The 93,121-nt window shown below is 69.1% G+C and carries 89 protein-coding genes, 1 tRNA gene, 2 rRNA genes and 1 riboswitch (1 of these 93 cut by a window edge); of the genes, 57 read left to right on the top strand and 35 right to left on the bottom strand.

The window, feature by feature from the left end:
- Positions 1-1,679, top strand: a 23S ribosomal RNA gene (locus Q0Z83_RS42880); it begins 1,429 nt to the left of the window's first position.
- Positions 1,680-1,787: 108 nt separating this feature from the next.
- A 5S ribosomal RNA gene (gene rrf, locus Q0Z83_RS42875) occupies positions 1,788-1,904 on the top strand.
- A 222-nt stretch (positions 1,905-2,126) separates the two neighbouring features.
- Here rrf and Q0Z83_RS42870 read toward each other — a convergent pair.
- The 7 genes from Q0Z83_RS42870 to Q0Z83_RS42840 all read right to left on the bottom strand — a co-directional run bounded on the left by Q0Z83_RS42870 (position 2,127) and on the right by Q0Z83_RS42840 (position 8,552).
- On the bottom strand, positions 2,127-3,338 hold the full coding sequence (locus Q0Z83_RS42870; protein WP_317789179.1) for a phytase: 1,212 nt from the start codon (positions 3,336-3,338) through the stop codon (positions 2,127-2,129).
- Between the two features lie 259 nt (positions 3,339-3,597).
- Positions 3,598-4,515: a SpoIID/LytB domain-containing protein gene (locus Q0Z83_RS42865; RefSeq protein ID WP_317789178.1), complete on the bottom strand. Its 918-nt coding sequence runs from the start codon at positions 4,513-4,515 to the stop codon at positions 3,598-3,600.
- Positions 4,512-5,396: a peptidase inhibitor family I36 protein gene (locus Q0Z83_RS42860; protein WP_317789177.1), complete on the bottom strand. Its 885-nt coding sequence runs from the start codon at positions 5,394-5,396 to the stop codon at positions 4,512-4,514. The genes Q0Z83_RS42865 and Q0Z83_RS42860 overlap by 4 nt, the downstream gene beginning before the upstream one ends.
- Positions 5,397-5,436: 40 nt before the next feature.
- Positions 5,437-6,300: a peptidoglycan-binding domain-containing protein gene (locus Q0Z83_RS42855; RefSeq protein WP_317789176.1), complete on the bottom strand. Its 864-nt coding sequence runs from the start codon at positions 6,298-6,300 to the stop codon at positions 5,437-5,439.
- A 133-nt stretch (positions 6,301-6,433) separates the two neighbouring features.
- On the bottom strand, positions 6,434-7,237 hold the full coding sequence (locus tag Q0Z83_RS42850) for an NBR1-Ig-like domain-containing protein (protein ID WP_317789175.1): 804 nt from the start codon (positions 7,235-7,237) through the stop codon (positions 6,434-6,436).
- A gap of 162 nt (positions 7,238-7,399) precedes the next feature.
- The gene (locus Q0Z83_RS42845) at positions 7,400-7,819 is read right to left on the bottom strand and encodes a hypothetical protein (protein WP_317789174.1); all 420 of its coding nucleotides are present in this window, start codon (positions 7,817-7,819) and stop codon (positions 7,400-7,402) included.
- Positions 7,820-8,009: 190 nt separating this feature from the next.
- Entirely contained in the window at positions 8,010-8,552 is a 543-nt protein-coding gene (locus Q0Z83_RS42840; RefSeq protein ID WP_317789173.1) for a DUF4262 domain-containing protein, read from the bottom strand.
- 160 nt (positions 8,553-8,712) lie between these two features.
- Between Q0Z83_RS42840 and Q0Z83_RS42835 the strand changes: the two genes are divergently transcribed.
- Positions 8,713-8,784 (top strand) — tRNA-Lys (locus tag Q0Z83_RS42835).
- A gap of 103 nt (positions 8,785-8,887) precedes the next feature.
- On the opposite strand, the gene Q0Z83_RS42830 is transcribed toward Q0Z83_RS42835, so the two are convergent.
- The gene (locus tag Q0Z83_RS42830; protein ID WP_317789172.1) at positions 8,888-9,142 is read right to left on the bottom strand and encodes a hypothetical protein; all 255 of its coding nucleotides are present in this window, start codon (positions 9,140-9,142) and stop codon (positions 8,888-8,890) included.
- Positions 9,143-9,447: 305 nt separating this feature from the next.
- Between Q0Z83_RS42830 and Q0Z83_RS42825 the strand changes: the two genes are divergently transcribed.
- Together Q0Z83_RS42825 and Q0Z83_RS42820 are read left to right on the top strand one after the other, a co-directional pair.
- Positions 9,448-10,086: a hypothetical protein gene (locus tag Q0Z83_RS42825; protein ID WP_317789171.1), complete on the top strand. Its 639-nt coding sequence runs from the start codon at positions 9,448-9,450 to the stop codon at positions 10,084-10,086.
- A gap of 153 nt (positions 10,087-10,239) precedes the next feature.
- Entirely contained in the window at positions 10,240-10,677 is a 438-nt protein-coding gene (locus Q0Z83_RS42820; RefSeq protein WP_317789169.1) for a hypothetical protein, read from the top strand.
- On the opposite strand, the gene Q0Z83_RS42815 is transcribed toward Q0Z83_RS42820, so the two are convergent.
- Entirely contained in the window at positions 10,671-11,465 is a 795-nt protein-coding gene (locus tag Q0Z83_RS42815; RefSeq protein WP_317789167.1) for a L,D-transpeptidase family protein, read from the bottom strand. The two genes, Q0Z83_RS42820 and Q0Z83_RS42815, sit on opposite strands and share 7 nt — an antisense overlap.
- A 110-nt stretch (positions 11,466-11,575) precedes the next feature.
- Between Q0Z83_RS42815 and Q0Z83_RS42810 the strand changes: the two genes are divergently transcribed.
- Positions 11,576-12,175, top strand: a complete 600-nt coding sequence (locus Q0Z83_RS42810) for a CGNR zinc finger domain-containing protein (protein ID WP_317789166.1) — start codon at positions 11,576-11,578, stop codon at positions 12,173-12,175.
- A 63-nt stretch (positions 12,176-12,238) separates the two neighbouring features.
- Positions 12,239-13,018, top strand: coding sequence for a zf-HC2 domain-containing protein (locus Q0Z83_RS42805; RefSeq protein ID WP_317789165.1), 780 nt, complete (start codon positions 12,239-12,241; stop codon positions 13,016-13,018).
- On the opposite strand, the gene Q0Z83_RS42800 is transcribed toward Q0Z83_RS42805, so the two are convergent.
- The 3 genes from Q0Z83_RS42800 to Q0Z83_RS42790 form a co-directional block, all read right to left on the bottom strand.
- Entirely contained in the window at positions 13,015-13,248 is a 234-nt protein-coding gene (locus Q0Z83_RS42800) for a hypothetical protein (protein ID WP_317789164.1), read from the bottom strand. The two genes, Q0Z83_RS42805 and Q0Z83_RS42800, sit on opposite strands and share 4 nt — an antisense overlap.
- Before the next feature lie 59 nt (positions 13,249-13,307).
- Positions 13,308-13,760: a large conductance mechanosensitive channel protein MscL gene (mscL, locus tag Q0Z83_RS42795; RefSeq protein WP_317797282.1), complete on the bottom strand. Its 453-nt coding sequence runs from the start codon at positions 13,758-13,760 to the stop codon at positions 13,308-13,310.
- Between the two features lie 91 nt (positions 13,761-13,851).
- Positions 13,852-14,205 carry an STAS domain-containing protein gene (locus Q0Z83_RS42790; RefSeq protein ID WP_093620005.1) on the bottom strand — a complete coding sequence of 118 codons (354 nt, stop codon included), beginning with the start codon at positions 14,203-14,205 and terminating at the stop codon, positions 13,852-13,854.
- Positions 14,206-14,372: 167 nt separating this feature from the next.
- Here Q0Z83_RS42790 and Q0Z83_RS42785 point away from each other — a divergent pair, with 167 nt between their 5' ends.
- The 9 genes from Q0Z83_RS42785 (at position 14,373) to Q0Z83_RS42745 (ending at position 22,725) form a co-directional block, all read left to right on the top strand.
- Positions 14,373-15,209 (top strand): STAS domain-containing protein, encoded by an 837-nt coding sequence (locus Q0Z83_RS42785; protein WP_317789162.1) that lies wholly within the window; start codon positions 14,373-14,375, stop codon positions 15,207-15,209.
- Position 15,210: 1 nt separating this feature from the next.
- Entirely contained in the window at positions 15,211-15,624 is a 414-nt protein-coding gene (locus Q0Z83_RS42780; protein ID WP_317789161.1) for an STAS domain-containing protein, read from the top strand.
- Positions 15,621-16,025, top strand: coding sequence for an anti-sigma regulatory factor (locus Q0Z83_RS42775; RefSeq protein ID WP_317789160.1), 405 nt, complete (start codon positions 15,621-15,623; stop codon positions 16,023-16,025). Before Q0Z83_RS42780 ends, Q0Z83_RS42775 begins: the two co-directional genes overlap by 4 nt.
- Positions 16,022-17,053, top strand: coding sequence for an ATP-binding SpoIIE family protein phosphatase (locus Q0Z83_RS42770; protein WP_317797281.1), 1,032 nt, complete (start codon positions 16,022-16,024; stop codon positions 17,051-17,053). Before Q0Z83_RS42775 ends, Q0Z83_RS42770 begins: the two co-directional genes overlap by 4 nt.
- On the top strand, positions 17,050-18,390 hold the full coding sequence (locus Q0Z83_RS42765) for a sensor histidine kinase (RefSeq protein WP_317789159.1): 1,341 nt from the start codon (positions 17,050-17,052) through the stop codon (positions 18,388-18,390). The genes Q0Z83_RS42770 and Q0Z83_RS42765 overlap by 4 nt, the downstream gene beginning before the upstream one ends.
- On the top strand, positions 18,387-19,919 hold the full coding sequence (locus Q0Z83_RS42760; protein ID WP_317789158.1) for a fused response regulator/phosphatase: 1,533 nt from the start codon (positions 18,387-18,389) through the stop codon (positions 19,917-19,919). Before Q0Z83_RS42765 ends, Q0Z83_RS42760 begins: the two co-directional genes overlap by 4 nt.
- A gap of 63 nt (positions 19,920-19,982) precedes the next feature.
- Entirely contained in the window at positions 19,983-20,519 is a 537-nt protein-coding gene (locus Q0Z83_RS42755; protein ID WP_317789156.1) for a PadR family transcriptional regulator, read from the top strand.
- Positions 20,516-21,205, top strand: coding sequence for an ABC transporter ATP-binding protein (locus tag Q0Z83_RS42750; protein ID WP_317789155.1), 690 nt, complete (start codon positions 20,516-20,518; stop codon positions 21,203-21,205). Before Q0Z83_RS42755 ends, Q0Z83_RS42750 begins: the two co-directional genes overlap by 4 nt.
- The gene (locus Q0Z83_RS42745) at positions 21,202-22,725 is read left to right on the top strand and encodes an FtsX-like permease family protein (RefSeq protein ID WP_317789154.1); all 1,524 of its coding nucleotides are present in this window, start codon (positions 21,202-21,204) and stop codon (positions 22,723-22,725) included. The genes Q0Z83_RS42750 and Q0Z83_RS42745 overlap by 4 nt, the downstream gene beginning before the upstream one ends.
- 188 nt (positions 22,726-22,913) lie before the next feature.
- On the opposite strand, the gene Q0Z83_RS42740 is transcribed toward Q0Z83_RS42745, so the two are convergent.
- Positions 22,914-24,977: a S9 family peptidase gene (locus tag Q0Z83_RS42740; protein WP_317789152.1), complete on the bottom strand. Its 2,064-nt coding sequence runs from the start codon at positions 24,975-24,977 to the stop codon at positions 22,914-22,916.
- 106 nt (positions 24,978-25,083) lie between these two features.
- Here Q0Z83_RS42740 and Q0Z83_RS42735 point away from each other — a divergent pair, with 106 nt between their 5' ends.
- Positions 25,084-26,196: an FAD-binding oxidoreductase gene (locus tag Q0Z83_RS42735; protein WP_317789151.1), complete on the top strand. Its 1,113-nt coding sequence runs from the start codon at positions 25,084-25,086 to the stop codon at positions 26,194-26,196.
- Between the two features lie 398 nt (positions 26,197-26,594).
- Here Q0Z83_RS42735 and Q0Z83_RS42730 read toward each other — a convergent pair whose 3' ends face one another.
- The 3 genes from Q0Z83_RS42730 to Q0Z83_RS42720 form a co-directional block, all read right to left on the bottom strand.
- Positions 26,595-27,209, bottom strand: coding sequence for a dihydrofolate reductase family protein (locus Q0Z83_RS42730; protein ID WP_317789150.1), 615 nt, complete (start codon positions 27,207-27,209; stop codon positions 26,595-26,597).
- Positions 27,210-28,394: 1,185 nt separating this feature from the next.
- Positions 28,395-28,955, bottom strand: a complete 561-nt coding sequence (locus tag Q0Z83_RS42725) for a dihydrofolate reductase family protein (protein WP_317789149.1) — start codon at positions 28,953-28,955, stop codon at positions 28,395-28,397.
- A 56-nt stretch (positions 28,956-29,011) separates the two neighbouring features.
- The gene (locus tag Q0Z83_RS42720) at positions 29,012-31,048 is read right to left on the bottom strand and encodes a SpoIIE family protein phosphatase (RefSeq protein WP_317789148.1); all 2,037 of its coding nucleotides are present in this window, start codon (positions 31,046-31,048) and stop codon (positions 29,012-29,014) included.
- A gap of 113 nt (positions 31,049-31,161) precedes the next feature.
- On the opposite strand from Q0Z83_RS42720, the gene Q0Z83_RS42715 reads away from it, so the two are divergent.
- From Q0Z83_RS42715 to Q0Z83_RS42695, 5 genes are all read left to right on the top strand, one after another.
- On the top strand, positions 31,162-35,541 hold the full coding sequence (locus Q0Z83_RS42715; protein ID WP_317789147.1) for a HAMP domain-containing protein: 4,380 nt from the start codon (positions 31,162-31,164) through the stop codon (positions 35,539-35,541).
- Between the two features lie 61 nt (positions 35,542-35,602).
- Positions 35,603-36,151: a response regulator gene (locus Q0Z83_RS42710; RefSeq protein ID WP_317789146.1), complete on the top strand. Its 549-nt coding sequence runs from the start codon at positions 35,603-35,605 to the stop codon at positions 36,149-36,151.
- A gap of 110 nt (positions 36,152-36,261) precedes the next feature.
- Positions 36,262-37,755 carry a pectate lyase gene (locus tag Q0Z83_RS42705; protein ID WP_317789145.1) on the top strand — a complete coding sequence of 498 codons (1,494 nt, stop codon included), beginning with the start codon at positions 36,262-36,264 and terminating at the stop codon, positions 37,753-37,755.
- A 58-nt stretch (positions 37,756-37,813) separates the two neighbouring features.
- Complete coding sequence (locus tag Q0Z83_RS42700; RefSeq protein ID WP_317789144.1) at positions 37,814-38,326, top strand: SigE family RNA polymerase sigma factor; 513 nt, start codon at positions 37,814-37,816, stop codon at positions 38,324-38,326.
- Positions 38,323-39,105, top strand: a complete 783-nt coding sequence (locus Q0Z83_RS42695; protein WP_317789142.1) for a hypothetical protein — start codon at positions 38,323-38,325, stop codon at positions 39,103-39,105. Before Q0Z83_RS42700 ends, Q0Z83_RS42695 begins: the two co-directional genes overlap by 4 nt.
- Before the next feature lie 42 nt (positions 39,106-39,147).
- Here Q0Z83_RS42695 and Q0Z83_RS42690 read toward each other — a convergent pair whose 3' ends face one another.
- On the bottom strand, positions 39,148-39,474 hold the full coding sequence (locus tag Q0Z83_RS42690) for an STAS domain-containing protein (protein ID WP_317789141.1): 327 nt from the start codon (positions 39,472-39,474) through the stop codon (positions 39,148-39,150).
- Positions 39,475-39,598: 124 nt separating this feature from the next.
- Here Q0Z83_RS42690 and hemL point away from each other — a divergent pair, with 124 nt between their 5' ends.
- Genes hemL through ccsB form a run of 6 tightly spaced genes read left to right on the top strand, consistent with a single transcriptional unit; the run spans position 39,599 to position 45,464 of the window.
- The gene (hemL, locus tag Q0Z83_RS42685) at positions 39,599-40,942 is read left to right on the top strand and encodes a glutamate-1-semialdehyde 2,1-aminomutase (RefSeq protein WP_317789139.1); all 1,344 of its coding nucleotides are present in this window, start codon (positions 39,599-39,601) and stop codon (positions 40,940-40,942) included.
- Positions 40,939-41,595: a histidine phosphatase family protein gene (locus Q0Z83_RS42680; RefSeq protein WP_317789138.1), complete on the top strand. Its 657-nt coding sequence runs from the start codon at positions 40,939-40,941 to the stop codon at positions 41,593-41,595. The genes hemL and Q0Z83_RS42680 overlap by 4 nt, the downstream gene beginning before the upstream one ends.
- A complete protein-coding gene (locus Q0Z83_RS42675) occupies positions 41,595-42,155 on the top strand; it encodes a TlpA family protein disulfide reductase (protein WP_317789137.1) in 561 nt (186 codons plus the stop codon). The genes Q0Z83_RS42680 and Q0Z83_RS42675 overlap by 1 nt, the downstream gene beginning before the upstream one ends.
- Positions 42,155-42,937, top strand: a complete 783-nt coding sequence (locus Q0Z83_RS42670; protein WP_317789136.1) for a cytochrome c biogenesis CcdA family protein — start codon at positions 42,155-42,157, stop codon at positions 42,935-42,937. The genes Q0Z83_RS42675 and Q0Z83_RS42670 overlap by 1 nt, the downstream gene beginning before the upstream one ends.
- The gene (gene resB / locus Q0Z83_RS42665; RefSeq protein ID WP_317789134.1) at positions 42,934-44,526 is read left to right on the top strand and encodes a cytochrome c biogenesis protein ResB; all 1,593 of its coding nucleotides are present in this window, start codon (positions 42,934-42,936) and stop codon (positions 44,524-44,526) included. The genes Q0Z83_RS42670 and resB overlap by 4 nt, the downstream gene beginning before the upstream one ends.
- Positions 44,526-45,464 (top strand): c-type cytochrome biogenesis protein CcsB, encoded by a 939-nt coding sequence (gene ccsB, locus Q0Z83_RS42660; RefSeq protein WP_317789132.1) that lies wholly within the window; start codon positions 44,526-44,528, stop codon positions 45,462-45,464. Before resB ends, ccsB begins: the two co-directional genes overlap by 1 nt.
- On the opposite strand, the gene Q0Z83_RS42655 is transcribed toward ccsB, so the two are convergent.
- Positions 45,461-46,300 carry a hypothetical protein gene (locus tag Q0Z83_RS42655; RefSeq protein WP_317789130.1) on the bottom strand — a complete coding sequence of 280 codons (840 nt, stop codon included), beginning with the start codon at positions 46,298-46,300 and terminating at the stop codon, positions 45,461-45,463. The genes ccsB and Q0Z83_RS42655 overlap by 4 nt on opposite strands.
- A gap of 74 nt (positions 46,301-46,374) precedes the next feature.
- Between Q0Z83_RS42655 and Q0Z83_RS42650 the strand changes: the two genes are divergently transcribed.
- From Q0Z83_RS42650 to Q0Z83_RS42620, 7 genes are read left to right on the top strand one after another with little or no spacing between them, the layout of a single operon-like run.
- Positions 46,375-47,835 carry a menaquinone biosynthesis decarboxylase gene (locus Q0Z83_RS42650; RefSeq protein ID WP_317789128.1) on the top strand — a complete coding sequence of 487 codons (1,461 nt, stop codon included), beginning with the start codon at positions 46,375-46,377 and terminating at the stop codon, positions 47,833-47,835.
- Entirely contained in the window at positions 47,823-48,728 is a 906-nt protein-coding gene (gene mqnP, locus Q0Z83_RS42645; RefSeq protein ID WP_317797280.1) for a menaquinone biosynthesis prenyltransferase MqnP, read from the top strand. The genes Q0Z83_RS42650 and mqnP overlap by 13 nt, the downstream gene beginning before the upstream one ends.
- 31 nt (positions 48,729-48,759) lie before the next feature.
- On the top strand, positions 48,760-49,272 hold the full coding sequence (locus tag Q0Z83_RS42640; RefSeq protein ID WP_317789127.1) for a SigE family RNA polymerase sigma factor: 513 nt from the start codon (positions 48,760-48,762) through the stop codon (positions 49,270-49,272).
- The gene (locus tag Q0Z83_RS42635) at positions 49,256-50,278 is read left to right on the top strand and encodes a hypothetical protein (RefSeq protein WP_317789126.1); all 1,023 of its coding nucleotides are present in this window, start codon (positions 49,256-49,258) and stop codon (positions 50,276-50,278) included. Before Q0Z83_RS42640 ends, Q0Z83_RS42635 begins: the two co-directional genes overlap by 17 nt.
- A gap of 31 nt (positions 50,279-50,309) precedes the next feature.
- Positions 50,310-50,822, top strand: coding sequence for a SigE family RNA polymerase sigma factor (locus Q0Z83_RS42630; protein WP_317789124.1), 513 nt, complete (start codon positions 50,310-50,312; stop codon positions 50,820-50,822).
- On the top strand, positions 50,806-51,846 hold the full coding sequence (locus Q0Z83_RS42625; RefSeq protein ID WP_317789123.1) for a hypothetical protein: 1,041 nt from the start codon (positions 50,806-50,808) through the stop codon (positions 51,844-51,846). The genes Q0Z83_RS42630 and Q0Z83_RS42625 overlap by 17 nt, the downstream gene beginning before the upstream one ends.
- Positions 51,847-51,861: 15 nt before the next feature.
- Complete coding sequence (locus Q0Z83_RS42620) at positions 51,862-52,485, top strand: UbiX family flavin prenyltransferase (RefSeq protein WP_317789122.1); 624 nt, start codon at positions 51,862-51,864, stop codon at positions 52,483-52,485.
- Here Q0Z83_RS42620 and Q0Z83_RS42615 read toward each other — a convergent pair.
- Positions 52,482-52,757: a BldC family transcriptional regulator gene (locus Q0Z83_RS42615; RefSeq protein WP_317789120.1), complete on the bottom strand. Its 276-nt coding sequence runs from the start codon at positions 52,755-52,757 to the stop codon at positions 52,482-52,484. The two genes, Q0Z83_RS42620 and Q0Z83_RS42615, sit on opposite strands and share 4 nt — an antisense overlap.
- A gap of 212 nt (positions 52,758-52,969) precedes the next feature.
- Between Q0Z83_RS42615 and Q0Z83_RS42610 the strand changes: the two genes are divergently transcribed.
- From Q0Z83_RS42610 to Q0Z83_RS42595, 4 genes are read left to right on the top strand one after another with little or no spacing between them, the layout of a single operon-like run.
- Positions 52,970-53,419 carry an Lrp/AsnC family transcriptional regulator gene (locus tag Q0Z83_RS42610; protein ID WP_106329284.1) on the top strand — a complete coding sequence of 150 codons (450 nt, stop codon included), beginning with the start codon at positions 52,970-52,972 and terminating at the stop codon, positions 53,417-53,419.
- 8 nt (positions 53,420-53,427) lie between these two features.
- Complete coding sequence (locus Q0Z83_RS42605) at positions 53,428-54,525, top strand: L-cysteine desulfhydrase Cds1 (RefSeq protein ID WP_317789118.1); 1,098 nt, start codon at positions 53,428-53,430, stop codon at positions 54,523-54,525.
- Between the two features lie 33 nt (positions 54,526-54,558).
- Positions 54,559-55,845: a hypothetical protein gene (locus tag Q0Z83_RS42600; protein ID WP_317789117.1), complete on the top strand. Its 1,287-nt coding sequence runs from the start codon at positions 54,559-54,561 to the stop codon at positions 55,843-55,845.
- Between the two features lie 56 nt (positions 55,846-55,901).
- A complete protein-coding gene (locus tag Q0Z83_RS42595) occupies positions 55,902-57,365 on the top strand; it encodes a hypothetical protein (RefSeq protein ID WP_317789116.1) in 1,464 nt (487 codons plus the stop codon).
- Here the strand turns inward: Q0Z83_RS42595 and Q0Z83_RS42590 are convergent.
- The 3 genes from Q0Z83_RS42590 to Q0Z83_RS42580 all read right to left on the bottom strand — a co-directional run bounded on the left by Q0Z83_RS42590 (position 57,349) and on the right by Q0Z83_RS42580 (position 61,113).
- Positions 57,349-57,990: a putative glycolipid-binding domain-containing protein gene (locus tag Q0Z83_RS42590; RefSeq protein WP_317789115.1), complete on the bottom strand. Its 642-nt coding sequence runs from the start codon at positions 57,988-57,990 to the stop codon at positions 57,349-57,351. The genes Q0Z83_RS42595 and Q0Z83_RS42590 overlap by 17 nt on opposite strands.
- Positions 57,991-58,345: 355 nt before the next feature.
- Positions 58,346-60,256 carry a DEAD/DEAH box helicase gene (locus Q0Z83_RS42585; protein ID WP_317789114.1) on the bottom strand — a complete coding sequence of 637 codons (1,911 nt, stop codon included), beginning with the start codon at positions 60,254-60,256 and terminating at the stop codon, positions 58,346-58,348.
- A 281-nt stretch (positions 60,257-60,537) separates the two neighbouring features.
- A complete protein-coding gene (locus Q0Z83_RS42580) occupies positions 60,538-61,113 on the bottom strand; it encodes a hypothetical protein (RefSeq protein ID WP_317789113.1) in 576 nt (191 codons plus the stop codon).
- Between the two features lie 1,012 nt (positions 61,114-62,125).
- Between Q0Z83_RS42580 and Q0Z83_RS42575 the strand changes: the two genes are divergently transcribed.
- On the top strand, positions 62,126-63,055 hold the full coding sequence (locus tag Q0Z83_RS42575) for a hypothetical protein (protein ID WP_317789112.1): 930 nt from the start codon (positions 62,126-62,128) through the stop codon (positions 63,053-63,055).
- A 124-nt stretch (positions 63,056-63,179) separates the two neighbouring features.
- Here the strand turns inward: Q0Z83_RS42575 and Q0Z83_RS42570 are convergent, their stop codons facing one another.
- Entirely contained in the window at positions 63,180-64,790 is a 1,611-nt protein-coding gene (locus Q0Z83_RS42570; protein ID WP_317789111.1) for a C40 family peptidase, read from the bottom strand.
- 200 nt (positions 64,791-64,990) lie between these two features.
- Between Q0Z83_RS42570 and mqnE the strand changes: the two genes are divergently transcribed.
- From mqnE to fliQ, 9 genes are all read left to right on the top strand, one after another.
- The gene (gene mqnE / locus Q0Z83_RS42565; RefSeq protein ID WP_317789110.1) at positions 64,991-66,160 is read left to right on the top strand and encodes an aminofutalosine synthase MqnE; all 1,170 of its coding nucleotides are present in this window, start codon (positions 64,991-64,993) and stop codon (positions 66,158-66,160) included.
- A gap of 18 nt (positions 66,161-66,178) precedes the next feature.
- Positions 66,179-66,586, top strand: coding sequence for a hypothetical protein (locus Q0Z83_RS42560; RefSeq protein WP_317789109.1), 408 nt, complete (start codon positions 66,179-66,181; stop codon positions 66,584-66,586).
- Positions 66,587-66,597: 11 nt separating this feature from the next.
- The gene (locus Q0Z83_RS42555; RefSeq protein ID WP_317789107.1) at positions 66,598-66,915 is read left to right on the top strand and encodes a DUF4229 domain-containing protein; all 318 of its coding nucleotides are present in this window, start codon (positions 66,598-66,600) and stop codon (positions 66,913-66,915) included.
- A 65-nt stretch (positions 66,916-66,980) separates the two neighbouring features.
- Positions 66,981-67,307 carry a PadR family transcriptional regulator gene (locus Q0Z83_RS42550; protein WP_317789106.1) on the top strand — a complete coding sequence of 109 codons (327 nt, stop codon included), beginning with the start codon at positions 66,981-66,983 and terminating at the stop codon, positions 67,305-67,307.
- Between the two features lie 221 nt (positions 67,308-67,528).
- Positions 67,529-68,083: a signal peptidase I gene (gene lepB / locus Q0Z83_RS42545; RefSeq protein ID WP_317789105.1), complete on the top strand. Its 555-nt coding sequence runs from the start codon at positions 67,529-67,531 to the stop codon at positions 68,081-68,083.
- A gap of 112 nt (positions 68,084-68,195) precedes the next feature.
- A riboswitch (cobalamin riboswitch) is annotated at positions 68,196-68,254 on the top strand.
- A 111-nt stretch (positions 68,255-68,365) separates the two neighbouring features.
- Positions 68,366-69,292 carry an ABC transporter substrate-binding protein gene (locus Q0Z83_RS42540; RefSeq protein WP_317789104.1) on the top strand — a complete coding sequence of 309 codons (927 nt, stop codon included), beginning with the start codon at positions 68,366-68,368 and terminating at the stop codon, positions 69,290-69,292.
- Positions 69,247-70,350 carry a FecCD family ABC transporter permease gene (locus Q0Z83_RS42535; RefSeq protein ID WP_317797279.1) on the top strand — a complete coding sequence of 368 codons (1,104 nt, stop codon included), beginning with the start codon at positions 69,247-69,249 and terminating at the stop codon, positions 70,348-70,350. The genes Q0Z83_RS42540 and Q0Z83_RS42535 overlap by 46 nt, the downstream gene beginning before the upstream one ends.
- Positions 70,347-71,117 carry an ABC transporter ATP-binding protein gene (locus Q0Z83_RS42530; RefSeq protein WP_317789103.1) on the top strand — a complete coding sequence of 257 codons (771 nt, stop codon included), beginning with the start codon at positions 70,347-70,349 and terminating at the stop codon, positions 71,115-71,117. The genes Q0Z83_RS42535 and Q0Z83_RS42530 overlap by 4 nt, the downstream gene beginning before the upstream one ends.
- A 127-nt stretch (positions 71,118-71,244) precedes the next feature.
- Positions 71,245-71,514, top strand: a complete 270-nt coding sequence (fliQ, locus tag Q0Z83_RS42525; protein WP_317789101.1) for a flagellar biosynthesis protein FliQ — start codon at positions 71,245-71,247, stop codon at positions 71,512-71,514.
- Positions 71,515-71,567: 53 nt separating this feature from the next.
- Here the strand turns inward: fliQ and Q0Z83_RS42520 are convergent, their stop codons facing one another.
- The 7 genes from Q0Z83_RS42520 to Q0Z83_RS42490 all read right to left on the bottom strand — a co-directional run bounded on the left by Q0Z83_RS42520 (position 71,568) and on the right by Q0Z83_RS42490 (position 76,366).
- A complete protein-coding gene (locus Q0Z83_RS42520; RefSeq protein ID WP_317789100.1) occupies positions 71,568-72,743 on the bottom strand; it encodes a S8 family peptidase in 1,176 nt (391 codons plus the stop codon).
- Positions 72,744-72,848: 105 nt separating this feature from the next.
- Positions 72,849-73,610 (bottom strand): VOC family protein, encoded by a 762-nt coding sequence (locus tag Q0Z83_RS42515; protein ID WP_317789099.1) that lies wholly within the window; start codon positions 73,608-73,610, stop codon positions 72,849-72,851.
- Positions 73,611-73,719: 109 nt separating this feature from the next.
- On the bottom strand, positions 73,720-74,460 hold the full coding sequence (locus Q0Z83_RS42510) for an ABC transporter permease (RefSeq protein ID WP_317789097.1): 741 nt from the start codon (positions 74,458-74,460) through the stop codon (positions 73,720-73,722).
- A complete protein-coding gene (locus Q0Z83_RS42505) occupies positions 74,457-74,861 on the bottom strand; it encodes an ATP-binding cassette domain-containing protein (RefSeq protein WP_317789096.1) in 405 nt (134 codons plus the stop codon). The genes Q0Z83_RS42510 and Q0Z83_RS42505 overlap by 4 nt, the downstream gene beginning before the upstream one ends.
- Positions 74,845-75,336 carry an ATP-binding cassette domain-containing protein gene (locus tag Q0Z83_RS42500; protein ID WP_317789095.1) on the bottom strand — a complete coding sequence of 164 codons (492 nt, stop codon included), beginning with the start codon at positions 75,334-75,336 and terminating at the stop codon, positions 74,845-74,847. Before Q0Z83_RS42500 ends, Q0Z83_RS42505 begins: the two co-directional genes overlap by 17 nt.
- A complete protein-coding gene (locus Q0Z83_RS42495) occupies positions 75,333-75,737 on the bottom strand; it encodes a winged helix-turn-helix domain-containing protein (RefSeq protein ID WP_317789094.1) in 405 nt (134 codons plus the stop codon). The genes Q0Z83_RS42500 and Q0Z83_RS42495 overlap by 4 nt, the downstream gene beginning before the upstream one ends.
- The gene (locus Q0Z83_RS42490) at positions 75,734-76,366 is read right to left on the bottom strand and encodes a transporter (RefSeq protein WP_317789092.1); all 633 of its coding nucleotides are present in this window, start codon (positions 76,364-76,366) and stop codon (positions 75,734-75,736) included. Before Q0Z83_RS42490 ends, Q0Z83_RS42495 begins: the two co-directional genes overlap by 4 nt.
- A gap of 62 nt (positions 76,367-76,428) precedes the next feature.
- Here Q0Z83_RS42490 and Q0Z83_RS42485 point away from each other — a divergent pair, with 62 nt between their 5' ends.
- Positions 76,429-76,863, top strand: a complete 435-nt coding sequence (locus Q0Z83_RS42485) for a GNAT family N-acetyltransferase (protein ID WP_317789091.1) — start codon at positions 76,429-76,431, stop codon at positions 76,861-76,863.
- A 42-nt stretch (positions 76,864-76,905) separates the two neighbouring features.
- Positions 76,906-78,471: a hypothetical protein gene (locus Q0Z83_RS42480; protein ID WP_317789090.1), complete on the top strand. Its 1,566-nt coding sequence runs from the start codon at positions 76,906-76,908 to the stop codon at positions 78,469-78,471.
- Here the strand turns inward: Q0Z83_RS42480 and Q0Z83_RS42475 are convergent.
- Entirely contained in the window at positions 78,452-79,318 is an 867-nt protein-coding gene (locus tag Q0Z83_RS42475; protein ID WP_317789089.1) for an LLM class flavin-dependent oxidoreductase, read from the bottom strand. The two genes, Q0Z83_RS42480 and Q0Z83_RS42475, sit on opposite strands and share 20 nt — an antisense overlap.
- Positions 79,318-81,327 (bottom strand): HelD family protein, encoded by a 2,010-nt coding sequence (locus Q0Z83_RS42470; protein ID WP_317789088.1) that lies wholly within the window; start codon positions 81,325-81,327, stop codon positions 79,318-79,320. Before Q0Z83_RS42470 ends, Q0Z83_RS42475 begins: the two co-directional genes overlap by 1 nt.
- A 303-nt stretch (positions 81,328-81,630) precedes the next feature.
- Here Q0Z83_RS42470 and Q0Z83_RS42465 point away from each other — a divergent pair, with 303 nt between their 5' ends.
- Positions 81,631-82,482, top strand: coding sequence for a menaquinone biosynthetic enzyme MqnA/MqnD family protein (locus Q0Z83_RS42465; protein ID WP_317789087.1), 852 nt, complete (start codon positions 81,631-81,633; stop codon positions 82,480-82,482).
- A 77-nt stretch (positions 82,483-82,559) separates the two neighbouring features.
- Positions 82,560-84,086 (top strand): COG1361 family protein, encoded by a 1,527-nt coding sequence (locus Q0Z83_RS42460; protein WP_317789086.1) that lies wholly within the window; start codon positions 82,560-82,562, stop codon positions 84,084-84,086.
- On the opposite strand, the gene Q0Z83_RS42455 is transcribed toward Q0Z83_RS42460, so the two are convergent.
- The 3 genes from Q0Z83_RS42455 to Q0Z83_RS42445 all read right to left on the bottom strand — a co-directional run bounded on the left by Q0Z83_RS42455 (position 84,083) and on the right by Q0Z83_RS42445 (position 88,937).
- Positions 84,083-85,039 carry an aldo/keto reductase gene (locus Q0Z83_RS42455; RefSeq protein WP_317789085.1) on the bottom strand — a complete coding sequence of 319 codons (957 nt, stop codon included), beginning with the start codon at positions 85,037-85,039 and terminating at the stop codon, positions 84,083-84,085. The genes Q0Z83_RS42460 and Q0Z83_RS42455 overlap by 4 nt on opposite strands.
- Positions 85,040-85,164: 125 nt before the next feature.
- On the bottom strand, positions 85,165-85,980 hold the full coding sequence (locus tag Q0Z83_RS42450; RefSeq protein ID WP_317789083.1) for an SWIM zinc finger family protein: 816 nt from the start codon (positions 85,978-85,980) through the stop codon (positions 85,165-85,167).
- The gene (locus Q0Z83_RS42445; protein WP_317797278.1) at positions 85,980-88,937 is read right to left on the bottom strand and encodes a DEAD/DEAH box helicase; all 2,958 of its coding nucleotides are present in this window, start codon (positions 88,935-88,937) and stop codon (positions 85,980-85,982) included. The genes Q0Z83_RS42450 and Q0Z83_RS42445 overlap by 1 nt, the downstream gene beginning before the upstream one ends.
- Before the next feature lie 102 nt (positions 88,938-89,039).
- Here Q0Z83_RS42445 and mqnC point away from each other — a divergent pair, with 102 nt between their 5' ends.
- The 4 genes from mqnC (at position 89,040) to Q0Z83_RS42425 (ending at position 93,048) form a co-directional block, all read left to right on the top strand.
- Positions 89,040-90,278: a cyclic dehypoxanthinyl futalosine synthase gene (mqnC, locus tag Q0Z83_RS42440; protein ID WP_317789082.1), complete on the top strand. Its 1,239-nt coding sequence runs from the start codon at positions 89,040-89,042 to the stop codon at positions 90,276-90,278.
- Positions 90,279-90,626: 348 nt separating this feature from the next.
- Positions 90,627-91,322, top strand: a complete 696-nt coding sequence (locus Q0Z83_RS42435) for a demethylmenaquinone methyltransferase (protein WP_317789081.1) — start codon at positions 90,627-90,629, stop codon at positions 91,320-91,322.
- A gap of 49 nt (positions 91,323-91,371) precedes the next feature.
- A complete protein-coding gene (locus Q0Z83_RS42430) occupies positions 91,372-91,632 on the top strand; it encodes a hypothetical protein (protein ID WP_317789080.1) in 261 nt (86 codons plus the stop codon).
- Between the two features lie 120 nt (positions 91,633-91,752).
- Positions 91,753-93,048 (top strand): geranylgeranyl reductase family protein, encoded by a 1,296-nt coding sequence (locus tag Q0Z83_RS42425; RefSeq protein WP_317789078.1) that lies wholly within the window; start codon positions 91,753-91,755, stop codon positions 93,046-93,048.
- The last annotated feature ends 73 nt before the right edge of the window (positions 93,049-93,121 follow it).

Genomic DNA, 93,121 nt, shown 5'->3' with positions numbered 1-93,121 from the left:
TCCAGGGCCAGGCTAATCCGCCCTGGGTGAGTCGGGGCCTAAGGCGAGGCCGAGAGGCGTAGTCGATGGATAACGGGTTGATATTCCCGTACCCGCAAAGAAGCGCCCAAGACGAACCCATCTGTACTAACTACGCAAAGCCGGCGAGGACTTCGGTCTGAGTCGGTGGAGTCTAGGACCTTGGGTGGTAGTAGTTTAGCGATGGGGTGACGCAGGAAGGTAGATGATCCCGGCCGGTGGTTGTGCCGGGGTAAGCGTGTAGGCCGTACCGTAGGCAAATCCGCGGTGCATGTAGGCTGAGACGTGATGCCGAGCCGTTCTGGTGAAGTCATTGATCCTATGCTGCCGAGAAAAGCCTCTAGCGATGTTTCGAGCGGCCCGTACCCGAAACCGACACAGGTGGTCAGGTAGAGAATACCGAGGCGACGGGTGAACTGTGGTTAAGGAACTCGGCAAATTGCCCCCGTAACTTAGGGAGAAGGGGGGCCGGACGCGTGAAGCCCCTTGCGGGTGGAGCGTGGTATGGCCGCAGAGAGCAGGGGGAAGCGACTGTTTACTAAAAACACAGGTCCATGCCAAGTCGTAAGACGATGTATATGGACTGACGCCTGCCCGGTGCTGGAACGTTAAGGGGACCTGTTAGCTCTTCGGGGCGAAGCGGAGAACTTAAGCGCCAGTAAACGGCGGTGGTAACTATAACCATCCTAAGGTAGCGAAATTCCTTGTCGGGTAAGTTCCGACCTGCACGAATGGCGTAACGACTTCCCCACTGTCTCAACCACAGGCCCGGCGAAATTGCAGTACGAGTAAAGATGCTCGTTACGCGCGGCAGGACGGAAAGACCCCGGGACCTTTACTATAGCTTGACATTGGTATCCGAATTTAATTGTGTAGGATAGGTGGGAGCCGGTGAAGCTCGGACGCCAGTTCGGGTGGAGGCATTGTTGAAATACCACTCTGTTGGGTTTGGGTATCTAACTTGCGGCCCTGATCGGGTCGAGGGACAGTGTCTGGTGGGTAGTTTAACTGGGGCGGTTGCCTCCTAAAGGGTAACGGAGGCGCCCAAAGGTTCCCTCAGCCTGGTTGGCAATCAGGTGTTGAGTGTAAGTGCACAAGGGAGCTTGACTGTGAGACTGACGGGTCGAGCAGGGACGAAAGTCGGGACTAGTGATCCGGCACTTGCGTGTGGAAGCGGTGTCGCTCAACGGATAAAAGGTACCCCGGGGATAACAGGCTGATCTTCCCCAAGAGTCCATATCGACGGGATGGTTTGGCACCTCGATGTCGGCTCGTCGCATCCTGGGGCTGTAGCAGGTCCCAAGGGTTGGGCTGTTCGCCCATTAAAGCGGTACGCGAGCTGGGTTTAGAACGTCGTGAGACAGTTCGGTCCCTATCCGCCGTGCGCGTTGGATACTTGAGAAGGGCTGTCCCTAGTACGAGAGGACCGGGACGGACGAACCTCTGGTGTGCCAGTTGTTCCGCCAGGAGCATGGCTGGTTGGCTACGTTCGGAAGGGATAACCGCTGAAAGCATCTAAGCGGGAAGCTCGCTTCGAGATGAGGTATCCCACCACCTTGAGTGGGTAAGGCTCCCAATAGACTATTGGGTTGATAGGCCGGAGATGTAAGCACGGTAACGTGTTGAGTTGACCGGTACTAATAGGCCGAGGGCTTAACCACCCTATACATTGCGCTTGCGTCCACTGTGTGATTCACAGCAAACGAACGACCACCCTGAGGCTTGAGAGAGTCTGAAGGTTGCTGGTTGTACGTGAAGCTGATGGCTGTTTCGGTGGTCATAGCGGAGGGGAAACGCCCGGTTACATTCCGAACCCGGTAGCTAAGCCCTCCAGCGCCGATGGTACTGCACTCGGGAGGGTGTGGGAGAGTAGGACGCCGCCGGACTCATCGTATGGAAAGGCCCACCCGGAAACGGGTGGGCCTTTCTGTGTTTTCCGGGGTGTTTTCTCGGGCTTGCCGGGGCACGGGACGGGCTGACGGCCGGCGGTCGCGGCGCAGCCGGGGGCTGGGTGGTCTGCGGTTGTGGGAGTCGTGGCACGTATCAAATCCGGGTTTTGAAAAGGCCGGACCCCTCCGAATGGAGAAGCCCGGCCTGGTTTTTCTGCGTCAGGACGGCAGGCCCAGAGAACGCCAGTCGACGAATTTGAAGTTGGTGCTGGTGCGGTCGTCGTTCGGGGTGTTCTCGCCGTCATGGAGGACCAGGAGGCCCTTCGGGTAGCCGGGGAGGGCCACCGCGGTGACGGCGGCGCCGTCGGAGTGCTGGACGCCGTCCGCGTTGCGACCGTCGGTGACCGAGAAGATGGTCAGCGGCTTGTTGGTGCGTCGGTCGTAGACGAAGAAGCGGCTGTCGCCCTGACTGGAAACGATCAGGTAGCCGCTGCGTTTGCCGGTCGGGTAGACGGTGGCGCCCTCGACGTCGGCGGTGATGCGGCCGCCGTAGCCGTTGACGTACTCGACGGTGCATTCCTCCGTCTCCGGGTCGTAGGTGGCGGGCTGGCCGAACTCGCGGACCCGCTCGACCACCCGCGGGATGCTGCTGAACGTGCCGCCGGCCAGGTTGATGCGCCAGAGGGCGACGTCCTCCTGGGCGGCGTAGAGCACGCCCGCCTCGGCGTCCACGACCATGCCCTCGACCTGCGGGTCCTCGCCGGGCTCGAGGCACGGCGTCCAGCGCTCGCCGTTCGGCAGGCGGAACTCGCGGGGCAGATCCAAGGTGTCCGTGGTGCGGTAGGTGACCTTTCCGTTCTTCTCCTCGAGTCGGAAAATACCCAGCCGCGTGCTGTGCCGGCGGCTCACCACCGCGTAGCGGTCGTAGACGGCGATGCCGTAGCCGGTCGCCTGCTCCTCGACCTCGGCCTCGTCCTTCGAGAAGAGCAGCGGGACGTCAGCCGAGGTGATGTCGGTGAGGCCGTTCGCTTCGATCTTGTAAATGCGCAGCTTGTCGAGGCCGCGGTCGGTGACCACGGCGATGTCGACCTTCTTCTTGCCGAGTTTGAAGCCGGAGAGCACGTCGACGTTGTTGAAACGGCCGCCCTCGGGCGTGGCGATCGACTGGACTTCGCGGCCCTTGAGGTCGTAGACGCGCAGACCGCCGTTCTTGGCGGTGCCGATGACCAGGCTGCGGCCCCGATCGGCCGGGTTGATCCAGATGGCGGGGTCGTCGGCGTCAGCGTCACCGCCGGCCTCGTCGTCGAAGAGGCTCGGAGTCTCGATGGTGGCGGTGATCTGCCGCGGTGGACGCTCGGCCGCATACGCCGGGAGACCGGCGGCGAGAGTGGTCAGCGCGACGAGCGCGGCGATGCCGGTGGTTCGTTGCATGACCGGTGACGATTCCCGATCCACCTGACCAGGGGGTGGCTGATTGTTTAACACCGAATCCCCCGTTACCTATCCGTGACCGAGAATCACGACGGAAATCGTCGCTCTTCGCATCGCGCCTGATGACGGATTGAACAGTAGCCGAGGGGTGGTAACAAGAGATCCGCTGGATGAGCCTCCCGATCGTGATCGTTCCGGTTCCGGAATGCCGTGCCGCCCGCCGTGGATGCACGGCGGGCGGCACGGTCGACACGTCACGTCAGGAGAGGACCACGTCGCTGTAGTAGTGGCGCAGAATCGCCTGATGGCTCCGACCCGCGTTGGCCAGGTCACGCGAGCCGTACTGGGACAGCCAATCCCCGTCCACCCAGCCGCCGCACGCCGTGGTGGTCGCGCAATAGTGGGCCCGCAGGATGCTGCCGTTCCGGGTCATCCGGGTCGACCAGGTGCGGTCCACCGCGGCCGACGTCGCGGACTGTGCCGACGACGGCTTGTAGACCTGGTCGTTGGTGTTGTCCGCCACGTCGTAGCACTGTCCGCCGGGGGTCTTCCGGGTCGAGTGCAGAGCCCAGTACCAGGCGTAGCTCTTGACCGCCACGGCGCCGGCCTCCAGCGAGGCGTCCGGCCAGCTCGTCACCCATTCGTTCGGGAGGACGTTCTTGACGTACGTCTTGAAGTCGACCCGGTCGACCCGGCCCAGACCGACCCGGTAGACCAGGATGTCGGTCGGCAGTTTGCTGTTGGTGCCGTCCGTGGTGCAGCTCGTCGAACCGCCCAGGAACTGGTGCGAGGCGTTGTTGTTCTTCAGCGTGGCGTTGAGATTGCCTTTTGCGCCGGCCGCGAAGTCCTGCGCCGTACCGCCGAAATTGCTGTTGAAGTAGACCCGCACGGTCTTGCCGGTGCGGTTCCAGACCGAGGCGGCGTTGTTCTTGACGCAGACGCCCTGGCCGTTGCCCGCGCCCTTGAATTCGTAGCAGGACGGCTGGGTCGCGCCGTAATCCTCGATCGACTCGTCGAAATCCGAGACCGAGCCGGTCTGGCCACTGTTGTAGTAGTAGCAGAATTCGCCGCTGTCGCAATCGCCGTCGCGGTCGGCGGCGTAGGCCGCGCCAGGCACCACCGCGACGCCGGCGACCACTGCCACCAGAACCGCCAGAATGTTCTTCAGGGCTTTCACTTCTCGTTGTATCCCTGCGAGTGCCAGAACGCGGTCGGGTCCGGGTTGTCGAGAACCGGGTCGCCGACGCTGACCGCCGCATGGGTCTGCCGGCCGTTGCGGACCTCGACGTGCGTGTGCGCGGCCGAGCTGGACGACACCCCGCGCCACGACTCGTCAGCGATGAGTTCGCCCTTGCTGATCGCGTCGCCCACGGTCACCGCCGCCTTCGGTGCGGTGTGCAGGTAGATCACCGTCTTGTTCAGCGAGGAGTTGTAGACCGAGATCGTCGACAGCCCGCCACTGCCGGTGGCTCCGCGGGCGACGTAGATGACGGTTCCGGACACCAGGGCGTGCACGTCCGAGCCGATGCTGCGGGCGAAGTCGATTCCCTCGTGCCGTCCCGGAGTGCTCTCGTAACCGTCGAACGCGGCCGTCACCTGGCCGCCGCTCGCCTTGTACAGCGCGTCCGACATGTCCGTGCGGGACGACGGTGCGAACTCGTGCGAGGCGTTGTTGTTCTTCAGCGTGCTGTTGAGGTTGCCCTTCGCCCCGGCCGCGAAGTCCTGGTGGGCTCCGCCGAAGTTGCTGTTGTAGTAGACGCGCACAGTGCTGCCCGTGCGGTTCCAGACCGAGGCGGCGTTGTTCTTGACGCAGACGCCCTGGCCGTTGCCCGCGCCCTTGAACTCGTAGCACTCCGGCTGGGTCGCGCCGTAATCGTTCTCCGAGGCGGCGAAGTCCGAGATGGACCCCGCCTGGTCGCTGTTGTAGTAGTAGCAGAATTCGCCGCTGTCGCAGTCGCCGTCACGGGCCGCCGCCGATGCCGGCGACGAGAAACCCAGGACGGAGGTGGCCACGGCGAGCGCGGCACCGGCGACGGCCAGGCCTTTACGGATGTTCATGGTGTCCTCTCACGGACGTCGAGGGATGGTGGTGGGTCGGTCACCGCGTGCGCTGGTACTGCTCCCAGGTGCGGATGGTGACCTTGGGGCCGTCGTCCGGGCCGCGGTCGGCCAGGCCGTTGAGGCCGAGGTAGTAGTCGCCGACCTGGTGCTGTGCCTGGGTGGACAGGTCGGTGTCGTTGATCGCCGCAGCGTGGATGTGCCATGGCCAGTCGCCCTGGCTCGGGCTGCGGACCCAGGCGGCGAAGCCGACCTGACGCAGAGCCTTCGCGACCGAGGTGCGCTTGGCCGCGGTCATGCCGGTGACCGAGATGTCGACGACACCACCGCCGTCGTGCGTGCCGGCCGAGGTCGGGTCACCGCCGGGGTTGTACGAGCCCTGGTCGAGCACCAGCCTGAAGCCGAGCAGCCGCTCCGCCTCGGTGAGCATCGACTGGGTACGGGCGTTGACGACGTACCCGTCACGGGAGACCTTCGCGCCGGGCCCGATCGTGTTGCCGACCGTGTACCGGTCCTGCCCGAGTCTCGTCAGCGACGTCAGGCCGGGTAGCCCGTTCGCGTCCAGGCCGCTGTAGCCGAGCGAGCGCTGGTAGGCCGCGTACGCGGACACGGTCTGGGTGCCGAAGTAGCCGTCCACCCACTGTGCGGCCAGCAGATTCCTGGCCTGGAGTGCCTGTTCGACGGCGAGGACCGAACTCTTCGCGCCGGGTGTCAGGGTGTCGTCGGCGCGGCGGGGGTCGATCTGGGCGGCCAGGACGGTCGCCTCCATGTCCACGACCGGCCGGGCGGCCGTGGTGAGGGTGTGTTGCGCTGCGCTGTCGGATGTCCCGGCCCACGCTGGGGCCGGGAGGCCGACGGCCATGCAGAGCGTCGCGAGCCCGAGGGCTAACCGCGGACGGCGCATGGTCGAACCTCCTCGAAGGTGATGAGTCGCGTTCGGAACGGACATCACCTTGCGAGAAGGGATCTAGTGTTCGGTACCCGTCTTTCCTGTCAGATCCGGCAGGGTGCCGCTGACCTCGGTGAATGCGGTGTTGTCAGATGACGTTGACCAGGAAATACACGGGCCGGCGGCTGGGGAAGAACGGCTGCCCGTTCTCGTCGACCATCTTCCAGCTCACCATGCACTTTCCGGGGCTGCTCGGCGCGACCACCGGAACGGTGATCATCACCTGGTCGCCGGGCGGTGTGTCACCGATCGGCACCCGGTCCGGGACCTGACAGCCGCCCTCACCGTTGGGGCTCGTCGGTGCCAGGAATCGCTTGTGCCAGGCGACCGTGCCCACGTTCGCCAGCGCCCAGACCTTGTCGAACCGCTGGTTCACCTTCACCTTCGCGCCGTCCGGGAACGTCACGTCGCCGACGAATCGGCTGGAGTCGCCGGGGATCAGCGAATCGGAGAAGCTCGCCGACGGAGACGGGGCCGCCACGGCGCCGTCCGCGCTCGATACCCGGAATCGGACGACGACGCCCACGGCGGCGAGGGCCGTCACCACCGCCGCGGCTCCGGCGGCGATCCAGCGGAAGCGGCGCGGTGTGCGTCGAACCGCCGGCACGGTCGGCACCGCGGCTTCCTGGGGCGCCGGGTCGTCCTCGTTTCGTTGCTGGGCGTCGTCCCAGAGCTGTCGCCACCGGGTCTCGTCGGCCTCGCATGCCCGGACGAACTCCCGTGTGGTCTCCCATGAGGGGAACCTGGTCCCGGCGGCGGCCTCGTGCAGTGTGGTGTGCGAGATCCGGCCCGATCGCCCGGCCATCGTCCGGAACGACGGGTTGCCCACGCCGGCCCGTAACTCCCGCAGCTGTTCGGCGAACTTCGCGGTGGCGGCACGCTGGTCTTCCATCCAACCCCCATGTCCGGACGTCTTCGTCAGGCGCTGTCAGAGCGTGTTAGAGGGTACCGAATACGGTTAGTCGACCATCAATGCGATCAGAGGTGAGCTATACGACAAAGGGTGGCCGCTCCAGCGGAGCGGCCACCCGGTTCAGGTTTGGTCAGTCTGGGATCAATCGCAGTAGCGGAAGGGGCTCTTGTAGACGTTGAGCTGGCCGTTCACCGTGACTTCGCCACCGAACGACACGCATTCGTTCCGGGCCGACAGGTAGATCGGGCCGGCGTAGTACGCGTAGTTGCCGGGGTCGACCTTGACGTCGTCACGGGTCTCGAGGACCGCTGAGACGTGCGTCTTGGTGCCGAGGTTCTTCTGCTTCAGGCTCACCACGCAGTTCTTGCCGTTGCCGCTGTTGTAGAGCAGGTAGATGTACGCCCGACCGTCGTCCTTGAAGTAGTCGACGATGCCGTACCCGGACCCGCAGAGCGCGGATGCCGAGTACGGGTTGACGTCGGCGGCGGATGCCGGGGCGGGGTGGGCGACGATCGCGGTGACGCCGGCGACGAGCGCTGTGGCGAGCCTGGTCTTCAACATTTCTCCTCCGGTGTGAGCGTTACGGGAACGCTCGGCCACTGTGGGAGAACGGACGTGCTGTTCGGTACCCCGTCAACCGTGTCAGATCGGTCTGACAGGCGATGCGCTCGGCAAACTTCGGGTGTAACGAATCCGGGGTGACGAGGTCGCTGACAACATCAGGCCGCTCGGGAACTCTGCAGGGCAGACCCTAGATGTCCTGGGTCCACACGCCTTGGACGTGCTCGGTGGGCGCGAGCCAGAGGTGTGGCTGGGCGAGGCTGCCGGTGTCCCACGGGAGACCGCCGTTCCGGTCCGGCCAGACGACCTCGAGGAACGGGATGGGTGGATGCCGGTAAAACCAGATGGCTTGGCCGAAGAAGGCCCGATACCAGGTCGGCTCGACGGCCCTCAGGTACAACGGGTAGCCGTTGACGACATCATCATGGGACTGACCGTCGGCAAGTCCGTCCCGTTTTGCGAGGATGTTCAGGCAGGACTGCATGACGCGCAGGTCGAGTCCGAACATCGCCAGCTCCGGCCCGCCCCGGCTGTGCCATCGGCCGATCGTGTACGACCAGCCCGGCCCCTGCTCATCGGCAGCGACGCCGGTGACGCTCCACTCGAACTTTTGCACATTGCCGATCACGTCCTGGTCGGTCGCTTCGTAGTCCTGGCGATCGCCGTAGTCGTGACAGATGACGCAGCGGCAGATCCGCGAAGCCTCGAACACCTGCCGAGCGTATTCGATCACGGTCGTACGTCTGTCAGCGACGTGCTTTGCGTAGGGGTGGGTGGCGGGTTCTGCCGGGCCGTTGGTTTTGACCACCGAGATGGGCTTTGGACTGCGGAAACACGTGCTTTGGGGTATCCCGGTGGGCTTCAAGGTCGCACGCCGGTACTCTGTCTGCTGCGGGCTGCTAGCTCAATGGCAGAGCTGTGGACTTTTAATCCATAGGTTCAGGGTTCGAGTCCCTGGCGGCCCACTGTTTTGACTGGTCAGCATCGGGTTTTCGGTGCTGACCAGTTCTGTGTCCGGGGCGGCACGGCAGCTCGCGTTCGGGAGGTGCTGTGCGGGTCGGCTCTGTTTCAGTCCAGGGCCAGCATCCATTCCAGGCCCTGACGGGCGGTGTCGATGCCCGGCTCGCGGGACTGGGCGGTGAAGACGAGCATGCGGCCACCCTGGCGCGGGAGTAGATAGTGACCCTGCCACCACTGTTCGCCCTCGTGCTCGTATGCCAGCTCGATGACCTGCACGTCATTGCGCATCGTGCGGCGCTCGACGACCGTCTGGCCCGCGGCGATCAGTGTCTCCGGGTCGACGGCATGGGCCGAGCCCTGCACGGAGATCGACGCGTCATGCTCGCCGACCAGGCAGTACGGCGTCGGGCGCCGCGTCGGAACGCGCGAACGTGTACGGCCAATACGGCACCAGCACCACGCCGTATCCGGCGAGGCGGGCCATGACGTGTCCCATGCACGCGCACTGTAGTCAGAGCAGCCCAGCGCTGGTGCACGAGCCCTGCGGATCCACGCGAAGCGAGTTCCGGTGGCGGAGATCGCCGGGTTTCGGCACCGGCGAGGAGATCGTGTAGAGGTTTCGTGTACGGCCTTCCGTGGGGCGCGACGGCGAGTGCAAGGTCCTCGCCATGGACTTCCAGTGGGATCCGGTCGATCAACCGACCGAGCCGTCCGCGACGGCGGCGTGGAGCGGGCGCGGCCTGCTGCAGGCCGTCCTGAGTTGTGCCGGTTGGCTGCTGCTCATTCCCGTCTGGTGGCTGGCTGAGACGCCTCTGCTCGTCGGTTCGTTCGTCGGCTGGGGGATCTCGTGGGTGGCTCTGTCGTTCGCCGTACTCGTCTCGATCGCGGCGATCCTGATCGCCTGTGTACGCCGTTCCTTCGGAGTCGCCGTGGTGAGCTTGAGCCTGGCCGTTGCCGCCTTCGTCATCGTCTCGCGGCACGATTCACCGGCCTACTCCGTCGACTATCGGTATCGGCTGCATCGGGCTGCGCTCGCCGAACTGGCCCAGGACTACCGGGCCGGTCGCTTGGACGGCGGGCTGCCGGCCGTGCCGGCCGACCTGCGCTCCCTGTGCCCGTCCGGGTTCGCGTACGCCAGTCCGACCGAATTGTTCGTGCAGCTATGGGAGAACTGGCGACACGAGTCGGGCACGGGTCTCGCGTACTTCGCCGACCCGCCCACCGAAAAGTCGGTCGTCAACACCGCCGATGGCGACCAGGGGTATCCGCGACGAGAGGTGGGCGACGGTTGGTGGTGGGTGGAGTGAAGCCCATGTTGATCTCATCCGGGACGGCGTGAGACGGACAGGTCGGAAATTTCGGGCTCACCTTTGGGGTGTATTCGCTTGGGGTGTCGGCCTGCGCGTGCCAGGGTCGGAGGCGGGCCGCCAACGGGCGGGCCTACAGATCGGAGAAATGTCTTGTCGGTTTACGACCCTGGGCAGCTTCTGGCCGGCTACCGGTCGATGAGCATGCTGGCCGGCCTCGTCGAGCGAGGTGGCCGCCCGGCCGCGGTGAGCCCGACGGTTCCGCTGTGGGCCGGTGAGAAGCAGTACGGCTGGTTCCCGGTCGACGTCGTCGGAGGCGACCGGCGGCTCGCCGTGGTCACCAACCGTCGCCTGCTGCTGGGCGACGAGTCGTTCGCGCTGCGGACGGTGACCGGACTGCGGCCGCGGCCCGACGAGTGGGCGCTCGCGCTCGACGTTCGCGGGCACGGAACGATGGAGGTCATCGGGCCGTGGGTGCCATGGCTCGGTGTGGTGCTCTGTGCCGAGATCTACGGTGCCGCCTGGCCGCCGGGATACGCACGGATGATTCCGGCGCCGCGACGGGCGAAGCGGCTGGTGACGATTCAGTAGACCCAGACCCGCGTTTTCAGGGGAATGGCGTCGTTCTTCCACAACCAGTTCATCGCGGCGACCGAGACCCGGGCACAACCGTGTGACGCCGGGTAGGGCGGAACGCTCGGGGCGCCGTGCACCGCGATGCCGCCGTTGAAGTATTTGGGACGCCACAACAGGCCCAGCGGGGCGTTGCGCCAGCCGTCGATCTGCCGGCCCACCTTGAACCTCCCGCGCGGAGTGTCGGCCCGGTAGGTCTGGCCCTCCTGCTCGTAATACTCGTTCGAGCCGGTCGACGTGTTGAAGGTCTGGGTGACCCGACCGTCGGTGACCAGGAGCAGCAGCTGTCGTTTCAGATCGATCTCAACCAATGTCCCGGTGGTTGAGCGCGCCTCCGGGCGTACCCCCTCGGTCAAGGCTTTCTGGGTTTTGGGTCCGACCGTGCCGTCGCGGTTGATGCCCGCCGCTTTCTGCACCGCGTAGACCGCCTGCTGGGTGGTCGACCCGAATCTGCCGTCCGCCTTGCCGTTCCAATAACCCAGCTCGGTGAGGCGTTGCTGCAGCGCCAGGACGTCAGCCCCCTTGAGGCCGGTCTTCAGTTTCCGTTTCGGCTCCGGCATGGCCGGCACCGAAGAAACGGTGGGCGCGGGAGCCGGCTGCGACGGCGATCCGGTGGCCGCGGCAGGCGACGACGATGACGGTACGGCCGGAGGCGGCCCCTCCGCAGTCGTTGTCTCCGAATCGCAACCCGCGGCGAGGGACAGCGCCGCCGCGGCCGCGATCGTGATCGCCAGAGCTCTTCGCACAGGTGAAGTCTAGAGACTCATTCACAACCGTCCACCGATGAACGGCAATCGTCCACTCGCGCGGGTGGCGTTCCGGGCGCACAGGAAAAAGAGCCGAGTAGGCTTTGTTTATGTCATGGAAGGCCAGCGCGCGGCACGGCGTACGGGAGGCGCCCGGTGGATTCGCGCTCGTGCAGGAGTTGCTGAACACTCGACCGGCGATGTCCTATGCGCCTGACCTGCTGGCCAGCGTCGAGGACGCCCAGTGGTGGGTGACCGATGCGCTGGGCCTGTGGTCGCACGTGTCGGGGCTGCCGGGCCCGACTCTGCTGCTCTCCGTCGCCGATCTGCGGTCGATGCGCCGACTGCGCACCGCTTTCGAGCATGTGGTGACGGCCGGGGCGAGCCCCGAGGTGGATGAGGCTCTGCTGCCACCGGCCGACGTGCAGGTGAGCCTGGTGCCGGACGGGACGGGCTGGGTGCGGGTGGTGCCGACCGGCCGGGGCGTGCGGTGGCTGGCGTCGGCGCTGTGGGCGGAGGCGCTGCTGGCCCAGCAGGCGGGGATGTGGCCGCGGCTGAAACTGTGCAACAACCAGGCGTGCCGGGCCGCCTTCTTCGACACCTCGCGGAACAACAGCGGCGTCTGGCACGACGTCAGCACTTGCGGCAACACGGCCAACCTGCGCGCTTTCCGGGAGCGGCGCCGGATGCTCGGCCACGAACATCAGTGATGCTCCCGGTCTTTCCGGTGACCCGGCGGGAACTCGGGCGGTCTCCTCGGCGACTATCAGGACATGGCATGTGAGCGGTGGCGCGAGATGCTGTCCGCGCAGCTGGACGGCGAGGACGACCCGGCGATGCGCCCGATGGTGGACGAGCACCTGGCCGGGTGCGCGGGCTGCCGGGACTGGCTGGACCGGGCGGCGGTGGTCAACCGGCTGACCCGGACGGCCCCGGTGCCCGAGGTGCCGGACCTGACGGCCGCGATCCTGGCCGCGCTGCCGGAGCAGCCGCCCGCGCGGCGTCGCCGGCTGCCACGAGTGCCGGTGGCGGCCGTGCTCTACGTGGCCCTGGCTCTGGTCGGTGCGGTGCAGCTGATCCTCGGGCTGACCCAGGTCGGCGGCGGGGCGACCGTGGACCACGCGCACAACGGGCTGGGCGCCACACAGGGGCACCTCTGGCACGAGTCGGCGGCGTGGAACGTGGCGGTCGGTGCCGGTTATCTCTTCATCGCGCTGCGGCGGACCCGGCCGACGGGTCTGGTGCCGATGCTCACCGCATTCGTCGGGATGTTGCTGCTGATCTCGGTCACCGACCTGACCGGTGGTCGCGTGGACGTCGGTCGGCTGGTCGGTCACGGGTTTGTGATCGCCGGATATCTGCTGGTGGTGGCGCTCTCTCGCGGGGTCGGCGGCGGAGAGGTGCGGCCGCCCGGCTCCCGGATGGGGATCGGGTGGCGGGCCCGTTTCGACACCGAGACGCGCGAGGATGCCCCGCGGCCGGGGTTGCGGCTGCTGCCACCGCCGCGCGGCCCGCTGACCGCGCAGCACACGGACGATCACCGGGCGGCTTAACGCTCGGCCGGGCGGACGGACAGCTCGCGCCACTCGTCGGGGCCGGAGAGCAGGGCGCGGACCATGTCGAGAGCCGCGTCCTCGCTGTCGTACTCGAAGAAGTGCGAAACCCCGTCCGAGCCGCCGGCGCGCTGCTCGACATACCACTGATCGCCGCTGGTGCGTAAGTAGACGTCCTTGCGGGCCAGCCGCCCCCACTTGCTGTTCCACCAGTGCTTACGCTGCTCCATCCCGGCACTGTATCGAACATTTGTTCGAACAGTGCCGGGAGGGTGGATCTTTTCGATTATCAGCGGGGCTGGTCGGGGTGGGACCGCTTGAGGACCTCGTCGAGGGCGCTGTTGGGGACCTGGTTGCCCTGGCCACGCAGCAGTGCATCGCGGATCTCGGTGAGCAGCTTGACCTCTTCGCTGGGCGCCTTCGGCGGCGGCTCCTCACCACGACGACGACGCTCGGCCAGCTTGTTGAGCGGCATGACGACGAGGAAGTAGAGGACCGCGGCGGTCAGCAGGAAGGTGATGAGGGTGTTGATGAACGCGGCGTAGGTGAAGACCACACCCTCGGCCGGCTTCCACTCGCCCTTGAGTTCTCCGGTGCCGCCGGAGATCCACTTGATCAGCGGCTCCAGGAACGACTTGGTGAAGCTGGCGACGAGCGCGGTGAACGCGGTACCGATGACGACGCCGACCGCGAGGTCGACGACGTTGCCGCGCATGATGAAGTCTTTGAAGCCTTGGAACATCTTGCCCATGGGCACACTCCTGGGGGCCGGGTTTCAATTCGGCGACGGGGTGCCCGTCACCGGTCGACGACAAACTACGCCGACCGGTGCCTCAGTCGAGGGCAGGCTCGTCGGCGGCGACCGCTTCGTCGACCGTGGGGTAGGTGTGCAGCACCTCGACGAGGCCACTCACCTCGAGGATGCGGAGCACCCCGCGCTGCGGCGCGGCCAGTCGGACGGTGCCGCCGGCATCGTCGGTGCTGTTTTTCGCCCGGACGAAGACCGAGAGACCGGTCGAGTCGCAGAAGGACACCTCAGCGAGGTCGAATACCAAGCGGGTCCGGCCCTTCTCCAGCAGGTCACTGATCTGATCCTGCAGCTGGGGGGCGGTTGCCATGTCGAGCTCGCCAGCGACCGACACGACCACCATGTCGTCACGCTGTTCCGTTTGTACCGTCAGGGACATTCGCCGACCTCCAGTTATTGCTGAACGGTACTCCACGTACCCGGTGACGCGCAGAACGGGACGCGCCTTTGGCTCTCGGTCCGTTACTTGGCTTACAGCAACTATTGGACACCCTGATGGTAAAGTCCGGCCGTTGCGCTGGATCGCTGTAGTTGGGGGAGGCACTGATGCCGCTCAGTCCGGACGAGGCGAGGCGCTTCGCCGAACTGCTGGAGGGGCGGTCCGAGCAGCTGGCGGCCCGCTGGACCGAGTTGGTCGCCGCCGGCCTGCGGGGCCGGTTGAGCAGCGCCGAGCTGCGCCGACAGACCAACGACCTGCAGCGCGGATTCCAGCAGGCGTTCGCCGGTGGGGCCGCCGATCTGAGTCAGGAGGCGAGCGCCGAGCTGCGCGCTCAGCTCAACGAGCTCTCCAGCAACCGAGCCCGGCAGGGGTTCAGCGCCACCGAGACGGCGGTCAGCGTCTACGCGCTCAAGGACGCGACGCTCGAGGTGCTCGGCGACCAGAGTGACGCCGCCACCCTGCGCGACTACGTGGCCTTCTCCGGTTTCGTCGACCAGGCCGCGCTCTTCACCTTCGACAGCTACGTGCGGGTCCGTGAGTCGATCATCGCGGACCAGGCGGAGCAGCTGCTCGAGCTCTCCACACCGGTGGTGAAACTGTGGGAGGGCGTCGTCGCGGTGCCTCTGGTCGGCACCCTCGACTCGGCGCGGGCCCAGGTGGTGATGGAGCGCCTGCTGCAGACTCTGGTGGACACCGGTTCGCCGTACGCGATCATCGACATCACCGGTGTGCCGGCGGTCGACACCCAGGTCGCCCAGCACGTTCTCAAGACCGTGGTGGCGGCCCGTCTGATGGGCGCCGACTGCATCATCTCCGGCATCCGTCCGCAGATCGCACAGACCATCGTCGCCCTCGGCATCGAGTTCGGCGACATCGCGACCAAGGCCTCGCTCGCCGACGCCCTGCGCTACGTGATCAGCCAGAACAAGCGGTCGGGACGCTGACATGGAGCGGGTCCCGGTCCTGAAGATCGGCGACATCCTGCTGGTCTCCATCCAGATCGACATGGAGGACCAGGTCGCCCTGCAACTGCAGGAGGACCTCGCCGAGCGGATCGTCGCGACGGGCGTGCACGGTGTGATCATCGACATCAGCGCGCTCGACATCGTCGACTCGTTCGTCGGCCGTACCCTCGCGACCATCGCCTCGGTCTCCCGGGTCCTGGACGCCGAGACCGTGGTCGTCGGCATGCGCCCGGCAGTGGCGATCACGCTGGTCGAGCTCGGGCTGTCGCTGCCCGGCATCCGGACCGCTCTCAACGTCGAGCTGGGCATCGAGATGCTCGGCAGCCGTCCCGACGACGACGAGCTGTTCGACGACGAGGACGAGTCCGGCGCGGCAGCGGTAACCACGCCGTGAACGACGAGAGCCAGCGCCTTCCGGTCGTGACCGACCAGGACGTCGTCCGGGTTCGGCAGCTGGTGCGTACCGTCGCCGTGGCGGTGAAGTTGTCCCTGGTGGATCAGACGAAACTCGTCACCGCCGCGAGCGAGTTGGCCCGCAACACACTGGTCTACGGTGGTGGCGGCGAGGTCGAGGTGACCCGCGTCCACAACGAACGGCGAGCCGGTATCCAGATCGTGTTCGCCGATCAGGGGCCCGGTATCGCCGATCTCGACCTGGCCCTCACCGATGGTTACACCACCGGTGGCGGGCTGGGCCTCGGTCTCAGTGGTGCACGTCGCCTGGTCGACGAGTTCAAGATCGATACTGAGCCGGGTAAGGGCACGACCATTACGATCGTCAAGTGGTGCCGATGAGCGGAGGCGCGGTGGCGTCCCTACCCGAAGGACTCCTGGACGGAGGGGTCTGGTTTCGGGTGGAGGAGCCGGGGACGGCCTCGGCCGTGCGCCGGGCCGCCGAACGCCTGGCCGCCAGCCTCGACATGCCCGAGCAGCGCGTCGCGGACCTCTCCATCGTCGCCGCCGAAGCGGCCGGCAACCTGGTCAAACATGCGGCCCAGGGCACGATTCTGGTGCGCGTGGTCCGGGCCGCCGACCAGGCCGGGGTCGAGTTGATCGCGATCGACAGCGGGCCCGGTATGGCCGACGTCCAGCTCTCCATCGGCGACGGGCATTCCACCGCGGGCACGCTCGGCATCGGGCTCGGCGCCATCCTGCGTCAGGCCAGCCGATGGGATCTGCACTCGGTTCCCGGCAAGGGGACCGTGCTGAGCGTGCAGGTGTGGCCGGACGCGCTTCCCGATTCGGGCTGGGCGGCCGGGCTGACCAGGCCGCTGACCGGGGAGACGGTCAGTGGGGACGCCTTCGCGATCCGCGAGATCGACGGGCGCCGGCAGCTTCTGCTCAGTGACGGGCTCGGGCACGGTGGCCTGGCCGCGGCCGCGTCGCACGAGGCGGTGCGCGTGTTCCTGCGGGCGCCGGCCGTGCCGCCGGCACAGGTGGTGGAGGCGCTGCACCGTACCCTCGGGCACACCCGAGGCGCCGCTCTCGCCGTCGCCGAACCGGATCCGTCGGCCGGGGTGGTCCGTTATGCCGGTCTCGGCAATATCTCCGGCACCGTCCTCGCGCCGGACGGCAGCCGGCGAGGCATGGTCTCCATGCCGGGCATCGCCGGGCATCAACGACGACAGATCCGGGAGTACGACTACCCGCTCGCCCCCGGCGCGATCCTGGTGATGCACACCGACGGCCTGGTCGAGCGCTGGAACCTCAGCGAGTATCCAGGACTGATCACCCGCACCCCCGAGGTGATCGCGGGCACCCTGCTGCGAGACGCCGGAACCCGCCGGGACGACGCGGGCGTGCTGGTGGCGCGGTTCTCATGACCGGCGAGCCGCTGATGCGCATGCGCCTGCGGGTCGAGCATGACATCTTCGTGGTGCGGCAACTCGGGCGGGAGGTGGCCCAGAGGGTCGGCCTGGAATCCCAGGACCAGACCCGGGTGGCGACCGCGCTCAGCGAGATCGGCCGGGTGCTGCTCGCAGCCGGACACACCGACGTCACGTTCACCGTTGAAACGATCGGGGTACCTACCCTCCACGTAGCCATGGCGCACCCCGGAACCGGGGACACGGCCCGGCTCGCTGAACATTTGCAGCAGGTCGGCCGCCTGGTCGACACGATGGAGGTCGACGATGGTGGGACGGGCACAGTGGTCCGGATGGCGCGGCGCCTGCCGCTCGGCGCCCCCCTGCTGACCCCCGACCGGATGGAGGAGATCCGCGCCGGACTGGCCCGCCATGTGCCCGGCACCCCGCTCGATGAGCTGGCGGTGCAGAATCAGCAGCTCATCGCCGCCCTCGACGAGGTGCGCGCCCAGCGTGACGACCTGGCCCGGCTCAACGCCGAGCTGGAGGAGACCAACCGCGGTGTGATGGCCCTCTACAACCAGCTCTCCCAGGAGCTGGAGGAGACCAATCGTGGCGTGGTCGCCCTCTACGCCGAGCTCGACGAGAAATCGGAGCAGCTCGCCGCGGCCAGCGAGGCCAAGAGCCGTTTCCTGGCCAACGTCAGCCACGAACTGCGCGCCCCGGTCACCGCGATCATCGGCCTCGGACGCCTGCTCACCGACTCCGGCTCCGACGAACTCACCACCGAGCAGCGCCGCCAGGTCGACCTGATCCGCGGTTCCGCCACCGACCTGCTGACGCTGGTCAACGGCCTGCTCGACCTGGCCAAGGCGGAGGCCGGCCGGATCGAGCCGAACTGGTCGGAGGTGGATCTGAAAGCGGTCTTCGGTCAGTTGCGCGGCACTCTGCGCCCGCTCGCCACCCGGCCCGAGGTCGACTTCGCGGTCGACGAGCCGGGGGTGCCCACCTTGCGCTCCGACGAGGTGCTGCTCGCCCAGGTGCTGCGCAACCTCCTCACGAACGCGCTCAAGTTCACCGAGGCCGGCTCGGTGCGGCTCAGCGTGCGTCGGACCGACGGCGACGCCGAGTTCGTCGTCGCCGACACCGGCTATGGCATACCTCCCGAGCTGCAGGAACGCATTTTCGAGGAGTTTTATCAGGTGCCCGGCAGCCGGCCGGTCAGCGGCAAGGGCACCGGCCTCGGCCTGCCGTATGCCCGGCGGCTCGCCGGAATCCTCGGTGGCGCCCTGCGGGTCGACTCCACCCCCGGTGAGGGCAGCACCTTCACCCTACGGCTCCCCCTGAAGTCATGATGTCGGCCACCGTCCTCGTCGTCGACGACAGCCCGACCAAGCGATATCTCCTGGTCAGCTGGCTGAGCCGAGCCGGTTTCACAGTGCTTGAGGCGGAGACCGGCGGCGCGGCCCTCGCCCGGCTCCTGGAAGCCGAGGTCGACCTGGTCGTGCTCGACGTGAAACTGCCCGACATGAGCGGATTCGACGTCTGCGAGACGATCAAGAGCGATTCGCGGTACGGCGTACTCCCGGTGATCCACGTGTCCGCGCACGCCGTCGACGTCGGTGACCGCACCCAGGGACTGAACCGCGGTGCCGACGCCTACCTCGTCGAGCCGATCGAACCGGACGAACTGATCGCCACCGCCCAGGCCGTCCTCCGCTACTACCGCGCCCGGCAGCGCGCCGAACTGCTCGCCCAACGGATGGTGCGGCTGGCCGAGGCCACCCTGGCGATCAACTCGGCGTCCACGCTGCCGACCCTGCTCTCAGCCGCGGCCGAGGGTGCCGCCGACATCTTCGGCGGGCCGGTCGTGGTGGTCGCCGAGACCTTCGATGGGGAGAGCCTGGCCGCGTCGGGCAGCCCTCCGACGGTGCGCCGGTGGGCGGTCCCGAGGCATCAGGTCGCGGTCGGGTCGCTGGTGCGCAGTGACGAGCCGGCCGACTGGGACGTCGTCGGCTGGCCGGAGGGGGAGACCGTCGCGGTCGCCGCGGCCCGACTGCGCGCCGACCGCCCGCCGGTCTACGTCGCCGTGCCCGGCAGCTCACAGACCCCCGGCTTCCCGGTGCTCCGGCAGCTCTCCCAGGCGGTCGCCGCAGCCGTGGAGGCACAGCGATCCTTCGACGAGGAGCACCGGATCGCGGTCACCCTCCAGCGCAGCCTGCTCCAGTCGCGCCTGCCCGAGGTGTCCGGCGTCGATCTGGGCGTCCTCTACGAGCCGGCCAGCGCACAGACCGAGGTCGGCGGCGACTTCTACGAACTCACGGTGCTCGAGGACCGGCTCCTCGTCGCGATCGGCGACGTGGCCGGGCACTCGCTGCACGCCGCCACGGTGATGGCCGAGATCAGGCACGCCGTCCGCGCATACGCCGTCGAGGGGCACTCGCCGGCGGCGGTGCTGGAACTGGTCAACCGATTCATGCGGACCGTGCTGCCGGCCGAGTCGGCCACCCTCTGCCTGCTCACTCTGGAACCCTCGACCGGCCGGATCCGGATGGCCAGCGCCGGGCATCTGCCGCCACTCGTCCACGTCGGCGGTGACGTGCAGTATCTTCAGCCGCGCGGGGCGCTGCTCGGCATCACCGCACCCCGGCGGGCCGAGATCGAATACATCCTGCCGCCCGGCGGCACCCTGGTGCTTTACACCGACGGCCTGATCGAGCGTCGGGACGCCGACCTCGACCAGGGACTGAGCGCCCTCGCAGCCGGCGCGGCCCTGGTCGAGGACGACCTCGACGCGTTCTGCCGGCGTCTGCACAGCCAGCTGGCCGGAGCCCGGGAACAGGCCGACGACATCGCCGTCGTCGCGCTGCGGCGCTCGCTCTGACATCACTTCCTCCTCGCCGTGGTGGCTTGACGGCGGCTATTCACTGAGTGAATAGTAGCGCCCATGTCCACGGCGCATGTCCTTCTGGGGTTGCTCGCCGGCGGTCCGCGACACGGCTACGACCTCAAGCGGGCACACGACGAGCGACTGCCACAGGCCAAACCATTGGCGTACGGCCAGGTCTACTCCACGCTCGGGCGGTTGGAGCGCGACGGGTTCGTCGAGCAGTCCGGTCAGGAGCAGGAGGGAGGCCCGGAGCGGACGGCGTATACGTTGACCGGTTCCGGCCGGGACCGGCTCACCCGGTGGCTGACCGAGATCGAGCCGCCCGCGCCGTATGTGACGAGCACCCTCTTCGCCAAGGTGGTGGTCGCCCTGCTCGCCGCCGACGCCGACCGCGCCCGGGAGTACCTCACCGCCCAACGGCTCGCCCACATGACCCGGCTGCGTGAGTTGACCGCGGTCAAGACCGCCCCGGGCGCCACTGTCGGCGACGTCGTCGCCGCCGACTACGCCATCGGCCACCTCGACGCCGACCTGCGCTGGTTGCAGACCACGCTGGCCCGTGTCGCCGACCTGCAGAAGGAAGTGACCGCGTGACCACTCCGCTGTTGACCGGCACTGGAATCACCAAGGACTACGGCGCCACTCCGGCGCTGCGCGGGGTCGACCTGAGCGTCGCCGAGGGCGAGATCGTGGCGGTCACCGGCCCGAGCGGCTGCGGCAAGTCCACACTTCTGCACTGCCTGGCCGGGATCCTCCGCGCCGATCGGGGTTCGGTGGTCTTCCGCGAGCAGAACATCGGGTTGTGGTCCGAGGCGGCCCGGTCCCGCCTACGGCGTACCGATTTCGGGGTGCTGTTCCAGTTCGGGCAGATGGTGCCCGAGTTGACCGCCGCGGAGAACGTCGCCCTGCCGTTGCTTCTCGCCGGTTCGGGGCGGCGAGAAGCGCGGGAGTCGGCGCTCGCCTGGCTCGACCGGTTCGGTGTCGCCGACGTCGCCGACCAGATGCCCGGCGCGATGTCCGGCGGGCAGCAGCAGCGATGCGCGGTGGCCCGGGCCATGGTGACCAGACCCCGGGTGCTCTTCGCCGACGAGCCCACCGGCGCGCTCGACCAGCTCAACGGCGAGCAGGTGATGCTGGCGATCGTGCGGGCGGTCCGGGAGGAGGGCACGGCGGTCGTTCTCGTCACCCACGAGGCGCCTGTCGCGGCGTATGCGGACCGGGAGGTCGTGCTGCGGGACGGCGCCGTCGACCCGACCGGCCTCGGCGTGGGTGCGCCGTGAGAGCAGCCACCCTGTTCCGGCTCAGCACGGCCGGCACCCGGACCGACACGTTGCGGACCGTGCTCACGGCGACGAGCGCGGCCCTCGCCTCCACGACTCTGCTCGCCGCGGCCACGGTGGCCGCCATCCGGGGCGGCGAACTGGCGGAACAACCGGACGGAACCACCTGGCTCACTCCCGGCGCCGAGCACTACACCAGCCCGCTGTTGCGGGAACCCGGCCTGCGGCCCGGCGTGATCTTCGGGCTGCTGCTGCTCACCCTGCCGGTGCTGGCCCTGGCCGGGCAGTGCATCCGGCTCGGCGCGCCGGCCCGGGACCGGCGGCTGGCCGCCATCCGGCTCGCCGGCGCCACACCGGCGCAGGCCGTCCTCATCGCCGTCGCCGAGACGGTCGTGGCCGGCATCCTCGGTTCGGTGGCCGGATTCGGCATCTTCGTGGGGGTCCGGCGGATTCTGCACGATCCCGGTCCGGACGGGGCACTGACGCTGCCCACCGATGTCTTCCCCGCCCCGGTGCCGCTGATCGTGGCCATCGCGGTGGTGCCGGTGATGGCCGGCCTGATCGGGCTGGTCCTGATGCGCGGGGTGGCGGTCACCCCGCTCGGCGTGGTGCGCCGCCACCGGAAGAACGGCCCCCGCCCCTGGCCCGGGCTCGCCATCGGCATCGGGTTCGTGCTCTTCAACGTGCCCGTCTGGCTTTCCGAGCGAATGGTGCTGTCCGGTTACGTCTTCGGCGCGTTGATGCTGGTCGGCACGCTGCTGGTGATGGTCGGCGTGGTCGTCGGAACCGGATGGATCTCCTACACGGCCGGGTGGCTGCTGCACCGGTTCGGGCACGGGCCGGTCACCCTGCTGGCCGGGCGGCGGATGATGGCCGATCCGTGGAACGGCAGCCGCACCCTGGCCGCACTCCTCGGCGCGACGGTGATCGGCGGGGCGGCCATGGGATACCACGCTCTCTTCGTTACCCAGGGCTTGGCCGAGGATCGGTTCAACGCGCTGATCGGGATGCCGGTCGATCCCGAGCATGCCGCCTTCTATGTCAACAGCGCCCAGCTGGTGCTGGTCGCGGTCGGTGTCGGCGTGGCCGTCTCGGCGGCGGGCCTGCTGGTGGCACTGGCCGAGAGCGTGGTGTCCCGGCGGCGCACCTACGCGGCACTGACCGCGTCCGGCACGCCCGGCCGGGTCCTCTCGGGGACGCTGCTGTGGCAGACGCTGGCACCGCTCGTCCCGGCGCTCGGGCTCGCCATCACCGCCGGACTCGTCCTGGTCCGGTCGGTTTATGACGAGGTCACGGTCGGTGGCGGGATCATCGAGGCGTGCATCGATCCGGCGGCGGACGCGGAGACCTGCGTGCGGACCACCACGTCCGACCCGGTCGTGACCCTGCCCGTGCCGGTGCCGTGGGGCCAGCTGGTGCTGCTCGGCGGCGGGACCGTCCTGGCCATGCTGGTGGTGGCCGGGATCGGCATGCTTGTGCTCCGTAGCAGTACCGATCTGGAGGAGATCCGCACGGTGTAAGCCGGTGTTCGGATACAGCCCGGAGGCCGGCGTCGCGGTCCGGTGTTCCGCCTGCGTCGCCTCGTAGGTCCGGGACGGGATGGATTCGGCGGGACGGCCTGGCCGTACCCCCTGGTCGGTTTGCAAAGAACCGGCGGACCGGGACGCCGCGGCAACCGCTGGTGCGGATGCCGCGGCGGCGGTCGGCGTCAGGCGAGCTGGAGGACGTCCAGGATCCAGGCGATGTTGAAGGCCTCTTCCTTCCAGGCGTCGTAGCGGCCGCTCGGGCCGGCGTGACCCGCGCCCATCTCGGTCTTGAGAAGATAGCGGCCCTCGGGGGTCACGGAACGTAGCCGAGCGATCCACTTGGCCGGTTCGTGATAGAGGACGCGGGTGTCGTTCAGGCTGGTCACCGCGAGGATCCGGGGGTACGCCTGCTTGGTCACGTTCTCATACGGGCTGTAGGCCTTCATGTAGGCGTAGATCTCGGCCGACTCGATCGGATTGCCCCACTCCTCCCACTCGGTGACCGTCAGCGGGAGGGACGGGTCGAGGATCGAGGTGAGCGGGTCGACGAAGGGGACCTCGGCGAGGATGCCGGCGAACGCCTCCGGGGCGATGTTGGCGATCGCGCCCATGAGCAGGCCACCGGCTGAGCCGCCGCGGGCCACCAGACGGTCGGCGGAGGTCCAGCGGCTGCGGACCAGGGCCTCGGCGGCCGCCACGAAGTCGGTGAAGGTGTTGCGCTTGGCGAGCATTTTGCCCTGCTCATACCACTGCCGGCCCATTTCGCCGCCACCGCGGACGTGCGCGATCGCGAAGACGACACCGCGGTCGAGCAGGGAGAGGCGGGCGATCGAGAAGTACGGGTCGATCGAGTGCTCGTAGGACCCGTAGCCGTAGAGCAGGGCCGGGGCCGAACCGTCCCGCGGCACACCCTTGCGCGTCACGATCGAGATCGGCACACGGGTGCCGTCGGGGGCCGTCGCCCACTCGCGGAACTGCTCGTAGTCGTCCGCCTGGTAGCCGCCGAGCACCGGCTTCTGCTTACGCAGCGTCATCGAGCGGGTGATCAGATCGACGTCGAAGATCGAGTCTGGCGTGATCATCGAGGTGTAGGAGATCCGGACGGAACTCGTCTCGTACTCCGGGTTGCCGGCCAGGCCCACGCTGTACAGCGGCTCGGGGAACTCCATGTCGTAGGAGGCCGTGCTGCCGTCGGCGATCACCCGCAGGCCGGTCAGACCGTCCCGCCGCAGCGAGATGACCAGGTGCCGGGAGAACGCGTCGACCGACTCGAGGCGGGTGCCGGGCTGGTGCGGGATCATCTCGATCCACTCGCCCGGATTGTCCACCGAGGTCCAGGCCAGCGCGAAGTCCTCGGCATCCCGGTTGTGCAGGATCAGGAAACGGTGGCCGTGGTGCTCGATCGAATACTCGACACCCTGCCGACGCTCGGTGATCAGGGCGGGCTCGGCATCTGGAATGTCGGCCGGGATCACCCGTACCTCAGAAGTGATCTTGCTCTGCGTGTCGATGACGATGAACTTCTCACTGCGCGTGAGGTCGACGCCCACCCAGAACCGCTCGTCCGGCTCCTCGTAGATCAACGTGTCCTCGGTGCTGCCGACCGTGTGACGCCACACCCGGTACGGCCGCCACGCCTCGTCCACCGTGATGTAGAACAGCGTGCTCCCGTCGGCCGACCAGGCGCTGCCGTAGAAGACGTCGGTCACCTCGTCGGCCAGGACCTCGCCGGTCACCAGATTCTTCACCCGCAGGGTGAAGCGCTCGTCGCCGTCGAAGTCGGTCGAGTAGGCCAGCCAGTTGCCGTCCGGGCTCACGTCGAAGGTGCCGAGCGCGAAGAAGTCCTTACCCTCGGCCAGCTCGTTGCCGTCGAGAAGGATCTCCTCACCGGGTTTCTCGGCGTCCATCGGCGGGGCCGTCTCGCCCGGGCGCACCGGCACCCGACAGGAGATCCCGTACTGCTTGCCCTCCTCGGTGCGGGTGTAATACCAGAACCCGCCCTTACGGCTCGGAACCGACAGGTCGGTCTCCTGTGTGCGGCCCTTGATCTCCTGGAAGACTGTCTCCCGGAGACCGGCCAGGTGCGCGGTCGCCTGCTCTGTCCAGGCGTTCTCCGCCTCCAGGTGAGCGATGGTCGCCGGGTCCTCCTTGGCCATCAGCCAGGCGAACTCGTCGACGACCGTGTCGCCGTGGAAGGTGCGCTCGGTCGGCGCCTGGCGAGCGGTGGGTGGGCCTTCAATCGTCACCGGAAACACGTTACCGCCCGGATTTCCCGGACACACGAACCTCGGTCATTCGAACATGTGTACGATGTGCCAGAGTGGACGATCTTCGCTGTGGGGAGGCATCGGAGTGAGCGGTTCCCTTCTCGCCGAGCTCGTGGAGATCTGCGGCCCCGGCGCTGCACGCGTCGCGCGCGGTGACGATCGGGTCGCCGGTCGCCACGCCGACTACGTCGCCGCACCGGCCACCTCACAGGCCGTCTCCCGGTTGCTGCGCCTCGCCGCGGAGCGCGGCCTCGGCGTTCGGGCGCGAGGTTCAGGCAGCAAAATCGATTGGGGTACGAGGCCGGAGCGCCTCGACATCATCATCGACACGGTTCGTCTCCACGGCATGTGGGATCACGACGGCTCGTCCGCGATCGTCGCGGCCGGCACGCCGGTCAATGCGGTGCAGTCCGCCCTCGCCCGACACGGCCGGCGTCTCGTCCTCGACCCGCCGTCACCCGGCGCCACGATCGGTGGTGTCCTCGCCGTCAACGAGTCCGGGCCGTTGCGTCACCGGTTCGGCTCGCCGGCCGGGCAGGCCGTCAGTGTCGCGCTCGTCGACCCGGCCGGGGAGATCGTCGACCTCGCCGAGTGGGAGAGCCCGGCCGCCGGGGTGATCACGTCGGCGGTTCTGCCGGTCGAGGAGTTGCCGGAGGCCCGGCGCTGGGTGGTTCGCCAGGTTTCCACGCCGACCGAGGTCAATGAGCTGGCGACCCGGATCGTTGCTCAGGAGTTCGCGTTGAGTGCGGTCGAGGTCGACCTGCCGGCCGTCGGCGCCGGGTCGTTCGCGATGCTGCTCGAGGGGTCGGCCGGCTTCGTCGCGGCCGGTGCCGGGCGGCTGGCCCGGGAGATGGGGGCGTCCGCGGTGATCCGGGCCGAGGCGCCGGAGTGGTGGGGGAGCTATCCGTTTCGGCCGTCCGATGTGGCGTTGCGTCTCCGAGTCCGCTCCCGTGACCTGCATGCGGTCGGGTTCGTTCTGCGCGACGCCGTCGGGTCGGCGGTGGCCGTTCGTGGCTCGGTCGGTGCCGGTGTGGTGCACGCCGTCCTGCCGCGGGGCCTGAGCCCAGCCCGGATCGGTGACATCGTGGCCGGGCTCGAGCAGGTGCTGATGGCCCGACGTGGGCGTGCCGTGATCGTGACGGCCCCACCCGACCTGGCCGACCGCATACCGATGGCCACGCCCGACGACCTGTTCTGACAGCCGCGGCGGCCGGGTTCGGGCGCCGGCCTGATCGGGCCGGCTGGCGCTCGTGTCGGCGGCGGGTTGCTCGCCCGCGGTGGGGCGCGGGCGGCGTTGTCGGCCTGCGGGTGGGTCTCGGGCGGCGTTGTCGGCCCGCGGGTGGTCTCGGGTGGCTTTGCCTGCCGGCGGTGCGGAGTTTGGGCTTTGCCCGCCTGCGGGTCTCGGGCGGAGTTGTCGATCCGCGACTGGTCTCGGGTGGCTTCGCCTGTCTGCGGTGCGGAGTGGGGGCTTTGCCCGCCTGTGGGTCTCAGGTGGCTTTGTGGGTCCGCGGTGCGGGTTTCGGGTGGCTTTGTCGGTCTGCGGTGTGGGTCTCGGTTGGCTTTGTCTGCCCCGGGATGTCGGCGATCGGCGACGGGTCAGAAGTGGGCGGGGATCAGCGCTGCGGTTTCGGAGGCCAGATGGCGACCCATCCGGGCGACGTCGCCGACCGCGTACGTCAGGTAGGCGAACTGGCCCACCTCTCGGACACCGGTGAGGATCAGGTCGTCCACCAGGAGACGGCGGCGCAGCATCGGGGTTCCCTCGCCGAGAATGGCCGGAGCGATACCGAGGATGATCTCGTCGAGCAGGCCCTCCGCGACGAACTGGCTCACCAGATTGCCACCACCGGCCAGCCAGACGTTCTTGCCCTGAGCGGCGACGATCATGGCCTCGTGCACCCGGCGGACATCGCCGCTGATCATGAACACGTTGGCATCCGGCACCGGCGGCAGATCGCGGTGAGTGAAGACCCAGCACGGTACGTCGCCGTACATGTCGTGCCAGTTCTCCGGTTCTTCGAGGAGATTGTCGTGCTTCAGAACCCATTCGTAGGTGGTCGCGCCCATGGCGAACGCGCCGACACCCTCGAAGAACTCACCGAACGGATTGTCGGTGCCCTCGTCGACCTCGAAGAGCCAGTCCAGCGAGTTGTTCTCGTCGGCGATGAAGCCGTCGATGCTGGTGGCGGTGTAGTACTGCGTCTTCGCCATGCCAATCACCATGCCACGCCGGGCCTGGCAAAAAGGGCAGATCGATCAGGACCGGCCCGGTCACTGTGGGTCGGATCGGCTCAACGGCCGCCTCATCCGGCGAGAGCGGCCATTTCAGTCGATGCCGTTAGCTGTCCCGCCCGATGTCGGTCGTTGCGGAGGGCGCCGGCGGCTGTCTCGCCCGGCAGTGCCAGTCGCTGCGTCCGGTGGTCTCAGGCGCGGCGGCCGGCAGTGTCGGTCGCTGCGGTCGGCGTCGGCGGTCGTCTTAGCATCTCGCGTCTCGCGTCGGTCGGCGGTGTCGCTCGCTGCGGTCGAATTTCACGGGCGGTTAGTGGCGACGGCGCCTGCCCGGCAGCAACTGCCGGTTGCGGCTTGTTCGAGTCGATCAGGCATGTGGGCATCGGCCATACATTTTCTGGCTGCGTCGGAACCGGGCCGGGTAGACGCCTTACTCCGGCTGGGAGCAGGAATCGGGGGTGCCGGTGGCGGGTGGGGTGTTGCCGCACCCAGCCCGCCACCGTCACCGGCTCGACGCCGCGGCCTCGGGGAATTCCGGCTGCGGGGTCCCACACCGTACTCCAACGGACGGGGCCACGGGACCGACTCTCACATCTCGGATCGGCGTCGGTGACCTTGCCGTCCACACTGCTCAAACGCATGGACGTCGGGCTGCATCCGTCGCGTTCCGAGGAGTGACGCCACGGGGACCCTGTCCGTGTGGCGACGGATCATGCCCAGGAGGCGGCTGCCGCTGTTTCGGCTGGGCACGGCGGTGGTTCGGTCGAGTGGGCTCGGCGTGGCGAGGTCTGCCCGGGCGTGTCGGGCGTGGGCGGCCGTGGGCCGGGAATGGCTGTGGCGGGCGTGTGTGGGCGCCGGGCGGAGTCGGTCATGGCGGGTACCGGACGGAGTCGGTCATGGGTGTGCCGGTTGGCGCGGGCGTGGGCGGTTGTCGGGCGGGAGTGGCTGTGGCGGGCGTGGATGGGCGCCGGGTGGCAGCAGCCGTGGCGGGTTCCGGTTGGGAGCGGCCGTGGCGGGCGTGTGTGGGTGTCGGGTGGAGGCGGCCGTGGCGGGTGTGGATGGGTGCCGGGTGGGCGCGGCCGTGGCGGATGGGGCTGGGGCTGGGGCTGGCGTGGATGGGTGCCGGGCGGAAGCGGCCGAAGCGGGAACGGAGGGGTGGCGTGAGGGCTAGGCCGGTGGGTGGACGTCGTAGGTGAGGTAGGCGAATTGGCCCAGCTGGCGCGTGCTGGTCAAGGTGTATCGGGAGGACGTGATCCGGCGGGGGAGGACCGGGGCTCCCGCGCCCAAGGTCACCGGGGCCACGCCGAGGATCACCTCGTCCAGCAGGCCCTGGTCGGCGAATTGGGCGACCAACTCGCCGCCGCCGACCAGCCAGATGTTCTTTCCGGCCGCGGCCGACACCATTTCGGCGTGGACCGGGCGGACGTCACCCCGTACGAAATGAAGATTTGCTCCTGGAATGACCGGCAGCTCGCGGTGAGTGAAAATCCATGCCGGGGTGTCGCCGTAAGGCTCCAACCAGGAAGACGGGTGCTCCAACGCCTTTTCATGAGCCAGCACCCACTCGTATGTGGTGGCGCCCATCGCGAACGCTCCGACACCCTCGAAGAACGGTGCGAACGGGTTTTCGCCGGCTTTGTCATCGACCTCGAAGAGCCAGTCCAACGAATTGTTCTCGTCGGCGATGTAACCGTCGATCGTCGTCGCGGTGAAGTATTGCGTCTTCATGCCCAGAACCCTGCCACGACGGTCTGACAGAAACAGGGCCTCGAAGGTGCGACAAGTCAGGCGTCGTTGCGGAGGACCAGGATCGCGATGTCGTCGCGTGGCTCCTCGACCGAGAAATTGATCGTCGTGGAACGGAGTCGGGCCGCCATCACGTCCGCCGGGTAGCCGGCCAGCGGGGCCGACGCCTCCTTGAGCCGGGCCGATCCGAAGAGCTCGCGGCCCCGTCGACGCTCGGTGACCCCGTCGGTGTAGAAGATCAGTGAGTCGCCGGAGTCGAGCGTGACGGTGACATCCGGCGAGGTGATCGTCTCCAGCAGGCCGAGAGCTGTACCACCCTCGCCGACGAACGCCGTCTTGCCGTCGGCCCGGACCAGGACCGCCCGATCGTGCCCGGCCAGGTGCAGGCAGACGGTGAGCGTGCCCGTCGCCTGCCTGGTCACCGAGGCCATCGCGAGCGTGCAATACCGCCCGCCGCCGCGCTGCACGAGTGTCCGGTTGACCCGCCAGAGGATCTCGCCGAGGGCTTTCCCGTCGTCGACCAGGATCCGGATCACGTCGCGGACCAGGCCGGTCACGGTCGCCGCCTGGACACCCTTGCCGGACACGTCGCCGACCACGACCAGCCACTGGTTGTCGCCGGACGGGACGACGTCGTAGAAGTCGCCGCCCACCTCGGAGCCGGTCGGAACATACTCGGCGGCGAAACCGATGCCGTCGACCCGGGGCAGGGCCGGAGGCAGGAGCGAAGCCTGCAGCGTGCGCGCGACCGTGCGCCGCTCGTCGTGGATGCGCGCGTTGTCGATGGCGAGCGCCGCCCGGCGGGCCACATCCTCCAGAACGGCCACCTCGTCGGCGTCGTGCCGATGTTTCGGGTGCCGCCCGACGGCGAGCGTGCCGAGTCGGGCACCGCGGGCCACGAGCGGCACCGCATAACCCTCCAGCGGCGAGTTGAACATCACCTGGGTGCCGAGGCGGGACGACTCCTCCAGCCGGGCCAGCAGCGCCTCGGGGCCGGGCTCGGCGAGGGTCGCGTGCAGCTGGGCCAGCGCGGACTCGTCGGCGTGGGTGGCCGCCGCCAACTGCAGGCGGCCCCACGCGTCGGTGGTGTGCACGGCGCACCACTGGCCCAGCCGGGGCACCACGAGCTGCGGGATGAGCGCCATCGTCAGGTTGACGTCGAGAGACTGGGCGAGCAACTCGCTGGCCTCGGCGAGGAAGGTGATCCAGGTCTGCCGGCGGATGTCGGCGCGGCGGAGCCGGTCATTTTCCAGATGCAGCGCGAACCGCTCGGCGACCATGGTGGCCAGAGCCAGGGCGTATCCCTCGGGGGCGGCGTCGAGTTCGAGCTCGCCCGCATACGGCCTCTGGACGGCCAGGGGCACCCGGATGGTGTCCGCGTTGTCGCGGGGCGCCCGGCCGTACCGTCCGAGAAGTTGCCGTCCCATGCCGTCGCCCCGGTCGAGCCGGATCACACCGCCGGCGGCGCCGGTGAGGCGCGCCAGGCGGGAGAGAAGGTCGGCGGCGAGGTCGGCGAGACCCTCGTCGGAATGCCGATCGGTGCCGCTGCGCAGCAGTCCGGTGAGCGCGCCGAGGCTCGGGGTCTCGGACGCGTTCGGCAGCCGCACCGGGACGCCGGCGCCGGCACGCTGGTCGAGCCGGAACCAGACGCCTTTGCCGTCGCCCTCGTGCACGGTGCCCCAGCGGCTGGCGAAATGGTCGACGAGCAGCAGGCCGCGGCCGCGCTCGGCGACCTCGCCGATCTCCGAGCTCTCGTTCTTGGGGCCGATGGTGAGCTGCTCGACGGGGCCGGAGGCGAAGTCGGTGACGGTGACGGTGAGCCCGCCCGGGTCGGCCGAGACCTCTATCTCCAGCTCGGTGTTGGCGTGCACGACGGCGTTGGTGGACAGCTCGGTGGTGAGCAGGAGCGCCTCGTTGAGCAGGCCGACCAGACCGGTCTCCTCCAGCACCGATCGGACCAGCGCACGGGCCGCCGCGGGGGTCCGTCGATCATTGGGCAACCTGGTCCGGCGCACCAGCGCTTCGGACGGAGCTCCCGACGGGATGCTCGTCCTGGTTCCGACCTCGGCTGGCACCCATGCATCCTCTCCCGTCGAAGGGTGGATGCACAAAGTCGTGTCTCGCATTGACCCGGTCGAGCGAGAGAGGATAAGTAGCCCCCGGCAGCAGACAGCAGGTGAGGACGAACATGACTGCGGCAAAAGAGGTCGATGAGACCGTACTGCTCGGCGAACTCGCCGACGCATTGCGCCGGGTGCGACGGGGCGACCTCAAGGTGCGCCTACCCCGGCGAGGTGGCGCGGCCGGCGCGGTCGCGGAGGCGTTCAACGAGGTCGTCTCGCTGCAGGAGCGGCAGAACCTGGATCTGCGTCGGATAAGCCGCATCGTCGGGCGGGACGGCCGGCTCACCGAACGGCTCGACGAGGAGGGCCTGGACGGCTCGTGGGAGGACAGCGTCCGCTCGGTGAACTCGCTGATCGACGACCTGGCCCGGCCCACCACCGAGATCTCCCGGGTGATCGTGGCGGTGGCCGAGGGCGACCTGTCGCAGCACATGGCGTTGGAGATGGACGGGCGTCCGCTGCGCGGTGAGTTCCTGCGGATCGGCCGGACCGTCAACACGATGGTCGATCAGCTGTCGTCGTTCGCCGACGAGGTGACGCGGGTGGCCCGTGAGGTGGGCACCGAGGGTGAGCTGGGCGGTCAGGCCGACGTGCGGGGTGTGGCCGGCACCTGGAAGGACCTGACCGACTCGGTGAACACGATGGCGTCGAACCTGACGCACCAGGTGCGGTCGATCTCCCAGGTGGCGACCGCGGTGGCCCGCGGTGACCTGTCGCAGAAGATCACCGTGTCGGCCCGGGGTGAGGTGGCCGAGCTGTCCGACACCATGAACGGGCTGACCGACACGCTGCGGCTCTTCGCCGAGCAGGTGACCCGGGTGGCCCGCGAGGTGGGCACCGAGGGCAAGCTGGGCGGTCAGGCCGACGTGCCGAACGTGGCCGGCACCTGGAAGGACCTCACCGACTCGGTGAACTCGATGGCCTCCAACCTGACCAGCCAGGTGCGGAACATCGCCCAGGTGTCGACGGCGGTGGCCAAGGGTGACCTGTCGCAGAAGATCACGGTCGCCGCGCAGGGCGAGATCCTGGAGCTCAAGGACACCGTCAACACGATGGTCGACCAGCTGTCGTCGTTCGCCGACGAGGTCACCCGGGTGGCCCGCGAGGTGGGCACCGAGGGCCGGCTCGGCGGTCAGGCCCAGGTCCGCGGCGTCTCCGGCACCTGGCGCGACCTCACCGAGAACGTGAACCAGCTGGCCGCCAACCTGACCGCCCAGGTGCGGAACATCTCCCAGGTCTCCACCGCCGTCGCGAAGGGTGACCTGTCGCAGAAGATCACCGTCGACGCGCGCGGCGAGGTCCTGGAGCTGAAGAACACCGTGAACACGATGGTGGACCAGCTGTCGTCGTTCGCCGACGAGGTGACGCGTGTCGCCCGCGAGGTCGGCTCGGAGGGCAAACTCGGCGGACAAGCCCAGGTCAAGGGCATTTCTGGTACGTGGCGCGACCTCACCGACAACGTCAACTACATGGCGTCGAACCTGACCAGCCAGGTGCGGAACATCGCCTCGGTCACCACGGCCGTGGCCAAGGGCGACCTGTCGCAGAAGATCACCGTCGATGCCCGTGGCGAGATCCTGGAGCTGAAGTCGACCGTCAACACGATGGTCGACCAGTTGTCGTCGTTCGCCGACGAGGTGACGCGGGTGGCCCGCGAGGTGGGCACCGAGGGCAAGCTCGGTGGTCAGGCGCAGGTCCGCGGCGTCGCCGGCACCTGGCGTGACCTGACCGACAACGTGAACTCGATGGCCTCCAACCTGACCAGCCAGGTGCGGAACATCGCCCAGGTGTCGACGGCGGTGGCCAAGGGTGACCTGTCGCAGAAGATCACGGTCGACGCGCAGGGCGAGATCCTGGAGCTGAAGAACACCGTGAACACCATGGTGGACCAGTTGTCGTCGTTCGCCGACGAGGTGACCCGGGTGGCCCGCGAGGTGGGCTCGGAGGGCAGCCTCGGTGGTCAGGCGCAGGTCCGCGGCGTCGCCGGCACCTGGCGTGACCTGACCGACAACGTCAACTACATGGCGTCGAACCTGACCGCCCAGGTGCGGAACATCGCCTCGGTCACCACGGCGGTGGCGAAGGGTGACCTGTCGCAGAAGATCACGGTCGACGCGCGCGGCGAGATCCTGGAGCTGAAGAACACCGTCAACACGATGGTCGACCAGCTGTCGTCGTTCGCCGACGAGGTCACGCGTGTCGCCCGCGAGGTCGGCTCGGAGGGCAAACTCGGCGGACAGGCCCAGGTCAAGGGCGTTTCCGGTACGTGGCGCGACCTCACCGACAACGTGAACCAGCTCGCCTCCACCCTGACCATCCAGCTGCGCGCCATCGCCGAGGTGTCCACCGCCGTGACCCGCGGTGACCTGACGCAGAGCGTCGCGGTCGAGGCGCAGGGCGAGGTCGCCGAGCTGAAGGACAACATCAACCGGATGATCGTCACGCTTCGCGACACCACGAAGGCGAACGCGGAGCAGGGCTGGCTCGACTCCAACCTGGCCCGGATCGGCGGCCTGCTCCAGGGCCAGCGGGACGTCGGCGAGGTCTGCCGCATGATCATGACCGAGGTGACGCCGCTGGTGGACGGCCAGCTCGGCGCGTTCTTCCTGGTCGACAACGAAGAGGCGGTCATGCGCCTGCGGCTCAACGCCGCCTACGGCTACGTCGCCCGGGACCACGACGTGATCTTCGGGCCGGGGGAGGGGCTGGTCGGCCAGGCCGCGGTCTCCCGCCGGACCATCCGGGTACGGGCCACCCACGACGGAATACTGACGATGCGCTCCGGGCTGCTCGCGATGCCGCCGAACGACCTGGTGGTACTGCCGGTCCTGTTCGAGGGCGAGATGCTCGGCGTGATCGAGTTCGCGTCGGTGGCCGCGTTCAACGGGCTGCACCTGACGTTCCTGGAGCGGCTGGTCGCGACGATCGGCATCGCTCTCAACACCATTCAGGCCAACCGGCGTACGGAAGAGTTGCTAGCCCAGTCGCAGCGGCTGGCCCGGGAGATGCAGGACCAGTCGGCCGAGCTCCAGCGCACCAACGCCGAACTGGAGGACAAGGCCAAGCTGCTCAGTGAGCAGAAGGCGAACATCGAGCTGAAGAACCGGGAGATCGAGCTGGCCCGGCTCGGCCTGGAGGAGAAGGCGCAGCAGCTGTCCCGGGCGAACACGTACAAGTCGGAGTTCCTGGCCAACATGAGCCACGAACTGCGGACCCCGCTGAACTCGCTGCTCCTGCTGGCCCGCCTGCTCGCCGACAACACCGAACGCAACCTGACCGGTAAGCAGATCGAGTTCGCCAAGACCATCCACAGTGCCGGGTCGGACCTGCTGTCGCTGATCGACGACATCCTGGACCTGTCCAAGATCGAGGCCGGCCGGATGGACGTCGAGGCCGACGTGGTCGACTTCGACGGCATCCGCAGCTATGTCGAGCAGGCATTCGTACCGCAGGCGGAGATCAAGGGCCTGGACTTCCGGGTGGATGTGGCGCCCGAGCTGCCCGACTCGATCGTCACCGACCCGCAGCGCCTGCAGCAGATCCTGCGCAACCTGCTGTCGAACGCGGTGAAGTTCACCGACAACGGCTCGGTGACGCTGAGCATCTTCTCGACGCCGCTGGACTCGGACGTGGACGCGCCGCCGCTGCTGCACTCGGCACAGCAGGTGGTGGCATTCGCGGTGACCGACACCGGTATCGGCATCTCCGACGAGAAGCTGGCGCTCATCTTCGAGCCGTTCCAGCAGGCCGACGGCACCACCACCCGCAAGTACGGCGGCACCGGCCTGGGCCTGTCGATCAGCCGTGAGTTCGCCGCGCTGCTCGGCGGCACCATCTCGGTCTCGTCGGTGCCGGGAGAGGGCTCCACGTTCACCCTCTACATGCCGGAGGCGCTGACCCCGGACGCGATCCCGATGCCGGTGCTGCCGCCGGTGCCGGCCAAGGCGGTCTCGGTACGTCCGGCGGCCTCGCTGGGCCTGCCGCTGATGGAGATGCCGCCGCGGGTCGAGGAGAAGCCGACGGTGAGCCCGGCCGGTCGGAAGCTGGAGGGTGTCACGGTCCTGATCGTCGACGACGACGTGCGTAACGTCTTCGCTCTGACCAGTGCCCTCGAGATGCATGGACTCCACGTGCTGTACTCGGACAACGGGGTGGACGGTGTTCGGATCCTGGCCGAGCATCCGGAGATCGACATCGTGCTGATGGACGCGATGATGCCGGACCAGGACGGCTACGAGACGACCCGGGGAATTCGGCGCAATCAGCGTTTCCGGGACCTACCGGTAGTCTTCCTGACGGCGAAGGCCATGCCGGGAGACCGGGAATCGGCCATCGCGGCCGGTGCGAGTGACTACATCACCAAACCGGTCGATCTGGACGAACTGATCGAACTGATGGACCGCTGGGTGAACGCGGAGGGAACCGGAGCGCCGGAAGAAGGCTGAAACCGGCCGGAACGGGGTAGCGCCATGGGAGGGAAACTACCGGTGGGTGAGGTGAGCACGGGTGGGTGAGCGTGCCAAGGCGCTACTGGTCGACGACCGGCGGGACAACCTGCTGGCCCTGGAGGCGATTCTCCAGGGCCTGCCGGTGACGCCGGTGGCCGTGGAGAGCGGCGAGGCGGCGCTCAAGCAGCTGCTCACCGACGACTTCGCGGTGATCCTGCTGGACGCGCACATGCCCAACATGGACGGTTTCGAGACGGCGAGCCACATCAAGCGCCGGGAGCGCACCAGGCACGTACCGATCCTGTTCCTGACCGCTGCCGACCGGGACGCGCAGCTCGCCCTGCGCGGCTACGCCGTCGGCGCCGTCGACTACCTCACCAAGCCCTTCGACCCGTGGGTGCTTCGGGCGAAGGTCTCCATCTTCGTCGAGTTGTGGACGAAGAATCAGCAGCTCAAGTCGCAGGCCGAGGCGTCCAGGGAGCGTGAGGCGCAGTGGCTGCGGCTGACCGGGACGATCGACGAGGCGGCCCGGGTGCTGCGAGCCGGCGGTGAGGACGCCGCCGCCGAGGCGCTCGACCTGCTGGAGAAGGCCCGTTGGGGAGACTGATCCGGGCCTGATTGTGACCTGGGTCACTACCGGCAACCTTGCTGGGCAGTCGCACCACTACCGGGGCGTGATCGCTTGATCATGCGACGTCATCCCCGAGTAGGAGCAACATGCGGCACGCAATGCCCAAGGCGACCCCGAGCCGGCGTCGCCGTCGTCTGGTCGCGGGTCTCGGCGCGGCGGGTGCGGCCGGCGCCGTCACCGCGCTGGTCGCCATCCTCGTCCCCTCCGCCTCGGCCGCCACGCTCTTCAGCGACGACTTCGAGAACGGCGCGGGCAACTGGTCGAAGTCGGGCGGCACCTGGTCGGTCGTCTCCGACGGATCGAAGGTCTACCAGCAGGCCAAGACCGACAGCGAGCTCGCCCGGGTCTTCGCCGGTGAGAGCGCCTGGACCAACTACTCGGTCGAGGCCAAGGTCAAGGGGCTCGACCTCAGCAAGGGTCTGGCCGGTGTCGCGGCCCGGGCCAGCGGATCCTCCACGATGTACCGACTCGCCCTCACCTCGGCCGGCAAGGCCGAGCTCCAGGCGGCCAAGGGCAGCACGATCACCGTCCTCGGCTCGGCCGCGATCACCGACCCGTCCGCCTGGCACACCCTGAAGGTGGACGTCTCCGGCAGCACCATCACCGGTTACGTCGACGGCACCAAGGTCGCCTCCGGGACCGGCACGCTGACCGGCACCGGCCGCATCGGCCTGGTCACCAGCTTCGCCTCGGCCGAGTTCGACGACGTGTCGGTGAACCCGCTGGGCGCCGCCCCGACCACCTCGGTCACCGCGACGGTGAGCCCGACCGCGACCAAGACCGCGACGGCGACCCCGACCGCGACCAAGACGGCCACCGCGAGCCCGAGCGCTTCCAAGACCGCCGGCGCGACGCCCACCGCGACCGCGACGGCCACCCCGGCCCCGACCGGCTCCTCCGCGGCGTGGCCGAAGGCGACCGGCGAGAAGGCCGTCACCGCGACGATCGCCGTCTCCGGCACGCTCGACGGCGGCAACGTCCGCTACTTCGGCAGCGGCGCCCTGGGCAGCGACTCCCAGGACGAGTCCCAGGGCCCGATCTTCAAGCTGGCCGACGGCGCGGTCCTGAAGAACGTCATCCTCGGTGCGCCGGCCGCGGACGGCATCCACTGCTCCGGCTCCTGCACGCTGATCAACGTGTGGTGGGAGAACGTCGGCGAGGACGCGGCCACCTTCAAGGGCGGCACCTCGGCCACGTACACGGTGGACGGTGGCGGTGCCAAGGGCGCCGACGACAAGGTGTTCCAGCACAACGGTGGCGGCACGCTGACCATCAAGAACTTCCAGGTCGAGGACTTCGGCAAGCTCTACCGCTCGTGCGGCAACTGCTCGACCCAGCACAAGCGCGCGGTCGTCGTGCAGAACGTGGTCGCCACCGCCCCGGCCGGCAGCCTGGTCGGCATCAACACCAACTTCGGTGACACCGCCAAGATCTCCGGCGTCACCGTGATCGGCAAGAAGAGCCTGGACATCTGCGTCAAGTTCACCGGCAACAGCTCCGGCAAGGAGCCGACCAAGATCGGCACCGGCCCGGACGGCGTCAACTGCATCTACAACGAGTCCGACATCACCTTCAAGTGATCGCCGGCGGCCGCCGGGAGCACCCTCCCGGCGGCCACGGCCCGGAAAAGGGATGCCGATGCGCGACGCCGCCTTCCGCGAGTACTTCGAGCGGCACCACGACTCGATGTCACGGCTCGCCTATCTGATGACGGGTGAGGCGGAGATCGCCGACGACCTGGCCGCCGATGCCCTCACCGAGGTGTGGCGGCACTGGGACCGGGTCACCGCGGCGGACGATCCGGCCGCCTACGGACACGGCATCCTGATGAACCTGGCCCGCAACTGGGTCCGGCGCCGCAGCCGGGAGCGCCTGCTCACCCTGGAACCGTTACGCCGGGCCCTCGACCCGGACGTGTCGGCCGTCCTCGACGTGCGCGGCGCGTTACGACGGCTCCCGCACCGGCGGCGGGCCTGTGTGGTGCTCCGCTACTCCTTCGACCTCTCCGAGAAAGAGGTCGCCGCGATCCTCGGTATCTCGGTCGGGGCGGTCAAGAGCGCCACCTCACGCGGCGCACGGCAACTCGCGGAACTACTCGGCGGCAGCAGTGTCGCCCTCGCACGAATCGACGGTTGGGAGGCGGCGCGATGACGCTCATCGAATCAGAGCTGCGCGCGGCACTGCGCGCCGAGGCGGCGGCGCACCGTCCCGACCGGGAGGCGATGCTCGACCGGATCACCCGGGCCGCGATGCACAACCGCACCGCCCGGAACCGGCCCGGTCCGCGCCTGAAGATCACCGGCGCCGCCGTCGCGGTCGCCGCGGTGCTCGGGGGCGGCGGATTCGCCCAGTGGGCGGTGGCCGGCGACGACGCGCCCCGACCCGAACCCACCCCGACCGTGGTGATCTCGGTGTCCCCGACGCCCAGTGTGGCGCCCTCGCCGAGCGCGACCGGCCCCACCGCCAAGTCGTCCAGCCGGGCGCCGAGGTCACGACCGCCCAGCCGGTCGTCGAGCCCGTCGCCGTCGATCGGCGGCCCGACCACCGCGCAGGGGGCCCTGTGGTCGGACGGCTCGGTCGCCCCGGACGGCGACTCGCAGGCCAGCAGCGTCGTGACGGTGACGACCAGCGAGCGGCTCATCGCGCTGGACGTGACGATCCGCCTCAACCGCACCGACGGCCTGACCGCCCGCGGCGGCAGCCAACAGGTGCCCGGCGCGAGCGTGACCAGCACGGTCACCGAGGAGCCGAGCGCCTTCGTCTATCGGTTCGTGCTCTCCTCCGGGGACACGCTCGAACCGGGGACGTACACGTTCTACGCCCGATACACGTACCCCGAGGGCGGGCGGGACGCCGGTGGCGACGGTTATGCCGCCGCCGCGACCACAGAGGGCGGAGCGGCGCCGAAGGTCAACGGCGACTTCCGCTGAGAGATCTCCCCCGGCCGACGGGATCCGGCCGGGGGATCCTTTTCAGTTCGGGCTGATCATCAGCGCGGACCGCAGGCCCGTGATGTCGAGCACACGCATCAGGAACTCGCCGACGTTCGCAAGGGCCAGAACGATCTGCGCGTGCTGCGCTTTCCGGCTCAGGACGACGAGTGTGCCCAGGCCCTGAGAGTCACAGAACGTCACCCCGGACATGTCCAACACGATGCGATTGAGCTGGTCATCGACCACCAACTCGTTGACGACGGTGGACAACTCGGTAACCGTGAGCACGTCGATCTCCCCGGCGAGCTGAATCGTCACCTCGTCGGGTGCGCGCTGAACCGCGATGGACAGCTCGGGTCGCTCCACGCCGGTCAGCCTATCCTCTTCGGGGCGAATCAGCCCGTCCGGCGCGGTCCGACGGGGCGCTTCCGGACATCATCCGATGACGTGAAGAACCCTCTCGCAATACTCGTTCCATGCCGCTGACAGAATGGGGACCGCTGTGACCACGACATATCCCACCGCGGGACTTCCGTACCCGGAGGACGCCCCGGTCTCCCAGGCCCTGTTCGACCGCGCCCAGGCCATCGTGCCGGGCGGGGTGAATTCACCTGTGCGTGCGTTCCGAGCGGTCGGCGGCACGCCCCGGTTCATGGCCTCGGGCTCCGGGCCCTGGCTCACCGACGTGGACGGGCGGCGCTACGTCGACCTGGTCTGCTCCTGGGGTCCGCTGATCCACGGCCACGCTCACCCCGAGGTGATCGAGGCGGTGCAGCGGGCCGCGGCTCTCGGCACCAGCTTCGGTACGCCCACGGCGGGCGAGATCGACCTGGCCGAGGAGATCGTCAGGCGTACCCCGATCGACGAGGTCCGCCTGGTCAACTCGGGTACCGAGGCGACGATGACCGCGATCCGGCTGGCCCGTGGCTTCACCGGCCGGTCCAAGGTGGTGAAGTTCGCCGGCTGCTACCACGGTCACGTGGACGCGCTGCTCGCCGCGGCCGGCTCCGGCGTCGCGACGCTCGGTCTGCCCGACTCACCGGGCGTCACCGGGGCGACGGCCGGCGAGACGATCGTGCTGCCGTACAACGACGTCGCCGCCGTCGAGGCCGCGTTCGCCGCCGAGGGTGCCGAGATCGCCGCGATCATCACCGAGGCCGCCCCCGGCAACATGGGTGTGGTCACCCCGCGCGAGGGCTTCAACGAGGCGCTCGCCGAGATCGCCCATCGGCACGGCGCGCTGCTCATCGTCGACGAGGTGATGACCGGCTTCCGGGTCTCCGCCGGCGGTTGGGCCGGGCTGCACCCGGTCGACGCCGACCTGTTCACGTTCGGCAAGGTGATGGGCGGCGGACTGCCTGCCGCGGCGTTCGGCGGTCGCCGGGAGATCATGTCCCGCCTGGCCCCGGCCGGCCCGGTCTACCAGGCCGGCACCCTCTCCGGTAACCCGCTGGCATGCGCGGCCGGCCTCGCGTCGCTGCGGCTGGCCGACGCGGCCACCTACAAGCGGCTGGACGAGCTGTCCGGCACGATCGGCTCGCTCTGCGCCGACGCGCTGGCCGCCGCCGGTGTGCCGCACCGACTCCAGTACGCCGGCAACATGTTCTCGATCTTCTTCACCGAGAACGAGGTCGTCGACTACGACTCCGCGAAGACGCAGGACGCGGCCGCGTTCAAGGCGTTCTTCCACACGATGCTGGCCAACGGCGTCTACCTGCCGCCGAGCGCGTTCGAGTCATGGTTCGTGTCGACGGCGATCGACGACGCAGCGCTGGAACAGATCGCCGCCGCGGCGCCGCTCGCGGCCCGAGCCGCCGCGGGGGCGCATTCATGAGCGAGCCGACCAAGACCACGGTGCACGTGCTGCGGCACGGCGAGGTCTACAACCCCACCAAGATCCTGTACGGCCGCCTGCCCGACTTCCACCTGTCGGAACTGGGTAACCAGATGGCGAAGGCGGCCGCCGAGGTGCTGTCCGGCCGAGACATCACGCACGTGGTGGCCAGCCCGCTGGAGCGCGCCCAGGAGACCGCCGCCCCGTTCGCCGCCGAGTTCAAGCTGGACATCGCGTCGGACGTGCGACTGATCGAGAGCGCCAACTACTTCGAGGGCAAGCGGGTCTCGGTCGGTGACGGCGCGTTCAGCAACCCCCGGCACTGGTGGGTGCTGCGTGACCCGATCACCCCGTCCTGGGGCGAGGCCTACCTGGTGATCGCGCAGCGGATGTTCGCCGCCGTGCAGGCCGCCCGGGTGGCCGCGGAGGGCCACGAGGCGGTCTGCGTCTCGCACCAGCTGCCGATCTGGACGCTGCGGCGCTACGTCGAGGGCAAGCGTCTCTGGCACGATCCGCGTAAGCGTGAGTGCGGACTCGCCAGTCTCACCTCGTTCCGTTTCGAAGGGTCCAAGGTGGTCGGTATCGACTACTCGGAGCCCGCCGCCCATCTGGTCGCCATGTCCGCGACGGCCAAGACCGCCAAGGGGGCCTGATGCGCCGCCTCGCCGCCGTCGCAATCGCCGCGGTCACCGCCGCCGGGTTCCTGACCGGCTGCGGCGGCGAGGAGAACTGGGCCAAGAAGTGCTCCACCACGAATCTCGTGGTGGAGTGCACCCCGGAGCAACGGCCACTGGTCGGCGGTGTCACCGGCGAGCTGCTCGACGGCGGCACCTACGACCTGCAGAACGACCGCGGCAAGGTGGTCGTGGTCAACTTCTGGGGCTCGTGGTGCGCGCCGTGCCGGGCCGAGGCCGACGACCTGGAGAAGACGTACCAGGCGACCAAGGCCAAGGAGGTCACGTTCCTCGGGGTCAACACCCGCGACGAGCGTGACTCGGCGAAGGCGTTCGAGAAGGGCTACCAGGTCACGTACGGCAGCCTGTTCGACGTCGGCAGCAAGGTCGGGCTGAAGTTCGACGTCACGCAGAACGCCATCCCGAGCACCCTGATCCTGGACCGGCAGGGCCGGATCGCGGTCGCCATCCGGCGGGCCACCACGATCGACGAGCTGCAACCGCTGGTCGAGAAGATCGCGGCGGAGGCGACCGGCTGATGGGCGGCGCCTTCGAAGGTGCGGTGACCGACGGGCCGATGCTCCTGGCGATCGGCGCGGCACTGCTCGCCGGGTTGGTCAGCATCCTGTCGCCGTGTGTGTTGCCGCTGATCCCAGGCTACCTCTCCTACGTCACCGGCCTGGCCGGTTCCGACATGGAATCGGTGATGGGCCGGAACGGCGCCACGACGACGGTGGCACTCAGGAGCCGCGTGCTGGCCGGCAGCAGTCTCTTCGTGCTCGGCTTCTCGGTCGTGTTCACCTTGATGGTCACCCTGGTGTCGAACGTCTTCCTGCAGCTCACGACCCACAAGGAAGTGCTCAACACCGTCATCGGCGTGGTGATCATCGTGCTGGGTCTGGGATATCTGGGCTGGATCCCGGGCTTCCAGCGGGAGGCCCGGATCACCAGGCTGCCGGCCGCCGGGCTGGCCGGGGCACCGATCTTCGGGGCGGTCTTCGCGCTGTCGTGGATCCCGTGTGTCGGCCCGACCCTGGGTGCGGTGATGGGTCTGGCGACCACCACCGGACAGACCGACCGTTCGATCGTGCTCGCGCTGGCGTTCAGTTTCGGACTGGGCGTGCCGTTCATCGTCTTCGGACTCTTCTTCCGCCGGATGCTCGGCGTCTTCACCGTCGTCCGCCGCAACAGCCGGTGGGTGACCCGGATCGGTGGCGGCCTGCTCATCCTGGTCGGCCTGGCCCTGGTCACCGGCGCCTGGGACCAGTTCCTGATCTGGCTGACCACCGTCGTCGACTTCTCTGAGGTGCCGGTGCTGTGACTGTCGTCGAGGACCGGCCCACCACCGCCGACACGCCGCCGCCGAAACGGCCCAACCCGGTCTGGGCGCTCCTGCGCAACTCGTGGCGGCAGCTGACCAGCATGCGGACCGCGCTGATCCTGCTCTTCCTGCTCGCGGTCGCGGCGGTGCCCGGTTCGATCTTCCCGCAGCGCGGGGTGAACCGGGAGAACGTCTCCGAGTACTTCGCGGCGAACCCGAAACTGGCACCGATCCTGGACCGGTTCTTCGCTTTCGACGTCTACGCGTCACCCTGGTTCGCGGCGATCTACCTGCTGCTGTTCACATCGCTGATCGGGTGCGTGGTACCCCGCCTCCGTGATCATTTCCGGGCGCTCACGACCGTACCGCCGGATGCTCCGAAGCGTCTGGACCGCCTGCCGCACCATGTCGACGGCGGGCGACGCCCGGAGGAACCCGCGGCCGCCGCCGCGGACCTGGCGAACCGGCTGCGCCGCAGCCGGTTCCGGACCCGGGTGCGGGAGACGCCGGACGGCTGGACGGTCGCGGCCGAGAAGGGCTATCTGAAAGAGACCGGCAACCTGCTCTTCCACTTCGCCATGCTCGCGGTGCTGGTCGGGGTCGGTTTCGGTCAGTGGTACGGCTGGCACGCGAACCGCCTGCTGATCGCCGGTCAGGACCAGGAGTTCTGCAACGCCGTCACGCAGCACGACGAGTCGGTCCTCGGCCCCCGCGTCGACGCCTCCGATCTGCCCGAGTTCTGCATGTGGATGACCGATTTCAGCTCCACCTTCCAGGAGAACGGCATCCCCAAGTCGTTCCGGGCCAACGTGCAGGTCAGCGAGGGTGGCGGCGCCTACCGGCAGACGTCGTTCTCGGTCAACGACCCGCTGCGGCTGGCCGGGGCCAATATCAACCTGATCGGCCAGGGCTACGCGCCGGTGCTGCGCTACACCGACCGGTTCGGCGCCTCGCAGGAGAAGGTCGTCGCCTTCCTGCCCACCGACAACATGCTGACCAGCGAGGGTGTCGTCCAGTTCCCGGACGTCAACATCGATCCGGCCACCGACAAGCGCGATCCGAAGCTGCAGATGGGCTTCGAGGGTGTCTTCCTACCGACCGGCGGCGACGACGGCAGCGCCCGCTCGAAGTACCCGGCGGAGAACAATCCGGTGCTCTATCTGGCCGCCTACCGCGGCGATCTGGGCTTGGACTCCGGAAAGCCGGGCTCGGTGTACGCGCTGAACCGCGGCCAGATCCAGGACGGCGACCTCAAGAAGGTCAGCGGCGAGCGGCCGTACGTGCTACGACCGGGCGAGAAGTGGACCCTCGACGACGGGACCACACTCGAGTTCGTCGGCACCCGCCGGTTCGCGACGATCTCCATCCGGCACGATCCCACCCAGTTCCTGATGCTGGTCGGAGCGGTTCTCGGTCTGGCCGGGCTGATGCTGTCGCTCTCCGTGCACCGGCGTAGGGTCTGGTTCCGGGTGGTCCCCGCCGAGGGCGGCAGCGCGATCGAAGCCGGTGGCCTGCCCCGCACCGACTACGCGGGTTTCGGCGATGAGTTCACGACGCTCACCCGGCATGTCAAGGAAGGGACGCCCTGATGGCGGAGTTGTCCAATCAGCTTATGGCGCTGACCGTGCTGGCCTATCTGGCCGCCATGATCTGCTACGCCGGGGAGTACGCGTTCGGCAAGCGCAGCCACATCGGTCGGGCCGCCTCGCGCAGCCTTGTGGGCGCCGGGGCTCCGGTCCCTGACGACGTCGTGATCGCCAAGCCCGGCGCCGGCAAGGGTGAGCTGGTCGGCCGGATCGCCGTCGTCCTCAACCTGATCGGCCTCGCCCTGCACCTGGGCACCACGGCCACCCGCGGGATCGCCGCCGAGCGGATGCCCTGGGGCAACATGTACGAGTACATCCTCTCCGCGACACTGGTCGGCGCCGCGGTCTGGGCGGTCGTGCTGCTTCGTAAGCCCGCCGTGCGCCACCTGGGCCTCTTCGTCTCGCTGATCCTGGTGGTGCTGCTCGGCGCGGCCGCGCTGATCGCCTACACCCCGGTCGGCCCGCTGGTCCCGGCGCTGAACTCGTACTGGTTCATCTTCCACGTCTCGACGATCATCATCTCGTCCGGCATCTTCCTGCTCGGGGCGGTGCCGGCCGCGATGTTCCTGATCAAGAACGGGTGGGACGCCGGTAAGCGCGGTTTCCCGTACACGCTCGGTCGCCGGGTCGGTGACGCCGGTTCGCTGGAGCGGCTCACCTTCCGTCTGCACGCCTTCGCCTTCCCGCTGTTCACGTTCGGCGCGTTGATCGCCGGGCCGCTGTGGGCCGAGGCGTCCTGGGGCCGCTACTGGGGCTGGGACCCGAAGGAGGTGTGGGCGTTCATCTCGTGGATCGTCTACGCCGCCTACCTGCACGCCCGGGCCACCCCGAGCGTCAAGCGGACCACCGCGACCTGGATCGCGATCGTCGGCTTCGTCACGATGCTGATGAACCTGTTCGGCGTGAACCTCTTCTTCGAGGGCCTGCACTCGTACGCCTAATCGTCGTCATCCGGGCAGTCGCCGGCGGTCCAGGTGTCGTAGCGGGTCTTCCAGTCCAGGCAGAACCCACCCCGTGAGGGCGCCGCGGTCTCGGTCGCGACGTCCTCACGCCAGTACCGGGCCGGCCCACCACCGACCGGCCGCAGTCGCACGTTGTCCACGGCCACCTTCGGCAGGTCGAGCTTGGCCTGCCGGGACGGGTCGACGTGCACCTCCACGTACTGCTCGATCCGGGCGACCGGGCCCAGCGGCAGCTGCTGCTGGGTGAGCAGGTTCCACCTGTTGTTCCACCACAGCCAGGCGCGCCAGATCCCGTTCCGGTCGGTGCTGATGTCCAGCCACACCTGGTCACCGGGGCGGACCGCGTACTGGTCGTAGAACTGCCAGCGATTGGTGTTCGTGTCGAAGGTGTAGATGTGCTGGCGACCCGGAGAGGCCCAGCCGGTCTCCGACCAGCCCGCCTCCAGCCAGGCGATCCGTCCGCCACCCAGGTCGCGTTTGGCCATGAACCGGCCCACCACGAAGTCGTAGGTCTGTGGGCGTACCGAACCGTCCACCACCGAGAAGCGGCCGGACACCCCGCCCCACTCACCGCGGGTCCCGGCACCGAGGTGGTGGTAGCCGCTCGGCGTGAAGGCGATCTTGTCGGATTCCAGGGCCGGACCGCCGGCCCGACACGCGCGGGGGCTGTCCACGGTGGCCGGGCCGGTCGGTGGGCTGGTCGAGGCCGGGCCGGGCGCTCCGCACCCGGGTAGACGTGCCCCGGGCGCGGAGGTCGCCGGGGCGGCGACCGCGAGAGCCGCGGCCAGACTGGTCAGCAGACACCATCGGGTCACGTTCCACAGCCTCATGAAAGCCCCAACGGGAGTCCCGGATCTCCAGTGACGGAACCTGGTGCCAGACTGGGGGCATGGCGCCGCGTGGATTCCCCTATGCCGATCTGCAGAGCTTCATCGCCGCCCTGGAGGCCGCCGGTGAGCTGCGACGAGTCACCGTGCCGGTGGATCCGACGCTGGAGATCAGCGAGATCGTCACGCGGACCGTGCGGGCCGGTGGCCCGGCACTGCTCTTCGAGCGCCCGACCCGGGGCGACATGCCGCTGGTGATCAACCTGTTCGGCACCGAGAAGCGGATGGCCATGGCCCTCGGCGTGGACCGGCTCGACGAGGTCGGCGAGCGGATCGGCGCGCTGGCCAAACCGGAGCTGCCGGTGGGCTGGTCCGGGATCCGCGAGGGCATCGCCAAGGTGCTGCAGCTCAAGTCGGTCCCGCCGAAGAAGGTGAAGAGCGCCCCCTGCCAGGAGGTCGTGCTCAAGGGCGACGAGGTCGACCTGGGTCTGCTCCCCGGCCTGCAGGTCTGGCCGGACGACGGCGGCATCTTCCACAATTTCGGGCTGACCCACACCAAGCACCCGGAGACCGGTAAGCGCAACCTCGGCCTCTACCGGCTTCAGCAGCACTCGAAGAACACGCTCGGTATGCACTGGCAGATCCACAAGGACTCGACCGCGCATCACGCGGTGGCCGAGCGACGCGGCGAGCGCCTTCCGGTCGCCGTCGCGATCGGTTGCGATCCCGTGGTGTCGTACGCGGCGAGCGCCCCCCTGCCGGCCGACATCGACGAGTACCTGTTCGCCGGTTTCCTCAAGGGCGAGCGGATCGAGATGGTCGACTGCGTGACCGTCCCGCTGCAGGTCCCGGCCGAGGCGCAGATCGTCCTGGAGGGCTATCTGGAGCCCGGCGAGCGCCTGCCGGAGGGCCCGTTCGGCGACCACACCGGCTACTACACGCCGGTCGAGCCGTTCCCGGTGCTGCACATCGAGTGCATGACCATGCGGAAGAAGCCGATCTACCAGTCGATCGTCACGTCGAAGCCGCCGCAGGAGGACCACGGTCTCGGCAAGGCCACCGAGCGGATCTTCCTGCCGCTGGCGAAGATCCTGATCCCGGACATCGTCGACTACGACATGCCGGCCTCGGGTGTCTTCCACAACTGCCTGATCGTGTCGATCCGCAAGCGCTACCCCAAGCACGCGCAGAAGGTGATGAGCGCGATCTGGGGCGCCCACCTGCTGTCCCTGGTCAAGCTGATCGTGGTGGTCGACGAGGACGTCGACGTGCACGACTACAACGAGGTCGCGTTCCGGGCCTTCGGCAACGTCGACTACGGTCGCGACCTGCTGCTCACCGAGGGGCCGGTGGACCACCTGGACCACTCGTCCTACCAGCAGTTCTGGGGCGGGAAGGCGGGTGTCGACGCCACCCGTAAGCTGCCGTCCGAGGGCTACTCCCGGGGTTGGCCGGAGGAGATGACCATGTCCCCCGAGGTGGTCGGTCTGGTCGACAAGCGGTGGAAGGAATACGGGCTGTGACAGCTGTGGCTTCGCCGCAACCGGGCAAGATCAAATCGTTCCTGCGGCTGGTGATGATCGAACACTCGATCTTCGCGCTGCCGTTCGCCTACCTGTCGTCGCTGGTCGCCGTGCTGAAAAGCGGCGACACGGTCGGTGCGCACTGGCTCGATCTGGTGCTCGTCACGATCGCGATGGTCGCCGGGCGTACCTTCGCCATGGCGGCCAACCGGATCCTCGACCGCAAGATCGACGCCCTGAACCCGCGGACGCAGAACCGGGAGCTGGTCACCGGCGCGGTCAGCGTCCGTACCGCCTGGACCGGCGCGATCGTCTCGCTGGTGATCCTGGTCGTCGCGGCCGGCCTGCTCAACCCGCTCTGCCTGGTCCTGTCCCCGCTCGCGGTGATCCCGCTGGTCGTCTATCCGTACGCGAAGCGGTTCACGAACTTCCCGCACTACGTGCTCGCGCTGGCTCAGGCGGTCGCCCCGGTCGGCGCCTGGCTGGCGATCACCGGCACCTTCGCCGGCTCCGGGCCGGCCTGGGTGCTCGGCGTCGCGGTGGGCCTGTGGATCGGTGGCTTCGACATCATCTACGCCTGCCAGGACGTCGAGGTGGACCGGAAGATCGGGGTGCACTCCACCCCGGCCCGGTTCGGGGTGCGGACCGCGCTGCACATCTCCACGGTCACCCACGTGCTGTGCTTCGCGCTGTTCGTCTGGTTCGGTCAGCTGGCCGGTTTCACCTGGTCCTGGTGGGTGGGCCTGCTGGTCACCGGGGCCGGCCTGGTCTACCAGCACGTCGTGGTGACCGAGAACGATCTCTCCAAGGTCAACCGGGCGTTCTTCACCGCGAACGGGTTCATCGCCATCGCCCTGTTCGTGTTCGCCCTGATCGATCTGTACCTGGTGTAACCGGGTCGGACCGGGCTTCCGTCTTATCGGCGTGAGCGATAGAGAGGCCGGATTCCGCGAGTTCGTCGCCGCGCGGATGGAGCCGTTACGGGGGCTCGCCTATCTGACCTGCGGCGACTGGCAGGTGGCCGAGGACGCGGTGCTGTCCGCCCTGGCCAAGCTGTACGTGAAGTGGAACCGGGTGGACAACCCCGAGGCGTACGCCCGGACCGCGGTGGTGCGCGCCGCCATCGACGAGACCCGCCGCCCCTGGTGGCGGCGTGAGCAGGCCCGCAGTCACGCCATGCCCGATTCGGCGTTGCCCGACGACGCCACCGGTGCGGTCGACGAGCGGCTGCGGCTGCGACAGGCCCTCGACGGCCTACCGGCCCGGCAGCGGGCGGTGCTGGTGTTGCGCTTCCTGGAGGGGCTCAGCGTGCAGCAGACCGCCGCGGCCCTGAAGTGCCCGGAAGGCACCGTGAAGGTCTACACCTCGCGCGGCCTCGACGCGCTCCGCCAGATTCTCGGCCACGAGCTGGAGGCCCGTCATGAAGCCGCTGTCTGAGTTGATGCAGGAGCAGATCCGGACGGACGCGCCGCCGCTCCGGCACACCGTCGACGACGTGCTGGCGGCCGGCCGGCGGCGGGAGCGCCGCCGTAACTCCGGCTGGGCGCTCGCGGCGGTGGTCGCGGTGGCCGCCGCGATCGGTGTGCCGCAGCTTGCCGGTCGGCACCCGGAACCGACCCCGCCACCACCGGCGGCGACCACTCCAGCACCCGCCCCGAGCCGTGGAGACCAGATCCCGTCGGCGGCCCGGTTCACCGGATACCAGGTGAAGAAGTACCGGGTCGGAACACCGACGATCTTCAGTCTCGGTTACACGTTCGCCAGTGTGATGCCGATCAAAGGGTTGCACGGAGGCGGCGATCTGCGCGTGTTCGAGCCCGGTGTCGACCCGATCGCCCGGATGGGAATCGGTGCGCGAACCGCGGCCGACCCGATCCGCGGCCGGCCGGCGTCCACCTTCACCGCTCCCGGCCCGAAGGCGGGTTTGATCTGGGAGTATGCGGACGGCGCCTCGGCCGTCCTGACCGCTGACCTGGAAACGACCCAAGATGTGCTGCGCGAGGTGGCCGAAGGGTTCCGGCTCGGCTCGGAGACACCGGTGACGGTCGCCTTCAAGGTCGGCTATGTGCCGGCCGGGTTCCGGCTCTTCAGTGTCAGCCAGGACGAGAAGTTCTCACTCGCGCACTTCCTGCCGACCGACGACGTGGCTCGGCAACTCACCGGCCCCGGCCGGCTGCCCTTCGCCGACATCGGCCTGACCAAGGGCGACCTACAGCTGATCATGAGTCAGGTGCCGGTGCCGGGCGACATCCCGGACTGCGCTCACGACGCGTGCCGGGCCCGGCTTGTTCTGCCCGGTGGCCGCTACCAGCTCGACGTCAGCGGCAGCATCTCCGAAGCCGAGGCCCAGAAAGTGCTCGACTCCGTGGTCCTGTCCGCGCCGGAGGACCACGCGACGTGGATTCCGGTCGAGGAGGCGGTTCCGGCGCGATATCGCATGTAACCCGGCACGATGATCGCACCGTCTAAACCGCGTGAGCGATCGAGAAGCCGAGTTCCGGGAGTTCGTCGCCGCGCGCACCGAACCGTTGCGCGGGCTGGCGTATCTCACGTGCGGTGACTGGCAGGTGGCCGAGGATGCGGTGCTGGCCGCTCTCAGCAGGCTTTACGTGAAGTGGAATCGGGTGGACAACCCGGCGGCGTATGCCCGGTCCGCGGTGGTGCGGGCCGCGATCGACGAGACCCGCCGCCCGTGGTGGCGGCGGGAGCAGTCGCGCAGCCATTCGATGCCCGATTCCGCGCTGCCCGACGACGCCACGGGGGCGGTCGACGAGCGGCTCCGGGTTCGGCAGGCCCTCGACGGTCTGCCGGCCCGGCAGCGGGCGGTGCTGGTGCTGCGCTTCCTGGAGGGGCTCAGCGTGCAGGAGACCGCCGCGGCCCTGAAGTGCCCGCAGGGAACCGTGAAGGTGTACACCGCGCGTGGCCTCGACGCGCTCCGCCAGATTCTCGGCACCGAGATGGAGGCCGGTCATGGAACAGCTGTCTGAACTGTTGCGTGAGGCCAAGGCGAACCCGCCGGCGGCCCGCTACAGCGTCGAGCAGGTGGTTGAGGCCGGCCGTCGGCGGCGTCGCCGGAGGAACGGCGGGTGGGCGGTCGCGGCCGCGGTGGCGGTGGCCGCCGCGATCGGGGTGCCGCAGGTCGTCACCCGCGCCGACGGACCCCCGCCGGTCCCGGCCGCGCCCACGCCCGCGCCGGTCACGACGTACACGTTCCGCGGATACACGGTCGACGGGTACGTGGTGGAGGACCCGTTCATCCTCGACGTCGGCGCCGTGGTGGCGAGCGTCGAGAGGGCGGCGGGTGGGGCGAAGCCGGGGGTCGGATCGCTCACCGTGTACCGGCCCGGTGTCGCGCCGGAGCATCCGCTGACCGGCCTCACCGCCGCCGAACCGGTTGCCGGGCGCACCGCCTTCTACCGCACGGTGTCCTTCCGGACGATCCTGACCTGGGAATATGCCGACGGGGCGTATGCCGAGCTGGCGACCGGCGAGAACACGACGAGTAAGGCGGACGCCTACCGGATCGCCGCCGGCCTGGTCCTGGGCGGTGGCGCGGAACCACGGATCGCCCTGCGGGTGGGCTACGTCCCGACGGGCTACCGGCTGATGGAGACGTGGAGCACTCCCGGCGAGGTCACGCCGTTCCTGAAGTCGATGACGAACATCATGTTCGCGCCGGCCGACTCCCAGCGGGAGCTCCTGACGAACCCGGGACGGATGTTCAACCGGAACGGCAGCGGTGACCGGAAGTTCCACGATCAACTCGTGGTCGGTCTGTATCCGTCGCGTGCGACACGAGAGCAGATGCCGCCGAACCCGTGCGACGAACGGTCCTGCACCCGCGTGCTGGACGACGACGTCAGCATGCTGACGGTCGGCGGTGACCTGCCGATCGAGGAGATCCGCAAGGTGTACGAGTCGGTCACCGTGGTCACCGACTTCACCGATGACGCCGGGTGGTACCGGTTGAGCGAGGCGATCCCGACCGCGGCGCAGCTCTCAGTGGAGTAGCGGCACACTTGAACCATGCGTGAACCATGGATCGTCGGCGTCAGCGGAGCGTCCGGAACCCCCTATGCCAAGGCGGTTCTGACCGCCCTGCTGGACGCCGGCGAGTCCGTCGACCTGGTCGTCTCCCGGGCCGCCCGGCTCACCCTGCTGGACGAGACCGGAGCGACGATCCGGGATGCGCACTGGAAGGACGACGTGGCCGCCTGGCTCGGCCGCGATCTGGGCGACCTCGCCTATTGGCCGGCCGGAGACCTGGCCGCCGGCCCGAGCTCCGGTTCCTATCCGGCGCGCGGGATGGCGGTGGTTCCGGCCAGCACTGCGGCATGTGCGGGTATTGCTGTCGGGCTATCGAAGGACCTGCTGCAGCGAGCGGCCGAAGTGAATCTGAAGGAGCGCCGTAGGACGGTGGTGGTACCCCGGGAAACCCCGGTCACCCGCAGTCACCTGGAACATCTGATCAGCCTGCACGACGCCGGTGCCGTGGTGCTGCCGGCCAGCCCCGGATTTTACGGCTCCGGGGCCGGTGCGACGGCACGACAACTGATCGACTTCGTAGCCGGAAAGGTGCTGGACGCTTTGGGCGTACCACACACGCTTTTCCGCAGATGGACCGGTGAATTGGGTGAGAGGAACGCTTAGCGCAAGCCGTTCGGCGGGCCGAAGCCCGTCCCCGGATTGCTAGGACCGTTGTTCCGCGGTTTGTTCGCGGCGTCGTCCTCGCGCATCTCCTCGATCACGCCATCGCCTTCAAGCAATGCGCGAACTTCTGACTCACGGAATCGGCGGTGTCCACCCGGAGTACGGATACTGCCGATCCGGCCTGCGGCGGCCCAGCGCGTGACCGTTTTCGGGTCGACGCGGAACAACGCGGCCACCTCGCCCGGTGTCAGCAGACGATCTCCAGTGTCCACAACCCCCTCCTCGGTTCGGTTTCTGGAGCGGCCGGTGGTCACGGAGAGTGTCGGCGTGCTCGATCGGGACGTAAAGCCATTAGAGCACCGCCCCTGAACCAAGTCCGTGAAATGCGGAAAAAGCCCCGATTGCGACAGTGGTCATTATCCTGCCGCCCATTCGCCGCTACCGGGCGTGAAGGCGGGAGCGCCACCCGATTAGGGTTTGAAGCATGGACTCCATCGACCTCCGGCTGATCGACCTGCTACGGGAGAACGCGCGCTCGTCGTACGCCGAACTCGCCCGCAAGGTCGGGCTCTCCGCCCCCGCCGTGCACGAGCGAGTGGGTAAGCTCGAGACCGCCGGAACCATCCGCGGCTACCGGGCCGACATCGATCACGAGGCGATCGGGCTCGGTGTCACCGCGCTCATCGGCATCATCGAGGACTCCGGCGCCGACACCGACGACGTCCTCGCCGCGGTCCGTGCCATGCCCGAGGTGGAGAGCTGCTATTTCATGGCCGGCGTCGAGTCCTATCAGCTCACCGTGCGAGTCGGCACGATCGCGGAACTGGAGCAGTTGATCGTGCGAATAAACCGGACACCGGGTGTCGCCTCGACCCGGACCGCGATCGCCCTCTCCACGAAGTGGGAGAACCGCCCGCAGCCCGGTCTGGGCTGAGGTCGGGGATGGAACCCACCAAGCTCGACCGCTCGGACAACGTGGCCCGCGACTGGGCCCGCGACGCGATCGCCCTGGTCGAGGCGGACGCCAACCGCTCCGCCGACACCCACCTGCTGCCCTACCCACTGCCGATCAGCTGGGGCATCGACCTCTACCTCAAGGACGAGTCGTCGCACCCCACCGGCTCGCTCAAGCATCGGCTGGCCCGATCGCTGTTCCTGTACGCGCTGTGCAACGGCTGGATCGGCCCGCAGACCACGGTCGTCGAGGCGTCCTCCGGGTCGACCGCGGTCAGTGAGGCATACTTCGCCCGGATGCTCGGTCTGCCGTTCATCGCCGTGATGCCGGCCTCCACGTCGCCGGAGAAGGTCTCGCTGATCGAGTTCCAGGGCGGCCGATGTCATCTGGTCGGCGAGGCGACCCAGGTGGTTCCGGAGGCCCGGCGACTCGCCGCCGACCTCGGTGGGCACTTCATGGACCAGTTCACGTACGCCGAGCGGGCCACCGACTGGCGTGGCAACAACAACATCGCCGAATCCATCCACAGCCAGCTCGCTCTGGAACGGCACCCGGTCCCGGCCTGGGTCGTCGTCGGTGCCGGCACCGGTGGCACCAGCGCCACCATCGGCCGCTACGCACGGTATCGGCGTCTCGACACCAGAGTCTGCGTTGTCGATCCCGAGGGGTCGGCGTTCTGGCAGGCTTACCTTGCCGGCGACTGGACCACGGTGACCGGCCGGGGCTCGCGCATCGAAGGGATCGGCCGGCCCCGGGTGGAGCCGTCGTTCCTGCCGTCCGTGGTGGACCGCATGATCCACGTGCCGGACGCCGCGTCCCTCGCCGCGATGCGGGCCGGGTCGGCCACACTGGGCCGGCGGCTCGGCGGGTCGACAGGTACCAACCTGTGGGGCGCGTTCCGGCTGATCGCCGAGATGCGCGCGGCCGGCCGTACCGGATCGGTGGTGACGTTGATCTGCGACGGCGGCGAACGGTACGCCGACACCTACTACTCCGATGACTGGGTGGCCGCCCAGGGGCTCGAATTGTCCCCTTACTCCAGGGTGATTGAGCGATTCATGGACGGCGGCGACTGGCCGGGCTGACATCCATCGACGGGCCGTGATTAGATCCGGCTCGTGGAGGATGACCTCGATCATCGATCGGGTAGGGATTGGGTGGCGCGGGCGTTCGGCGCCTTCGGGGTGATGCTGCTCGCCGTCTCCTCCGTCAGCGTGGTCTTCTGGCCGCAGCCGCAGCGACCGAAGCCGGCGACCGCCGCCCCCGTCGTGGCGCCCGACCCGTCGACCGTGATCGAGCGGGATGTCCGGTTCGCCCTTCAGGGGCAGGTCGACGCGCTACTCAGCGGTGACGAGGCGGGTTGGTTGGCGCCGGTCGACCCGGCGGCGCGGAAACGCTACCGGGCCATCTACCGAAACCTGCGCAACCTGGAGATCAGCCGGGCCGAGTACGGTGTGGAGATCCTCGGCGGGAGCACCACGAGCGCGGTCGACGCCCGGTTCATGCTGAGCTACTGCCTCAGCGACGCGGCCTGCCCGGCCTGGGACGACTCGGTCGGCCGCGGCCCGCCGAAGGTCCTCTACGAGCTGACCCTGACCCGGCGTGACGGCGGGTACGTGGTCACCGGGATCGCCGACATCAAGGACGAGAACCCACTCCAGCCGACCCCGTGGGAGAACACCGAACTGCGTTTCGCCCGCGGCGAGCGGGTCATCGTCGCCGGACCGCCCGGCCAGGCGAAGAACCTCCAACGCGTGCTCACCGCGGCCGAGAAGGCCGCGAAGATCGTCGACCGTTTCAGCACCGAGCCGCCGGCTCGCTACCGGGTCTATCTCGCCGACGACAAGACCTGGAAGCAGTGGTACGGCGGCCAGCTCTCGAAATGGGTCATCGGCTATCACATCGCCCTGAACCAGACCGGTAGCGACATCGTCCTCAAAGCCGGTGACGTGCTCGACTCCGATCGCCAGCTCGCCATCACCGTCCAGCACGAGATGGCGCACGCCGTCACCATGGTCCCGTCCCGAAACTGGGATCAGGACGAGGACCTGTGGCTCATCGAGGGCGTCGCCGAGTACATCGGGTTCTTCCCCGGAAAACCACAGAACACCGAGAGCCGGTACTCGCTGCGGTCCTGGTTCGACGAGCACGGTCCGATCAAGTCGATCGTGCGGCCGGAGCTCACTGACGAATCGGACGATCTGACGGTCAGCACCCTCTATGCCACCGGGCACTACGCGGTCGGTTGCCTGGCCGACAGGTACGGACGGGCTCGGATGCTCGTCTTCGTCAAACAGGTGATCCAGGAGGGTCAGGACCTCGATCCGGCCTCGCGAACAGCCTTCGGGAAGCCCTTCAAGACCGTCGACAAGGCATGCGTCAGCTGGATCACACAACGCGTCTGATCGCTGGGCCGAAATGGGATAGAGGACCGTCGAAACAGGTGGTTAGATCCTCGGTCATGGATGAGTCGCCACAGGCTGAGTCGCTGCCCGAGCCGTCGGCTGAGACGTCTCCCGAGCAGTCTGTCGAGTCCTCCTCCGAGGCGGACCCCGAGCCCGATCCCGGCCTCGTCGCCGAGGCGCCTCCCGGCCTTGTCACCGAGGTGCCGCCCGGCTTCGTCGCCGATGCGTCGCCTGCGCCGCGACGGCCCTCGGCGCTGATCGCTGGACTAGCCGTGCTGGCGCTCGCCGCCGGTGCCGGCGCGGTGATCTTCTGGCCGGACCGGCCGGAGCCCGCCACCGCCACCCCGGTCCCGTCGGCCTCGGTCACGCCCTCCGCCTCGGCCACCCCGCCGACCCCGCTCGAGCAGGTCAACGCGCTGATCGACGCGCAAGCCCAGGCACTGGTCAAGGGCGACGAAGCGGGCTGGCTCGCCCCGGTCGACCCGAAGCTGCAGGGCCGCTACCGGACGATCTTCCAGAACCTGCGGGCGCTCGAGGTCACCGCCGCCGACCTGACCATCGACGGTGAGCCGAAGATGGCCGGCACCACGATGAAGGTCCGGGTCGACCTCAACTACTGCTTCAGCGGCGTCGACTGCCCGGCCCACCGCTCCGACCCCGGAGCCGGCGCCCCCGCGATGATCAACACACTCACCTGGACACCGCGGAACGGCTCCTACACGATCACCGCGATGGCCGGCGCCGGCGTCCAGAACTACCTGCAACCGGCCCCCTGGGAGAATGCCGCGCTGACCGTCGCTCAGGGCCGGAGGGTGATCGTGGCCGGCCCGAAATCGCAGGCCGAGAACGTGCGTCGGACCCTGCCGCTGGCGGAGAAAGCGGCCGCGGTCGCCGACCGGTACGGCACCCGGCTCCACAACGAGCAGAAGAAGTACCGGATCTACCTCGCCGACGACAAGGGCTGGAAGAACTGGTACTCGGGCATGGCCCCGAACTGGTCGGTCGCGTACCACCTGCCGCTCAACGGCATCGGCAGCGACATCGTGGTGAAAGCGGGCGAGGCGATGTCCGGCAGCAACCGTGAGGTCACCGAGATCATCCAGCACGAGATGGGCCACGCCGTCACCCTCAACGACAACCGCAACTGGGACGACGAGGACGATCTGTGGCTGATCGAGGGCGTCGCCGAGTACATCGGCTACCAGCCCAGCAAGCCGCAGAACAGCTACAGCCGGGACGCGCTCCGCTACATCCAGGCCCGCCGCGGCGCGGTCAAGACGATCGCGTTGCCGCCGCTCACCGATGAATCCGACGACCTGACCGTCGCGCGGCTCTACGCCACCGGGCACTTCGGGGTGGGCTGCATCGCCGAGAAGTTCGGCGAGGACAAGATGTTCAACTTCGTCTCACTGGTCCTGCGTGAAGGTCTGGAGCTCGACGTCGCCGCACAGGTCGCCCTCGACAAGCCCTTCAAGACCGTCGACAAGGCCTGCGTCAGCTGGATCAAGCAGAAGCTGTGACCCGACGGGCCAGCCCCGGCCGGTCCGCCACGAACCCCTCGTCGTCGCAGATCAGGTCGACGCTCGTGGTCTCGTCGGCGAACCGCACCCGCCCATCGCCCAGTGGCGTGTAGATCTGGTCCGCCTGCACCACTTCCAGGCTCGGCACCAGGACCCAGGCCACACTCAGCCGATGCGACACACCGGCCGCCGCGGCCTCGGACGAGTCGAGCAGCCCGAGTCGCCGGATCGGCAAGGTGGCGAAGAGCGACGATCCGCCCAGCCCGACATCGAACGCGCCATACAACAGATCCGGGTCGTCGCACCCGGGTAAGCCGGCCCGCGCGTGACCGTTTCTGGTCAGTTCCGCGTCTAGATCGCCCTGTTCAGAAGCGGTCACCCGCCAGCGGCCCGCGGCCAGCTCCAGCCGCACGGCACGCGCCCAGCCGGCACCCTCGGCCCGCACGTCCAGTCGGGCGGTCGCCCAATCCGGACCGGTCTGCACCTCATACCGACAGGCGAACGGCACGGGCGCGGCAGCCAGAAGAGTCCCCTGCGCATACAGACCGTCGCGCGCCTCCAGCAGGGCATGCTCGGCGCCGGAGACGTCGCTGCGCTCCCAGAACACCGCAATAGGCAACGGCATGCCAAAAACCTACCATTTTGTACGACCTACGAAGGTCCCGTGGCTACCCCGCGACGCAGGCGAAACTCCCGCCCACCAGCGCGTCTTTCGGGCGGAATCCGTTGCCCACCGCTACCCCACAACCGGTCCCGCCCGCCGTCCACTCGCAGTGTGGTGAGTTGTGGCGCGGATCGGACCGTAGGGCGGCACCGGGACCATGGTGAGGGATCGCTTCAGCCCGGAGGCGCGTCGCGGGTGGGACGGGTCGCCTGCGTCGCGTCGTAGCCACGGGACCTTCGTAGGTCGTACCGAATCGGATTTTGGAAAGGCCGAAGCCCCGACCGCCTGGAGGCGACCGGGGCTTCGGTGGGAGTTGTCAGTAGCTGCGAGCCGGGCGGGTGCCGAAGCGGCCGCCCGGGCCCTCGCGGCGGTCGCCGCGGTGGCTGTCGGTGCGGTGGCCCTCGCGGCGCGGACCCGACGGGCGGTCGCCGAAGCGGTCGCCGGCCGGACGGTCGCCGAACGAACGCTGCGGACGGTCACCAGTCGGACGGTCGCCGAACGAACGCTGCGGACGGTCACCGTAGGAACGCTGCGGACGGTCACCGGCGGGCCGGTCGCCGAACGAGCGGTCACCAGCGGGCCGATCGCCGTAGGGGCGGTCCGAACGCTGACGGTCGCCGAAGCCGCGGTCACCGCGGTCACGGTCGCTGGACGGGCGGTCGCCGAAGTTCCGGTCACGGTCGCCGAACGAGCGCTGCGGACGGTCGCCGAACGAACGGTCGCCGGCCGGGCGGTCACCATAGGAACGCTGCGGACGGTCACCGAAGGTCCGCTCGTTGCGGTCGCCGTACGAGCGCTGCGGACGGTCACCGTACGAGCGCTGCGGACGGTCACCACGCGGGCGGTCGCCGAAGCGGCCACGGGAGCCGCCGGAACGCTCGCGGCGAGGCTCCGGCTCGTCCACGACCGGGACGCCACTGGGCTCGCGGGCGCCGGTGATCTCGGACAGCTTGTCGTCGCCCAGACGGACGCGGGTCTCGGCGGGGGCGACCCCGGCCTTCGACATCATCGCCTGCGTGGTGCGGCGCTGCTTGGGCAGCACCAGCGTGACGACCGCGCCGGACTCACCGGCCCGAGCGGTACGGCCGGCCCGGTGCAGGTAGTCCTTCGGGTCCTTCGGCGGGTCCACGTGCACGACCAGCGAGATGCCGTCGACGTGGATGCCACGGGCCGCCACGTCCGTCGCGACCAGGACGTTCGTCCGGCCTTCCTTGAACTCGGCGAGCGTACGGGTACGGACGCGCTGGGTCTTGCCGCCGTGCAGGGCACCGGCCCGGACACCGACCGCCGCAAGCTGCTCGACCAGCCGGTCCACGCCCATCTGGGTGCGGGCGAAGACGATGGTCTTGCCGGCCCGGTTCGCGATCCACGACGTGATCGGGAACTTGTCAGCCGGCGGGATCAGCAGCAGGTGGTGATCCATGGTGGACACGCTCGCCTCGGCCGGGGCCGTCGAGTGCGTCACCGGGTCGTGCATGAACCGCTTGACCAGGGTGTCGACGTCACCGTCCAGAGTGGCCGAGAACAGCAGGCGCTGCGCGTTCTCCGGGGTCTTCGCCAGCAGATCGGTGACCTCGGGCAGGAAGCCCATGTCAGCCATCTGGTCGGCCTCGTCGAGCACGGTGACCTCGACGTCGTCGAGCTTGCAGGCGCCACGCTCGATCAGGTCGCCGAGACGACCCGGAGTGGCGACGATCACCTCGACGCCGCGGCGCAGGGCGTCCATCTGACGGTCGTACGGGACACCGCCGACCGCGGTCTTCAGGAACACGCCGACCGACCGGCCCACCGGCATCAGCGAGTCGGCGACCTGCATCGCCAGCTCACGGGTCGGCACCAGGATCAGCGCCTTGGGGTAGTGCGGCCGGGCCCGGCCACCCTGCGCGATGCGAGCCAGCACCGGCAGGCCGAACGCCAGCGTCTTGCCGGAGCCGGTCTGGCCACGGCCCAGGACATCCCGCCCGGCCAGCGCGTCCGGCACGGTCGCGGCCTGGATCTCGAACGGTGTGGTGATGCCCTCACGTGTGAGGACGCGCACGATCTCGGCCGGGAGGCCCAGGTCGGCGAAGGTCTTGGCGGGGGCCTCGACGGCCTCCGGGGTGGTCTCGGCGACCTCGGTGGTCGTCTCGGCGACCTCGACGGCCTCGGGGGCGGCCGGGGTGTCGCTCTCGGTGCTGCTGTTGTCGAAGACGGACGGGAACGTGCTGGGATCAGCGAAAGTGGTCAAGAGAACCTCTCTACGGGGGCGCATGCTCGCGAATGGCCCGCCGCGGTCATCGGAGACCGCCCGCTGAAATGCCCGCAAGAACGCCCGTGGCGTGCACCGGGTGGGCACGCCGCGTCAATAACTACCATCAGTGTACGGGTGAACGTCTGAACCGCCGACCGCATTCCGGCCGGGTAGTGGGCATGCTCACCCCGAAGCGCAACCGCGCAAGCTTAAACGTTCGAGGCCCCGGGCGACAAAACGCCGGGACCTCTTGGCACTGTCGGGACTGCGTCAGTTGGTCACTTGCCGGTCAGATTGCCCAGGAAATCGGTGAACGCGTCACCCGCTGTGAACACGAACACAAGGCTCACCGTCACCAGCAGGCCGAGAACCGCGAGCATGGCGATGACCACCTTCACATTGCTGCGGCGCTGGTCGACCGGCGCGTCATACCAGCCCTGGGCCAGGATGTGGCCGGTCAGTGAACCCGAGTTCTCCACCGGGTCGGAGACCGGCATCGTCATGTCGATCGCGGGATAGCCACCGGTGCTGTACACCGTGCCCTGCCCGCGCTGCTGCGGCACGCCGCCGGCGACCGGGCTGATCGGAGTGGTCGGCGGGTTGCCGTACTGAGCGGGCTGCGGGGTTCCGGCAGAGACCGGCTGGGTCATCTCGATGTTCTCCGGCGACGACGGGAAGCCCCGGTAGGGCGTCCCGCGAGGAGCGCTCTGCGGGGCCGGTGGCAGACCTGCCGAGGCGGCGGTGGGCGGCAGGGTGTAGCGGGGCAGGCCGTTACCGCCCGCTGGACCGTTACCGCCCGCCGGACCGTTACCGCCCGCTGGACCGTTACCGATCGCCGGACCGGTACCGATCATCGGCGCCGGTGGAACCGGAGCTGGCGGAACCGGGCCGGGTCCGGGTGGGATCGGGCTGGGGCCGGGTCCGGGTGGGATCGGGTTCGGGCCGGGTCCGGGCGGGATCGGGCTGGGCGGCACCGGAGTCGGCGGCACCGGGCCCGGAGGCACGGGTGTCGGCGGAATCGGGCCCGGAGGGACCGGGCTCGGCGTAGGTGTCGGCGCGGGTGGGACCGGGCCGGGCTTGGGCGTCGGCGGGACCGGCTTCGGCGCCGGGAAGGGCGTCGGCGGTTTGTCCGGTTCCGGGTCGGTCGGTTTCGACGGGGCCGGGGGCGCCGGGGGTGCGGGTACAGGCTGGGGCTCGGCCGGCTCCGGGTCCTTCTCCGGTTCGGCGGGATCGGGGTCGGATTGCTTCGGCTCGGATGGCTTCGGCTCGGATGGCTTCGGCTTTTCGGGCGCGGGCGGGTCGCTCAGCTTCGGGTCCGCGAATTTCGGGTCCGAGGGCTTCGGGTCGGACAGCCGCGGGTCCGAGGGCTTCGGGTCGGACAGCCGCGGGTCGGACGGCTTCGGGTCGGACAGCCGCGGGTCGGACAGCCGCGGGTCGGACAGCCGCGGGTCGGACGGCTTCCCGGATTCGGCCGGCCCTTCCGGGGCGGCGGCGTCCTTGGTCTCGGCCGGGCTCTTGGCGTCGGCCGGGTTCTTCGCGCCGGAGACCGGGACGGCCACCGAGGCGGAGCCGACTGGTCGTGGGGCCGCGCCGTAGACCTTAGGCTGGCCCGCCGCACGGGCTGAGGCGGGCACCTCATCGGCGGCCGGGCGGACCACACCTGGCACTGCGGCCCGGGCAGCGCCGGAGCCGGGTACCGACGAGACCGGCCGCACCGATGAGCCGAAGGCGGGGGACGAGACCGGGTTACTAGTACCGGCGCTCGGCTGGGCAACCTTGGGCGCCCCAGCGGCCGGGGCAGAGCCAGCGGCGTCGGCGGCCGGGGCAGAGCCAGCGGCGTCGGCGGCCGGTCCGGTGGAGGCAGGGGTGTTGGCGGCCGGTCCGGTGGAGGCAGGGGTGTTGGCGGCCGGTCCGGTGGAGGCAGGCGCGTTGGCGGTTGGCGCGGCGAGGGCGGGCGCGGTGGCGGCCTGCGCGGCGCTGGCTGGTGGCGCCGAGGCCGGTGCGACAGAAGCGGATGCCCGGGCGACAGGGGCGGCGGAAGCCGGAGCCCCCGAGGACGGGGTGGTTGGAGCGGGGGCGGCCGAAACCGGAGCGGAGGCACTGACCCGGGACGCGGGCGGAGTGGAGACGGGAACTGCCGCGGACGCTTTCACGACCGGTGCCGGGGAGATCGGTGCGGCCGAAACCGGCGTGGCAGATCCCGGAGCAGCAGCCGCGGGCCCACCGGAAACCGGCGAGGCTGCCGGTTCGGCAGGGGTGGCGGACACCTTGGCGGCTGCGGACTCGGTGGGCGCCGAAGCGGTGGCGGGCCTGACCACGGCGGGAGCCGGGTCGGAATCGGCGGACGCCGGGGCAGCGGACACCGGCGCGGCTGAGACGACCGCAACCGACGCGGCAGAGGCTGCGGAGGCCGGTTCGGCGGAGTCCGAGGCGGCCGGCGCGTCGGAGGCCGGATCAGCGGAGGCTGCGGAGTCCGGGGCGGCCAGCGTGTCCGAGGCCGGTTCGGTGGAGGCCGGTTCAGGGGAGGCCGGGGCCTCGGCGGACGGCGAGGCAGCCGAAGGGGTGGCGGTGGGCTTGGGATCATCGGCCGGGGTGGCCCACAACGCGCCCGGGGCGGGCGGCGGCGGGGGAGCGTACTCCTCGATGTCGTTCGCGGGCGGCCGGGCGGCGGACGGCGTCCTGATCTCGCCGTCCTTGGTCGCCTGCTGCTCGTCCATGGGTCCTCCAGACCACCGCTGCCGACGAAGACTCGGACGTCGGGCGCTGACCATAACCGTGCCACATCAGTCGGTGTGAACACACCCGGCATCAGCGTCACTCGCCCGGCTACGACCGTCCGATGGCCGACTGGCCGGTTCGGGTCGTTGCGTCGGGACCGTTCTACCTGCTTACCGGGCCGGCGCCGTTTGTCGAAAGATGGCTAGTTGTCACCGGAACCCGCCGAGGCGGACCCCGAGGCGGAGCCCGACGCGGCCGCGGCTCCGGAAGCGGCGGCCGCCTGCGAGGCGCTCGCCGCCGCTGAACCGGTGGTGGTGCCGACCGAGGCGCTCGGGGTGTTCGTGTCGGGCGCCTTGGACGACTCGCCGGCCGACGGCTGCGGAACCACCGGCGGGTTCGAGCTGCCCGACGGCGACGGCGAGCTCGACGGAGATGTCGACGTCGACGGCGACGTGGAGGTGCTCGGCGAGGTCGAAGTGCTCGGCGACGTGCCCGTGCCCGGTTTCGTCGACGTGGAGGTGCTCGGCTTGACGCCACCCGGCGACTTGCTGCCGCTCGGCGACGGTGACGGCGACTTGGTCGGGGTGACCGGCTCGTCCGGGTCGGGGCTGCCGAGGTCGGGCGTCTCGGTCTCGCCCTCGATCGAGCCGTAGATCCGGGTGGCGGCGAACAGCCGCGACCACCGGACCGGGGTGAGCCGGACGTTCAGGCCGGTGCGCGGAGCCTCGACCATCATGCCCTGACCCGCATACATGGCGACGTGGTGAATACCCGTCCAGCTGCTCGACGAGCTGAAGAACAGCAGGTCGCCGGGGAGCAGCGAGTAGCGGGAGACCTGCCGCTCGCGAGTCTGGTAATACTGGTCGCGGGACACCCGGTTGAGCTGGAAGCCGACCGAGCGGTACGCCGCCCACATCAGGCCGGAGCAGTCGTACTGATCCGGGCCCTCCTCGGACCACACATACGGGTCGCCGCGCTGGGCGAGCGCGAACTGCAGGGCCTGCACGGCCCGCGGGTCGGCGCCCCGGCCGGCGTCGGCACCGGACAGGTACTCCGCGCCGAGCTGCTGGTCGGCCGCGTTCGCGGTGCTCTCGGCGGCGCTGATCTCGGCGCGATTGTCATTCTCGAGTTTGGTCTGCGCGGCCTGCTTCTTGGCCAGGTTCGCATTCAGCTGGGTCCACTGGGCGGCCAGCGCCGTGTACTTGGTGTTGGCGGCGACCTGCTCGGTGGTCGAGGTCCGGGCCGCCTCCTCGGCGGCGATGAGACGGCGGGCGGCCGCCTCATACGACGAGGTGGCGTCGCCCCGCTGCATGCGGGACAGCGCGTCGAGCTCGGCCCAGCGGGAGTCGATGGCGCCGGGCGGGAGGGCGGCGTCCTGCTGCATGGCGGCGGCCGCGGACTCCTGCGCGACGGTGCGGGCCTGAACCAGGGCCTGCTGGGTCTCGGTGACCCGGGCGGTCGCGGCGGTGAGCTGCGTCTGGGCGAGGTCACGGTCCTGCCCGACGAGGATCAGCTGATCACCGAGGGTGGCGATCTCGGCCCGACCCTTCTCCACCTTCTGCAGGATGGGGCTCGCGGGGACGCCGGGGGTGATCAGTGAGGGCGTGGGTGTGGTCGGCGTGGTGACCGGGGCGCCGGGGAGCACCAGGTTGCCGATCGCGACGGGCTGGGAGCCGGCGTCGGGCACGGTGGTCGTGGTGCCGGGGACGAGCGGCTCGGCCATCGCCGGGATGGGCTGGAACAGCGCCGCGATCGCGGCCGCCACCGCCGCCGAGCAGATCAGCGGGCGTAGACGAGGGCGCGCGAAACGCAAGCGATGCGTATTGCCTCGCCGCACTGCCTTGGCCATGAGCTCCCCGTCCGCGACGGTTACGACCGTCGCTTGTCGTCCCTAAAGGTTCATACCGCAAGGCCCGTACCGGTGTCGATCGAATGAAGGTGAAAGCACGCTGAGAATTTTTCAGATGAACGGTGCCGCAGGTCACCGATGGGTGGCGACGTACCCTCGTGCACATGGATGCGGGGTTGAAGCGGGAGCTGGAAGCGAAGGTCTATGCGGGCGAGCGGCTGTCCCGTGAGGACGGTGTCGCGCTCTACGCGTGTGACGACCTGGCCTGGCTCGGCCGGCTGGCACATCACAAGCGGACCGTGATGAACGGTGACCGGGTGATGTTCAACGTGAACCGGCACCTCAACCTCACGAACGTCTGCTCGGCCAGTTGCGCGTATTGCTCCTTTCAGCGCAAACCCGGCGAGAAGGACGCGTACACGATGCGCATCGACGAGGCCGTCGCCAAGGCCAAGGAGATGGAGGACGAGCAGCTCACCGAGTTGCACATCGTGAACGGTCTGCACCCGAGCCTGCCCTGGCGTTACTACCCCAAGGTGCTGCGCGAGCTGAAGGCGGCGCTGCCGAACGTCAAGCTCAAGTGCTTCACCGCGACCGAGGTGCAGTGGTTCGAGAAGATCAGTGGGCTGTCGGCGAGCGAGATCCTCGACGAGCTGATGGACGCCGGGCTGGAGTCGCTGACCGGCGGTGGCGCCGAGATCTTCGACTGGGAGGTCCGGCAGCACATCGTCGACCACGCCTGCCATTGGGAGGACTGGTCACGGATCCACCGGCTCGCGCACGAGAAGGGCATGAAAACCCCGGCGACCATGCTGTACGGCCACATCGAGGAGCCGCGACACCGGGTCGACCACGTGCTGAGGCTGCGTGAGCTCCAGGACGAGACGGGTGGGTTCGCGGTCTTCATCCCGCTGCGCTACCAGCACGACTTCCACGACTCACAGGACGGCAAGGTCCGTAACCGGATCCAGGAGCGCACCACGATGGCCGCCCCGGCCGAGTCGCTTAAGACGTTCGCGGTGTCCCGCCTGCTCTTCGACAATGTGCCGCACCTGAAGAACTTCTGGGTGATGCATGGTCTGTCGGTGGCCCAGCTGTCGCTGAACTTCGGTGTCGACGACCTGGACGGTTCGGTCGTCGAGTACAAGATCACCCACGACGCCGACTCGTACGGCACCCCGAGCACCATGCACCGTGACGACCTTCTTCACCTGATCTGGGACGCCGGTTTCCAGCCGGTCGAGCGGGACACTCGTTATCAGGTGGTACGGGAGTACGACACGGCGCCGTCGCTGGCCGAGCGCCGCAGTGAGCCTCAGAAGATCTGGGCCTGACCGGGGGATGGTGCGCCGATGACCCAGCAGAAAGACGCCGGCGGCCGGCTGGCCACGATCGGTGACCTGCTGGGTTCCGCGTTCGCCGGGTTGGCTGTCGGCGCCGCGGTCCTGCTGGTCTTCGAAGCCGTGATGGCGCTGACCGGGCTCGGCGATTTCGGCGAGTCCAACGGCTGGCTCGTGATGATCCTGCCCGTCTGGCTGTTCGTCGAGGAGTTCCGTGGCGAGGGCTTCGGTGCGCATCGGATCATGGTGGGTGGACTGGCCGCCGGGTTCGGGGTGGCGACCGGTATGACGGTGGCCGGTCTGGTGGCCGAGGTCGCTCCGCCCTTGGTCAGCGGCGGCTCCGGCGCGCTGACCGGTACGGTCGTGTATTGCCTGGTCTGGTTCTACGGCCTCCGGTGGCTCAGTCACCGGTCGGGCTGAGGGAGATAACGATGAAGCCCGCCGTCAAGTACGCGCTCGGCCGCCTCGGCCTGTTCCTGGTCGTGTTCGCGGTGCTGATCCCGACGACTCCGTTGAACATCCTGGTCAAGGCGATGGTCGCGCTCGTCGCAGCGTCCGGCTTGTCGTTGATCCTGCTACGTGGCTGGCGCGACCAGTCGGCTGAGCAGTTCGGCGAGATCGCCGCCCGCCGCTCGGCGGAGAAGGAGCGGTTGCGCTCGGCGCTCGCCGGTGACGAGGTCGCCGCGGCCGAGGGCGACCGGGTCACCGCCGCCGACATCGTCGAGCACGCGAAGCGTCCCGGCGCCTGATTCCCGGCATCGAGCGATGCCGGGCTCTTGACACCACACAAGTCGAGTTATGTAGAGTTTCGGCCATGCCGAGGACACCGCATGCCTCGCCGCAGACGCTGCGGCTCTTCGAAGCGCTCATGAAGGCGCCGACGACCTGGCGTTACGGGTATGACCTGAGCCGGGAGACCGGCCTGGCGTCCGGGACGCTCTACCCGATCCTGATGCGCCTCACCGAGCAGTCGCTGCTGGAGGCCGCCTGGGAGCCGTCCGACCAGCCCGGCCGACCGCCCCGGCACACCTATCGCCTCACCGGCGACGGTGTGGCCCTGGCCAAGGTCCGCCTCGCCGACGCCGCCGCGAAGGCCGCGCCCCGCCGGACCGCCGCCGCCAAGATCGTGAGGCCGGCATGACGCGGCAGAGCAAGGCCGGCGGGAACGGTGCCGCCGGGAGCGAGGCCGGAATCTGCGCGGCCTGCGGGAACGAGGCCGCCATCAGCGAGGCCGCGAGGAGCGGGGCCGGCGGAGGCGGGGCCGGTGTGTGCGGAAACGGTCTGACGAGGCTCGCCCACCGGGTGCTGACGGCCGCCGTGCGCGGCCGGAAAGAACGGGGAGGTCCGTGGGGTGAGGCGGTCTTGGCCGAGTTCGATCAGGCGGCCGGGACCGCGGCGGCCCTGCGATGGGTGGTGGGCGGCCTGCGGGTGGCGATCTCCGAGCGGTACGCCCGCCGCCCCGCCGTCTACCGGATCGCGATCGGTGTCCTGGCTGTGCTGCTGGCGGCCCCGTTCCTGGTCACCGTCAAGTACGTGCCGAGCGGCAGCATGCAACCGACGATGGAGATTGCGAGCCGCTACCTCGTCGACAAGGCCGGCTTCCACCTGACCGGTCTGGATTACGGGGACGTGGTCATCCACCCGCTGCCCGATTTCCCTGAACGCGATACCGAGCGCCGGGTCCTCGGGTTCGCCGGCGACCGTCTCGACTGCCGGGCGGGTCACCTGTTCCGCAATGACGTGGCGGTGGACGAGCCCTATCTACGCGAGGGCACGGTGACCGAATGTGAGCCGGTCACGGTGCCGGAGGGGGCCCTCTACACACTCGGTGACCACCGGGAGGTCGCCAACGATTCCCGGCTCTCCGGCTTCGTACCGGCGGATTCGGTCATCGGTCGTGTGGTGCTGTTGAGCTGAGCCGAAGGTCATGGCCGAAAAAGGACACCGTCACCAGTGCGGACACGAATCGCACCGGTGGCGGTTCCCGGCATGTGGTGGGTTAGCGTTTCAGGGACCGCGCCGCAGCGAAGCCGGTGAGAAACCGGAGCTGTCCCGCAACTGTGATCCCTCTTCGGAGGTCTAGCCAGGTCGCCTGGGCGTCGGTCGCGATTCAGCGCTCCCGGGGAGGGGCGCCTCGCGGGCGGCGGCCAACGGCGGCCCCTGTCGGCGAGCACCAATGCCCGGCCGACCGGAGGACCCATGAAACGCCTGATCACTGCCGCGATAGCGGCCTCTGCACTGTTCCTCACCGGCTGCGCGGGCGACGACCCGCAGCCCACCGTCACCACCACTTCGGGTGCGCCTGCTGCGGCGTACCCGGTGACGGTCGGAACGGTGACCCTGCCGAAACGCCCCGAGAAGATCGTCTCGCTCAGCCCGACGGCCACCGAGATGCTCTTCGCCATCGGTGCCGGGCCGCAGGTCACCGCAGTCGACGACCAGTCGACCTACCCGGCCGAGGCGCCGAAGACAGATCTGTCCGGTTTCAAGCCGAACGCCGAGGCGATCGCGGCCAAGGACCCGGACCTCGTGGTGATCTCCGGTGATTCCGACGGGATCGTTGCGCAGCTCGGCAAGCTGTCCATCCCGGTCTTCGTGTCGCCCGCCGCGGCCACGCTCGACGACACCTACACCGAGATCACCGAGCTCGGCACGCTCACCGGTCACCAGGCCGAGGCGACCGCGCTCAACGAGAAGACGGCCACCGAGATCGACACGATCGTCAAGTCGGTGCCGGCCCGAGGCAAGCCGCTCAGCTACTACTACGAGTTGGGCCCGGACCTCTACTCGGCGACGTCCAAGACGTTCATCGGCTCGATCTTCCAGCGCTTCGGCATGACCAACGTCGCGGACGCCGCCGACCCGGACGGCAAACTCGGCGGATACCCGCAGCTGTCCCAGGAGTCGCTGGTCGAGTCGAACCCGGACACGATCTTCCTGGCCGACACGAAGTGCTGCCAGCAGTCCGCCGACACGGTCAAGGCACGGCCGGGCTGGTCCTCGATCACGGCTGTCGCCAAGGGGCAGATCTACGCCCTCGACGACGACATCGCCTCGCGCTGGGGACCCCGTACCGTCGAATTGGTCAAAGCGGTGGCCGACGCGGTGGGCAAGGTTCCCGCGTGAGTGCGCGCCGCCGGCCTGCCGGGCTGCGCCCGGCGTGGCTGGCGGCGGGCGTGGTCGCGGTGCTGGCCGCGACGGTTCTCGGCCTCGCCTTCGGCTCGGTCTCGCTCCCGCCGGGCGGGGTCGCGGTGGAGATGTTGAATCTCATTCCGGGGGTACGGCTGGACAGCGGCCTGTCCGAACGTGAGGTCGCCATCCTGACCCAGCTCAGGCTGCCGCGCGTGGTCCTCGGGCTGCTGGTCGGTGCTCTGCTGGCGGTGGCCGGCGCCGCCTATCAGGGCGCGTTCCGCAACCCGCTGGCCGACCCGCACCTGCTCGGCGTGGCATCGGGCGCCGGGCTCGGGGTGACCGCGGTGATCGTCCTCGGTGCGTCGGGTGCCGCCGACGGGCTGACCGACCTGCCGATCGGGGTGCCGGCGGCCGCCTTCGTCGGTGCCGTCGGTGCGGTGACGCTGACCTGGCTGCTCGGCGCGGCCGGTGGACGGGACCGCTCGCCGGCCACACTGATCCTGGCCGGCGTGGCGGTGTCCGCGTTTCTGTCGGCGGCACAGACCTACCTGTTGCAGCGGCACCTGGAGTCGGTACGGGACGTCTACTCGTGGATGCTCGGCCGGCTGTCCACGGCCGGCTGGCACGACGTACTGGTGATCCTGCCGTATGCGGTGGTCACCTGCGTGATCGTGCTGGCCCAACGCCGGGAACTTGACGTCCTGACCGTCGGCGACGCCGAGGCGACGAGTCTCGGCCTGCACCCGCAGCGCAGCCGGTACCTGCTGATCGTGGCGGCGTCGCTCGGCACCGCCGCCGCGGTCAGCGTGTCGGGGCTGATCGGGTTCGTCGGAATCATCGTGCCGCACACCCTGCGGCTGCTGGCCGGTCCGGGAAATCGGGCGCTGCTGCCGTTGTCGGTGCTGTTCGGAGCGGCGTTCCTGGTGCTCACCGACCTACTGGCACGGACCGCCGGTGGGGACGCGGAGATCCCGATCGGGGTGGTCACGGCATTCCTGGGCGCGCCGTTCTTCGTCCTGGTGCTGCGCACGAGCCGGACGGCCCCGGAATGAGCGCGATCGAGGTCGAGAAACTCACCGTGCGCCTGGACGGGTCGCTCATCGTCGACGGCGTCGATCTCGACGTCGCCGAGGGCGAATGGGTCACCGTGATCGGGCCCAACGGTGCCGGGAAGTCGACGGCGCTGCGGGCGATCGGCGGGCTCCTGCCGTTCGGCGGGACGATCAGGTGGAACGGGCGGGCCGTCAGCGACATGCATCGGCGCGAACGGGCCAAAGCGGTGGCCACGGTTCTCCAGTCGCCGGTGGTGCCGCCGGCCGTGCATGTCTTCGACTACGTGCTGCTGGGGCGTACCCCGTACATCCCGCCGCTCGGTCGAGAAAGCACCGCCGACCTGGCGGCGGCCGACGAAGCTCTCGCCGCGCTGGACCTGGTGCCCTTCGCCGGCCGTCGCCTGGACACTCTCTCCGGCGGTGAGAGACAGCGGGTCTTCCTCGCTCGCGCGCTGGCCCAGGGCGCCGGGATCCTGCTGCTCGACGAGCCGACCAGCGCCCTCGACATCGGGCACCAGCAGGAGGTGCTGGAGTTGGTCGACCGGTTGCGTGCCGAGCGTGGTCTGACCGTGCTCGCCACCATGCACGACCTTTCGACCGCGGGGGAGTATGCCGACCGGATGGTCCTGTTGTCGGGCGGTCGCGTCGTCGCCGCCGGCACGCCCGCCGAGGTGCTGACCGAGGACAATCTGGGCGAGTTCTACCGGGTGAAGGTCCGGATCATCCCCGGACATCACGGTCCGCTGGTGGTCCCGGTCCGCAAGTGACCACATTGGTCCGCGGGTGCGGCAGGGGTGGGGCGTACTTGAGAATTCTGTGGGCCCGAACCGAACGGCAACCGACTGGCGACCGGTCTGCACTCCGCGGGTCCGCGAAGCGCCCGAACTGATGGGCATGACGGACGCGCTGGTAGTTGAGATCGCCCTGCAGGCCATGACCGTCGCCGCGAAGATGGCGGCGCCGGTGCTGCTCACCGCTCTCGCGGTCGGCTTCGCCATCTCCCTGTTCCAGTCGGTCACCCAGATCCAGGAGGCCACGCTCTCGTTCGTCCCGAAGGCGGTGGCGATCGGTGCGGCTCTGCTGCTCACCGGTAACTGGATGCTTCGCGAGATGATGACCTTCACGACCGAGCTGTTCGAGAAGCTCCCCTCGATGCTGAGCTGACGTTCCACCCGAAAAAGGCCGCCCGTCTGGGCGGCCTTTTCGTGTTACAGGGGTCAGAAGGCGCCGGTGTAGAGCAGGCGGTTCGGGGAGCCGCTGCCCGCGCCGGTCACCACGCCGGTGGTGGCGTTATTGACGATCGCCGCGTTGACCGCGGTCACCGAGGCGCCCGGATTGTCGGCCAGGTAGAGCGCGACCGCCCCGGCCACGTGCGGCGCCGAGAACGACGTGCCGCTACCGGTGTAGGTGGCGCTGTCGCCGGTCCGCCAGGACGAGGTGATCGACACACCGGGCGCGAACAGGTCGAGTACCGAACCGTAGTTGGACCAGGACGCCTTCGCGTCGGTGTTGCCGGTCGCGCCGACGGTCAGACCCTCGGTGACCCGGGCCGGCGAGGTGTTGGCCGCGTTGACCCCCGAGTTACCGGCCGCGATGGTGTACGGGATGCCGGCCGCGATCGACCGCCGGACCGCCGCGTCGAGGGTGCTGCTGGCCCCGCCGCCGAGGCTCAGGTTGGCGACCGATCGGCCGGGCGTCGCGTTCGCGGTCACCCAGTCGATGCCGGCGATGACCCCGGCGGTCGTCCCCGACCCGTTGTTGTCGAGCACCCGGACACCGACCACGTCGGCACTCTTGGCGACCCCGTAGGTGCTGCCGACCGCAACCCCGGCGACGAAGGTCCCGTGCCCGTTGCCGTCCTGCGCCACGTTGTCACCTTCGACGGCGTCGTAGCCGTAGGACGCCCGGCCGCCGAACTGCGAGTGGGTGGTCCGGATGCCGGTGTCCACCACGTAGACCGTGACGCCGCTGCTCGCCGTGTAGTCGTAGGTGCTGTTCAGCGGTAGGGCGCGCTGGTCGATGCGGTCCAGGCCCCACGGGGCCGACGTCTGGGTGTCGGCGATCCGGACCACCTGGTCGGCTTCGACCGACGCGACCGAGGGGTCGCCGGCGAGTCGGGCGGCCTGGGCCGCGGTCAGTTTCGCGGTGTAGCCCTCGACGGCGTTGCCGAAGACCCTGTCGACGCTGCCGCCGTACCGCTTGGTGAGCCGGTCGGCGCGGGTCCGGTCGGCCTCGCCACTCTTGAAGACGACGACGTACGAGCCGTCGACAGCCGTGGGGCTGTCGGCGTAGCGGACGGTTCCGGTGGTCGGCCCGGCGAACGCGGGGGTGGAGAGGGTGACGGCGATGGCGGTGCCGGCGAGGATCGCGGCACCTCGGGTGGCGGGTCGCATGGGTTCCTCCTGTGTCGTGGTGTCCGGTTCGGACGCCTGGCGACGACGTTAGAGAGAAACCTTTTATCGACGATCAACGATTGATAAGCATCCTGACAACGGCTGTTATCGCCGATTGTTCAGAATTGCGAACGTTCCACCCTGCGGGTCGTTGAGTACCGCATATCGCCCGACCGAGATGGTCGTGGGCGGGTGCACGATCCGGCCACCCAGTTGATACGCGTGCTCGGCGGCCGCGTCACAGTTGCCGACCGCGAAGTAGACCAGCCAGTGCGGCGGCAGATCGTCCGGGAAGCCACTGCCCACCATCAGCTGTATGCCGGCTACCGGCGCCCGGTCCCGGTCGCACATCACATAGGGCAGGCCGCTGATGTGCGCCTCCCGGAAGGTCCAGCCGAACACCGAGCCGTAGAACGCCATCGCGCCCTCCAGGTCACGGGTGTTCAACTCGTTCCAGGTGAGGGCGCCGGGGACGTCGAAGACCTCGGCACCACGCATCATCCGCGGCTCCCAGACGCTGAACGGCGCCCCGGCCGGGTCCAGGAACGCCGCCATCCGGCCCTGATCCATCACGTCGAACGGCGGGACCAGCACCTTGCCCTGCGCCGCCTCGACCCGGGCGGCCACCATGTCGGCGTCGGTGGTCGCGATGTAGCTGCTCCACGCGGTCGGCTGGCCCGCCCCGAAGAGCGGGCCGGCACCGGCCGCCGGCAACCCGTTCAGCAGGAACGTGGTGTAGCCGCCGAACTCGTCGCCGGAGATCTGGGCGGTCCAGCCGAACAGCTCGGTATAGAAGCGGATCGCGCCATCGAGGTCGGAGGTGGCCAGGTCTACCCAGTTGGGCGCGCCCGGTGACGGTACGGTCATGCTGCGGATCGTCGCATCGTCATGCCCGCGACCGAATAGAACTGTCAATGTTCTAGCCGAACCGGCGGCCCTAACACTTTTCTCGGTCAGACGCTCCGCTGTTTGTGGGTCAGCCGAAACGGCGGCCCTCGTCGCGGCGGTGCGCCCACACCGCGAGTGCCCCGAACAGCGCCGTCCACCCGGCCAGGGCCAGTGTCGCGGTCAGGTCGAACGGAAAGTCGGTGACCGTCGCCCACATCAGACGGACCGCGCCGCCGGTCGGCAGGAACGGCGCGAGATCCTCGATGAATCCGGGGGCGCCGCCCGGCGGAGTGAGCAGCCCGCCACCGAACGCCAGCGGCAGGAACAGGATCTGCGCCACCACCAGCGCGGCCTTCTGCGGTAACGCGTAACCGATGGACAGGCCCATCAGGATGAATGGGACGGCGATCGCGGCGCAGACCGGGATCGCGGCCAGGAACGCGAGCGGGCTCAGCGTGGCCTCGGTGAACAGCGCGGCGATCAGCACCACCGGTGCCAGTGACACCACCATCATCAGCAGACCGGTGAGGATCCGGCCGAAAAACCGGGGCGCGGCGCCCGCGGCGAGCGTGCGGACGAACGGATCCCACGGCTGCGCGCGGTCCTCGGAGACGCCGATGCCGTACTGGAAGAGGTTGGTGTTCATGATCGCGAAGGTGATCATCGAGGCGGTGGCGTAGGTGGCGGCCACCGGATCGTCGCCGGCGAACGGCACCACGAACGCCAGCATCGACGCGGCCGGCCAGAACGCACTGCCCACCACCGCGATCGGAATGCGGAAGAGCTCGAGGGTCTGGAACTTGGCATGGGTCAGGACAAGGCTCGTCACTTCTGATCCTTTCCGGTCAGCACGAGAAACGCTTCCTCAAGTGAGGTCGCCCTGACCTCCAGGTCGCGGAACGGCACGTTCCGCTCGACCAGCTCGCGAACCATCCGGTCCGCGTCGGGCGTCAGGAGATGCAGGCGGTCACCCGCCTGTTCCACGGCCACCAGGCCTTCAAGATCAAAATCAGTCAGCGGTACGGGTGAGCTGAGGCTGATCCGGCTCACCCGGATCAGCCCGCGCACCGCCGCCACACTGTCGTCGGCCAGCACCCGGCCCTCGGCGATCACCACCACCCGCTCGGCGAGCGCCTCCACCTCCTCCAGGTAGTGGCTGGTCAGCACGACCGTGCCGCCCTCGGCGTGGAAGGACCGCACCGCGTCCCACAGATCACGTCGCGCCTCCACGTCGAGACCCGTCGGGCTCGTCCAGGAAGACGATCTCCGGGCGGCCGGCGAACGCCAGAGCCACCGCGAGGCGGCGCTTCTGCCCACCGGAGAGGCCGCCGGTCTGCCGCCGGATCAGGTCGCCCAGCCCGAACCGGTCGACCAGCTCGGTCTTCGGCAGAGGGTCGGGGAAGTGTGCCCGTACGAAATCGATGACCTCGCCGACGCGAAGCGAGGCGGGCAGGCCCGTCTCCTGCGGTGTCACGCCCAGTGTGCGCCGGTTGCGCGGGTCTCGCGGATCGCCGCCGCACAGCTCGACCCGGCCCGCGGTCGGCCGTCGACCGCCCGTGAAAAGGCTGACCAGGGTGCTCTTGCCGGCGCCGTTCGGGCCGAGCAGACCGACCAGCTCGCCGGCCCGGACCTCCAGGTCGACCCGGTCGAGCGCGAGTGTGGAGCCGAAGCTCTTGGTGACACCTTCGGCGCGGGCGTGGATCATGACGGTTCCTCTCCCGGGGCGATCAGGGTGCGCAGGGCGCTGACGTACTCCTCGAAGGCGAACCGTCCGCGCTGGGTCAGATGCACGAGAGTGGCCGGGGTGCGGCCGCGATGGGTCTTGGTGACCTCGACATATCCGGCCTCCTCGAGCTTGCGGAGGTGTACCGAGAGGTTGCCGGCGGTCATCCGCAGGATCTCCTGCAGTCGGGGGAACGTGATCCGGTCGCCACCGGGGAGCTGGGAGAGGGCGGCCACCACCCGCAGTCGTGCCTGGGCGTGGATCACCGGATCGAGCTCGGGCAGGTCGCCGTTGAGGCCGGCCCGCGGTTTCTCGGAGCCGGTCTCCGCGTTTCCGGCGCCGGCGGTTTCGGGGCCGGTTCGGGCGTCTTCAGGGGCGGTCATCGGCGGCGCATCCAGCCGACGAAGCCGGCCACCAGCAGGCCGCCGCCGCCCGCGACCGCGAGGACGAGCGCGTGCCAGCCCGGGCCCCAGAGGACGCCGATCACGTTGACCACGCTGATCCACGCGCCCAGCACGAACATGTCGCGCACGTCCCAGATCGCGCTGCCGGCCATGTAGAGCACCCCGACCAGGGCGACCATGCCGCCGCCCCAGAGCAGGCCGAGCATCTCGTCGGGCACGTGCTCGCCAACCCGACCGAAGATGATCGCCAGACTGGTGAACCCGGCCGACCACGAGATGCCGTAGGCCGCGCCCTGCCGGCTCGACGGGCCGGAGATGTGCCGGCTGGCCCGGGCGCCGACCACGCCGGTGAAGATGCCCGCGGCGATCAGCAGGCCGGTCAGCGCGAGCAGCGGCAACCAATCCGGCATGTCCACGATGGTCTTGCCGCCGGGGCTGAAGCGTAGAAACGACAGCCCGAAACTGATCAGCCAGGTGAGGCCCCACGGCCAGTACATGAGCCGCGGATCCGGGGTGACGTGCCGCAGGGTGTTGACCTGCTCGCGCTCGATCAGCCGGAGCGCCTCACCTGGATCCTCGAAAGTCGATTCGTCGTCCGTCGATGTCATGGCTCGACTTTACAACGCAAAGTCAAAGAACTTTGTGCCATAAAGTTGACTAGGGTGTCGGCATGGGTGAACTGATCTTGCGGTCGGCCGTTGTCGAGGAACTGCCCGCGGTGCTGGAGTTCTGGCAGGTCGCGGCCGAGAACGAGAACCGGCCGGCGGACACTTCGGACGCTGTCACGGCGATGTTCCGGCGTGATCCGGACGCACTGATCCTGGCGGTCGACGGCACCGAGATCGTCGGAACGATCATCGCGGGCTGGGACGGCTGGCGCTGCCACCTCTACCGGCTCGCGGTCGCGCCCTGGCGTCGACGCGAGGGCATCGGCGGCCTGTTGATCACCGCCGCCGAGGAGAGGCTGCGCGCCTTCGGCGGTACCCGGGCCGACGCCATGGTGCTCGACGAGAACCCGGCCGCACACGCGATCTGGGCCGCGCACGGCTATCGCCGCCAGCCCGAGTGGTCCCGCTGGGTGAAGCCCCTGGCTCGCGGTCGATGATCCAGGCGCGCTGTCGAGTCGAGCGCTCTACGATCGATCATCATGAGCACCGGTGATCTGCTGAACGGGCTGGCCCGTAACCCGGCCCTACCGTCCACACTGGTCGACCGGCTGATCGCTCACGCCGACGACGATCTGGCCGGTGAGCTGGCGCAACGGGACGATCTGAGTCCGGAGCAGGTCCGGGCGCTCGCTCGGCGGTCGGACTCGGCGACCCTCCAGTTGGCGTGGGACGGACTCCTCGACTCCGCGGATGTCGATCCGCTCCGCTTCCCGGAAGTCGCCCTCGCCCTCCTCGACCAGGGGCGCGGCCGGGCCGAGTGGGCCGAACCACTCGCCGGCGATCCGGAGGTGCGGCGCCGCGAGAAGCTTGCGGCCTGCCCGGACCTTCCCGATTCGGTACGGGCACGCCTCGCCGACGACCCGGATCCGCGTGTCGTCGCCGAGCTGGCCATCTTCACGACCGATCGGGAACTGCTGGTCCGGCTGGCCGGGCATCCCCATGCCGAGGTCCGGGCCGGGGTCGCCGGCAACCCGGCCGCCCCGCCGGAGGTCCTGGCCGATCTCATCGCGGTGCATTGGCGAGGCGACGGCGGTCCGCTGCCGACCACGTGTGACGTCTGCGTGCGGGAGCCGATCCCGTTCGTACACGATCCGGGGTGCGCCCGGCTCGACTGTGATCTTCCACCCGGGGCCGCCTGCGACGGCACTCACGAATCAGTTATCCACAGCCTGCTCGTTCGGGCTGTGGATAACCCGGCTACGCCTGCCGAAGCCGCGGCTGAGCTGGCCGGACATCCGGGAAGGATCGTGCGCTGGCAGCTTGCGGCCCGGCTCGACCTGCCTCCGGAGGTGGCGGTGCGTCTGGCCGGCGATCCGATTCCGGGGGTGCGCGGTGCCGTGGCCGAGAACCCGGCGCTGCCCGAGTCGGCGATCCGGAAGCTCGCCACCGACGACTGCCCGACCGTGCGGCGTCACCTCGCCGGAAACCCGGAGGTTCCGCTCGACCTACTGACCGGGGCGGCCCGGGTGCCCACCGGCCTGCTCCCACGGATCATCGCCGCTTCTCCCGACGAGGTCCGGCAGTTGGCCGAGAATCGGGATCCGCGGCTCCGCGCGCTGGTGGCGGAACGCCGGGACCTGCCGCCGGAGATCCGCGACCGGCTGGCCCGCGACCCGGACGCCAAGGTCGTCAAGGCGGTCGCGCCGCACCCCGGCCTCTCCGAGGACCTGCTGCGGGAGATGGTGGCCCACCACGGGATCCGGGTGATCGCCAAGGTCGCCACGAATCCGGACGTGTCGCCCGCGCTGCTCCTCGACCTGGCCCGACACGTGCCGCCGGTGCAGAAGGTGTTCCGGGAGGTCGCCCGTCACCCGGATGCCCCGGCCGAAGCCCTCGAACTCTGCCTCGCCGACCCGCAAGCCCGCCCGATCGCCGCCGCCCACCCCGCGCTGCCGGTGCACCGGATCGTCGAGTTGCTGACCGGTGCCGACGAGGACGAGCGTTCGGGCGTCGCCGGAGCGGATCGGGCGGTGGCGACGGCCGCCGCCACCAACCCGTCGTTGCCGTTGTCCGAAATGGACCGGATTATCGGCCCAGTGCCTTGAGCGCCGCCACGGCCTGACCCAGGTGGTCGTCGCCGAACGGCCGCAGAATCACCGTGTCCGCGCCGTTGTCGGCGAGGACCTGCACCCCGGCCGGGACCTCGGCGACCGGCCCGATCAGCCCGAACACCTCGTCGACGGGCACACCGAGGAACCCGGCCTGACCGGTCAGCGCCGTGGCCCGGATCGCCGCGGCCCGCTCCGGATCGTCCTCGACGTGCAGGAACGCGAACGTGATGATCTCGTGGTCGGCACCCGCCCCGCCGCGACGGATGTGCCCGATGGCCTCCTCTATCTGCGCCGGCTGGAGACCCTCGACCAGGATCGTGCCGTCCGCGACCCGGCCGGACAGCGCCAGCGACTTCGGCTTCACCACACCCGTGACGATCGGTGGCACCACCGCGGGCGGGTGGACCAGCTTGATGTCCTCCAGGAACACCTCACGGCCGGCCATGCTCACCGTCTCGCCGTGGAGCAGGTCACGGATCGCGACGATGCTCTCCTCCAGCAGCGACAGCGGCGACTTCGGCGCGTTGCCGATCCGGCGCATCCAGTCGCCCACACCATGACCGATTCCGGCCACGACGCGGCCGGGGTGGATCCGGGCCAGCGTGGCGATCTCCATGGCGTAGACGGCCGGGCTCCGGAACGGCGCCGGGGCGATGCCGATACCCACCCGCAGGCGGGTGGTGGCGGCCAGGGCCAGGGCGGCGGCGCTGACGCCACCGTTCCAGCCGAGGTCCTCCACCACCCACAGGTCGTCGGCCCCGGCGGCCTCCAGGGCGGCGGCGAACCCGGGGAGCTCCTCGGGGGCGCGGTTACAGTCGAACATGACTCCGATACGCGGCATCAGGCGAGCGTAAGCGCCTCCGGCAGCGGCTTCGAGTGCAATACCGATAGCCGGGTGACCGCCCTGGTCAGGACCACATAGAGGCGGTTCAGGCCCTTCGGTTCGGCGGCCACGATGTCGGCCGGCTCGTGCACGATGACGTGGTCGTACTCCAGGCCCTTGACGATCGTGGCCGGCACCACCAGGACCCGCGCCGGATTGTCGACGTCGTCGGGCGTCGCGTGCTCGATGCCGGCGGCGTCGAGGTGACCGCGGAGGCGTTCGACCGCGGCGTCGGCGGCGATCACCGCGACCGAGCCCTCGTGCGCCAACGCTGCGGTGACCTCGGCCATCGTCCGCGCGTCCAGGTCGGCGGGCGCCGGCACGCCGACGACGGCGAGATCACCGTCGCGACGCAACGACACGGCCTCCGGCACATTCACCCCGAGCGCCGGCAGAAGGCGGTTGGCCAGGGTCACCACCGCTTCCGGTACGCGGAAACCGACGGTCAGTGGCACCACAGAGGCATCCGGTTTGCCGAGATGACGAAGAATGTCACGCCAGTCGGTCGTGGCCCACGGGGCGGTGCCCTGCGCCAGGTCACCGAGCAGCGTGATCGACCCGTGCTCACTGCGCCGGGCGATGGCGCGCGCTTGCATCGGCGACAGATCCTGCGCCTCATCAACCACCACGTGACCGAAACTGATCTCCCGTTCGAGGAGTCCGGCGGCCTCGTCGAGCAGCACCAGGTCGGCCGTGCTGAACCGGGCCGACTTCGCCGTCTTCGGCGGCTTCACCCAGCGGATCGTCGCTCGCTCCTCGTCGGTGAACACGTCGCCCGCCAGCTCCGGCTCGGTCAGCAGCGCCACCACCAGCGACTCCGGGGTCGCCGCCGGCCAGGCCGCCTCCAGGAACTCGGTGACCGGCCCGATCCGGCTCATCCTCCGTAGCCACGTCTCGCTCGGTGAGTTGCCGGTCCGGTACTCCGACTGGCGCTGCAACAGACCCACCACCCGGGCCCGGACCCGCTCCCGGCCCACCGCGTACGGCAGACCCTCACGGCGTGCCTCGTCGACGATCCGGCGCAGCGGTTCGGCGTCGATCCGCCAGCGGTAGGAACCGTCCGAAACCATGATCGGGTCGGTGGGCTCGGCGATCCGGTTCCACAGCGTGCGGTGGAGCGCCTCGGCCATCCGTACGTCATGTTTGAGAGCAGTGACGGCGGCCGAATCGCCTGCCTTGACCGGCGCCCGGGCGACCAGCTCGTCCAGCGTCGACTGCTGCACCTCGACCTCGCCGAGTGTCGGCAGCACGGCCGAGATGTAGGACAGGAACGCCGAGTTCGGGCCGACGATCAGCACCTTCGACTTGCGGAGCCGCTCCCGGTGCAGATAGAGCAGGTAGGCGGCCCGGTGCAGGCCGACCGCGGTCTTACCGGTGCCGGGCGCACCCTGTACGCAGATCGAGTCGGCCAGATCGGCCCGGACCAGCTCGTCCTGTTCCGGCTGGATGGTCGCGACGATGTCCCGCATCGGGCCGACACGCGGCCGTTCGATCTCGGCGGTCAGGATGCGGCTGCTGGTGCCCAGCTCCTCACCGCGATCCAGGTGTTCGTCCTCGAAGCTGGTCAGCTCACCCTTGACGAACCCGAACCGGCGGCGGGTCCGGATGTTCTGCGGGTCGCGGACGCTGGCCCGGTAGAACGAGCGCGACAGCGGTGCCCGCCAGTCCAGCACCATCGGTTCACCGGCGTCGTCGGTGACGTGCCGCCGCCCGATGTGGAACTGCTCGGCCTCGATGTCGAGCTTGCCGAAGAACAGCGGGGTGTCCGGATCGTCGGCCAGCTCCTTGACCCGGCGGGCCATGTGTCGGCCGAGTTGTTCGGCGGTGTAGGAGTCCCCGGCGACCCGGTCACCGGTGGAGAAGAGCGCTTGGGCCCGGTCACGCATCCGGCGCAACGCGGCCCGGGACTCGGCGAGGTGGGTGCGTTCGGCGGCGAGTTCGACGTCGAGCTCATCAGTGGCAGTCACAGGTCGTCCTCGAAGGTTGAACGAGCTGCTCGCGTATCCGAGAGGGCGGGTCGGCCGCCCCTACGGCGCGGGGGACGTCCGGTGCGGTGCATGCTCACCCCGGCCGTCAAGCGGCCCTAAACACTACGCGATCCCACCCGCCCGTCCACCGAATTTGCGCCGCTGCAGACCGCAGGCCTTGCCGGGTTCCCGGGTGGCGGGGCCGGTCGTGGCCGGGGCGGGCGGGCTGCCGACGGTGCGATTTCAGCCACGGACGGCCCCCGAGACCAGCATGCGGGACGGCCGGGGGGATAACGTCGCAGCATGAGCGACAGCGTCCGTCGGCCCCGGGTCGGGCATATTCAGTTCCTCAACTGCCTGCCCATCTACTGGGGGCTGATGCGTTCGGGCGCTCTACTCGACGTCGACCTGCACAAGGACACGCCGGAGCGGCTCAGTGCCGGGCTCGTCGCCGGTGATCTCGACATCGGGCCGATCACCCTGGTCGAGTATCTGCGGCATGCCGACGAGCTGCTTCTGCTGCCCGACCTGGCGGTCGGCAGCGACGGTCCGGTTCTCTCGGTCAATCTGATCTCCACCCGGCCGCCGGCCGAGCTGAACGGGCGGCCGGTCGCCTTGGGTTCCACATCGCGGACCGGCGTCATGTTGGCGCAGATGCTCCTTTCCGAGCGGTACGGTGCTGAGCCCGAGTATTTCCGCTGCCCACCCGACCTGTCCCAGATGCTCATGGAGGCCGACGCCGGTGTGCTGATCGGTGACCCGGCACTACGGGCGATGTATGAGGCGCCCGCCAACGGCCTGCTGGTGATCGACCTGGCCGAGGCTTGGAAGGACTGGACCGGCCTGCCCATGGTGTTCGCCGTGTGGGCGGTGCGTAAGGATTTCGCGGCCGCGCATCCGGGTCTGGTCAAGGATGTGCACGAGGCGTTCCAGCGGTCCCGTGATCTGTGTCTGGGCGAGTTGGACGAGGTGGCCGAGGCGGCGGCCCGGTGGGAGCCGTTCGACGCGGCGACACTTGCCAACTACTTCCGGGCGCTCGACTTCTCGCTGGGTGAGCGGCAGATCGCCGGGGTCCGGGAGTTCGCCCGACGTGCGGCGGATCGTGGCGAAGTGCCTGCTCTGCCCTCGGACGGCCCGGAATTCGCCGACGTTTGATCTACGGCGTGGGGCGGCTTTAGGATCCGCGGACTCGCCGGCCGAACACCTTGGGCCGGCTCTGGAGCCTGAAGTCGGTGACGATGCTGTTACGCACCCGTTTTGCCCTGGCCGGGGCGGCCTCTGCGCTGGTTGTCGGCGGTCTCGCCCTGCCGGCGCAGGCCGCCGACGGGCTCGGGGACTTCGCCTATGTCGGCATTCTCAGCCCGGAGACGGTCACCGTCATCAACGGGCAGTCGAAGACGGTGAAGTTCGACCTCTACAACCTCGGCACCTCGGCTGTCGAGGATGTACGGCTCACCTTCGGCAGCGCCGCCAAACCGATCAGCGCGGACCTCGGGTTCACCGCGCCGGCCGGCTGTGTCGCGAACGTCTGTGACATCGGCGATCTGAAAGCGGGGCAGCGCCGCAGCGTCAGGTTCACGCTGAAGCCGACCGCGGCGGGGGCGGCGGATCCGGCGCGGACCATCGCGCTCGCCACGTCGATCGGCGGGAAGGCGAGCGATGAGACTTCGATCACGGTCGTCCGTACCGACAAAGGCGGGGTTGACCTTGAAGTCGACGACATCGCCGACCTCAAGCTGAAGCCCGGTGCGTCGGCCGATGTGCCGGTGGCGATCCGCAACAGCGGCAACAAGGACGTCACGGCCCTCGGCCTGCTGGTCTTCGCGCCGCTCGGGGTGACGCCGGCACTGGACTACAGCAACTGCGAGCGGGACGCCGAGATCGGCGGATTCGTCTGCGTCTTCAATGACACGCTGGCCGCCGGTGGCGTCTTCACGCTGCCGCAGAACAGCCCGCTGCGGGTGACCGTGCCGAAGGGAACGGCCGGGCCGTTCGACTACCCGGTCCTGGTGGCGGCGGTCGGTCTCACCGACAAGTACGTGTTCGACTTCGCCAAGCGGACCGCCGGCGCGGCGGGTACGGAACTGAAGCTGGAATCGGTCGCCGGTCTGTCCGCGAAGGAGCCGGAGGCCGTCGAGGACCTCAACGAGGACGACAACTTCACCGAGTTCGCGGTGTCGGTGCCGAAGACCGTCGCGGACGGCGCGGCGGTCGGTGGCGTCTTCAAGGGCGCGGTCGGCGACCGCAGCACGGTCAAGGTGGGTGTGCACAACCTCGGCCCGACCGCGACCATCCCGCTGTCCCTGCAGTCGGTGCAGTACGCGCACGTCAAGCTGCCCACCGGGGTCACGCTGACCAAGGCCGACGAGCGATGCCTTCCGGGTCGGTCGGTGGACGACATCGACGAGATCGACGACTCCGGGTTCGACCTGTCCAAGGTCACCGACCTGGTCTGCATCGTCCTGGAGAGCGTGCCGGACGACGGCCGCTACCTGTTCGGCCTCACCGCCGAGATCGTCGAGGCGGACGCCTACAACGCCGGGTCCGTGCAGCTCAACGGCAGTGTGCAGGACGACAAGAAGGCCAACGACAAGGCGGCGCTGACGGTCGAGCTGACCGCCGGCGGCGGGGGCGGCGGCCTGCCGATCACCGGCGCACCGGCCGGGCTGATCGCGGGCGGCGGCGTCGCCCTGCTGGCGGCGGGCCTGATCGCTTTCCGCCTGGCCCGCCGCCGCCGGATCGTGACGGTCGTGGACTAGTTGTTCAACAGGGTGTCGAGCGCGGCCACATCGGCCGCGCTCAGACGCCAGGCGCCCGCGGAGGCGTTCGCCTGGACCTGCTCGGCCGTGGTGGCGCCGGCGATCACGCTGGTCACACCGGGCTGGGCGGCGAGACCGGCGACCGCCACCTCGAGCAGACTGCGGTCGCGCTCGGCACCGAACGCGGTCAGCGCCTCGATGGTGTCCCAGTCGGCCCGGGCCAGCCAGGACGCGTAGCGCTCGTTCGCCATCCGGGTGCCGGCCGGCGGCTGCTCGCCGCGCCGGTACTTGCCGGTGAGCAGGCCGGACTCGAGCGGGAAGAACGGCAGGAAACCGAGCCCGAACCGTTCGCAGGCGGGGATCACCTCGGTCTCGACATCCCGGGCCAGCAGGCTGTACTGATTCTGCGCGCTGATGAACCGGGTCCGGCCGGCGCTGCGGGCGACCCAGTCTGCGTCGGCGATCTGCCAGCCGGCGAAGTTGGAGTTGCCCAGGTAGCGGACCTTGCCGGTGCGGACCAGGTCGTCGAGCGCGGACAGGGTCTCGTCGATCGGGGTGGCCGGGTCGGGCGCGTGCATCTGGTAGAGGTCGATGTGATCGGTTTCGAGCCGGCGCAGCGACGCCTCGACGGCCCGCACGATGTAGCGCCGGGCGCCCCGGGCCCCGAAGTCGCGCCCGTTGAGACCCTCCATGTCCATGCCGAACTTGGTGGCCAGCACCACCTCGTCACGACGCCCCTTGAGGGCGGCGCCGAGCAGCTGCTCGGACGAGCCGTGTGGGGTGCCGTAGATGTCGGCCGTGTCGAACAGGTTGATCCCGGCGTCGAGGGCGGCGTCGACGACCTCGCGGGTGCCGTCGAGGTCGAGTTTGCGGCCGAAGTTGTTGCAGCCGATCCCGACGACGGACACCACCAGGCCCGAGTCGCCGAGTCGCCGGTAGGTCATCTCGCTCATGAACCACTCCAACGTAGCTAGTTGTCGATGAACACGCCTGGTAGCGTGACGTAACGCTGCGTCCATCATGGACCAACCCACGATCGGTCCATGATGGACTCGGCCCTTACCTGTGGACGTGGCCACTACTCTTCCGCGTCGGATTTCGCCAGATCACGGTAGTGCGGGCGGAGCACGTCGGTGAGCGGCACGTGCCGCACCTTCACCGGCGGCGCATCGAGGGCCCGCAACAGTAGTTCCGGTGGGGTGACGCCGCGGGCCGGCCGCTCGCGCAGACGGCCCAGGCTGATCGCCGGCGACCAGAAATCGGCCAGCCGGGCATCCAGCGGCTCCTCCTCGATCGCCAGCGGGTCGATCACGTCGGACGGCTCGGGTGTGCCGCGCAGCGCTTCGAGCAGCTCGTCGCGCCCGAGACCACGCCACGCCAGCACCAGGAACGGGTCGTCGTCGAACGCCTCGGCCAGCACGTAGAGCACCGCCGAGCCGTGTTTGCAGGGCACGCCCCAGTCCGGGCAGTTGCAGTCGATGTCCAGCCGCTCCGGGAACAGCGGCAACCCCAGCTCGGTGAAGAGGTCGACGATCTCGTGCGGCATCTCACCGGCCAGCAGCGCCGCGCGGTAGAGGGCCCGGGAGCCGAGGGCGTCGATCACATCCGACCAGCGGGCGTCGTCGTAGGCGGCGACGCGGATGGTCACCTCATACGGCTTCGGGCGCGAACCCTGGACCCGGGCCAGCACCCGGCCCGGAGCCAGGGCGAAGTCGATGACCTGGCCCTTCCGGGCGTAGCTGCGCCCGCGGGAGAGCCGGCCGGGGTCACAGACCTCCTCCAGGACGTCCACGAACCGGCGGGACCACCACTGCTCGCCGATCTTGCCGCGCCTGGACCGGACGGCCAGCCCGCCGTCCACCTCGATCGGCCGCCCGTGCTCGAAGAACGCCATCAGCGCACCGCTCCCGGGTCCAGCGCGAACAGCTCGCGCAGCTGATCGGTGCTCAGATCGGTGATCCACTCTTCGCCGGTTCCGACGACCGAGGAGGCCAGCGCCTTCTTCCGCTCGATCATCGCGTCGATCTTCTCCTCCAGCGTCCCGGTGCAGATGAACTTACGGACCTGCACGTCCCGCGACTGCCCGATCCGGAAGGCCCGGTCGGTGGCCTGGTCCTCGACCGCCGGGTTCCACCACCTGTCGAAGTGGACGACGTGATTGGCGGCGGTCAGGTTGAGGCCGGTGCCGGCCGCCTTGAGCGACAGTAGGAACAGCATCGGCTCGGCCGAGGTCTGGAACCGCTCGACCAGCTCGTCCCGGCGGGCCTTGCTGAGACCGCCGTGCAGCCAGAGCACCGGCCGGTCGGTGTGCGCGGCGAGGTAGGGCTGCAGCAGGGTGCCCCACTCGGCGTACTGCGTGAAGATCAGGGCCTTGTCGCCGTCCTCGATGATCTCGTCGGCCAGCTCCTCCAGGCGGGCCAGCTTGCCGGACCGCCCGGGCAGCCGGGAACCGTCCTTGAGCAGGTGGGCCGGGTGGTTGCAGACCTGCTTGAGCTTCATCATCGCGGCCAGCACGTTGCCGCGGCGCTGAATGCCCTCGCTGCTCTCGATCTCGGCCATCATGTCCTCGACCACGGCCTGGTAGAGGGTGGCCTGCTCGGGAGTGAGCGAGCACCACACCTTCATCTCGTTCTTCTCCGGAAGGTCCGAGATGATGGTCTTGTCGGTTTTCAGGCGGCGCAGGACGAACGGCCCGGTGGCCCGTTTCAGAGCGGCGGTGGCGTCCTCGTCCTGCCGGCTCTCGATCGGCTCCTGGAATCGTCGACGGAACCGTTTGGCCGGCCCGAGCAGGCCGGGATTGCAGAAATCCATGATCGACCAGAGTTCGGCGAGATGGTTCTCCACAGGTGTACCGGTCAGCGCCACCCGGGTCCGCGCCGGGATCGCCCGGACCGCCTGCGACTGCCTGGTCCCGCTGTTCTTGATCGCCTGCGCCTCGTCACAGACCACCCGGCTCCAGGTCACCTCGCGCAGCGTGGCCAGATCACGCAGCGCCGTGCCATAGGTGGTGATCACCAGATCGGCGCCGGCGACCGCCTCGTCGAACTCCTCGCCGCGCAGCCGGGTGCCGCCGTGGTGCACGTAGACCCGCAGTCCCGGTGCGAACCGTGCGGCCTCCTTGAACCAGTTGCTGACCAGCGACATCGGGCAGATCAACAGCGTTTTCGCGCCCTCGTCGGTGAGCAGCAGAGACAACGTCTGGGCGGTCTTGCCCAGGCCCATGTCGTCAGCGAGGATCCCGCCCAGGCCGAGACGCCCCAAAAAGGTCAACCACGACAGACCCCTCTCCTGGTACGGCCGGAGGGCACCCTGGAATCCGGCCGGAGTGGGCATCGGGCTCAGCCGCTCGGCCGCCTGCCCGGACAACAGGTCACCGAGATCACCGTCGGCGTCCACCTCGACCAGCGGCAGATCCTCGTCGCCGCCCTCGACCACCCGCTGCAGCAGCTCACCGGCGGTGATCTCACCCTCGCGCCGCTGGCCGACCGCCTTCAGAGCCGCCTTGAGCTGCCGATCGTCGAGCTCCACCCACTGCCCGCGGACCCGGACCATCGGCACCTTGAGCCGGGCCAGCTCGGCCAACTCCTCGGCGCTCACCAGGCTGTCGCCGATCACCAGGTCGAGTCGGAAATCGACCAGCTGCTCCAGGCCGAACCCGGAATCCGCGGCGGCCCGGCCGGAACTCCCCTTCGATTTCGTGCGCGTCGTCATCTTCAGCCCCACCGCCTTGCGGCCGGCCCACGCGGGCAGCTGCACCCCGAACCCGGCGGCCTGCAACAGCGGAGCGGCCTGGCGCAGGAACTCGTAGGCCTCGGCGGTGCTCAGTGTCATCACCGCCGGACGCTGCTCCAGCAGAGCGACGTGCAGCAGCGGGAACAGCCGCACGGCCCGGCCCAGCCCGGCGAGCAGCGTCTCGTCGGGCCGCTGGGGCAACCCGGGGAAACGCGCTCCCGCCCACAGATCCTCGGCGGGTAGATAGAGAGCCGGATCCTCGGCGGACTGGAGCGCGAACTCCATCGCCCACTCGTCGGTCTCCGGCGCCGGCTCGATCAGCCGGAAACTGACCCGGATCGGCCCGTGCGCCTCGTTTGCCGCCCGCATCCAGTCGTCGAGCGCCCGGCGCAGGTCACGGACGTCGCCCTCGGGTGCGCCGGGCAGAGCCGGGTCACCGGTCAGGGCGGAGAGCCAGCGGTCGGGCAGCGCGGCTTTCGGCCCCGGGCGTTGGCCGACCATCAGACGGTCCGGCAGGACGGCCCGGGCCGCGCTGTCCAGCAGCCACTCGAGAGCGTCCCGCACCGTACGCCCGAGGGGTTGGCCCTCGCCCGCGGCCCGGACCGCGGGTGGCATGCCCGCCGCGAAGTCCCGGAAGGAGGCGGTGTCGCCGCCGGTCAGCACCGGCCGCCAGCGAGCCGCCGGTACCCCGCCCTCGATCACCAGCTGCGGCAGCATCCGGCCGCGTCGGGCCAGGTCACAGGCGTAACCGGCGAGCAGGCGGAGGTAGCGCAGCGACGAGCCGGCGACCCACTGATCGGTCAGGTCGGGCTCGGCGAGGGCCTCGAGCGCCCGGTCGCCCGGCACGGTCAGCACCGGAACCGTCCAGGCCCCGAGCTTGGCGCCCCGGGCCGAGGACTCCAGACCGGTCTCCGGCGAGGGCAGCGGGCCCCGGCCGGTCCCGGGGAGCATGAGCTGCACCGACCCGGCGACCGCACCGGGCAGATCCGGCAGGTCCGCCGTGGCGAACGGGTGTGGACGGGATCTCGCCCGCGAGCTCGTGGTCAGCGGCAGGCCCGGATCCTCGGCCCAGACGATCAGCCCGCTGCCGGGCACCCACCCACCGTGCACGACGAGCACATCCACCCCCTGAATAACGGGTAGAGCCTATCCGCCGGCCGGTGACAGCCCGGTGACACGCGCCGCTGACGATTGACGACCGCTGGACGTACGCTTCAGACCGTGACCGCGAATCCGGAGATCGACAGCATCCTGCAGCGTGGCGCCGACGGTGGGCGGATCACGCCCGAGGAGGCGCTGCTGCTCTACACGGAGGCCCCGTTCCACGCGCTGGGCGAGGCGGCCGACGCGGTCCGGCGTCGGCGGCATCCGGAGGGCATCGTCACCTACCTGATCGACCGCAACATCAACTACACGAACGTCTGCGTGACGGCGTGCAAGTTCTGTGCGTTCTTCCGGGCCCCCAAACACAAGGAGGGCTGGGCGCACCCGACCGAGGAGATCCTGCGCCGAGCCGGCGAGGCGGTCGACCTCGGCGCCACCCAGGTGATGCTCCAGGGTGGCCACCACCCGGACTTCGGGGTGGCGTATTACGAGAATCTCTTCTCCTCGGTCAAGCAGGCGTTCCCGCAGCTGGCGATCCACTCGATCGGCCCGAGCGAGATCCTGCACATGGCCAAGGTCGACGGTGTCTCCATCGAGGAGGCGGTGATCCGGATCAAGGCGGCCGGGCTGGACTCGATCGCCGGTGCCGGGGCCGAGATGCTGCCGGATCGGCCGCGTAAGGCGATCGCCCCACTCAAGGAGAGCGGCGCCCGCTGGCTGGAGGTCATGGCGATCGCGCACCGGCACGGTCTCTCCTCGACCGCGACCATGATGATGGGCACCGGCGAGACCAACTTCGAGCGCATCGAGCACATCCGGATGATCCGTGACGTGCAGGACCTGGCCGTGGCCAACGGTTACCAGGACGTGCCGGTCGAGCAGTCGCACGAGGTGGGTGGCTTCCGGGCCTTCATCCCGTGGACCTACCAGCCGGAGAACAACCATCTGAAGGGCCGCACCCAGGCCACCACGATGGAGTATCTGCGGTTCATCGCCGTCTCCCGGCTGTTCTTCGACAACGTGTCGCACCTGCAGGCGTCCTGGCTCACCACCGGCAAGGACATCGGCCAGCTCTCGCTGCACATGGGTGTCGACGACCTGGGCTCGATCATGCTGGAGGAGAACGTGATCTCCTCGGCCGGCGCCAAGCACCGGTCGAACCTCCAGGAGCTGATCTCGATGATCCGCACCGCGGACCGCATCCCGGCCTGGCGCGATACCTGGTACCGGCATCTCGCCGTGCACCACACGCCGGCCGACGATCCGACCGACGACCGCGTGGTCTCGCACTTCAGCTCGATCGCCCTGCCCGGCGGCGGGGTCCGTAAGAGCCTTCCCCTGGTCGACGCTTCCTGAGTTAAACCAGTCCCTTCGGGGGGTGGCAGTCAGCCGTTCGGCCAGGTTCGGATCGTCGGACCGGTGAGGCTGGGTTGCTCCTTCGTAACGAGCCCGGCGGTTGGCTGTACCGGGTCGTTCCCGCTGGTTACGTTGCCTCTTGTAAGGCACCGGTAACACTCATGCGTCGCCTGCCGCGGTCAGCGTCGGTGACGAGCAGTCGGACCCGACCGATGGCGGTCGTATATATAACGCACAAGGCACGGGCGGGATGGGAAACCATCCCGCCCGTTCTGTTGTGTGGAGAGAGCCTTTTCCGATTTCGGGGCGGGGGTCGGGGTGGTCGGATGGGGTGAGAGAGTTGGACCCGTGACGCGCGCAGATCTGGACAAGCAGCCGCACGAGGTCGCCGAGATGTTCGACGGCGTGGCCAATCGGTACGACCTCACCAACACCGTGATCTCGTTCGGCCAGGATCGGGGCTGGCGCCGGGCCACCCGGGCCGCTCTCGGGCTCCGGCCGGGGGAGCGGGTGCTGGATGTGGGTGCCGGCACCGGCGTCTCCACCGAGGAGCTGGGCCGGTCGGGCGCGTTCGCGGTCGGTGCGGACATCTCGGTGGGCATGCTGCGGGCCGGGCGCCGGGTGCGGGCCGAGGTGCCGCTGCTGGCCGGTGACGCGCTGCGGCTGCCGTTCGCGGACGCCACCTTCGACGCCGTGACGATCTCCTTCGCGCTGCGCAACGTGGTCGACACCGGGGCCGCGCTGCGCGAGTTCGCCCGGGTGGTCCGGCCGGGCGGGCGGTTGGTGGTGTGTGAGTTCAGCCACCCGGTCAACGGCGCCTTCCGTACCGTCTATCTCCAATATCTGATGCGGTCGCTGCCGGCGGTGGCGCGTGCGGTGGCGAGCAACCCGGAGGCGTATGTCTACCTCGCCGAGTCCATCCGCGCCTGGCCCGACCAGCAGGGCCTGGCGACCCGGATCGCCGAGGCCGGCCCGTGGGACCGGGTGGGTTGGCGGAACCTGACCGGCGGTGTCGTGGCGCTCCATCGAGCCACCCGGGTGTAAAAAACGCATTTTGCGAACAACACGATGAATGCGCTGTTTTGCTCGACTTATGACTGATATCGGGCAACTCGACGACACCGACATCGACCTCGCCATCGACGAGGGTGAAGCGGGCGAGCGCCGTGCCACCGAATTGGCCACCCGACTCCGGGCGGTCGCGGCGCAGGACCCCGATCTTGCTCAGGATCTGGTCGAAGGGCTGATCGTGGCGCTCGACCGGGCGATGGGCGGGACCATCCGCGAACACCTTGACGGTCCGGCGCTCGGCGTGGCGGAGCGGGTCCTTCAGGTACCTGAGCAGGGACGTTAGTGTCGTCGAAACAATTAGGCAGACCTAAGCGCAAAGATCTTCGATTGTCGGCCTACACTCCGATCGAGGCATGCTTGTGAACTAATTCACGAGCGTTCCGGGTGAGACGGAGGTTGGACCGTGGACGACCACGTAGCGAGTGGACCCGTCGCCGACGAGGCTGACGTGATCGTGGTCGGAGCGGGCCCGGGCGGCTCCGCGGCGGCGTACCACCTGGCTCGGCACGGCGTCCGGGTCCTGCTCCTGGAGAAGACCGAGTTCCCCCGGGAGAAGGTCTGCGGCGACGGTCTCACCCCGCGTGCCGTCCGCCAGCTCATCCGGATGGGCATCGACACCTCCGAGAAGGCCGGCTGGCTGCAGAACCGGGGCCTGCGGGTGATCGGTGGCGGCGTCCGGCTGGAGCTCGACTGGCCCGAGCTGGCCAGCTTCCCCAACTACGGTCTCGTCCGTACCCGGATGGACTTCGACGACATGCTGGCCCAGCGCGCGGTCGAGGCCGGCGCCCTGCTGCGGACCGGGGTGAACGTCACCGGCCCGGTACAGAACGACGACGGCTACGTGATCGGCGTCGAGGCCAAGGTCGGCCCGGGCAAGGAGCCGGCCCAGTTCCGCGCGCCGCTGGTGATCACCGCGGACGGCGTCTCCGGCAAGTTCCCGCTCGCGCTGGGCCTGGCCAAGCGCGACGACCGGCCGCTCGGTGTGGCGGTCCGGCGGTATTACCACTCGGCGGTGAAGGCCGACGACGACTATCTGGAGTCCTGGCTGGAGCTGCGCAGCGCGCAGGACCCGGCGCGGCTCCTACCCGGGTACGGCTGGATCTTCGGCCTGGGCGACGGCAGGGTGAACGTGGGCCTCGGCATCCTCAACTCCTCCGACGCGTTCGGTAAGACGAACTACCGGCACCTGCTCACCGACTGGCTCGGCAGCACCCCTGAGGAGTGGGGCCTGCGTGACGAGGCGAACGCGGACGGCCCCACGCTCGGTGCCGCGCTTCCGATGGGCTTCAACCGGGTGCCGCACTACACCCGTGGCGTGTTGCTGGTCGGTGACTCCGGCGGCATGGTCAACCCGATGAACGGCGAGGGCATCGCCTACGCGATGGAGTCCGGCGAGATGGCGGCCGAGGTCGCGGTGCAGGCTCTGGCCCGCCCGTTCGGCCCCGAGCGCGAGCGGGCCCTGCAGGCGTACCCCGCCGAGTTGAGTCTCCGGTTCGGTGGTTACTACCGGATCGGCGGGATCTTCGTGAAGCTGATCGGCAACCCCCAGATCATGCGACTGGCCACCAAGTACGGCATGCCGCAGCCGCTGCTCATGAAGTTCGTCCTCAAGCTCCTGGCCAACCTCACCGACCCCCGGGGTGGCGACGCCATGGACCGCATCATCAACGGTTTGACCAAGGTGGCGCCCTCCGTCTGACTTCGAAATCAGGCAAATCAGGCACCCCGACCAAAGGACAGCACAACCGCAGTAACTAGTGTGAAGCGGCTAA

This window comes from Actinoplanes sichuanensis (genome assembly GCF_033097365.1).
Classification (GTDB): Bacteria; Actinomycetota; Actinomycetes; order Mycobacteriales; family Micromonosporaceae; genus Actinoplanes; species Actinoplanes sichuanensis.
This window is presented reverse-complemented; position numbering and strand designations above follow the sequence as displayed.

What these genes read in the sequence shown, in the direction of transcription:
- Q0Z83_RS42870 (WP_317789179.1), bottom strand. Translation starts at nt 3,338, where the DNA reads ATGCAACGAACCACCGGCATCGCCGCGCTCGTCGCGCTGACCACTCTC.
- Q0Z83_RS42715 (WP_317789147.1), top strand. Translation starts at nt 31,162, where the DNA reads ATGACTGCGGCAAAAGAGGTCGATGAGACCGTACTGCTCGGCGAACTC.
- Q0Z83_RS42725 (WP_317789149.1), bottom strand. Translation starts at nt 28,955, where the DNA reads ATGAAGACGCAATACTTCACCGCGACGACGATCGACGGTTACATCGCC.
- Q0Z83_RS42450 (WP_317789083.1), bottom strand. Translation starts at nt 85,980, where the DNA reads ATGGCGTTCTTCGAGCACGGGCGGCCGATCGAGGTGGACGGCGGGCTG.
- Q0Z83_RS42620 (WP_317789122.1), top strand. Translation starts at nt 51,862, where the DNA reads ATGCGTGAACCATGGATCGTCGGCGTCAGCGGAGCGTCCGGAACCCCC.
- Q0Z83_RS42785 (WP_317789162.1), top strand. Translation starts at nt 14,373, where the DNA reads ATGCCGCTCAGTCCGGACGAGGCGAGGCGCTTCGCCGAACTGCTGGAG.
- Q0Z83_RS42635 (WP_317789126.1), top strand. Translation starts at nt 49,256, where the DNA reads ATGAAGCCGCTGTCTGAGTTGATGCAGGAGCAGATCCGGACGGACGCG.
- Q0Z83_RS42495 (WP_317789094.1), bottom strand. Translation starts at nt 75,737, where the DNA reads ATGACCGCCCCTGAAGACGCCCGAACCGGCCCCGAAACCGCCGGCGCC.
- Q0Z83_RS42610 (WP_106329284.1), top strand. Translation starts at nt 52,970, where the DNA reads ATGGACTCCATCGACCTCCGGCTGATCGACCTGCTACGGGAGAACGCG.
- Q0Z83_RS42530 (WP_317789103.1), top strand. Translation starts at nt 70,347, where the DNA reads ATGAGCGCGATCGAGGTCGAGAAACTCACCGTGCGCCTGGACGGGTCG.
- Q0Z83_RS42670 (WP_317789136.1), top strand. Translation starts at nt 42,155, where the DNA reads ATGGGCGGCGCCTTCGAAGGTGCGGTGACCGACGGGCCGATGCTCCTG.
- Q0Z83_RS42475 (WP_317789089.1), bottom strand. Translation starts at nt 79,318, where the DNA reads ATGCCGCGTATCGGAGTCATGTTCGACTGTAACCGCGCCCCCGAGGAG.
- ccsB (WP_317789132.1), top strand. Translation starts at nt 44,526, where the DNA reads ATGGCGGAGTTGTCCAATCAGCTTATGGCGCTGACCGTGCTGGCCTAT.
- fliQ (WP_317789101.1), top strand. Translation starts at nt 71,245, where the DNA reads ATGACGGACGCGCTGGTAGTTGAGATCGCCCTGCAGGCCATGACCGTC.
- Q0Z83_RS42595 (WP_317789116.1), top strand. Translation starts at nt 55,902, where the DNA reads ATGGATGAGTCGCCACAGGCTGAGTCGCTGCCCGAGCCGTCGGCTGAG.
- Q0Z83_RS42680 (WP_317789138.1), top strand. Translation starts at nt 40,939, where the DNA reads ATGAGCGAGCCGACCAAGACCACGGTGCACGTGCTGCGGCACGGCGAG.
- Q0Z83_RS42770 (WP_317797281.1), top strand. Translation starts at nt 16,022, where the DNA reads ATGAGCGGAGGCGCGGTGGCGTCCCTACCCGAAGGACTCCTGGACGGA.
- Q0Z83_RS42695 (WP_317789142.1), top strand. Translation starts at nt 38,323, where the DNA reads ATGACGCTCATCGAATCAGAGCTGCGCGCGGCACTGCGCGCCGAGGCG.
- mqnE (WP_317789110.1), top strand. Translation starts at nt 64,991, where the DNA reads ATGGATGCGGGGTTGAAGCGGGAGCTGGAAGCGAAGGTCTATGCGGGC.
- Q0Z83_RS42780 (WP_317789161.1), top strand. Translation starts at nt 15,211, where the DNA reads ATGGAGCGGGTCCCGGTCCTGAAGATCGGCGACATCCTGCTGGTCTCC.
- Q0Z83_RS42500 (WP_317789095.1), bottom strand. Translation starts at nt 75,336, where the DNA reads ATGATCCACGCCCGCGCCGAAGGTGTCACCAAGAGCTTCGGCTCCACA.
- mscL (WP_317797282.1), bottom strand. Translation starts at nt 13,760, where the DNA reads ATGTTCCAAGGCTTCAAAGACTTCATCATGCGCGGCAACGTCGTCGAC.
- Q0Z83_RS42605 (WP_317789118.1), top strand. Translation starts at nt 53,428, where the DNA reads ATGGAACCCACCAAGCTCGACCGCTCGGACAACGTGGCCCGCGACTGG.
- Q0Z83_RS42540 (WP_317789104.1), top strand. Translation starts at nt 68,366, where the DNA reads ATGAAACGCCTGATCACTGCCGCGATAGCGGCCTCTGCACTGTTCCTC.
- Q0Z83_RS42455 (WP_317789085.1), bottom strand. Translation starts at nt 85,039, where the DNA reads ATGAGCGAGATGACCTACCGGCGACTCGGCGACTCGGGCCTGGTGGTG.
- Q0Z83_RS42765 (WP_317789159.1), top strand. Translation starts at nt 17,050, where the DNA reads ATGACCGGCGAGCCGCTGATGCGCATGCGCCTGCGGGTCGAGCATGAC.
- Q0Z83_RS42555 (WP_317789107.1), top strand. Translation starts at nt 66,598, where the DNA reads ATGAAGCCCGCCGTCAAGTACGCGCTCGGCCGCCTCGGCCTGTTCCTG.
- Q0Z83_RS42805 (WP_317789165.1), top strand. Translation starts at nt 12,239, where the DNA reads ATGGCATGTGAGCGGTGGCGCGAGATGCTGTCCGCGCAGCTGGACGGC.
- Q0Z83_RS42855 (WP_317789176.1), bottom strand. Translation starts at nt 6,300, where the DNA reads ATGCGCCGTCCGCGGTTAGCCCTCGGGCTCGCGACGCTCTGCATGGCC.
- Q0Z83_RS42760 (WP_317789158.1), top strand. Translation starts at nt 18,387, where the DNA reads ATGATGTCGGCCACCGTCCTCGTCGTCGACGACAGCCCGACCAAGCGA.
- Q0Z83_RS42515 (WP_317789099.1), bottom strand. Translation starts at nt 73,610, where the DNA reads ATGACCGTACCGTCACCGGGCGCGCCCAACTGGGTAGACCTGGCCACC.
- Q0Z83_RS42730 (WP_317789150.1), bottom strand. Translation starts at nt 27,209, where the DNA reads ATGGCGAAGACGCAGTACTACACCGCCACCAGCATCGACGGCTTCATC.
- Q0Z83_RS42520 (WP_317789100.1), bottom strand. Translation starts at nt 72,743, where the DNA reads ATGCGACCCGCCACCCGAGGTGCCGCGATCCTCGCCGGCACCGCCATC.
- Q0Z83_RS42860 (WP_317789177.1), bottom strand. Translation starts at nt 5,396, where the DNA reads ATGAACATCCGTAAAGGCCTGGCCGTCGCCGGTGCCGCGCTCGCCGTG.
- Q0Z83_RS42490 (WP_317789092.1), bottom strand. Translation starts at nt 76,366, where the DNA reads ATGACATCGACGGACGACGAATCGACTTTCGAGGATCCAGGTGAGGCG.
- Q0Z83_RS42825 (WP_317789171.1), top strand. Translation starts at nt 9,448, where the DNA reads ATGGACTTCCAGTGGGATCCGGTCGATCAACCGACCGAGCCGTCCGCG.
- Q0Z83_RS42810 (WP_317789166.1), top strand. Translation starts at nt 11,576, where the DNA reads ATGTCATGGAAGGCCAGCGCGCGGCACGGCGTACGGGAGGCGCCCGGT.
- Q0Z83_RS42790 (WP_093620005.1), bottom strand. Translation starts at nt 14,205, where the DNA reads ATGTCCCTGACGGTACAAACGGAACAGCGTGACGACATGGTGGTCGTG.
- Q0Z83_RS42700 (WP_317789144.1), top strand. Translation starts at nt 37,814, where the DNA reads ATGCGCGACGCCGCCTTCCGCGAGTACTTCGAGCGGCACCACGACTCG.
- Q0Z83_RS42755 (WP_317789156.1), top strand. Translation starts at nt 19,983, where the DNA reads ATGTCCACGGCGCATGTCCTTCTGGGGTTGCTCGCCGGCGGTCCGCGA.
- Q0Z83_RS42550 (WP_317789106.1), top strand. Translation starts at nt 66,981, where the DNA reads ATGCCGAGGACACCGCATGCCTCGCCGCAGACGCTGCGGCTCTTCGAA.
- Q0Z83_RS42465 (WP_317789087.1), top strand. Translation starts at nt 81,631, where the DNA reads ATGAGCGACAGCGTCCGTCGGCCCCGGGTCGGGCATATTCAGTTCCTC.
- Q0Z83_RS42705 (WP_317789145.1), top strand. Translation starts at nt 36,262, where the DNA reads ATGCGGCACGCAATGCCCAAGGCGACCCCGAGCCGGCGTCGCCGTCGT.
- Q0Z83_RS42480 (WP_317789090.1), top strand. Translation starts at nt 76,906, where the DNA reads ATGAGCACCGGTGATCTGCTGAACGGGCTGGCCCGTAACCCGGCCCTA.
- Q0Z83_RS42580 (WP_317789113.1), bottom strand. Translation starts at nt 61,113, where the DNA reads ATGATCGGTACCGGTCCGGCGATCGGTAACGGTCCAGCGGGCGGTAAC.
- Q0Z83_RS42845 (WP_317789174.1), bottom strand. Translation starts at nt 7,819, where the DNA reads ATGTTGAAGACCAGGCTCGCCACAGCGCTCGTCGCCGGCGTCACCGCG.
- Q0Z83_RS42625 (WP_317789123.1), top strand. Translation starts at nt 50,806, where the DNA reads ATGGAACAGCTGTCTGAACTGTTGCGTGAGGCCAAGGCGAACCCGCCG.
- Q0Z83_RS42430 (WP_317789080.1), top strand. Translation starts at nt 91,372, where the DNA reads ATGACTGATATCGGGCAACTCGACGACACCGACATCGACCTCGCCATC.
- hemL (WP_317789139.1), top strand. Translation starts at nt 39,599, where the DNA reads ATGGGGACCGCTGTGACCACGACATATCCCACCGCGGGACTTCCGTAC.
- Q0Z83_RS42590 (WP_317789115.1), bottom strand. Translation starts at nt 57,990, where the DNA reads ATGCCGTTGCCTATTGCGGTGTTCTGGGAGCGCAGCGACGTCTCCGGC.
- Q0Z83_RS42675 (WP_317789137.1), top strand. Translation starts at nt 41,595, where the DNA reads ATGCGCCGCCTCGCCGCCGTCGCAATCGCCGCGGTCACCGCCGCCGGG.
- Q0Z83_RS42485 (WP_317789091.1), top strand. Translation starts at nt 76,429, where the DNA reads ATGGGTGAACTGATCTTGCGGTCGGCCGTTGTCGAGGAACTGCCCGCG.
- Q0Z83_RS42560 (WP_317789109.1), top strand. Translation starts at nt 66,179, where the DNA reads ATGACCCAGCAGAAAGACGCCGGCGGCCGGCTGGCCACGATCGGTGAC.
- Q0Z83_RS42850 (WP_317789175.1), bottom strand. Translation starts at nt 7,237, where the DNA reads ATGGAAGACCAGCGTGCCGCCACCGCGAAGTTCGCCGAACAGCTGCGG.
- Q0Z83_RS42800 (WP_317789164.1), bottom strand. Translation starts at nt 13,248, where the DNA reads ATGGAGCAGCGTAAGCACTGGTGGAACAGCAAGTGGGGGCGGCTGGCC.
- Q0Z83_RS42650 (WP_317789128.1), top strand. Translation starts at nt 46,375, where the DNA reads ATGGCGCCGCGTGGATTCCCCTATGCCGATCTGCAGAGCTTCATCGCC.